The sequence below is a fragment of the Kineococcus sp. NPDC059986 genome (genome assembly GCF_040702905.1).
GTDB lineage: Bacteria > Actinomycetota > Actinomycetes > Actinomycetales > Kineococcaceae > Kineococcus.
In genome coordinates this window covers 115344-230686 of record NZ_JBFBND010000001.1, presented here as the reverse complement: position 1 = coordinate 230686, position 115343 = coordinate 115344, and the positions used below count along the sequence as shown (strand labels likewise).

The 115343-nt window shown below is 73.7% G+C and carries 101 protein-coding genes, 2 tRNA genes and 1 riboswitch (2 of these 104 cut by a window edge); of the genes, 69 read left to right on the top strand and 34 right to left on the bottom strand.

Going from position 1 to position 115343, the window contains the following annotated elements:
- Window positions 1–882 carry the 5' portion of a nitrate/nitrite transporter gene (locus AB0637_RS01035; RefSeq protein ID WP_366169272.1) on the bottom strand. Its footprint begins 492 nt before the window's first position, so the window shows 882 of its 1374 coding nt (coding positions 1–882); it begins with the start codon at window positions 880–882; the stop codon falls past the left edge of the window.
- Window positions 883–1042: 160 nt separating this feature from the next.
- Here AB0637_RS01035 and AB0637_RS01030 point away from each other — a divergent pair, with 160 nt between their 5' ends.
- Both AB0637_RS01030 and AB0637_RS01025 read left to right on the top strand, forming a co-directional pair.
- Window positions 1043–4735, top strand: a complete 3693-nt coding sequence (locus tag AB0637_RS01030; protein ID WP_366169271.1) for a bifunctional nitrate reductase/sulfite reductase flavoprotein subunit alpha — start codon at window positions 1043–1045, stop codon at window positions 4733–4735.
- A gap of 21 nt (window positions 4736–4756) precedes the next feature.
- Window positions 4757–7969, top strand: a complete 3213-nt coding sequence (locus tag AB0637_RS01025) for a BTAD domain-containing putative transcriptional regulator (RefSeq protein WP_366169270.1) — start codon at window positions 4757–4759, stop codon at window positions 7967–7969.
- Here the strand turns inward: AB0637_RS01025 and AB0637_RS01020 are convergent.
- Together AB0637_RS01020 and AB0637_RS01015 are read right to left on the bottom strand one after the other, a co-directional pair.
- Window positions 7951–8772 (bottom strand): ABC transporter permease, encoded by an 822-nt coding sequence (locus tag AB0637_RS01020; protein ID WP_366169269.1) that lies wholly within the window; start codon window positions 8770–8772, stop codon window positions 7951–7953. The genes AB0637_RS01025 and AB0637_RS01020 overlap by 19 nt on opposite strands.
- Window positions 8769–9737: an ATP-binding cassette domain-containing protein gene (locus AB0637_RS01015; protein WP_366169268.1), complete on the bottom strand. Its 969-nt coding sequence runs from the start codon at window positions 9735–9737 to the stop codon at window positions 8769–8771. Before AB0637_RS01015 ends, AB0637_RS01020 begins: the two co-directional genes overlap by 4 nt.
- Window positions 9738–9872: 135 nt before the next feature.
- Here AB0637_RS01015 and AB0637_RS01010 point away from each other — a divergent pair, with 135 nt between their 5' ends.
- Window positions 9873–10058: a hypothetical protein gene (locus tag AB0637_RS01010; RefSeq protein WP_366169267.1), complete on the top strand. Its 186-nt coding sequence runs from the start codon at window positions 9873–9875 to the stop codon at window positions 10056–10058.
- 18 nt (window positions 10059–10076) lie between these two features.
- Here the strand turns inward: AB0637_RS01010 and AB0637_RS01005 are convergent, their stop codons facing one another.
- Window positions 10077–11033 carry a LacI family DNA-binding transcriptional regulator gene (locus AB0637_RS01005; protein ID WP_366169266.1) on the bottom strand — a complete coding sequence of 319 codons (957 nt, stop codon included), beginning with the start codon at window positions 11031–11033 and terminating at the stop codon, window positions 10077–10079.
- Window positions 11030–13012: an aldo/keto reductase gene (locus tag AB0637_RS01000; RefSeq protein WP_366169265.1), complete on the bottom strand. Its 1983-nt coding sequence runs from the start codon at window positions 13010–13012 to the stop codon at window positions 11030–11032. The genes AB0637_RS01005 and AB0637_RS01000 overlap by 4 nt, the downstream gene beginning before the upstream one ends.
- Window positions 13013–13129: 117 nt before the next feature.
- On the opposite strand from AB0637_RS01000, the gene ilvD reads away from it, so the two are divergent.
- The 4 genes from ilvD (at window position 13130) to ilvC (ending at window position 18534) form a co-directional block, all read left to right on the top strand.
- On the top strand, window positions 13130–14833 hold the full coding sequence (ilvD, locus tag AB0637_RS00995) for a dihydroxy-acid dehydratase (RefSeq protein ID WP_366169264.1): 1704 nt from the start codon (window positions 13130–13132) through the stop codon (window positions 14831–14833).
- A 282-nt stretch (window positions 14834–15115) separates the two neighbouring features.
- Window positions 15116–16951, top strand: a complete 1836-nt coding sequence (locus tag AB0637_RS00990) for an acetolactate synthase large subunit (RefSeq protein ID WP_366169263.1) — start codon at window positions 15116–15118, stop codon at window positions 16949–16951.
- The gene (ilvN, locus tag AB0637_RS00985; RefSeq protein ID WP_106214130.1) at window positions 16951–17463 is read left to right on the top strand and encodes an acetolactate synthase small subunit; all 513 of its coding nucleotides are present in this window, start codon (window positions 16951–16953) and stop codon (window positions 17461–17463) included. The genes AB0637_RS00990 and ilvN overlap by 1 nt, the downstream gene beginning before the upstream one ends.
- 42 nt (window positions 17464–17505) lie before the next feature.
- Window positions 17506–18534: a ketol-acid reductoisomerase gene (gene ilvC / locus AB0637_RS00980; protein WP_366169262.1), complete on the top strand. Its 1029-nt coding sequence runs from the start codon at window positions 17506–17508 to the stop codon at window positions 18532–18534.
- A 229-nt stretch (window positions 18535–18763) separates the two neighbouring features.
- Here the strand turns inward: ilvC and AB0637_RS00975 are convergent, their stop codons facing one another.
- The 3 genes from AB0637_RS00975 to AB0637_RS00965 all read right to left on the bottom strand — a co-directional run bounded on the left by AB0637_RS00975 (window position 18764) and on the right by AB0637_RS00965 (window position 22338).
- Complete coding sequence (locus tag AB0637_RS00975; RefSeq protein ID WP_366169261.1) at window positions 18764–20209, bottom strand: HNH endonuclease; 1446 nt, start codon at window positions 20207–20209, stop codon at window positions 18764–18766.
- 416 nt (window positions 20210–20625) lie between these two features.
- Window positions 20626–21588, bottom strand: coding sequence for an SGNH/GDSL hydrolase family protein (locus AB0637_RS00970; RefSeq protein WP_366169260.1), 963 nt, complete (start codon window positions 21586–21588; stop codon window positions 20626–20628).
- A gap of 144 nt (window positions 21589–21732) precedes the next feature.
- Window positions 21733–22338, bottom strand: a complete 606-nt coding sequence (locus AB0637_RS00965; protein WP_366169259.1) for an NAD(P)H-dependent oxidoreductase — start codon at window positions 22336–22338, stop codon at window positions 21733–21735.
- Window positions 22339–22450: 112 nt separating this feature from the next.
- Here AB0637_RS00965 and AB0637_RS00960 point away from each other — a divergent pair, with 112 nt between their 5' ends.
- Genes AB0637_RS00960 through AB0637_RS00940 form a run of 5 tightly spaced genes read left to right on the top strand, consistent with a single transcriptional unit; the run spans window position 22451 to window position 26790 of the window.
- Window positions 22451–23326 (top strand): sugar ABC transporter permease, encoded by an 876-nt coding sequence (locus AB0637_RS00960; RefSeq protein WP_366169258.1) that lies wholly within the window; start codon window positions 22451–22453, stop codon window positions 23324–23326.
- Window positions 23323–24150, top strand: coding sequence for a carbohydrate ABC transporter permease (locus AB0637_RS00955; RefSeq protein WP_366169257.1), 828 nt, complete (start codon window positions 23323–23325; stop codon window positions 24148–24150). Before AB0637_RS00960 ends, AB0637_RS00955 begins: the two co-directional genes overlap by 4 nt.
- 18 nt (window positions 24151–24168) lie before the next feature.
- A complete protein-coding gene (locus AB0637_RS00950; protein ID WP_366169256.1) occupies window positions 24169–25479 on the top strand; it encodes a sugar ABC transporter substrate-binding protein in 1311 nt (436 codons plus the stop codon).
- Window positions 25476–25871, top strand: a complete 396-nt coding sequence (locus AB0637_RS00945) for a DUF2256 and DUF3253 domain-containing protein (protein WP_366169255.1) — start codon at window positions 25476–25478, stop codon at window positions 25869–25871. Before AB0637_RS00950 ends, AB0637_RS00945 begins: the two co-directional genes overlap by 4 nt.
- Before the next feature lie 52 nt (window positions 25872–25923).
- The gene (locus AB0637_RS00940; RefSeq protein ID WP_366169254.1) at window positions 25924–26790 is read left to right on the top strand and encodes an LLM class F420-dependent oxidoreductase; all 867 of its coding nucleotides are present in this window, start codon (window positions 25924–25926) and stop codon (window positions 26788–26790) included.
- 1 nt (window position 26791) lies between these two features.
- On the opposite strand, the gene AB0637_RS00935 is transcribed toward AB0637_RS00940, so the two are convergent.
- A complete protein-coding gene (locus tag AB0637_RS00935; RefSeq protein WP_366169253.1) occupies window positions 26792–28099 on the bottom strand; it encodes an NtaA/DmoA family FMN-dependent monooxygenase in 1308 nt (435 codons plus the stop codon).
- Window positions 28100–28166: 67 nt separating this feature from the next.
- A riboswitch (SAM riboswitch) is annotated at window positions 28167–28273 on the top strand.
- Window positions 28274–28384: 111 nt separating this feature from the next.
- Between AB0637_RS00935 and AB0637_RS00930 the strand changes: the two genes are divergently transcribed.
- The gene (locus AB0637_RS00930) at window positions 28385–29707 is read left to right on the top strand and encodes a PLP-dependent transferase (protein WP_366169252.1); all 1323 of its coding nucleotides are present in this window, start codon (window positions 28385–28387) and stop codon (window positions 29705–29707) included.
- Window positions 29707–31017 (top strand): LLM class flavin-dependent oxidoreductase, encoded by a 1311-nt coding sequence (locus AB0637_RS00925; RefSeq protein WP_366169251.1) that lies wholly within the window; start codon window positions 29707–29709, stop codon window positions 31015–31017. Before AB0637_RS00930 ends, AB0637_RS00925 begins: the two co-directional genes overlap by 1 nt.
- Window positions 31018–31021: 4 nt before the next feature.
- Here the strand turns inward: AB0637_RS00925 and AB0637_RS00920 are convergent, their stop codons facing one another.
- From AB0637_RS00920 to AB0637_RS00890, 7 genes are all read right to left on the bottom strand, one after another.
- Entirely contained in the window at window positions 31022–31564 is a 543-nt protein-coding gene (locus AB0637_RS00920; RefSeq protein WP_366169250.1) for an alpha/beta hydrolase, read from the bottom strand.
- Window positions 31565–31574: 10 nt separating this feature from the next.
- On the bottom strand, window positions 31575–31880 hold the full coding sequence (locus tag AB0637_RS00915; RefSeq protein WP_366169248.1) for an antibiotic biosynthesis monooxygenase: 306 nt from the start codon (window positions 31878–31880) through the stop codon (window positions 31575–31577).
- A gap of 18 nt (window positions 31881–31898) precedes the next feature.
- Window positions 31899–34490 carry an FtsX-like permease family protein gene (locus AB0637_RS00910; protein WP_366169247.1) on the bottom strand — a complete coding sequence of 864 codons (2592 nt, stop codon included), beginning with the start codon at window positions 34488–34490 and terminating at the stop codon, window positions 31899–31901.
- A gap of 12 nt (window positions 34491–34502) precedes the next feature.
- Complete coding sequence (locus tag AB0637_RS00905; RefSeq protein WP_366169246.1) at window positions 34503–35276, bottom strand: ABC transporter ATP-binding protein; 774 nt, start codon at window positions 35274–35276, stop codon at window positions 34503–34505.
- A 233-nt stretch (window positions 35277–35509) separates the two neighbouring features.
- Window positions 35510–36181: a hypothetical protein gene (locus AB0637_RS00900; protein ID WP_366169245.1), complete on the bottom strand. Its 672-nt coding sequence runs from the start codon at window positions 36179–36181 to the stop codon at window positions 35510–35512.
- A 90-nt stretch (window positions 36182–36271) separates the two neighbouring features.
- Window positions 36272–36985: a response regulator transcription factor gene (locus AB0637_RS00895; RefSeq protein WP_366169244.1), complete on the bottom strand. Its 714-nt coding sequence runs from the start codon at window positions 36983–36985 to the stop codon at window positions 36272–36274.
- A 1-nt stretch (window position 36986) separates the two neighbouring features.
- Window positions 36987–38165: a sensor histidine kinase gene (locus tag AB0637_RS00890; protein ID WP_366169243.1), complete on the bottom strand. Its 1179-nt coding sequence runs from the start codon at window positions 38163–38165 to the stop codon at window positions 36987–36989.
- Window positions 38166–38312: 147 nt separating this feature from the next.
- Between AB0637_RS00890 and AB0637_RS00885 the strand changes: the two genes are divergently transcribed.
- On the top strand, window positions 38313–39362 hold the full coding sequence (locus AB0637_RS00885) for a 3-isopropylmalate dehydrogenase (protein WP_366169242.1): 1050 nt from the start codon (window positions 38313–38315) through the stop codon (window positions 39360–39362).
- A 66-nt stretch (window positions 39363–39428) separates the two neighbouring features.
- Window positions 39429–40544, top strand: coding sequence for a branched-chain amino acid aminotransferase (locus AB0637_RS00880; protein ID WP_366169241.1), 1116 nt, complete (start codon window positions 39429–39431; stop codon window positions 40542–40544).
- 139 nt (window positions 40545–40683) lie between these two features.
- On the opposite strand, the gene AB0637_RS00875 is transcribed toward AB0637_RS00880, so the two are convergent.
- Window positions 40684–41562 (bottom strand): hypothetical protein, encoded by an 879-nt coding sequence (locus AB0637_RS00875; protein ID WP_366169240.1) that lies wholly within the window; start codon window positions 41560–41562, stop codon window positions 40684–40686.
- A gap of 526 nt (window positions 41563–42088) precedes the next feature.
- Between AB0637_RS00875 and AB0637_RS00870 the strand changes: the two genes are divergently transcribed.
- On the top strand, window positions 42089–42886 hold the full coding sequence (locus AB0637_RS00870; RefSeq protein WP_366169239.1) for a fumarylacetoacetate hydrolase family protein: 798 nt from the start codon (window positions 42089–42091) through the stop codon (window positions 42884–42886).
- 24 nt (window positions 42887–42910) lie between these two features.
- Here the strand turns inward: AB0637_RS00870 and AB0637_RS00865 are convergent, their stop codons facing one another.
- Entirely contained in the window at window positions 42911–43567 is a 657-nt protein-coding gene (locus tag AB0637_RS00865) for a hypothetical protein (RefSeq protein ID WP_366169238.1), read from the bottom strand.
- A 243-nt stretch (window positions 43568–43810) separates the two neighbouring features.
- Here AB0637_RS00865 and gltX point away from each other — a divergent pair, with 243 nt between their 5' ends.
- The 3 genes from gltX to AB0637_RS00850 all read left to right on the top strand — a co-directional run bounded on the left by gltX (window position 43811) and on the right by AB0637_RS00850 (window position 45600).
- Window positions 43811–45325 carry a glutamate--tRNA ligase gene (gene gltX / locus AB0637_RS00860; protein ID WP_366169237.1) on the top strand — a complete coding sequence of 505 codons (1515 nt, stop codon included), beginning with the start codon at window positions 43811–43813 and terminating at the stop codon, window positions 45323–45325.
- 111 nt (window positions 45326–45436) lie between these two features.
- Window positions 45437–45508 (top strand) — tRNA-Gln (locus tag AB0637_RS00855).
- Window positions 45509–45527: 19 nt separating this feature from the next.
- Window positions 45528–45600: transfer RNA gene (locus AB0637_RS00850), tRNA-Glu, on the top strand.
- A 56-nt stretch (window positions 45601–45656) separates the two neighbouring features.
- On the opposite strand, the gene AB0637_RS00845 is transcribed toward AB0637_RS00850, so the two are convergent.
- Complete coding sequence (locus AB0637_RS00845; protein ID WP_366169236.1) at window positions 45657–46373, bottom strand: IclR family transcriptional regulator; 717 nt, start codon at window positions 46371–46373, stop codon at window positions 45657–45659.
- A gap of 49 nt (window positions 46374–46422) precedes the next feature.
- On the opposite strand from AB0637_RS00845, the gene leuC reads away from it, so the two are divergent.
- From leuC to AB0637_RS00830, 3 genes are all read left to right on the top strand, one after another.
- Window positions 46423–47868 (top strand): 3-isopropylmalate dehydratase large subunit, encoded by a 1446-nt coding sequence (gene leuC, locus AB0637_RS00840; RefSeq protein WP_366169235.1) that lies wholly within the window; start codon window positions 46423–46425, stop codon window positions 47866–47868.
- An 11-nt stretch (window positions 47869–47879) separates the two neighbouring features.
- Complete coding sequence (leuD, locus tag AB0637_RS00835) at window positions 47880–48485, top strand: 3-isopropylmalate dehydratase small subunit (protein WP_366169234.1); 606 nt, start codon at window positions 47880–47882, stop codon at window positions 48483–48485.
- Between the two features lie 323 nt (window positions 48486–48808).
- Complete coding sequence (locus AB0637_RS00830; RefSeq protein WP_366169233.1) at window positions 48809–49339, top strand: HU family DNA-binding protein; 531 nt, start codon at window positions 48809–48811, stop codon at window positions 49337–49339.
- Between the two features lie 83 nt (window positions 49340–49422).
- Here AB0637_RS00830 and AB0637_RS00825 read toward each other — a convergent pair whose 3' ends face one another.
- Both AB0637_RS00825 and AB0637_RS00820 read right to left on the bottom strand, forming a co-directional pair.
- Complete coding sequence (locus AB0637_RS00825; protein ID WP_366169232.1) at window positions 49423–50973, bottom strand: UDP-N-acetylglucosamine 1-carboxyvinyltransferase; 1551 nt, start codon at window positions 50971–50973, stop codon at window positions 49423–49425.
- A 99-nt stretch (window positions 50974–51072) separates the two neighbouring features.
- Window positions 51073–52266, bottom strand: coding sequence for a PLP-dependent transferase (locus tag AB0637_RS00820; RefSeq protein ID WP_366169231.1), 1194 nt, complete (start codon window positions 52264–52266; stop codon window positions 51073–51075).
- Window positions 52267–52304: 38 nt separating this feature from the next.
- Here AB0637_RS00820 and AB0637_RS00815 point away from each other — a divergent pair, with 38 nt between their 5' ends.
- Window positions 52305–53441 carry a D-alanine--D-alanine ligase family protein gene (locus AB0637_RS00815; RefSeq protein WP_366169230.1) on the top strand — a complete coding sequence of 379 codons (1137 nt, stop codon included), beginning with the start codon at window positions 52305–52307 and terminating at the stop codon, window positions 53439–53441.
- Window positions 53442–53445: 4 nt separating this feature from the next.
- On the opposite strand, the gene AB0637_RS00810 is transcribed toward AB0637_RS00815, so the two are convergent.
- Window positions 53446–53976, bottom strand: a complete 531-nt coding sequence (locus tag AB0637_RS00810; protein WP_366169229.1) for a DUF3515 family protein — start codon at window positions 53974–53976, stop codon at window positions 53446–53448.
- 21 nt (window positions 53977–53997) lie between these two features.
- Here AB0637_RS00810 and AB0637_RS00805 point away from each other — a divergent pair, with 21 nt between their 5' ends.
- Entirely contained in the window at window positions 53998–54936 is a 939-nt protein-coding gene (locus AB0637_RS00805; protein ID WP_366169228.1) for a thiamine-phosphate kinase, read from the top strand.
- 75 nt (window positions 54937–55011) lie between these two features.
- Here the strand turns inward: AB0637_RS00805 and rpmB are convergent, their stop codons facing one another.
- Window positions 55012–55197 carry a 50S ribosomal protein L28 gene (gene rpmB, locus AB0637_RS00800; RefSeq protein WP_106208090.1) on the bottom strand — a complete coding sequence of 62 codons (186 nt, stop codon included), beginning with the start codon at window positions 55195–55197 and terminating at the stop codon, window positions 55012–55014.
- A 160-nt stretch (window positions 55198–55357) separates the two neighbouring features.
- Between rpmB and AB0637_RS00795 the strand changes: the two genes are divergently transcribed.
- From AB0637_RS00795 to mutM, 11 genes are all read left to right on the top strand, one after another.
- Window positions 55358–56449: a GGDEF domain-containing protein gene (locus AB0637_RS00795; RefSeq protein ID WP_366169227.1), complete on the top strand. Its 1092-nt coding sequence runs from the start codon at window positions 55358–55360 to the stop codon at window positions 56447–56449.
- Window positions 56450–56518: 69 nt separating this feature from the next.
- Entirely contained in the window at window positions 56519–58795 is a 2277-nt protein-coding gene (locus AB0637_RS00790; RefSeq protein WP_366169226.1) for an ATP-dependent DNA helicase RecG, read from the top strand.
- A 10-nt stretch (window positions 58796–58805) separates the two neighbouring features.
- Window positions 58806–59543 (top strand): ABC transporter ATP-binding protein, encoded by a 738-nt coding sequence (locus AB0637_RS00785; protein ID WP_366169225.1) that lies wholly within the window; start codon window positions 58806–58808, stop codon window positions 59541–59543.
- A complete protein-coding gene (locus AB0637_RS00780) occupies window positions 59540–61213 on the top strand; it encodes a DUF6297 family protein (RefSeq protein WP_366169224.1) in 1674 nt (557 codons plus the stop codon). Before AB0637_RS00785 ends, AB0637_RS00780 begins: the two co-directional genes overlap by 4 nt.
- Window positions 61210–61773 (top strand): 16S rRNA (guanine(966)-N(2))-methyltransferase RsmD, encoded by a 564-nt coding sequence (gene rsmD, locus AB0637_RS00775; protein ID WP_366169223.1) that lies wholly within the window; start codon window positions 61210–61212, stop codon window positions 61771–61773. Before AB0637_RS00780 ends, rsmD begins: the two co-directional genes overlap by 4 nt.
- Window positions 61770–62294: a pantetheine-phosphate adenylyltransferase gene (gene coaD, locus AB0637_RS00770; protein ID WP_366169222.1), complete on the top strand. Its 525-nt coding sequence runs from the start codon at window positions 61770–61772 to the stop codon at window positions 62292–62294. Before rsmD ends, coaD begins: the two co-directional genes overlap by 4 nt.
- Before the next feature lie 32 nt (window positions 62295–62326).
- Window positions 62327–62827: a hypothetical protein gene (locus AB0637_RS00765; protein ID WP_366169220.1), complete on the top strand. Its 501-nt coding sequence runs from the start codon at window positions 62327–62329 to the stop codon at window positions 62825–62827.
- A gap of 136 nt (window positions 62828–62963) precedes the next feature.
- Window positions 62964–63557 carry a DUF177 domain-containing protein gene (locus tag AB0637_RS00760; protein ID WP_366169219.1) on the top strand — a complete coding sequence of 198 codons (594 nt, stop codon included), beginning with the start codon at window positions 62964–62966 and terminating at the stop codon, window positions 63555–63557.
- A 2-nt stretch (window positions 63558–63559) separates the two neighbouring features.
- Window positions 63560–63763 (top strand): 50S ribosomal protein L32, encoded by a 204-nt coding sequence (gene rpmF, locus AB0637_RS00755; RefSeq protein ID WP_366169218.1) that lies wholly within the window; start codon window positions 63560–63562, stop codon window positions 63761–63763.
- Between the two features lie 28 nt (window positions 63764–63791).
- Complete coding sequence (rnc, locus tag AB0637_RS00750) at window positions 63792–64514, top strand: ribonuclease III (protein WP_366169217.1); 723 nt, start codon at window positions 63792–63794, stop codon at window positions 64512–64514.
- A 15-nt stretch (window positions 64515–64529) separates the two neighbouring features.
- Window positions 64530–65456 carry a bifunctional DNA-formamidopyrimidine glycosylase/DNA-(apurinic or apyrimidinic site) lyase gene (gene mutM, locus AB0637_RS00745; protein WP_366169216.1) on the top strand — a complete coding sequence of 309 codons (927 nt, stop codon included), beginning with the start codon at window positions 64530–64532 and terminating at the stop codon, window positions 65454–65456.
- 3 nt (window positions 65457–65459) lie between these two features.
- On the opposite strand, the gene AB0637_RS00740 is transcribed toward mutM, so the two are convergent.
- The 5 genes from AB0637_RS00740 to AB0637_RS00720 are packed head-to-tail and all read right to left on the bottom strand — an operon-like array spanning window position 65460 to window position 70044.
- Window positions 65460–66359, bottom strand: a complete 900-nt coding sequence (locus AB0637_RS00740) for a histidinol-phosphatase HisJ family protein (RefSeq protein WP_366169215.1) — start codon at window positions 66357–66359, stop codon at window positions 65460–65462.
- On the bottom strand, window positions 66317–66799 hold the full coding sequence (locus tag AB0637_RS00735; protein WP_366169214.1) for a hypothetical protein: 483 nt from the start codon (window positions 66797–66799) through the stop codon (window positions 66317–66319). The genes AB0637_RS00740 and AB0637_RS00735 overlap by 43 nt, the downstream gene beginning before the upstream one ends.
- Window positions 66800–66838: 39 nt before the next feature.
- Window positions 66839–67735, bottom strand: coding sequence for a carbohydrate ABC transporter permease (locus tag AB0637_RS00730; protein ID WP_366169213.1), 897 nt, complete (start codon window positions 67733–67735; stop codon window positions 66839–66841).
- 7 nt (window positions 67736–67742) lie between these two features.
- Window positions 67743–68627 carry a sugar ABC transporter permease gene (locus AB0637_RS00725; protein WP_366169477.1) on the bottom strand — a complete coding sequence of 295 codons (885 nt, stop codon included), beginning with the start codon at window positions 68625–68627 and terminating at the stop codon, window positions 67743–67745.
- A 55-nt stretch (window positions 68628–68682) separates the two neighbouring features.
- Window positions 68683–70044, bottom strand: a complete 1362-nt coding sequence (locus AB0637_RS00720; RefSeq protein WP_366169212.1) for an extracellular solute-binding protein — start codon at window positions 70042–70044, stop codon at window positions 68683–68685.
- A gap of 166 nt (window positions 70045–70210) precedes the next feature.
- Between AB0637_RS00720 and AB0637_RS00715 the strand changes: the two genes are divergently transcribed.
- Together AB0637_RS00715 and AB0637_RS00710 are read left to right on the top strand one after the other, a co-directional pair.
- A complete protein-coding gene (locus AB0637_RS00715; RefSeq protein WP_366169211.1) occupies window positions 70211–71512 on the top strand; it encodes an ROK family transcriptional regulator in 1302 nt (433 codons plus the stop codon).
- A 151-nt stretch (window positions 71513–71663) separates the two neighbouring features.
- Window positions 71664–73130 carry an NCS2 family permease gene (locus AB0637_RS00710; RefSeq protein ID WP_366169210.1) on the top strand — a complete coding sequence of 489 codons (1467 nt, stop codon included), beginning with the start codon at window positions 71664–71666 and terminating at the stop codon, window positions 73128–73130.
- 31 nt (window positions 73131–73161) lie between these two features.
- On the opposite strand, the gene AB0637_RS00705 is transcribed toward AB0637_RS00710, so the two are convergent.
- Genes AB0637_RS00705 through rhaI form a run of 4 tightly spaced genes read right to left on the bottom strand, consistent with a single transcriptional unit; the run spans window position 73162 to window position 79206 of the window.
- Window positions 73162–74400: an alpha-hydroxy acid oxidase gene (locus AB0637_RS00705; protein WP_366169209.1), complete on the bottom strand. Its 1239-nt coding sequence runs from the start codon at window positions 74398–74400 to the stop codon at window positions 73162–73164.
- Window positions 74397–75854, bottom strand: coding sequence for a rhamnulokinase family protein (locus AB0637_RS00700; RefSeq protein ID WP_366169208.1), 1458 nt, complete (start codon window positions 75852–75854; stop codon window positions 74397–74399). The genes AB0637_RS00705 and AB0637_RS00700 overlap by 4 nt, the downstream gene beginning before the upstream one ends.
- Window positions 75855–75865: 11 nt before the next feature.
- Entirely contained in the window at window positions 75866–77974 is a 2109-nt protein-coding gene (locus tag AB0637_RS00695; protein ID WP_366169206.1) for a bifunctional aldolase/short-chain dehydrogenase, read from the bottom strand.
- A complete protein-coding gene (rhaI, locus tag AB0637_RS00690; protein ID WP_366169205.1) occupies window positions 77962–79206 on the bottom strand; it encodes an L-rhamnose isomerase in 1245 nt (414 codons plus the stop codon). The genes AB0637_RS00695 and rhaI overlap by 13 nt, the downstream gene beginning before the upstream one ends.
- 383 nt (window positions 79207–79589) lie before the next feature.
- Between rhaI and AB0637_RS00685 the strand changes: the two genes are divergently transcribed.
- The 7 genes from AB0637_RS00685 (at window position 79590) to AB0637_RS00655 (ending at window position 87492) form a co-directional block, all read left to right on the top strand.
- Window positions 79590–80927, top strand: coding sequence for an extracellular solute-binding protein (locus AB0637_RS00685; RefSeq protein ID WP_366169204.1), 1338 nt, complete (start codon window positions 79590–79592; stop codon window positions 80925–80927).
- A gap of 5 nt (window positions 80928–80932) precedes the next feature.
- Entirely contained in the window at window positions 80933–81862 is a 930-nt protein-coding gene (locus AB0637_RS00680; protein ID WP_366169203.1) for a sugar ABC transporter permease, read from the top strand.
- Window positions 81863–81942: 80 nt separating this feature from the next.
- Window positions 81943–82761, top strand: a complete 819-nt coding sequence (locus tag AB0637_RS00675) for a carbohydrate ABC transporter permease (RefSeq protein WP_366169476.1) — start codon at window positions 81943–81945, stop codon at window positions 82759–82761.
- Between the two features lie 38 nt (window positions 82762–82799).
- Window positions 82800–85058, top strand: coding sequence for a family 78 glycoside hydrolase catalytic domain (locus tag AB0637_RS00670; RefSeq protein WP_366169202.1), 2259 nt, complete (start codon window positions 82800–82802; stop codon window positions 85056–85058).
- A 158-nt stretch (window positions 85059–85216) separates the two neighbouring features.
- Entirely contained in the window at window positions 85217–86056 is an 840-nt protein-coding gene (locus tag AB0637_RS00665; RefSeq protein WP_366169201.1) for a M15 family metallopeptidase, read from the top strand.
- A gap of 94 nt (window positions 86057–86150) precedes the next feature.
- On the top strand, window positions 86151–87101 hold the full coding sequence (locus AB0637_RS00660; protein WP_366169200.1) for a GNAT family N-acetyltransferase: 951 nt from the start codon (window positions 86151–86153) through the stop codon (window positions 87099–87101).
- A gap of 112 nt (window positions 87102–87213) precedes the next feature.
- Window positions 87214–87492: an acylphosphatase gene (locus tag AB0637_RS00655; protein ID WP_366169199.1), complete on the top strand. Its 279-nt coding sequence runs from the start codon at window positions 87214–87216 to the stop codon at window positions 87490–87492.
- 3 nt (window positions 87493–87495) lie between these two features.
- On the opposite strand, the gene AB0637_RS00650 is transcribed toward AB0637_RS00655, so the two are convergent.
- Entirely contained in the window at window positions 87496–88836 is a 1341-nt protein-coding gene (locus AB0637_RS00650) for a multidrug effflux MFS transporter (RefSeq protein WP_366169198.1), read from the bottom strand.
- A 208-nt stretch (window positions 88837–89044) separates the two neighbouring features.
- Between AB0637_RS00650 and smc the strand changes: the two genes are divergently transcribed.
- The 23 genes from smc (at window position 89045) to AB0637_RS00535 (ending at window position 114467) form a co-directional block, all read left to right on the top strand.
- On the top strand, window positions 89045–92719 hold the full coding sequence (smc, locus tag AB0637_RS00645) for a chromosome segregation protein SMC (protein WP_366169196.1): 3675 nt from the start codon (window positions 89045–89047) through the stop codon (window positions 92717–92719).
- Between the two features lie 184 nt (window positions 92720–92903).
- Window positions 92904–93173, top strand: coding sequence for a hypothetical protein (locus AB0637_RS00640; protein ID WP_366169195.1), 270 nt, complete (start codon window positions 92904–92906; stop codon window positions 93171–93173).
- Between the two features lie 51 nt (window positions 93174–93224).
- Window positions 93225–94412, top strand: a complete 1188-nt coding sequence (gene ftsY / locus AB0637_RS00635) for a signal recognition particle-docking protein FtsY (RefSeq protein WP_366169194.1) — start codon at window positions 93225–93227, stop codon at window positions 94410–94412.
- Window positions 94413–94574: 162 nt separating this feature from the next.
- Window positions 94575–95945 (top strand): ammonium transporter, encoded by a 1371-nt coding sequence (locus AB0637_RS00630; protein WP_366169193.1) that lies wholly within the window; start codon window positions 94575–94577, stop codon window positions 95943–95945.
- Window positions 95942–96280 (top strand): P-II family nitrogen regulator, encoded by a 339-nt coding sequence (locus AB0637_RS00625; RefSeq protein WP_366169192.1) that lies wholly within the window; start codon window positions 95942–95944, stop codon window positions 96278–96280. Before AB0637_RS00630 ends, AB0637_RS00625 begins: the two co-directional genes overlap by 4 nt.
- 19 nt (window positions 96281–96299) lie before the next feature.
- Window positions 96300–98717 carry a [protein-PII] uridylyltransferase gene (locus tag AB0637_RS00620; RefSeq protein WP_366169475.1) on the top strand — a complete coding sequence of 806 codons (2418 nt, stop codon included), beginning with the start codon at window positions 96300–96302 and terminating at the stop codon, window positions 98715–98717.
- Window positions 98718–98775: 58 nt separating this feature from the next.
- Entirely contained in the window at window positions 98776–100224 is a 1449-nt protein-coding gene (locus AB0637_RS00615) for an amino acid permease (RefSeq protein ID WP_366169191.1), read from the top strand.
- Window positions 100221–101621: an NtaA/DmoA family FMN-dependent monooxygenase gene (locus AB0637_RS00610; RefSeq protein ID WP_366169190.1), complete on the top strand. Its 1401-nt coding sequence runs from the start codon at window positions 100221–100223 to the stop codon at window positions 101619–101621. The genes AB0637_RS00615 and AB0637_RS00610 overlap by 4 nt, the downstream gene beginning before the upstream one ends.
- A gap of 52 nt (window positions 101622–101673) precedes the next feature.
- The gene (gene ffh, locus AB0637_RS00605; RefSeq protein ID WP_366169189.1) at window positions 101674–103239 is read left to right on the top strand and encodes a signal recognition particle protein; all 1566 of its coding nucleotides are present in this window, start codon (window positions 101674–101676) and stop codon (window positions 103237–103239) included.
- A 7-nt stretch (window positions 103240–103246) separates the two neighbouring features.
- The gene (locus tag AB0637_RS00600; RefSeq protein WP_366169188.1) at window positions 103247–104344 is read left to right on the top strand and encodes an amidohydrolase family protein; all 1098 of its coding nucleotides are present in this window, start codon (window positions 103247–103249) and stop codon (window positions 104342–104344) included.
- 127 nt (window positions 104345–104471) lie between these two features.
- A complete protein-coding gene (gene rpsP, locus AB0637_RS00595; RefSeq protein WP_366169187.1) occupies window positions 104472–104864 on the top strand; it encodes a 30S ribosomal protein S16 in 393 nt (130 codons plus the stop codon).
- A 4-nt stretch (window positions 104865–104868) separates the two neighbouring features.
- Entirely contained in the window at window positions 104869–105108 is a 240-nt protein-coding gene (locus tag AB0637_RS00590) for an RNA-binding protein (protein ID WP_366169186.1), read from the top strand.
- A 111-nt stretch (window positions 105109–105219) separates the two neighbouring features.
- Complete coding sequence (gene rimM / locus AB0637_RS00585; RefSeq protein ID WP_366169185.1) at window positions 105220–105741, top strand: ribosome maturation factor RimM; 522 nt, start codon at window positions 105220–105222, stop codon at window positions 105739–105741.
- Window positions 105741–106559, top strand: coding sequence for a tRNA (guanosine(37)-N1)-methyltransferase TrmD (trmD, locus tag AB0637_RS00580; RefSeq protein WP_366169184.1), 819 nt, complete (start codon window positions 105741–105743; stop codon window positions 106557–106559). Before rimM ends, trmD begins: the two co-directional genes overlap by 1 nt.
- Window positions 106560–106716: 157 nt before the next feature.
- Complete coding sequence (rplS, locus tag AB0637_RS00575) at window positions 106717–107076, top strand: 50S ribosomal protein L19 (protein WP_366169183.1); 360 nt, start codon at window positions 106717–106719, stop codon at window positions 107074–107076.
- A 135-nt stretch (window positions 107077–107211) separates the two neighbouring features.
- Window positions 107212–107901: a signal peptidase I gene (gene lepB, locus AB0637_RS00570; RefSeq protein ID WP_366169182.1), complete on the top strand. Its 690-nt coding sequence runs from the start codon at window positions 107212–107214 to the stop codon at window positions 107899–107901.
- Window positions 107898–108644 (top strand): signal peptidase I, encoded by a 747-nt coding sequence (gene lepB, locus AB0637_RS00565; protein ID WP_366169181.1) that lies wholly within the window; start codon window positions 107898–107900, stop codon window positions 108642–108644. Before lepB (AB0637_RS00570) ends, lepB (AB0637_RS00565) begins: the two co-directional genes overlap by 4 nt.
- On the top strand, window positions 108641–109513 hold the full coding sequence (locus AB0637_RS00560; RefSeq protein ID WP_366169180.1) for a ribonuclease HII: 873 nt from the start codon (window positions 108641–108643) through the stop codon (window positions 109511–109513). The genes lepB (AB0637_RS00565) and AB0637_RS00560 overlap by 4 nt, the downstream gene beginning before the upstream one ends.
- A 7-nt stretch (window positions 109514–109520) precedes the next feature.
- Entirely contained in the window at window positions 109521–109847 is a 327-nt protein-coding gene (locus AB0637_RS00555) for a DUF2469 domain-containing protein (RefSeq protein ID WP_366169179.1), read from the top strand.
- 270 nt (window positions 109848–110117) lie between these two features.
- Entirely contained in the window at window positions 110118–110477 is a 360-nt protein-coding gene (locus AB0637_RS00550; protein ID WP_366169178.1) for a YraN family protein, read from the top strand.
- A complete protein-coding gene (locus tag AB0637_RS00545; RefSeq protein ID WP_366169177.1) occupies window positions 110477–112030 on the top strand; it encodes a YifB family Mg chelatase-like AAA ATPase in 1554 nt (517 codons plus the stop codon). The genes AB0637_RS00550 and AB0637_RS00545 overlap by 1 nt, the downstream gene beginning before the upstream one ends.
- Entirely contained in the window at window positions 112027–113175 is a 1149-nt protein-coding gene (gene dprA, locus AB0637_RS00540; RefSeq protein WP_366169176.1) for a DNA-processing protein DprA, read from the top strand. Before AB0637_RS00545 ends, dprA begins: the two co-directional genes overlap by 4 nt.
- A 122-nt stretch (window positions 113176–113297) precedes the next feature.
- The gene (locus AB0637_RS00535) at window positions 113298–114467 is read left to right on the top strand and encodes an RtcB family protein (protein WP_366169175.1); all 1170 of its coding nucleotides are present in this window, start codon (window positions 113298–113300) and stop codon (window positions 114465–114467) included.
- Window positions 114468–114540: 73 nt separating this feature from the next.
- Here the strand turns inward: AB0637_RS00535 and AB0637_RS00530 are convergent, their stop codons facing one another.
- Window positions 114541–114879, bottom strand: a complete 339-nt coding sequence (locus AB0637_RS00530; protein WP_366169174.1) for an Lsr2 family protein — start codon at window positions 114877–114879, stop codon at window positions 114541–114543.
- A 91-nt stretch (window positions 114880–114970) separates the two neighbouring features.
- On the opposite strand from AB0637_RS00530, the gene AB0637_RS00525 reads away from it, so the two are divergent.
- Window positions 114971–115343, top strand: partial view of a tyrosine recombinase XerC gene (locus tag AB0637_RS00525; protein WP_366169173.1) — the start only. Its footprint extends 593 nt past the window's final position; only the first 373 of its 966 coding nucleotides appear in the window; it begins with the start codon at window positions 114971–114973; its stop codon lies beyond the right edge, outside the window.

Sequence of the window (115343 nt, the reverse complement as noted above, 5' to 3'; positions counted from 1 at the left end):
GAGGAACGCCAGGGTCAGCGGGACCTGCGGGAGCCCGACGAAGCCCCAGGTGGCCTTGACCTCGGGGAACTGCTGCGTGATGAGCAGCGGGAAGACCCCGGCGTACCCGATGAACGACCCGAAGGTGCCGATGTAGAGGAAGGAGATGATCCACGTGTGCTTGTTGCGGATCGCCGCCGCGTAGCCGGCGAAGTCCGCCTTCGCCGTCGTCAGGTTGTCCATGTACCGCCACGCCAGCACGGCGGCCACGACCACGAGGGGGACGACGACGAGCCCGGCCCGGTCGAGCGCCAGCCCGCCGCCGACCACCACGACGATGGGGATGACGAGCTGGACGACGGCGACGCCGAGGTTGCCGCCCGCCGCGTTGAGGCCGAGGGCGGCGCCCTTCTCGCGCTCGGGGTAGAAGAAGGAGATGTTCGCCATGCTGCTGGCGAAGTTGCCACCGCCGACCCCGGCCGTGGCGGCCACCAGGACCATGAGCCAGAACGGCGTCTGCGGGTTCTGCACCACGATCGCCAGCCCGACGCACGGGACGAGGAGCAGCAGGGCCGACACGATCGTCCAGTTGCGCCCGCCGAAGCGCGGCACCGCGAAGGTGTAGGGGAAGCGGAGCGTCGCGCCGACGAGGTTGGGCACGGCGATGAGCCAGAACATCTGGTCGGCCGTCAGCGCGAACCCGGCCTTGTTGAGCGAGGGGGTGACGATCGTCCAGAGCTGCCACACGGAGAAGCCGAGGAACTCGGCGAAGATCGACAGGCCGAGGTTGCGCTGCGCCCGGCTGCGGCCGGTCGACTCCCACTGCGCGACGTCCTCGGGGTCGTGGTCGGCGACCCAGCGGCCGGACGAGGGCGCCGGGGTGGTGCGGGTGTCCAGGGTCATGGGGGAGAACGTAGGGACGCCGTGTTGCAGGCGGTCGCTCGTGCCGTTGCGCGTGCGTCACGTTGTCCTCACCGCCGCGCCGACGGGCTGTGAGGACAGCGCACCACGGTCGCAACACACGGGAAACGGGGAGGCAACCGCGTCCCGCTGTACTGCTCCCGTGACACCCGACGCCCCTGCCCCGACCCGCGTCCGCAGCGCCTGCTCCTACTGCGGGGTGGGCTGCGGGATCGTGCTGGACGTCGTGACCGACCCCGTCACGGGGCGGCGGACCCTCGCGGGGGTCTCGGGGGACCGCGAGCACCCCGTCAACCGGGGCCGGCTGTGCACCAAGGGCGCCACCAGCGCGGGCTTCATGACCCCGGACGGGCGCCTGCAGACCGCCCTGGTCCGGGACGAGCGCGGCGGGCCCACCCGGCCGGTGGCCCTCGACGACGCACTGGACGAGGTCGCCCGGCGCTTCGCCGCGACCCTGGCCGAGCACGGGCCGGACTCCGTGGCGCTCTACGTCTCGGGGCAGATGTCGATCGAGGCGCAGTACCTGGCCAACAAGCTGGCCAAGGGCTTCCTGCGCACGAGCGCGATCGAGTCCAACTCCCGGCTCTGCATGGCCAGCGCCGGTACGGGGTACAAGCAGTCCCTGGGGGCGGACGGCCCGCCCGGGTCCTACGACGACTTCGACCACGCCGACGTCTTCCTCGTCGTCGGGTCCAACATGGCCGACTGCCACCCCATCCTCTTCCTGCGCATGATGGACCGGGTCCGCGCGGGCGCGAAGCTCGTCGTCGTCGACCCCCGCCGCACCGCGACCGCGGAGGCCGCCGACGTCCACCTCCTGGTGCGACCGGGGACGGACCTGGCCCTGCTCAACGGACTCCTGCACCTGCTCGAGGCCGCGGGGGCGGTCGACGAGGAGTTCGTCGCCGCCGCCACGACCGGCTGGGAGGCGATGGCCGAGGTCGTCGCCGACCACCCGCCGGCGCGGGTGGCGGAGCTGACGGGGGTGCCCGAGGCGGACCTGCGCCGGGCCGCCGACCTGCTCGCCGGCACCCGGAACTGGATGAGCTGCTGGACGATGGGGCTCAACCAGAGCGTCCACGGCACCTGGAACACCAACGCCCTCGTCAACCTGCACCTGGCCACGGGCGCCATCGGGCACCGGGGCAGCGGCCCGTTCTCCCTCACCGGCCAGCCGAACGCCATGGGCGGGCGCGAGATGGGCTACATGGGGCCGGGGCTGCCCGGTCAGCGCTCGGCCCTCGTCGCCGAGGACCGGGCGTTCACCGAGGAGGTCTGGGGCCTGGCGCCGGGGACGGTGCGGGCCGAGGCCGGCACGGGCACCGTCGACCTGTTCCGGCGGATGGCCGACGGGCACGTCAAGGCCTGCTGGATCGTCTGCACGAACCCCGTCGCGTCGGTGGCGAACCGGTCGGTGGTGACCGAGGCTTTGCGGCGCTGCGACGTCGTCGTCGTCCAGGACGCCTACGAGCAGACCGAGACGACGCCCTACGCCGACGTCCTGCTGCCTGCGACGTTGTGGGCGGAGTCCAGCCAGGTCGCGGTGAACTCCGAACGCACCATGACCCTGCTGCCGCAGGCCGTCGACCCCGTCGGTGACGCCCGGCCCGACTGGGCCCTCATCGCCGGGGTCGCCCAGCGGATGGGCTGGACCGAGCAGTTCGCCTTCACCAGCGCCGCGGAGGTCTTCGAGGAGATCCGCCGCTTCTCCAACCCCCGGACCGGGTACGACCTGCGCGGTGTGGACCACGAGCGGCTCGCCGCCGGACCCGTGCAGTGGCCGGCCGCCCCGGGCGGCCCGGACCGCAACCCGTTGCGGTACCTCGACTCCGGCGGGCTGCGGTTCCCGACGCCCGACGGGCGGGCGGTGTTCTGGCCCCGGCCCTTCGTCCCGGCCGCCGAACTCCCCGACGAGGAGCACCCCTTCGTCCTCAACACCGGTCGCACGCAGCACCAGTGGCACACCCGCACCAAGACCGGCCGGGTGGCCAAGCTCGAGCGGCTGGACCCCGGACCGTTCCTCGAGGTGAACCCGCAGGACGCGGCGGAGCTCGGGATCGGCGAGGGCGACGCGGTGGAGGTGCGCTCGCGCCGCGGCCGCGCCGTGCTGCCGGCCGTCGTCACCGACCGCGTGCTGCCCGGCTGCTGCTTCGCACCGTTCCACTGGAACGACTCCTACGGCGAGGACGTCGCGGTCAACGCCGTCACGTCCGACGCCGTCGACCCCGACAGCCTGCAACCCGAGTTCAAGGTGGCCGCGGTCGCGCTCCGTCGGGTCGCCGCCGCCGTGCGACCGACGGGTCCGGACACCGCCGGGGACGCGGACCTCGACGCCGAGCTCGACGTGCTGGTCCTCTTCGCCTCCCAGACCGGCGGCGCGGAGGAGCAGGCCCGGTCCGCGGCGTCGGCGCTCGTGGGTTCCGGTGTCCGGGCCGGGGTCGTCGGCATGGACCGGGCCGACCCTTCGCGGCTGGCGCCGACGACGCTGCTCGTGGCGAGCACGTTCGGGGACGGCGGCCCGCCGGACAACGGGAGCGCGTTCTGGGAACGTCTGCGCGCCCCCGACGCGCCACGGCTGGACGGCTACCGGTTCGCGGTGCTCGCCTTCGGCGACTCGTCCTACGCGCAGTTCTGCGGGCACGGCCGGCGTCTCGACGAGCGGTTCGCCGCGCTCGGGGCCGACCGGTTGCTGGACCGCGTCGACTGCGAACCGGGGGAGGAGGACCGCGCCGACGACTGGACGACGCGCGTGCTGCACCTGCTCGCGGACCGCCCGGTCCTGCCCGCGCCGCGCCGCGCACCGACCCGCCCCACCCGGCGCGACCCCTACCGCACCCGGCTCGTGCGCAACGTCCGGCTCAACCGTCCGGGATCGTCGAAGGAGGTGCGGCAGTTCGGGATCGCGCGCGACGAGGGTCTGGAGTACCGGGCCGGTGACGCCCTCGGGGTGTGGCCCGTCAACGACCCGCGCGTGGTCGAGGAGGTCGCCCGCCTGACGGGGAACGCGCCGGAGGACCTCGCCGACCTCGACGTCACCCGGCCGTCACCGGAACTGCTGAGCTTCGTCGGCCGGCACTCGCGCGAACCCGGTCTGAGCGCGCAGTGGTGCTGGGGTCGGCAGACCGCCGACGTCCTGCGGGCGTTCCCCGTGAAGGCCGAACCCGTGGAGTGGCGAAACCTGCTCAAACCCCTGCAACCGCGGCAGTACTCGATCTCCTCGGCCCCCGAGGCCCACCCCGACGAGGTGCAGCTCACGGTGTCCGTCGTGCGCTTCGGCGACCCCGTCCGGCACGGGGTCTGCTCCACGTTCCTCGCCGACCGCGCTGACGGGCAGGGGCTGCGGGTGTTCGTGCAGCCGTCGCCGGCCTTCCGCCCGCCCGCGGACCCGACGGTGCCGGTGGTCATGGTGGGCCCCGGCACGGGCGTCGCCCCGTTCCGCGGGTTCCTCCAGCAGCGCCGGGCCCACGGCGGCGGGGGACGGAACTGGCTGTTCTTCGGGGAACGCAGTTCGGCCACCGACTGGTACTACAAGGACGAGTTCGAGGCCTGGCGCGAGGACGGGTCCCTCACCCGGCTCAGCCTGGCCTTCTCCCGCGACCAGCCGGAGAAGGTCTACGTCCAGGACCGCATGCGCCGTCAGGGCAAGGACCTGTGGCGCTGGATCGACGAGGGCGCCCACTTCTACGTCTGCGGCGACGCGTCCCGGATGGCGAAGGACGTGGACACCGCCCTGCGCGACGTCGTCGCCGAGCACGGCGGCATGAGCGCGGACGACGCGGCCGCGCACGTCGCGGCGATGGCGGCCGACAAGCGGTACGTGCGGGACGTCTACTGACCGGGGTGGCAGGCTGTCCCCGTGTCGGAGTCCGTGGTCGAGCCCCTGCGGATCGAGCTCCTGGGTCCCCTGCGGGTCGAGGCCGCCGACGGCACGGAGGTCACGGTCCCCGGCGCGCGCCTGCGCCTGCTGCTGGCCGAACTCGCCCTGCGTGCGGGCCGGCCGGTCCCGACGGGCGTCCTGGAGGACCTTCTCTGGCCCGGTGACGGACCCGGGGGCCCGGGGGCGTTGCAGTCCCTCGTCTCGCGGTTGCGGCGCACCTTGGGGACCAGGGCGAGCATCGAGGCGGGTCCGGCCGGGTACGTCCTGCGCGGGGTGCTGGTCGACGTCCCGGAGGTGGAGGCCGCGTTCGCGCAGGGCCACGCGGAACTGCGGGCCGGACGCCCGGACCGCGCCGAGGCCGTGCTCGACGAGGCCCTGGGCCGGTGGCGCGGACCGCTGGTGGAGATCGCCGGTGCCCCCGACGCCGGGCGCCTGGAGGAGTCCCGGCTGGAGGCGCTCGCCGACCGGGCTGCGGCGCGGGTCGCCCTGGGGCGCACCGACGGCCTCGCCGCGGAGTTGGAGGAACTCCTGCGCACGCACCCGCTGCGCGAACGCCTCGCCGAACTGCGCGTGCGCGTCCTGACGGCCGAGGGGCGCGCGGCCGAGGCCCTCGCGGCGTACGAGGAGACGCGGCGCGTCCTGGCCGAGGAGTTCGGCAGCGACCCCTCCGCGGGGTTGCGGGAGGCGCACCGGGCCGCGCTGGCTGCCGGGGACGGCGCACCGGCAGTTCCCCGCCCGGCGTCGCTGCGCTCCCTGACGTCCTTCGTCGGGCGTGAGGACGACGTCGCGCGCGTGGACGCGCTGCTGCGGACCGCGCGGTGCGTCACCGTCGTCGGCCCCGGCGGGGCGGGCAAGACACGGTTGTCCAGCGAGGTCGGGGCCGCGCTCGTCGCGACCGGGACCTCCGTGCCGGTGGTGCCGCTCGCCCCGGTCGCCGAGGGGCCCGACGTGCTCGGGGCGGTCGCAGCCGTCCTCGGGGCGCGCGACACCGGGCGCGACCGCCGGCCCGTCGCCGTCGCGACGGTGGACGCCGACCAGCGCTCCCGGGTCGTCGCGGCACTGGGCGGGGGCCGGACCGTGCTCGTGCTCGACAACTGCGAGCACGTCCTGGACGACGTCGCGCACCTCGTGGAGGACCTCCTGCGCGCCTGCCCGGCGCTCGTCGTCCTCACCACCTCCCGCGAAGCCCTCGGGGTGGAGGGCGAGGTCCTGCACCCGCTCGGCCCGTTGGCGGGACCGGCTGCGCTGCAGCTGTTCACCGAGCGGGCCGCCGCGGTGTCGCCCGGGTTCTCGCTCACGGAACCGGGGGAGCGCGCCGTCGTGGAGGAGGTCGTCGAACGTCTCGACGGGTTGCCCCTGGCGCTGGAACTGGCCGCCGCCCGGCTGCGGACGATGACCCCGACCGACCTGCGTGACCGGTTGTCCGACCGGTTCCGGCTGCTCACGGGCGGCCGGCGCACGGCGGTGGCCCGGCACCGCACGCTGCGCGCCGTCGTCGACTGGAGCTGGGACCTGCTCGACCCCGACGAGAAGGTGCTCCTGCAGCGCCTGTCGGTCTTCCACGCCCCCGTGTCGGTGGAGGCCGCGGCGGCCGTGGCCACCGACCTCGGCGACGAGGTGACGGTGGCCGACCTGCTGGGGTCGCTCGTGGAGAAGTCGCTGCTGCAGCTGCGGTCCGGCCCCCTCGCCCGGTACGCGCTGCTGGAGACCATCCGGGAGTACGGCGCCGACCGGCTGGCCGCGACGGGGGAGGTCGAGAAGGTCCTGCAGGCCCGCACGGGGTGGGCGGAGGGGGTGGCGGCCGGTGCGGCGACGGGGTTGCGCGGCGCCGATCAGCTCGCCTGGTCCCGGCGGCTCGACGCCGAGGCGGACGACCTGCTGGCCGCCCTGCGGCACCTCGCCGCGACCGGCTCGGCCGACCGCGCGCTGCGGCTCACGGTGCCCGTCGCGTTGTGGTGGTCGGCGCTGGGTCGGCACGCCGCCGTGCGGGAGTGGACGACCGTCGCGCGGTCCGCGGGCCCGTCGGGCACACCGCTCGACCTCGTCGGCGAGAGCCTCGACGTCGTCAACGGCCTCATGGAGGGGCTGGGGGAGTGGGAGGCCGGACGAGCCCGGATGCAGGCCCTGCACCGAGCGCTGGGCGACCCGGCCGTCGGCGGCGGGGACCCGCTCTCGGTGTTGCTCGCAGTGTTCCTCGACCGCTTCAGCACGGAGGCGGAAGGCGTCTGGTTCGACGTGGCGCGGGACCCGCGGGTCCAGCCCTTCCTCGCCGAACCCCCGGCGGACCCGTGGCTCACCGCGCTGGTCCACCTCATGTGCGGGGCGGGGGCCGAGAACGACGGGGACATCGACGCGATGGCCCGGCACGCACGGCGGGCCGCGGCGGGTTTCGCGTCGGTCGGGGAGAGCTGGGGGCGGGCCGGGGCGCTGCGACTGCTGGCCCAGCGGTCCGTCGTCACCGGGGACCTGGACGCCGCGGAGCGGCTCTACCGCGAGGCCGGCGACCTCATCGCCCCGTTCGGCAACGCCGACGACGAGGTCCAGTTGCGGATGCGGCTCGTCGACGTCCTGCAACGGCGAGGGCGCACGGAGGAGGCGGCGCGGGAACTGGTGCGCCTGGAGCCCGCGGCGGGGCCGGCGTCCGCCACGACGCGGACCTGGCTTGTCCTGTCCCAGCTCGCCGGGCTCCGGGCGCAGGGGCACCTCGACGTGGCCCGCGACCTCGTCGAGCGGCAGTTGGCCGACCTCGCCGACCGGGCCGGTTCGGGGGTCTGGGGGCACGAACGCGCGGGTCTCCTGGCGGCCGCGGCGCACGTCCTGGTGGAGACGGGTTCAGCGCAGGCGCGCGAGCGGCTGCCCGGCCTGCTGGTCGAGGCCGTCGACCTCGCGGCCGCGACCCACGACATGCCGGTCGTCGCGATGGTGGCCGTCGCCGTCGCGCGCTGGCTGCTGCTCGAGGGCGACCCCGAGCAGGCGGCGCGGGTCCTCGGCACCGCGGCGACCCTGCGCGGCGCCGAGGACCCGACCGAACCCGAGGTCGTCCGCGTCCGGGAGGGGTTGCCGACCACACCGCCCGCGCTCGCCGCCGCCTGCTCCCGCGCCTACGGCGAAGGCCGGGACCAGGAGCGGGACGCGGCGCTCGCCGGGTTGCGGGCGGTGGTCCGGTCCGGGGTTCACGCGCGGCGGTTGTAGGCGCGCAGCGCCAGCGGGACGAACACCGCGAGGAACACGGCGATCCAGCCGCCGGTCCACGCGAGGTCGCTCGCCACGGGGCCACCGAGCATCAACCCGCGCACCACACCGACGAGGTGCGTGATCGGGTTGACCTGCACGAAGTGCTGCAACCACCCCGGCATGCTCGCGGTGTTCACGAAGACGTTGCTGCCGAAGCTCAACGGCATCACGAGGAGGAACATCAGACCCTGCACCGCGCCAGGGGTGCGGACGATGAGACCCACGAACACCGAGATCCAGCAGAACGAGAGCGCGAACGCCATCGAGACGCCCAGCGCGGCGAGCGTGGGCACGAACCCCGTCTGCACCCGGAAACCCATGACGGTCGCGGCCGTCATGATGACCGCGAACAGGATGAGGTAGCGCACGACGTCGGCCAGCACCGCCCCCACGAGCGGGGCGGACCGGGCGATGGGCAGCGACCGGAACCGGTCGAAGACGCCCTTCTGGATGTCGCTGTTGAGGTTCTGCCCCAACGAGACTCCGGCCAGCGAGATCGACTGGGCGAGGATCCCGGGCAGCAGGTACTGCAGGTAGGACGAGCGGTCACCACCGCCGAGGGCGCCTCCGAAGATGTACGTGAACAGCAGGAGGAAGATGATGGGCTGGATCGTGACGTCGATGAGCGCTTCAGGCGTCCGGACGGTCTTGACGAGGTTCCGGACGGCGAGGGCGCCGGCGTGCCGGAGGCCGCGGAACGGCCGGCCGGGCGGGGTGGTCGTCGTCCCCGTGGGGACGGTGCGGTCGAGGACGGTGCTCATGCTGCGAACTCCTTCGAGGTGGTGGGTGAGCTGGTGGGGGTTTGAGTCAGGGTGGCGAACACCTCGTCGAGGGTCGGCAGGTGCAGCGAGAGTTCGCTCACCGCGATCCCGCGGTCGGCGAGGGCCGCCACGGTCGTGGCCAGGGCGCGCTCGTCGGCGACGGGCACCGAGGACCCGCCGTCGGGCAGTTCCTGGGGTTCGTCCCCGGAGACCGCCGCCAGGAGGGACTGCACGACGGGGGCGTCGGCGGCGTCGACGGGGACGACGGTGAGGGTGCGGTTGCCCGCCTGCCGCTTGAGCCCGCCGGGGGTGTCGTGCGCGATGACGCGGCCGTGGTCGATGACGGTGATCTCGTCGGCGAGCTGGTCGGCCTCCTCGAGGTACTGGGTCGTCAGCAGCACCGTCGACCCCTCACCGACGAGGGTCCGCACGACGTCCCACATGGCGTCGCGCTTGGCGGGGTCGAGCCCCGTCGTCGGTTCGTCGAGGAACACCACCGCGGGCCGGCCGACGAGGGAGGCCGCGAGGTCGAGGCGGCGGCGCATCCCGCCGGAGTAGGTGCCTGCGGGCCGCGAGGCGGCGTCGGCGAGGTCGAACCACTCGAGCAGTTCGCCGGCCCGCCGCCGGGCGTCGCGGCGTGAGAGGTCCAGCAGGGTGCCGATGAGGAGCAGGTTCTGCATCCCCGTGAGGTCCTCGTCGACGGAGGCGTACTGACCGGTGAGGCCGATCGTGCGGCGCACGCGGGCCGCGTCGCGCACGACGTCGAGGCCCCCGATGCGCGCGCTGCCCTCGTCGGGGCGCAGCAGGGTGGCGAGGATGCGGACGGCGGTGGTCTTCCCGGCGCCGTTGGGGCCCAGGACGCCGAGCACCCGCCCGGCCGGGACCTGGAACGAGACGCCGTCGAGCGCCTGGGTGGTGCCGAAGCGCTTGCGGAGGCCCTCGGCCTCGATCGCGTAGGAGGTCATGGCAGGACCCTCGCCGTCGGCGCTGGCCCGGCGCTGGCGTGCGGCCCGGTCCGCTGGCGTCCCGCTGGCACGCCGGCGAGCGGCTACCCTGGGGACGTTTGCCTCCCCACCTCCCTCCGAGAACGGACCCCCCCTGTGGACGCCCCGCTCGACAAGCTCACCCTGCTCCAGGTCAGCCACCGCTACGACGTCGACGTCGCGACCCTGCACGCGCTCGTGGGCCGCGGCGCCCTGCCGGCGCCGACGTGGTCGCAGGGGCGGCTGGGGTGGCACGAGGACGAGGTCCGCACGCGGCTGCGGGCGCTGGCCCACCGCGCCTGAGGTCGACGCGCCCTCGGCTCAGGTCGACTCGCGCGCGAGGAACCGGTGCGGGACGACCCGCACGAGCTCGCTCGCCCCGTCCCGACCCGGTCCCTCGGACAGGGCGAGGACGAGGTCGAGGGCCGCACGGGCGACCTCGGCCAGGTCGATGGCCAGCGTCGACAGGCGCGGGGTGACGAACTCCCCGACGGCCAGCCCGTCGACGCCGACGACGCGGACCTGCCCCGGGACGGCGACGCCGTGGGCCTCGAGCTCACGCAGCAGCCGGAACCCGCCGAGGTCGTTGAACGCGACGAGCGCGTCGGGCCGCAGCGGGGCCAGGTCCGCCCACGGGGTGTCGCGGTCGACGACCACCGCTTCGAGCCCCGCCTCGCCGAAGGCCTCGACGAACGTCCGCCCGCGCGAGGAGCGCGACGGCATGTCGAGCACGACCGGTCGCCGCGTGCCCCGTTCCAGCAGGTGCCGGACGGCGTCACGCGTGGCGGTCCACCGCTCGAACTCGATCCGGCCGTGGCCGGGGTGCGCGCGGGGAGGGTCGATCTCGACGACGGGCAGGTTCGGGGCACCGGCCCCGGGGGGTTCCAGCGCCAGCCCGGTGAACCCCACGACCGCGTCCACGCCACCGACGAGGTCGGTCACCGACCCCGGTTCGGCCATGACGACGGTCCACCCGCGGGCCGCGGCCAGCCGCAGGACGGTGGCGGCGAGGTCGGCGTAGTAGGGGTTCGTCAGGTCGCCCAGGACGAGGCCGAGGGTGCGGGCGGAGGGTTTGACCAGACCCCGCCCGAACCGGGACGGGTGGTAGTTCAGCTCCCGGACGGCGGCCAGGACCCGGTCGCGCGTCGCGGGGTTGATGCCGGGCATGTCGTTGACCGCCCGGGTGACGGTCTGCCGGGAGACCCCGGCGGCGCGGGCGACGTCGACGATCGTCGCCCGCGCCGGGCCGGGGCGTTTCCCGGCCGGGGTGCTGTTCACCCCTCGCGGAGGTCCAGCCAGGCCACCTGCTGCTCGTCGAGCTCGACGCCCAGACCGGTCATGGACGAGCGCGCCTCGGCGATCGTGCGGGGGCCGAACAGCGCGAACACCTGGAACGGCTGCGCCAGCACGAAGGCCAGCGCGATGGCCGTGGCCGGCACGCCGAGCTCCCGGCCGAGCTTCTCGGCGCGGGCCTTGCGCTCGAAGTTCGCGTCCGAGTAGTAGCAGCGCACGAGTTCGGCGTCGCTGCGGTCGTCGGGGTTGGCGCGGGCGAAGAACCCGCGCGCCTGCGAACTCCACGGCAGCAGGGCGATGTCGCGTTCGGTCAGCCACTGCTTCGAGGCCGGGTCGGTGACGTGGCGGCACCCGGCCCACGGCACGTCGTACGCCTCGGCGAGGCCGAAGTGGTTGGACAACACCGAGAACGGCCGCTTGCCGTTCTTGCGGGCGTACTCGTTCGCCTCGTCCACCCGCGCCGTCGACCAGTTCGACCCGCCGTAGACCGTGATGCGGCCCGCGGAGGCGTGCTCGTCGAGGACGTCGACGAACTCGCCGACGGGGATGTCCTCGTTGTCGCGGTGCATCATGTAGATGTCCGCGTGCTCGTGGCCCTGCCGCTCGAAGGACTCGAAGAGCTGGCGGGTCAGGGACTCCGGGTCGCAGTGCGGCGTGTGGCAGCCCTTGACGATGACGTTGAGGTCGGCGCGGTTGCCGCGGTTGGCCATCCAGCGGCCGAGCAGCTTCTCGTACTTGCCCGAGCCGTAGAGCCACGCGGTGTCGAACGTGTTCCCGCCGGCCTCGACGAACGCGTCCCAGATGGCGGAGGCGTGCGCGAGGTCGGGCTGGTTGTCGCAGCCCATGACCAGGCGCGACACCTCGCGGTCCAGACCGGGGATGCGGCCGTACTTCATGGCCGTGGGCTCGGTCCGGCGCAGCGGCAGACCCGAGACGGTGGGGATGTCCGCCGTGTCGGTCTCGAACGGGTAGCGCAGCCCGATCTCGGCACGCCAGCGGTCGAGCAGGCCGTTCACGGCGAGGGTGTCGTCGAGGGTGAACGCGGGGGTCCCGTCACCGACGAGCGCCTTGGCCTCGAGGGCGTACGCCTTGTTCTCGGGCAGGTCGGGGTCGAACGCGAACGTCTCGGGTTCCGCGCCGGGCCGCGTCAGGACGACGCGGGTGTCCCCGAGGATCGTCCACGGGTCGGGCAGGTGGATCCGGCCGGCGGACCCGTAGACCGTGACCGTCTGCGGGTCGGCCAGGGCGACGCCCGTGCGGACGGCGGCGGTGACGCCGCCGGCGAACGTCAGGGACGCCGTCGCCCACTCGTCGACGCCGGTCCCGCCGACGGTGCCCTGGGCGGAGAACGCCTGCACCGCGGCGGGGCGGCCGAGGGCCGCGCTCGCGACGAGGTACGCCGCGGAGACGGGGTAGCCGCCGACGTCGAGGATGCCGCCGCCGGCGAGGTCGGCGTCGTACAGGCGCCCCTGCTGGGCGCCCGTGGCGAAGGCGAAGCTCGCGTCGACGTGCTGCACGGTGCCGACGGCGCCCTCGCGGACGAGTTCGAGCACCTTCTGCAGCTGGGGGTGGTGGGCGTACATGTACGCCTCGAGGACGTGCACGTCCGAGGCGCGGGCGGCGTCGACGACGGCCATGACGCTGCCGTGGTTGGGGGCGAAGGGCTTCTCGCACAGCACGTGCTTGCCGGCGCGGATCGCGGCCAGGGTCAGCCGGGCGTGCGTGACGTGGACGGTGCTGACGTAGACGGCGTCGACGTCGTCGCGGGCCAGCACGGCGTCGTAGTCGCCCACGAAGGCGTCCGGCGAGAACTCGGCGGCGAAGGCGCGCGCCCGCTCCTGGCCACCGGCCGTGGGGGAACCGCCGACGGCGACGAGCTGCGCGTCGGCGAAGGGCAGCTGCGAGGCGAACCGGTGGGCGATGCCACCGGGACCGAGCACGGCCCAGCGGGTGGGGGTCGACATCTGGCGCTCCTTCGAGCCGGAGAGGGACGTCGTGAACGTTCACGACGTGGTCGACGCTATCCCCGGCCGCGTGGTCCGGTCAACGCCCCCCACCCCCGCCCTGCCTAGACTCCACCCGTGAGCCCAGCCGATGAGATCGACGTCAAACCGCGCAGCCGGCAGGTCACCGACGGGCTGGAGGCGACCGCCTCGCGCGGCATGCTCCGCGCCGTCGGCATGGGGGACGACGACTGGGAGAAGCCCCAGATCGGCGTCGCCTCGAGCTGGAACGAGATCACCCCCTGCAACCTGTCCCTGGACCGCCTCGCCAAGGCCGTGAAGGACGGTGTGCACGCCGCCCAGGGGTACCCGCTGGAGTTCGGCACGATCTCCGTCTCGGACGGGATCTCCATGGGGCACCAGGGGATGCACTTCTCCCTCGTGTCCCGCGAGGTCATCGCCGACTCGGTCGAGACCGTCATGAGCGCCGAGCGCCTCGACGGGTCGGTCCTGCTCGCCGGCTGCGACAAGTCGCTGCCAGGCATGCTCATGGCCGCCGCCCGTCTCGACCTGGCGAGCGTCTTCCTCTACGCCGGGACGATCCTGCCCGGGCGGGCCAAGCTGTCCGACGGCAGCGAGCACGAGGTGACGCTCATCGACGCCTTCGAGGCCGTCGGGGCGTGCGCCCGCGGGCTCATGTCGCGCGAGGACGTCGGCGTCATCGAGCGCGCGATCTGCCCGGGCGAGGGCGCCTGCGGCGGGATGTACACCGCCAACACGATGGCCGCCGCGGCCGAGGCGCTCGGCATGTCGCTGCCCGGCAGCGCCGCGCCGCCGGCGACCGACCGCCGCCGCGACGGGTTCGCCCGCCGCTCCGGCGAGGCGGTCGTGGGCCTGCTGCGCCACGGCATCACGGCCCGGCAGATCCTCACCAAGGAGGCGTTCGAGAACGCCATCGCCGTCGTCATGGCGCTGGGCGGTTCCACCAACGCCGTGCTGCACCTGCTGGCCATCGCCTACGAGGCCGAGGTCGACCTCACGCTGGCGGACTTCGACCGCGTCGCGGGCAAGGTGCCGCACCTCGGTGACCTCAAGCCGTTCGGCAAGCACGTCATGGTCGACGTCGACCGCATCGGCGGGATCCCCGTCGTCATGCGCGCGCTGCTGGACGCCGGCCTGCTGCACGGGGACACCCTCACGGTCACCGGCAAGACGATGGCGGAGAACCTCGCCGACATCGCCCCGCCGGACGTCGACGGCGTCGTGCTGCGCGCGCTGGACAACCCGATCCACAAGACCGGCGGCATCACGATCCTCACGGGCAACCTCGCGCCCGGAGGGGCCGTCGTGAAGAGCGCGGGCTTCGACTCCGACGTCTTCGAGGGCACGGCCCGCGTCTTCGAGCGCGAGCGCGCGGCCCTCGACGCGCTGGAGGACGGCACGATCTCGGCCGGGGACGTCGTGGTCATCCGCTACGAGGGCCCCAAGGGCGGCCCGGGGATGCGCGAGATGCTCGCGATCACCGGGGCGATCAAGGGCGCCGGGCTGGGCAAGGACGTCCTGCTCCTGACCGACGGCCGCTTCTCGGGCGGGACGACGGGCCTGTGCGTGGGTCACATCGCCCCCGAGGCCGTCGACGGCGGCCCGATCGCCTTCGTCCGCGACGGCGACCGGATCCGGCTCGACGTGGCCGGCAAGACGCTCGAGGTGCTCGTCGACGACTCCGAGCTGGCCGCGCGCCGCGAGGGCTGGGCGCCGCTGCCCCCGGTCTTCACGCGCGGGGTGCTCGCCAAGTACGCCAAGCAGGTCCAGTCCGCCTCGGTCGGGGCCGTCTGCAGCTGACGCGCCCCTGCGTCGACGGTCCCTCGTTCTGAGACGGGTGTCCACGATGTGAGACGCGGCGCGCTGTCGGCTGACAGCGCGCCGCGGGACGGCTACCTTCTGAGCCATGCGGTTCCTCGTAGCCATCGGACAGCGCGCCGGCTGAGTCAGTTCGGCCGAGCGCGCGACCCCTCACACGCCATCCCTGGCTGAGGGGTCTTTTTGCGTCCGGCGGACCGAACACGCCGGGCGTCCGGGAAGCACGACCACCGTGAACGGCACCGCCCGAGGAGGACACCCGAGATGCCAGAGCAACTGCCCCTGGACCCCAAGCTCCCCGTCGCCCGGCTCACCGGCGCGCAGAGCCTCGTCCGTTCGCTCGAGGCGGTAGGGGTCGAGATCGTCTTCGGGTACCCCGGCGGCACGATCCTCCCGAGCTACGACCCGCTCATGGACTCGCCGTACGTCAAGCACATCCTCGTCCGCCACGAGCAGGGCGCCGGCCACGCGGCCGAGGGCTACGCGCAGGCGACCGGCAAGGTCGGCGTCTGCATGGCCACGTCCGGCCCAGGCGCGACGAACCTCGTGACGCCCATCGCCGACGCCTACATGGACTCCGTCCCGCTCGTCGCGATCACGGGCCAGGTGGGCACGAAGGCCATCGGCACGGACGCCTTCCAGGAGGCGGACATCACGGGGATCACCATCCCGATCACCAAGCACAACTACCTGGTGACCGACCCGGCCGAGATCCCGCGCACGATCGCCGAGGCCTTCCACCTCGCCTCGACCGGGCGTCCCGGCCCGGTCCTCGTCGACATCCCCAAGTCGGTGCAGACGGCGCTGACGTCGTACACGTGGCCCGAGACGGTGGACCTGCCCGGCTACCGGCCCGTCACGCGTCCGCACAGCAAGCAGATCCGCGAGGCGGCGCGCCTCATCGCCGCCTCCGAGCGGCCCGTGCTCTACGTCGGTGGCGGCGTCATCAAGGCCGACGCGTCGGCCGAGCTGCGCGCCCTGGCCGACCTCACGGGAATCCCGGCCGTGACGACCCTCATGGCGCGCGGCGCCCTGCCCGACTCGCACCCGAACCACCTGGGCATGCCCGGCATGCACGGGACGGTCGCGGCCGTCACGGCGCTGCAGAAGTCCGACCTGCTCATCACGCTCGGCGCGCGGTTCGACGACCGCGTGACGGGGGAGCTGTCGAGCTTCGCGCCCGAGGCCAAGGTCATCCACGCCGACATCGACCCGGCCGAGATCGGCAAGAACCGCACGGTCGACGTCCCCATCGTGGGTGACGCCAAGCTCGTCATCGCCGAACTGACGACCGCCGTGGCCGCCGAGTTCGAGAAGGGCCGCGCCGACCTGTCGGCGTGGCACGAGCTGACGCAGTCCTGGAAGGCGACGTACCCCCTCGGGTACGCCGAGTCCGAGGACGGCACCCTCGCCCCGCAGTACGTCATCGAGCGCATCGGCGCCATCGCCGGTCCCGACGCGGTCTACGTCGCGGGGGTCGGGCAGCACCAGATGTGGTCCGCCCAGTTCGTCCGCTACGAGAACCCGCGCACCTGGATCAACTCCGGGGGCCTGGGAACCATGGGGTTCTCCGTCCCGGCGGCCATGGGCGCCAAGGTGGGTCTGCCGGACACCGTCGTGTGGGCCATCGACGGCGACGGCTGCTTCCAGATGACGAACCAGGAACTGGCGACGTGCACCCTCAACGGCATCCCGGTGAAGGTCGCGATCATCAACAACTCCTCGCTCGGCATGGTGCGGCAGTGGCAGACGCTCTTCTACTCCGAGCGCTACTCCAACACCGACCTGCACTCCGGTGACCACCACGGCACGCACGCCGCCCCGGTGCCGGACTTCGTCAAGCTCGCCGACGCCTACGGCTGCGTCGGTCTGCGTTGCGACAAGCCCGAGGACGTCGACGCGACGATCGAGAAGGCCATGGCCATCAACGACGTCCCCGTCGTCATCGACTTCCGCGTCCACCGCGACGCCATGGTCTGGCCGATGGTCGAGGCCGGCGTGAGCAACGACGCCATCCAGTACGCCCGCGGGGTCTCGCCCCAGTGGGACCGCGAGGAGTCCGGTGACACCGTCTCCGGTGAGGAGAAGGTGATCTCCTGATGTCCCAGCACACCCTGTCCGTCCTGGTCGAGAACCGACCCGGTGTCCTGATGCGCGTGACGTCGCTGTTCGCGCGCAGGAACTTCAACATCCACTCCCTCACGGTCGGACCGACCGAGCGCGCCGAGATCTCCCGCATGACCATCGTCGTGGACGTGGAGCGGCAGCCGTTGGAGCAGGTGACGAAGCAGCTCAACAAGCTCATCAACGTCCTGAAGATCGTCGAGCTCGAGGACGACGCCTCGGTCCAGCGCGAGCTCCTGCTCGTCAAGGTCCGGGCCGACGCCTCGGCGCGCGGGGAGGTGCTCGACACCGTGCAGCTGTTCCGCGCGCACGTCGTCGACGTCGCCCCCGACGCGGTGACGGTGGAGGCGACCGGGAGCCCCGACAAGCTGGCCGCGCTGCTGCGCGTCCTGGAACCGTTCGGCATCCGGGAACTGGTGCAGTCCGGTTCGGTGGCGCTCGCCCGTGGCGGGCGTGCGATCTCCGACCGCGCGCTCCGCTCCGCCTGACCCTTTCGCAACCGCACGAAGAAACCGAGGAGAGAACCCCACGTGGCCGAGATGTTCTACGACGACGACGCCGACCTGTCCAAGATCACCGGCAAGAAGGTGGCCGTCATCGGCTTCGGCAGCCAGGGCCACGCCCACGCGCTGTCGCTGCGCGACTCCGGCGTCGACGTGGTCGTCGGCCTGAAGGAGGGCTCGAAGAGCCGCGACAAGGCGCAGGAGCAGGGTCTCGCCGTCGCCACCCCGTTCGAGGCCGCCAAGGCCGCCGACGTCATCATGGTCCTGGTGCCGGACCACCTGCAGCGCGGTCTGTACGCCGAGGCGATCGAGCCGAACCTCACCGCCGGCAAGGCGCTGTTCTTCAGCCACGGCTTCAACATCCGCTTCGGCTACATCAAGCCCCCGGCCGACGTCGACGTCGTCATGGTCGCCCCCAAGGGCCCGGGCCACCTCGTGCGCCGCGAGTACGTCGACGGTCGCGGTGTCCCCGTGATCGTCGCCGTCGAGCAGGACGCCACGGGCGGCGCCTGGGGCCTGGCCCTGGCCTACGCCAAGGCGATCGGCGGCCTGCGCGCCGGCGGCATCAAGACCACCTTCACCGAGGAGACCGAGACCGACCTGTTCGGTGAGCAGGCCGTCCTGTGCGGTGGCGCGTCCGCGCTCGTGCAGACCGGTTTCGAGGTCCTCACCGAGGCCGGCTACCAGCCCGAGGTGGCGTACTTCGAGTGCCTGCACGAGCTCAAGCTCATCGTCGACCTCATGTACGAGGGCGGGATCGCCAAGCAGCGCTGGTCGGTCTCCGACACCGCCGAGTGGGGCGACTACATCTCCGGCCCGCGCGTCATCGACGCGTCGGTCAAGGAGCGCATGAAGGACGTCCTCAAGGACATCCAGGACGGCACCTTCGCCCGGAACTTCATCGAGGACCAGGACGCCGGCGCCCCGAAGTTCAAGGAGCTGCGCGCCCAGGGCGAGCAGCACCCGATCGAGGCCACTGGCCGTGAGCTGCGCAAGCTCATGGCGTGGGTGAAGTCCGACGACAGCGACTACGTCGAGGGTTCCGCCGCGCGCTGACCCTGACCGTCCGAAACCCCCGTACCGTCCGCCGGTACGGGGGTTTCGTGCGTTCCCGGGGGACCCGTGCAGACGCACCGGCACCCGCCCCGGGCGGATGCGGCGTGGTGGGCGGTGGAGCCCGCGAGCACCACCGCCCGCGGCCAGGACACAGGTGGGCAGGACGACCAGGTCGAGGTCGCCGCGGATCGGATCGTCGACCTCCACCACCAGCGCAGGGCGGAACGCCTCAGGCGGCCCGATCATCTCGTTCGAGGGCGCGGCTGAGTTCCTCCACCTGCTGCCGCAGGGCGGGGTGGTCGTTCCGCGTCCAGGGTCCGGGGGTCATCAGCTTCCCGAGGTCCCGTTGCATCCTGCGGGCTTCGGGTAACCCGTCGTCGCCGAACCTGGCTTCGAGGCGTCCGGCGTGGAGGGCTCGGTGGTCGCGGCCGCAGAGCAGGACGAGGTTGTCGACGCTGGTGGGGCCGCCGTCTGCCCAGTGGACGACGTGGTGGAGGTGGCAGGCCCAGGCCGGGGCTCCGCAGCCGGGGGCGATGCACCCGCGGTCGCGTTCGGCGACGATGAGGCGTTGGTTGTCGGTGGCGTGCCGGTCCAGGGTGTGCAGCGAGCGGGGCCGGCTGAGGCGGTCCATGACGGCGACGGTGACGTCGGCGTCGCAGGAGGCGGCGCGCAGGGTGGCGTCGGTGACGGGGCCGTGGGTGTCGGCGGTGGCGGTGCCGGACTCGACGGAGCCGTCGGCGTTGAGGGTGGCGCGTAGGACGACGGTGGCCTTGTGGGCGACGACGGGGTCGACGTCGCTGGCGGGGTGATGCGCACCCGTCGTCACCAGTGCGACGAGTCCGTCGTGGCGGCGCTGTCCGACCGAGCGGGTGTCGTCGCCTACCGCGGTGGGCTGAGGTTTGGCGGCGGCTTCGACGGCGGAGCGGACGACGACGGCGGCGGCTTCGTCGAGGTCGACGGTCATGCGCAGCATGCCGTGGCGGCGGGTGAAGGTGAGGGTGCGGCGGCTGGCGGGGTCCGGTTCGAGGTCGCGGACGTGCCGGTCGCCGCGTTCGGGGTCGAAGACGGTGAGGATGTCCTCGACGAGGGCGGCGGCGGTGCCCAGGGGCTGGGGAGCGATGGAGGTCGTGAAGAACCCGTCGAGCACCTCACCGCGGTGCTGGGTGGTCCACACCTCCTCACCTGATTCGCGGCGCACCTTGACCGCGATGGTGCCGCGGCGCAGTGGGGTGGGGATGGACTGCAACGCGGTGACGGCGCCGTGGACGTGGTTCAGGGTGGTGTTCCCGGCCGCGAGTTCCCCACCCATCAGAGCGAGGGATCCGCGGTCGCCGTCGAGGCCGCCGATGCGTCCGTCCCAGTGGACGTGGGGGTCGGTGTGGCGGGCGGCGGTGACGTCCTTGCGGGCCAGGGTGCGGGACAGGTTCACCGGTGAGGTGGCGAGCAGGTCGACGACGGAACTCTCGGGGGCGTGCTCCAGAGTCCGGCGCAGGAGGTGCAGTTTGGTGGCGTCGAGGCGGTTGCCGAGGGCGTAGAGCGAGCGGGTGAGGTGTTCGACGTCGTCGCGGTCGAGGGTTCCGGTGGGCAGGGTGAGGAGGTCGTCCAGGTCGGCCGCGAGACGCGTGAGGGCGTCGGCGGCCCTGTCGCGTGGGGTGTCCTGGACGGTGGGGGTCATGTGTTCAAGTTTAGTCGAACAATGCCTGTGTCGGAAGGCTGGGCGGCTCGTAACTTTGTGCGGCAGAACGGTTTACGGACCGTCGTCTGTGGATGAGAGTGTGAACTTCGGCGACGTCCCACGGCCGTGACCCGGACCGTCGAGGACGAGACCGTCGAGGAGTCCCGGCCCAGGTCGCGAGTTCGCGGAACTCCGAGTTCTCCGTCGTGACGGCCGAGCATCTGGGTGCCCCCGTCGTCGTGTGGCTGGAGTTCACCAGCCGGCAGGACCCTGGACTGGGTCCCGCCGGCCGGCCCGAGGAGACCTGCGCCAAACTGGTCCCTCAATGACACCGTCGTGCACGACGCGGGCGTTCATCGCGGCCGACCGCCCAGCGAGGGCGGGGTCCGCGAGGCGAATCGCGGACCCCGCAACCCTCAGTGCCGGGGCCGCAGCGAGCAGCGGACGGCCTCCAGGCTCGCCGTGATCGCGCGCTGCCCGACCGCGTTCGGGTGGAAGCTGAGGACCGGGTCCTGCGGGACGATGCTGTTGATCCACGAGGCGCCGGGGTCGGCCTCGCAGGAGGAGTGCCCCGTGAACGGGCGCACGAGGTCGACGTACGTCGCCCCGACGGCCGCGGCGGTCGACGCGGCGGCCGCGTTGAGCTGCAGGGTCGCCTGGTTGACGAGCGTCCGGGCCTGGGGCGCGATGACGTCGCAGCGCGCCGAGGCGGTCCCGGTGGGGAAGAGCAGTGGGTAGCCGGTCACGACGAGCCGGGCGTGCGGCGCCCGTGCCTGCACGGTGCGGTAGAGCTGCTCCAGCGGGGAGACGCCGCCGGCGGGTGCGCTCGTGAGGGCGCGCAGGGCGGCTGCCGAACCGGCCAGCGCGTTCTCGCAGGACGGGGCGCCCGGGACGGGTTGGACGGTGTTGCACGCGGTGGCGACGGTGCTGAACCCCGCGTCGTTCCCGCCGATGCTGAGGGTCACGGTGCGCGTGCGGGGTCCGAGGGCGTCGAGCTGGGACCGTTCGCCCTTCGACCCGCTGACGAGGGTCGCCGTCGTCGCCCCGCTGCACGCGGCGTTGACGTAGCCCCGGCCGCGGTGGCCCGCCAAGGACTCGCCGAACACCGCGTGGCCGCCCAGGGCGGAGCGGTGGCAGCCGTCGGATCCGCTGTCGCCGAACACGTTCGTCGTCCACGGCTGTGCGCCGGGGGCCGGGGCGCCCTCGCCCGAGGCGTAGGAGTCGCCCAGAGTGGCGACGGCGGAACCGCCCGGCGGAAGACCCGGGGGTCGGCCCCCGTGGGCCGAGGCGCCGCCGGCGCCGACGAGGACGAGCGCGGAGCTCGTCACCGCCGTCACGAGCGCCGTGGTGCACCTGCGGGAGACCCTGGACCTGGACACGTGCGCCTCCGGTGGCTCGTCCTCGAGTGGGTGGGGCGGGACGAGTGTGGCACCGGCGGTCTCCGCTGCCCAGGGGTGCTTCCGGGGGCGCGGAGGACCCGTGGGTGGCCCGTCGAGCGACGGACCACCCAGGGGTCCGGGAGGTCAGCCCTTGAGCTTGCGGGCCGTGCCCACGACCCGGTTCACGAGGTGGTCCAGGGCGGTGAACTCGGTGTCCCCGAGCGGGATGTCGTTGCCCCCGCCGGTCACGTGGCTGACACCGTAGGGGTTGCCGTCGACGAACTTGGAACCGTCGGTGTAGCCGGGCGGGACGATGATCCCGCCGAAGTGGTAGATCGTGTTGTAGAGCGCGAGCAGCGTCGTCTCCTGGCCGCCGTGCAGGGTCTGGGAGGAGGTGAACCCCGCGTAGACCTTGTCCGCGAGCAGGCCCTGGCCCCACTGGGCGCCGAGGGAGTCGATGAACAGCTTGAGCTGGCCGGCGATGTTGCCGTAGCGGGTGGGGGAGCCGAACAGGACCGCGTCGGCCCAGACGATGTCGTCCGCCGTCACGGCCTCGGTGCCCTGCCCGGCCTCGGCCTCGACCTGCTGGGCGTCGGTGGCGGCCTTCTCGCCGCCGGAGGTCTGGCGTTCGACCTGGCGCAGGCGGACTTCGGCCCCCGCCTGCGCACCGGTGGCGGCCAGGCGCTCGGCCATCGAGCGCACCGTCCCGGTCGCGGAGTAGTAGACGATGGCGAGCTTCACGTCGCTCACTGGGTCCTCCAGTTTCGTTGAACGTGCAAGGGCATCGCCAACCTAGCCCTCTCCCGTCGCGAGCGCACTGCGGGCGTGGCATGTTGACCACCGGACGAGCGGGAGGTGACGTGTGCGCACACGCCGGACGAAGGAAGCGCTGACGGGGTGGGCCCTGCTCGCGCCGAGCCTGCTGGGAACCGTCGTCTTCCTGCTGGTGCCCGTCGCGGTCGCGCTGTGGCTCAGCCTGCAGCGCTGGGACCTCGTGTCCCCAGCGCGGTGGGCCGGGCTCGACAACTACGCGACCGTCCTGTCCGACGCGGGCATCCGGCACTCCTTCGCCGTGACGATCCTGTTCACCCTCCTCGTCATCCCCGTCCAGACCGCCCTGGGGTTGTTCGTCGCCGTGCTCCTCTCGCGGCGGTTGCCGGGCTCGTCGTTCTTCCGCGTCCTCTACGTCGTGCCGTGGATCTGCGCCCCCCTCGTCGTGGGTCTGGTCTGGCGGTGGATGTTCGACCCCTCCACCGGCGCCCTCAACGCCCTCCTCGGCACGCGCGTGGAGTGGCTCACGAGCCACAGCCTCGCGTTGCCCGCCGTCGCGTTCGTGACGGTCTGGACGCAGGTCGGCTACGTCGCCCTGTTCTTCCTCGCGGGGCTGGCGGGGATCCCGGCCCAGCTCGCGGACGCCGCACGCGTCGACGGGGCCGGGCCCTGGCGGATCTTCTGGAGCATCACGCTGCCGCTGCTGCGGCCGACGACGTCCTTCGTCCTCATCACCGGGATCATCTCCAGCTTCCAGGTCTTCGACACCGTCTACGCCATGACGGGGGGCGGACCCGGCGGGGCGACGTCGCTGCTCGCCTACGAGATCTACTCCGAGGCGTTCACGGCGCTGCGGATGGGGCGCGCGGCCGCGATCGCCGTCGTGCTGACCGTCGTGCTGGTGGTCCTCACGCTCGCGCAACGCCTGTGGTTCGCGCGCCGCACCACGTACGAGGTGGCCACGTGACGCGCCGGAGCGCGGGGATCGTCGGCACCTACCTCGTCCTGCTCGCCGGGGCCGTGCTCGCGCTCGGTCCGTACGTCCTGAGCCTGCTGACCTCGCTCAAGGAACCCTCGCAGCTGGCGCGCCGGGCGACGCTGACGTGGCCCGCACCGTGGACGGGGCAGAACTACGCCGACGTCCTCGGGGGTCAGTACACGCTGGTGCCCGCGCTCGTCGTGACGGTCCAGGTGGTCCTCGTCCTGCTCGTGGGGCAGCTCGTCTGCTCGGTCCTCGCCGCCTACGCGTTCGCGCGGTTGCAGTTCCCGGGCCGGCGCGTGCTGTTCGGGGGGTACCTCGCGACCATGATGGTGCCGCAGGTGGTGACCATCGTCCCGCTCTACGTCATGTTCGCGCAGGCGGGCCTGCGGAACACGTTCTGGGGGATCGTGCTGCCGACCCTGTTCGGCTCCCCGTTCGCGGTGTACCTGCTGCGCGAGCACTTCCGGGCCGTCCCGCAGGACCTCGAGGACGCCGCCAGGCTCGACGGCTGCGGGACGCTGCGCATCCTGCGGCACGTCGTCGTCCCGCTGTCCCGGCCGGTGCTCGCGACGCTCGCCGTCATCACCGTCGTCAGCCAGTGGAACAACTTCCTCTGGCCGCTCATCATCACGACCGGCCCGACGTGGCAGACGCTCACGGTCGCCACCGCCAACCTGCAGAGCCAGTACAACGGCAACTGGACGCTCGTCACCGCCGCGACGACGCTCGCCATGGCGCCGCTCGTGGTCCTGTTCCTGCTCGTCAACAAGCACGTCACGGAGTCGATCTCGCTCACCGGATTCCGCTGAGCCACGGGAGAAAGCGACATGAGCACTGTCACGAGGCGGAACCTGCTGCGGGGCGGACTGGCGGCGGGCCTCGGCACCGCGGCGCTGAGCGGCTGCTCGATCGCCGACGACGGCACGTCCAGCGGCGGCTCCTCCGGCGGCGGCACGACCGTGACCGTCCGGCTGTGGGACGACACCGTCCAGCCGGCCTACGAGAAGAGCTTCGAGGCCTTCCGCGCCAAGAACCCCGGGATCACGCCGAAGATCGAGATGGTCCCGTGGGCCAGCTACTGGGACAAGCTGCCCGCCGACGTCGCCGGCGGCACCCTGCCGGACGTCCTGTGGGTCAACAGCTCCAACTTCGGCGTCTACGTCGACTCCGGGACGTTCCTCAACATCAGCGAGGCGCTGCCCGACGCGGTGGGTGGCTGGCAGAAGACCGTGGTCGACCAGTACACGCGCAAGGGCGCCCTGTGGGGCGTCCCGCAACTGTCCGACGCCATCGGGTTGTTCTACAACCGCGAGCTCGTCCAGGCTGCGGGGGTCGACCCGTCCAACCTCACGTGGAACCCCACCGGGACCGGTGACACGTTCCTGCCCGCGGCGAAGGCGCTGACGCGCGCCGAGGGCGCGAGGACGCAGTACGGCTTCAACGCGGCCTACGACCTGCAGGCGATCTTCTACGACTTCGTCGGGTCCAACGGCGGGCGGTGGCAGGCCGACGACGACACCTACGTCTTCGGCGACGACCCGAAGTCGGTCGAGGCCGTGCAGTACGTCGTCGACCTGATCAACCGCGACAAGGTGTCCCCGTCGGCCGCCGACACCAACGACAACGGCGACTTCTCCCGCGACCAGTTCACCCAGGGGACCATGGCCCTGTTCCAGTCGGGGACGTACAACCTCAAGAACGTCGCCGACGGCGCCCAGTTCGACTGGGGCATCGCCCCCGGCCTCACCGGACCCGCGGGCCGCGTCCTCGTCACGAACGGCATCGTCGCCGTCGGAAACGCCAAGTCCAAGGACAAGGAGGCCACCCTCAAGGTCCTGCAGTGGCTCGGCAGCGAGGAGGGCGCCGCACCCGTCGGGGCGCAGGGGGTGGCGTTCCCCGCCGTCACCGCGGCCCAGCAGAGCTACCTCGACTTCTGGAAGGGCAAGGGCGTCGACGTCCAGCCGTTCCTCGACGCCGCCGCGGCGACCGACGTCATGCCCGCCCCGCACGGACCCCGCGCGCAGACCGGGCAGTCCGCGGCCGACGAGGTCCTCAAGGAGGTCTTCCTCGGACGCATCCCCGTCGCCCAGGGGATGAAGCAGGCCCAGGACGCCGCCAACGCCGCGATCCGCGGATGAGCCACCGTTCGAAACCGACGACGACGCTGCCCACGAAGGACTGCGCCGTGTGCGGGCGCACCATCACGTGGCGCAAGAAGTGGGAACGCGACTGGGACGGGGTGAAGTACTGCTCCGACGCCTGCCGCCGCCGGGCCAGGTCCGCCGGCGGCGTCGACGCCGACCTCGAGACGACGCTGCGGCGGTTGCTCGACGAACGCGGCCGTTCGAAGACGGTGTGCCCCAGCGAGGTGGCCCGCGCCGTGGGCGGCGAGGACTGGCGGGACCTCATGGAACCGGCGCGGTCCGCTGCACGGCGGCTCGTGGCCGCGGGGGAGGCCGAGATCACCCAGGGCGGTCACGTCGTAGACCCCTCGACCGCGAAGGGTCCCATCCGCGTGCGCCTGCGCTGAGGGCCGGGCGTAGCGTCCGGAGGACCTGCCCACCGCGCGCGAGGAGCCCGGAATGCACATCGGTCTGCACGTCTCCGACTTCACCAACCCCGGCGGCCCGGCCACCCTGCGCGAGGACCTCGTCCGCGTCGTCACCGAGGCCGAGGAGTCCGGGTTCCGCTCCGTCAGCGTCATGGACCACCTGTGGCAGATCCCGCCGATCGGCGACGCCGAACGCGCCATGCTCGAGGCGTACACGACGCTGGGGTTCATCGCGGCCCGCACCGAGCGCGTCGAACTGCTCGCCTGGGTCACCGCGGTCACCTACCGGGAACCGGGGGTGCTCGCCAAGCTCGTCACGACCCTCGACGTCCTGTCCGGCGGTCGCGCCTGGCTCGGCATCGGCGCGGCGTGGTTCGAGCAGGAGGCCACGGGGCTCGGGCTGCCGTTCCCCTCGACCGCCGAACGCTTCGAGCGGCTGGAGGAGACGTTGCGGATCTGCCGTCAGATGTGGTCGGACTCCGAGGAACCCTTCGAGGGCACGCACTACACGCTGGGCCGCACGCTCAACAGCCCGCAGCCCCTGCGCCGGCCGCACCCGCCGATCCTCATCGGCGGCGGGGGCGAGCGCAAGACGCTGCGCCTCGTCGCCCAGTACGGCGACGCGTGCAACCTCTTCGGGCACGACGACATCGCGCACAAGCTCGACGTCCTCAAGCGGCACTGCGACGACCTCGGCCGCGACTACGACGAGATCGAGAAGACCGTCATGACGGTCGCCGACCCGGCCGACCTCGACGGGTTCGTCGAGCAGTGCCGCGGTTTCGCGGCCCTCGGGGTCACCCACGTCCACGGCGGGTTCCGTGGATACTTCGAGCCCGGCAGCGTCCGGCGCTTCGGCGAGGCGGTCGTCCCACGGCTGGCCGAGCTCGGGGCCTGACTCAGGCCCAGCGGCTGCGGGGGACCGGCAGACCCAGGTTCCCCCGCAGCGTCGCGGCCCGCAGTTCCGGGGCGAGCACACCGCGGCGCACCAGCAGCGGGACGACCTCGTCGGCGAACTCCTCCAGCCCCCGCGGGACGGAGGAGAACGCGAGGGTGAACCCGTCGGCCGCACCGGAGGTGAACCGCTCGGTCATCCAGTCCGCGACCTCCTCGGGGGTCCCGGGCAGGAACCGTCGGCGCAGCATGGCGCGGTACAGCTCGCGCAGCGTGAACCGGTCGCGGTCCACGAGCTTGCGGATGCCCTCGTAGACGGTCTGCACCTGGTTCGAGCCGCCCGCGAAGTCGAAGCGGAACTCCTCGTCGAGGGGCCGGTCGGACAGGTCGACCCCGAGGTGGTGGGACAACCAGTCCAGGCTCAGCCGGTCCGGGGTGAGGGCCTCGATCTCGTCCACCCGTTCCCGGGCCTGTGCGCTGGTGGCGCCGAGGACGGGGGACAGCGCCGGCAGGACCAGCAGGTCCGACCGCGCGCGACCGGCGGCGACGGCCCGCCCCTTGTAGTCCTCGTACAGCCGTTGCGCTCCGGGCAACGGCGCCGAGCCCGGGACGAAGACCGCCTCGGCGTGCCGTCCCGCCAGCCGGCGGCCGTCCTCGGACGACCCCGCCTGGAACAGGACCGGCCGGCCCTGCGGCGGCCGGGGCAGGTTCAGGGGACCGCGCACGCGGAAGAACTCGCCCTCGTGGTCCAGGACGTGCATCCCGGCCGGGTCGGCGTACCGGCCGCTCGCCGCGTCCGGGGCGACGGCGCCGTCGTCCCAGCTGTCCCACAACCCGTGGACCACCTCGACGAACTCCGCGCCGCGCCGGTACCGCGCCGCGTGGTCGAGGTTGCGCTCCAGGCCGAAGTTGCGCGCCTCCTCGTCGCTCGCGGACGTCACGAGGTTCCAGCCCGCGCGGCCGGAGCTGAGGAAGTCCAGGGAACCCACCTGCCGGGCGGTGTGGAACGGTTCGTTGTACGTCGTGGACACCGTCGCCACCAGACCGATGCGCTCCGTGCACCGCGTCAGCGCCCCGAGCAGCCCGAACGGTTCGGGTCGCAGGTTCGCCACGTGCTCGACACCGGAGGGGAACCGGTCCCACACGTAGAGCTCGTCGGCGTAGAAGACCGCGGCGAAGCCGGCCCGTTCCGCCGTGCGCGCGAAGTCCTCGTAGTAGCCGACCGAGAGGTAGTCGGCGGGCCGGCCGCCGGGCAGTCGCCAGCTCGTGAGGTGCTCGCCGCCGGGGTAGAAGAGCATCGCCGTGAGGATCACGCCGCCGCACGCTACCCCGGCCGTGTGGAGCGCTTGACAGCCCGGGCCCCCGTGCCCTCCACTGGATGTGCCATCCAGAGCGGCCGAGAGACCTGGCTCGTCGACGCCGCAGCAACCGCCCCGCCGGGGTCGGTGCTCCCGCCAGGACCGATGGGAGAGGACCACCGATGGAGCACGCACCGCTGACGCGACGTCTCGTGATCGACCTGCTGCGCAGTGCCGGGATGACCTGTCGGGCCTGACCGCCCCGACGTCTCCCCACGCCAGCCCCCGGAAGGTCCCTCGATGCCGCACGTCCCGAACACCTCCCTGTCCTTCGCCACCCAGCAGGTCCACGCCGGCGCCGAACCCGACCCGGTCACCGGCGCGCGGGTCACCCCCGTCCACCTGACCGCGGGATTCGTCTTCGACGACTTCGAGCAGGCCCGGGCCCGGTTCGCCGGCGAGGACGACGGGTACGTCTACACCCGCATGGGGAACCCGACGACGGCCGCGGTCGAACGCCGCCTCGCCGTCCTCGAGGGCGGCACCGACGCGATCCTGCTCGGCACGGGTCAGGCGGCCCTGACGGTGGCCCTGCTCGGGATCCTCGGGGCGGGTGACCACCTGGTGGCCGCCGCCGACCTCTACGAGGGGTCCCGGGGGTTGTTCCTGGAGAACTTCGCCCGGCTCGGGATCACCGTCGACTTCGCCGCGGGACCGCAGGACTGGGAACGCCTCGTGCGCCCCACGACCCGGGCGTTCTTCGCCGAGTCGGTCGCCAACCCCAAGAACACCGTCCTCGACCTGCCCGCGGTGGCGGCCGTCGCCCACCGCCACGGCGTCCCCGTCGTCGTCGACAACACCTTCGCCACGCCCTACCTGCTGCGGCCGCTGGAGCACGGTGCGGACGTCGTCGTGCACTCCGCGAGCAAGTTCCTCGCCGGTCACGGTGCCGCGCTCGGGGGTGCCGTCGTCACCGGTGCGGGGTTCGACTGGAGCGGTTCCGCGCACCTCACGTCACCGGCCGCGGTGCTGGGCGGCGTCAGCTGGGTCGACCGGTACGGTCCGCAGCGCGCCTACGTCGAGCACACGCGCGGTGTCGTGGCCTCCCGGATGGGACCGGCGATCTCCCCGTTCAACGCGTTCCTCGTCCAGCAGGGGCTGGAGACGCTGTCCCTGCGGGTCGCCCGTCAGAGCGCCACGGCGGAGCAGCTCGCGCGGTGGTTGCGGCAGCGTCCGGAGGTGGTCTCCGTCGACCACGCGGCCCTGCCCGACCACCCCTCGCACGACGTGGCCCGGACCCTGCTGCCGCGGGGGTGCGGCGCGGTGTTCTCGGTGACGCTCGCCGGGGGTCGGCCTGCGGCTCGACGGTTCGTGGACGCCGTGCAGCTGTTCACGCGCATGACCCACGTGGGGGACGTGCGCTCGCTCGTCATCCACCCGGCCAGCACGACGCACGCCCACCGCACCGAGGCCGAACGCCTGCAGACGGGGATCTGGCCCGGGCTGCTGCGGTTGTCGATCGGGCTGGAGGAACCCACCGACCTCGTCGCCGACCTCGAACGGGCGCTCGCCGCGACACGCGGAACCGCGCGCGCCGAGGAGCTGGCGGAGGTGGGCGCCTGATGGGCCGGCCGCAGCACTTCGGGTACTTCTTCTCCCGGGGTTTCGGCCCGCAGGGTTGGGGCCGGGACTACCAGGCGTGGAACGACGACTGGACGCGTCCGGACCTCTACGCCCACGCGGTCCGCGACCTCGAACGGGCCGGGTTCGACCTCGTCGTCGTCGAGGACGCGGTGTCGCTGGGGAACCCGGCGACGTTGGACCTGCGGGTGCGGGCGGCCTACGGGGGACCCAAGCACGACCCCCTGCTGCTCGCGCCCTACCTGTTCGCGGCGACGACCCACCTCGGGATCGTCCCCACCGTGAACGCCGGGATCACCCCGCCCTACCTCGCCGCGCGGCAGGCCGCGACCCTGCAGCACCTGTCGGGGGACCGGTTCGGGCTCAACCTCGTCACGGACGTGGGCAGCGCCCGGCACGTCGGTCGCGAACCCGTCGCGCACGACGTCGCCTACGACCGGGCGGAGGAGTGGATCGACGTCGTCCGCCGGTTGTGGCACAGCTGGGACGAGAGTGCGCTCGTCACCGACCCCGTCACGGGCCGGTTCGCCGACGGGTCGCGGATCGACGCCTTCCAGCACCGCGGTGAGCACTTCGCGCTCGACGGTCCGCTCAACGCGCTGCCCTTCGCCGGCGGCGAACCCCTGCTGGTCTCCCCCGGGGGATCGCCGCGGGGGCTCGCGTTCGCGGGGTCCCGCTCGGACGTGCAGCTCGCCCTGGCCCCCCTCGACGTCGCGCAGGTCCGCGCCTACCGGGCGCGGGTCCTCGAGGCCGCCGCGGCGTCCGGGCGCAAGGCCGACGACCTGCGGGTGCTGTTCGTCGTCAAACCCGAGCTCGTGAGCAGCCGGGAGGAGGCGGACCGGATCGTGGCGGCCTCGCGGACCCCGTCCGACGACGTGCTGCGCGAGGTCGCGCTGCACTGGTCCAGCGACCTCGAGACCGACCTCACGGTGCTGCCGCTGGGCCGGCCGCTGGACCCCACCGTGTTCGGTGACCACGTCTCGCGCGGGACGATCGCGGCGCTGCGGGGCGGGACGCCGGACGCGCCGTTGCGGGAACTGCTGGCGCGCAAGGCCCGCAAGGGGCGGCTGGCCGACCGCACCGGCCTCGTCGGGACGGCCGAGGAGTTCGCCGACCTCGTCGAGGAGTTCGGCGAGGACGCCGGCAACGACGGGTTCCTGCTGTCCGGGGACCTGCACCCCGTGACGTTGCACCGGTTCCTCGACGACCTCGTCCCGGTGCTGCGCCGGCGGGGGCTCCTGCGCAGCGGGTACGGCGGGGGAGGGCTGCGCGGCAACCTGTTCGAGTTCTGAGGGGTCAGTCGGCGAGGAACTCCCGGACCCGCACCCGCAGCCGCCCGAGGGCGTCCGCCGTCCGCGCCGGGTCCCCGGGGTGCTCGAGGGAGTGGTCGGCGCCCTCGAACTCCAGCACCTCCCGGTCGCTCTCGTGCGCGAGGGTGCGGTTCCAGTACGGGTCGGCCGTTCCGCCCACGAGCAGCGTCCGCGGGTGGGAACGGGCCGCGGCCAGTCCCACGTCGGGACGGTCCAGCAACGGCGTGAGCCAGATCCCGCTCAGCCCGCGGTCGGCCGCCACCGGCAGTGCGAGCGTCGTGAGCGACTTCGCCACGACGAGGCACGGGCGCAGGTCGTCGAGCAGGAACCGGACGAGGGCCGGGACGTCCTCGGGGCGGGGCGGGACCTCCGTCCACGACAGCGACAGCACCCGGCGGCCGGTGGCGAGGAGTTCGTCCCGGACGCCGCGCAGCACGGGTTGGTCCACGTCGTAGCCGCGCCCCGGCAGCACCAGCGCGGGTGCTCCCGGGGCGACGCCGCCCGGCGGGCCCTCCTCGACGATGCGCACGGTCCGGTCCTCAGCTCGGGTCGGCGCCCAGCACGACCTCGAACTCCAGGAGCGAGGCACCCGTGGCCACGGGCCGCTGCCGCTCGCCCGCGTGCGCCTCCCGGGCCCCGCCCCCGGCCCAGGCCTGGTAGGCCTCCTCGGTCTCCCACTTCGTGTAGACGAAGTACCGGGTCTCCCCGGCCACGGGGCGCAGGAGCTCGAACCCGAGGAACCCTGCGGTGCCCTCGACGGCCCCCATCCGGTGGGCGAACCGGCGTTCCAGTTCCGCCCCCGACCCCTCGGGCACCTCGATCGCGTTGATCTTCACGACAGCCATGGAGGCAGGATCCCAGGGTCAGTCGGCGATCGCGGCCACCGGGGGTGTCCGCGCCGCGCGCCGGGCCGGCAGCACGGAGGCGAGGACCCCCGCGGCCGCCGCGACGACGACGATGCCGGCGACCTGCAGCCACGGCACCGTGAGGTGCACCGGCGTCTGGCGGACCAGGACCGAGGCGGTCCCGGCCAGTCCGTACCCCGTGCCGAGGACGACGCCGAGGACGGCGGCGACCCCCGCGACGAGGAGCGCCTCCCAGGCCAGCAGGGCCCGCAGCTGACCCCGCGTCAGCCCCAGTGCGCGCAGCAACCCCGACTCCTGCCGGCGTTCCACGACGGACAGCGCGAGCGTGTTGCCCACGCCGATGAGGGCGATGACGACCGCGATCGCGAGGAGCCCGGTCACCACGAGCAGCATCGTCGTGAGCACCTGGTCCAGGGAGTTGCGCAGCGAGGCGATGCCGGAGACGTCGCTGGCGGGCAGGACCCGGGCCAGGGCCTGCGACACGTCGTCGGTGGCGGCGGACTGGGCCTCGTCGTCCCCGTCGACGAGACGGATCCAGGCCCCGGTCGTCGTGAGCCCGGGATCGAGGCGCCGTGCGTCGGCCGTGGTGACGGTGGGACCGGTCTCGGACCGGGGCGCCACCTGGACCCGCAGGGCCACCTCCGGTCCGGTGCCCGCGCCCGTGGCGGGGTCCAGCGCCCGCAGCGCGAGGGTGCTGCCGTCGGGCGTGCCCGTCTCGTCGGCCCAGCGCTGCGGGACGACGACCGTCCCCTCGCGCGGGAGCGGTGTCCGTCCCTGCGAACGCACCACGCCGGCGGCCTGGGCCGGGTCCACCGCGGTCAGCGTCATCCCCTGCGCCCCGTCGGCGGTCGTGACGTCGAGGCTCCCGGTCAGCGTCATCGCCGCCACCTGCCCCGTGCCCCGGACAGCGGCCACGGCCGCCTCGCCGAGGGGTTCGGGGGAGGTGACGACGACGTCGGTCGGGTAGCTGGCGTCGATCCCGGCGGCGGCCGACGACCGCGTCGAGGCGGCTCCCACGACCATGGCCGTCGTGAGCGTCACCCCGATGACGAGGGCCGTCGCCGTGGCCGCCGTGCGGCCCGGGTTGCGGACGGCGTTCCCCGCCGCCAGCCGGGCCGGGACCCCGCCGAGGCGGCGGAAGGGTCGGCCGGCCAGTGCGACGGCCGCGGGCACCAGACGCTGGGCCAGCAGCAGGACGCCGAGGAAGCTGACGGCCCCCGCGACGACGGCGGGGAGCAGGTCACCCCGGCCCGCCAGGACCACGAGGGCCCCGGTGGCGGGGACCGTGAGCAGCAGACCGAGGACCAGTCGCAGCAGCCCGGCCCGCGACCCGACCGGCGCGGCCTGGACGGGACGCAGCGCCGCGAGCGGCGCGACCCGGGTGGCCGCACGCGCCGGCGCCGCGGCGGCCACGACCGTGACGACCGTGCCGAGGACGAGCCCGGCCGCGACCGCCGTCGTCGGCACCACGACGTCCCCCAGCGGGAGCGGGGAGTCCAGGCGCCCGGCGACGGCTGCGACGGCGGACGCCAGTCCCCAGCCCGCCAGGACCCCCGCGGCCGAGGCGAGGAACCCGACGGCGGCGGCCTCGCCGAGCACGCTGCGACCCACCTGTCCGCGGTCGGCGCCGACGCAGCGCAGCAGCGCCAGTTCGCGCGTCCGCTGCGCCATCAGCACCGCGAACGTGTTCGCGATGACCAGGCCGGCGACGAGCACGGCGACCGCGCCGAAGACGAGCAGGACGGACGTGAGCGAGGCCGCCTCACCCGTGAAGGTGTCCGCGACCTCCTGCGCCGCAGCGGTTCCCGTGAGGACCCGGACGGGAAGGCCGGACGCGGCGGACGTCACGGCGGCGAGGACGTCCGCGCCGGGCCGGGCCGCCACCCGCAGGCGGTCGACGGTCGTGCCGCCCCAGGCCGTGACGGCGTCGTCGGTGGCGAACAGCCGCGGCGTCAGCCCCGACCGCGGGTCGCCCGCGAGGTCGACCGTGCCGACCACGGTGACGTCCTGGGTCACGGGGGCGGGGGCCGCCCCGCCGGTGGTGGACGGCGGGTAGGTCAGGACGGCCAGGGTCGTGCCCACGGGGACGTCGAGGCGGTCCGAGACCGCCACCTCGCCGGCGCCCGTGGGCAGCCGGCCGGCCGCCACGCGCTGCCAGCGCAGGGCTCCGGCCGGGCCGACGGACGTGACCTGCGCGGTCGTCGCACCCGTCCGGCCGGGCAGCCGGACGGCGGCGTAGGTGGAGCGGTCGGCGGCGACGGCTTCGACGCTGGACAGAGCGGCGAGGCGGTCGCGCAGGGCGGGCAGGGGATCGGTCTGCTCCGTCCCCGTCGCATCCCCCGTCGCATCCCCCGTCGCATCCCCCGTCGCATCCCCCGTCGCATCCCCCGTCGCGCTCCCGGTGGCGTCGGGGGCCGGTTCCACGACGACGTCGCTGTACGTGAACTGCGCTCCGACGGACTGCAGCACACCGTTCTTCGCGGTCGCGTTGAGGGACAGCGTGGCCACGACGAACCCCACGGCGATGACGATGGCGAGGCAGGAGGCGGCGACGCGCGCGCCGTGGGCGCGCAGCTGGGCCAGGGTCACGCGGAGCACGGTTCAGGCCCCCAGGTCGCGCAGCGCGTCGAGGACGTCGTCGGGCGTGGGGTTCGCCAGTCCGCCGGCGATGCGGCCGTCGGCGAGCAGGACCACGCGGTCCGCGTAGCTGGCCGCGACGGGGTCGTGGGTCACCATGACGACGGTCTGCCCGACCTCGCGCACGCTGCCCCGCAGCAGGCTCAGGACCTCGGCCCCCGACCGGGAGTCCAGGTTCCCCGTGGGCTCGTCGGCGAACACGACGTCGGGGCGCGGCAGCAGCGCCCGCGCGACGGCGACGCGCTGCTGCTGACCGCCGGAGAGTTCGTGGGGGCGGTGGTGCAGCCGCTCGGTGAGCCCGAGCCGGCGCACGACGTCGTCGAACCACACCGGGTCCGGCGAACGGCCCGCGAGCCGCAGGGGCAGCAGGACGTTCTCCGTCGCGTCCAGGACGGGCAGCAGGTTGAAGCTCTGGAACACGAAACCCACGCGTTCGCGGCGCAGCCGCGTCAGGTCGGCGTCGCGCAGCGCCGTGAGTTCCGTGTCCCCGAGGAACACCCGGCCCGCGCTCGCGGAGTCCAGGCCGGCGAGGCAGTGCATGAGCGTCGACTTGCCCGACCCCGAGGGACCCATGATGGCCGTGAACTCGCCGCGGGCGAACTCCACGTCGACCCCGGCGAGCGCGTGCACGACGGCGTCCCCCCGGCCGTACGTCTTGCGCAACCCCTCGGCCCGCACGGCAGGCCGGGCGGCCTGCAGCACCGTCGGGGCGTTCGCCCGCTGGCTGGATCCGGACACGTCGATCTCCCTGTCTCGCAGTCGCTCGCAGCACCTGCGAACTCTTCGAGGCTAGGGAGGTCGACCGGTCCGGTCGTCAGGTCCAGAGGTGATCCCGCGGTGTCCACTCGTCATCCCCCGGGTGGACACCGCTGCGGTCGCAGTCGTACGCGGAGCGTCGGTCAGAGGCGTACGCGGAGCGTCGGTCAGAGGCGTACGCGGAGCGTCGGTCAGAGGCGTACGCGGAGCGTCGGTCAGAGGCGTACGCGGTGCGTTCCCGGCAGCCGGTACGTGCCCGCCGGGACGGACGTCCCCTCGGCGCCCGCCCAGCCCACGGTGACGTTCCGGACCGAGGCCGACAGCAGGGTCGTCGCGCGGTTCCCGCAGACGCCGATCTCGGCGGGTGTCGGCAGGGTGAAGGCGACGTCCACGCGGGCGCTGTCGGCGTCGAGCCGGGTGAAGGCCGAGACGTCGGCCGGGCCCACGAGGTGCGACGGCGCGGTGACGACGGGCACGGTCGCGATGCGCGGCAACACCTTCCCGGCGCACTTGACCACGACGTCGACCTTCGTGCCGCCCGTCTCGACGAGGGAGGCGACGGGTTCCTCGCAGGTGTCGGTGTAGTCCGCGTCGGCGGGGTCGCACGAGGGCACGCCCCCGAACGCCGAGAACCCCGTGAGCGTGACGCTCACCGTGCCGGTGCCGCACAGCGCGGAACTCCACCCGCGGTAGCAGTCGTCGGTGAGCGGCCGCGTCTGCGCGGGCGCCTGCAGGTCCAGCGTCACGGCGCGGGCCGTGAGGTGCGGCGTGGCCCGGGTGCCCGTGGCGGCGGAGGCCGGACCGGCGGTCGCCAGGGCGGCGGTGGTGAGCGCCAGCAGGGCCGGCGCGGCGATCAGGGCGCGCGTCAGCGCACGGCGGTGGAACATCTGAGACCCCCCTCAGTGGTCGCGGCCATCGCGACCGTCACACATGGTGCCGTACGTGTGACGCAGAGGTCATGCCTTTGCCCCAAGTGGTCACCGTGCGTCGCGGAGGACCTCACCCGGTTGGACCAGTCCGGCCGCGTAGGCGAGGACGACGGCCTGCACCCGGTCCCGGGAGTGCGTCTTGGCCAGCACCCGGCCCACGTGCGTCTTGACGGTCGCCTCCGAGACGACGAACCGCGCCGCGATCTCGGAGTTCGTCAGCCCGTGGGCCATGCACTCCAGGACCTCGAGCTCGCGCGGGGTCAGGTCGGTCGGCAACCCCGGCGGAGTGCTGGACGGGGTGGCGGCACCGGCCCGCAGCAGCGGGCCCACGTGCTGCAGCAACCGGCGCGTGGAACTCGCCGCGATGACCGCGTCGCCGGAGTGGACGGTGCGCACGGCGTCGAGCAGTTCCTCCGGCGGGGCGTCCTTGAGCAGGAACCCGCTGGCCCCCGCGCCGATGGCCGAGACGACGTACTCGTCGAGGTCGAACGTCGTGAGCACCACCACCTTCGGGCCGTCCTCGCCGAGGCGGCCGGTGATCTGCCGGGTCGCCTCGATGCCGTCCAGACCGGGCATGCGGACGTCCATGAGGACGACGTCGGCCGGGGTGGACGTCACGACCCGGACCGCGTCCGCGCCGTCGGAGGCCTCCGCCACGACCTGCAGGTCCGGCTGGGAGTCGATGACCATGCGGAAACCCGCCCGCACGAGGCGCTGGTCGTCGACGAGGACGACCCGGACGGGGTTCTCTGGAGCAGTCACCTCAGGAACTGTAGGGAAGCGTCGCCCGGACGGAGAAACCCCCTCCGGGTCGCGGGCCGCTGACGACCGTCCCGCCGTGCAACCGGGCCCGTTCGGCCATGCCGACGAGCCCCTGCCCGCCGGGGCTCGGCTGGACCATGGACGCCGCGCCGCGTCCGTCGTCCTCCACGCTCATCCGCAGCGCGTCCGGTTCCCACCGCACCTCCACCCGGGTGCGGGCGCGCGGGCCCGCGTGCTTGAGGACGTTCGTGAGCGACTCCTGCACGATCCGGTAGGCCGCCAGACCCATCGCCGGTGGCAGGTCGCGGACCGGGCCGACCACCTCGGCCGTGACGTCAAGACCGCTGCCGCGGACCTGCTCCACGAGGTCACCGATCATCGTCGCGTCCGGTTGCGGTGCACGGTCCTCGCCCGGCCCGGTCCGCAGGACGCCCAGCAGGTTCCGCATGTCCGTCAGCGCCTGCCGGCCCGTGCCCGAGATCGTCTCCAGCACCTGCGCCGCCAGCGCCGGGTCGGCCCGCGCCGCGTACCGGCCGCCGTCGGCCTGGGCGATGATCACCGACAGCGAGTGGGCCACGACGTCGTGCATCTCGCGGGCGATGCGCTGGCGTTCGGCGGTCGCCGCCAGCCGTGACTCGTTCTCCCGTTCGTTCTCCAGCAGCCGTGCCCGTTCGACGAGGGCCAGCTCGTTCTGCCGCTGCGCGCGGCGCAGGCTGCCCAGCGACCAGCTCGCGACGACGGAGAACGCGATGAGCGCGGCGAGGATGACGACCCCGCCCAGCCCGGTGCTGGAGAAGAACCGCGCCGCGCACAGCACCGACCCGGCCAGCCCCAGCAGCAACCCCCCGCTGGAGGCCCAGCGCCGGCCGTAACCGGCGAGCGCGTACACGGCCATGAGGACCCCGACGTTGCCGAAGGAGGCCGTCGGCAGCGCCAGCTGCACCAGCCCGAAGAGCGCGACGAGTCCGCCGGAGACCTCCGGGTACCGCCGGCGCACCGCCAGCGGAACGGTCATCCCGGCGGCCACGACGACTCCCAGCGGGGACAGCTGCGTGACGGTCGCGAGGACGCTCACCCCGGCCAGGGCGAGCGCGAGCAGGGCGTCGATGAGGATGGAGTTCGCCCGCGTCCAGGCGACCACCGCGTCGAAGACGGTGCGCCGGGTGTTCTCGTCCTGCACCGCCTCAGGGTAGGAGGGGTGGGCCGACCGGTCGTCGTGCCCGGGGACGAGGTCGGTGTCCGACCACGGGGGGACGGTCCGGACGCGTGGACGAAGCGCGTGGACGAGGCGCGTGGTCGGGACGGGCGCTCCGATAGCCTCCGGCGCATGGCGGACACCGTGCGACTCGCAGTCATCCCCGGCGACGGCATCGGCCAGGAGGTGACGGTCGAGGCGCTCAAGGTCCTGTCCGCCGTGCTCGAGGGGTCCGGCACGGGCATCGCGACGACCGAGTACGACCTCGGGGCGCGCCTGTACCACCGCACGGGCGAGACGCTGCCCGACAGCGTCCTGGAGGAGGTCCGCGGTCACGACGCGATCCTGCTCGGCGCCGTGGGCGACCCGAGCGTGCCGAGCGGCGTCCTCGAGCGGGGGTTGCTGCTCAAGCTGCGCTTCGCCCTCGACCACTACGTGAACCTGCGGCCCTCCAAGCTGTTCCCCGGGGTGGCGACCCCCCTCGCGAACCCCGGTGAGATCGACTTCGTCGTCGTGCGCGAGGGGACCGAGGGTCCCTACGTCGGCAACGGCGGTGCCCTGCGCGTCGGCACCCCGCACGAGATCGCGACCGAGGTCAGCGTCAACACGGCGTTCGGCGTCGAGCGCGTCGTCCGCGACGCCTTCGCCCGGGCCACCGTGCGGCCCCGCAAGAAGCTGACGCTCGTGCACAAGCACAACGTCCTCGTGCACGCCGGGCACCTGTGGCGGCGCACCGTCGAAGCCGTCGGCGCGGAGTTCCCCGACGTCGCGGTCGACTACCTGCACGTCGACGCGGCCACGATCTTCCTCGTGACCGACCCCGCGCGGTTCGACGTCATCGTCACCGACAACCTCTTCGGCGACATCCTCACCGACCTCGCCGCCGCCGTGACCGGCGGCATCGGGCTGGCGGCGTCCGGGAACGTCAACCCGGACCGGAACGCCCCGAGCATGTTCGAACCCGTCCACGGCTCGGCCCCCGACATCGCCGGGAAGCAGCTCGCCGACCCCACCGCCGCCGTGCTGTCCGTCGCGTTGCTGCTCGAGCACCTCGGGCACACCGACGCCGCCGCCCGCGTCGACGCGGCCGTGACCGCCGACCTCGCCCTCCGGGCCGCCGGGGAGGTCGGCAAGCGCCCGACCGCCGCGGTCGGCGACGCCCTGGCCGCCGCCGTCTCCTGACGCCGGGCCCCGCCCCGCGGCGGGGTACCGTCGAAGCACCCGCCACGCACTCCCGAGGAGCTCGCCATGACCGCCACCCCGACGACCGGGTCGACCACCGGGTTGACGTTCCCCGTGACGCCGTCGGCCGTGCCGGTCTCCGAGCAGCGCCGCGCCGAGATCCTCGCCGACCCCGGGTTCGGCAAGTACTTCACCGACCACATGGCGGTGGCGACGTGGAACCGCGACTCCGGGTGGCACGACGCGGCCGTGCTCCCGTACGGGCCGTTGCAGCTGGACCCGGCGGCCGCCGTCCTGCACTACGCGCAGGAGGTCTTCGAGGGGCTCAAGGCCTACCGGCACGCCGACGGCAGCGTCTGGACGTTCCGTCCCGAGGCGAACGCCGCCCGCATGGCCCGGTCGGCGCGTCGCCTCGCGCTGCCCGAGGTCGGCGAGGCGACGTTCCTCGAGGCGATCACCCAGTTGGTGCGCGCCGACGAGGCGTGGGTCCCGACGGGTGGTGAGTCCTCGCTGTACCTGCGGCCGTTCATGGTCGCGACCGAGGCGTTCCTCGGGGTCCGCGCGGCGCACGAGGTGAAGTTCCTCGTCATCGCCTCCCCGGCCGGTGCGTACTTCCCCGGGGGCGTGAAACCCGTCTCGATCTGGCTGTCGCAGAACTACACGCGCGCCGCCCTCGGCGGGACGGGGTCGGCCAAGTGCGGCGGGAACTACGCCGCCAGCCTCGCCGCCCAGGACGAGGCCACGGCCAACGGCTGCCAGCAGGTCTGCTTCCTCGACGCGACCGAGCACAAGTACGTCGAGGAACTCGGCGGGATGAACCTGTACTTCGTCCACGACGACGGCTCGATCGTCACCCCCGAACTCACCGGGACCATCCTCGAGGGCATCACCCGCGACTCGATCATCGACCTGGCCAAGGACCTCGGCCACGAGGTGACCGAGCGCCGCGTGAGCATCGACGAGTGGCGCGAGGGTGTCGCGTCGGGCCGGATCACCGAGGTGTTCGCCTGCGGCACCGCCGCCGCCGTGACCCCCGTCGGCCGGCTCGTCTCGCCCGACGGCGAGCTCTCGCACGGGACCGGCACCGCCGGCGAGGTGACGATGACGATCCGCAACACGCTGCTGGACATCCAGTACGGCCGCGTCGAGGACACGCACGGCTGGCTCCGCCGCCTCGTCTGACGCCGCCTCGCCCTTCGGGGTGGTTGGGGGTCGTTGACGCGGGGCGCTCCCGCTGGGGGTGGGATCGTTGACGCATCCGGCTCATTGGTTGAGCCCGCAGCGTCAACGACCTCACCGTCGTGGCCAGATCGCGGGAGTCTCAGCTGATCCGGCGTGACGCAGCGACGGCGAGAGCTGCACGGAGGGTTTCGAGGAACCCGCGGGGGTCGGCGAGGAGATCCGCGGGTGCGATGGTGATGAGGGTCAGTCCCGCCGCCGCGTAGCGTCGCGCCTTGGCCTGCGTGCGGCGCAGGGCCCGGGGACCCAGGTGCCACAGCATCGAGTCGATCTCGAGCACGACCCCGAGCTCGCGCCAGTACGCATCGGCTTCCCCGAGCAGGACGCCGTTGACGACCACGGGTTGGTTCCACTCGGGCTGGGGCAGGTCGGACGCCCCGACGATCTGGAGAGCCTTCGCCTCCGCCGAGCTGCGGACTCCCGCCCCGAGTTCGCCGAGCGCCACCCGCGCCGGGCCACTGCGTTGCGTCGGACCGCTGAGGACCTCCCGTTGCAACTGGCGCAGCGTGCACCGGTCGTTGCGCAGGACCGAGCTCATGAGCTCGCGGACGTCGTCCGCGCTGAGGTCGTGACCGCGGACGGCGTCGGCACAGGCCCGCGCCGGGGAGGTCACGGGCAATCCGCGGCGCACCAGGTGACCGGGGTCGCGCTCGGAACGCTCCACGATGCAGAAGTCCGCCGAGGTGCGGTGCCGGGCCTGCGGCACGACGACGAGCACGGGGGCGTCCGGGGGCAGCGGTGCCGTGAGCGCCCCGTGCAGCGCGAGGGCGTGCTGGCCGCTGATGCGCGCTGCGGGTCCGGCGTAGACGAGGGCCGCGCGTCGGCGCTCCTCCGTCGTCGGAGTTCCTCGATGGCCCAGGACCACGCCGGGCAGGATCCGTTGCCACCGCCCGCGGACACCGCACCACCGCGTGACGGTGGGGTTCGGCATCCCCGCCACCAGGAGGTCGGAGCGTTTCACCACCCCTCGGCCGGCACGGAACAGGTCGTCGATGGATGCGCTGTCGCACGGTCGTCGTCGGGGCATGCTCGGGAGCGTCGCGGTTCTGCGAGGTCGCGGTGTCGTCGTCGCCGGAGACCTGTGGACAAGTGGCCTCGTCCCCGACCTGTGGACACCGGTTCGCCACGCCCGCCGGCGGGCTCGTTGACGCCGCGGGCTCGTAGGTCGAGCCGGATGCGTCGACGAATCCGACCCCCGGCCCTCTCGATGGCCGAGCCCGTCGCGCTCGTTGGCGCGGGGGGCTCATAGGTCGAGCTGCATGCGTCAACGACCCTGTACCCCGGCGGCGTCGACGGCCAAGCCCGTCGCGCTCGTTGGCGCCGAGGGCTCGTAGGACGAGCCGGATGCGTCAACGACCTCACACCCCGGCGGCGTCGGGGGCTTCGGCGCGGCGCACTCGTTGACGCCGTGGGCTCCTAGGTTGAGCCGGATGCGTCAACGATCCCCACCCCGGGGGCGCGCGCGGCGGGCTCACTAGGGTGAGGGGATGCGCATCGCCAGGTTCTCCTCCAGTGGTTCGGACCCGCGGTACGGCGTCGTCGAGGGCGCGCCGGGGGAGGAGGAGATCCTCGTCGTCACCGGGGACCCGCTGTTCAGCCCGCTGAACCCGACGGGGGAGCGGGTTCCGCTGGTGGACGCGCGGTTGCTGGCGCCCGTCATCCCGCGTTCGAAGGTCCTGGGGATCGGGCGGAACTACGTCGCGCACGCCGAGGAACTCGGCAACGAGGTGCCCACCGAACCGCTGGTGTTCACGGTGCCGAACACGTCTGTCGCCGGTCCCGGGGACCCGCTGGTCATCCCTGCGTGGGCGGGGGAGGAACTGCACTACGAGGGCGAACTCGCCGTCGTCATCCGGCGGCTGTGCAAGGACGTCCCCAAGGAGCGCGTCGCCGAGGTCGTCTACGGGTACACCGTCGCGAACGACATCACGGCGCGGTCCCTGCAGGGGCCGGACAAGCAGTGGTGGCGGGCCAAGGGCGCGGACGGGTTCACGCCGCTCGGGCCGTGGATCGAGACCGAGCTCGACCCCTCGGACCTGCGCATCGAGACGCGGGTCGGGACGGGGGTGGACCTCGAGGTCGTCCAGGACGGCCGGACGTCGCTCATGGTGCACGACATCCCCTCGATCATCGCGCACGTCTCCGCGGCCATGACGCTGCTGCCCGGCGACGTCATCCTGACCGGCACCCCCGCGGGGGTCGGTCCGGTGCGGGCCGGGCAGCGCGTCGAGGTGGAGGTCGAGGGGATCGGCGTCCTCTCGACGACGTTCACCGCCCCTGAGTGAGACCTGGGGTGAGACCCCGAGGGGTCACTTCGCCTCGGGCTGCGCGATCGCGACGGTGATCGTGTCGGTCGCGGTCTGCTTGGAGTAGTCGGCCGCGCCCGGCGCGCTCTGCTCGAGCACGTCGTAGCTGATGAGCATCTCGACGCTGCGCGTACCGGCCGGGACGGCGGGCACGACGAAGGACGTCGAGTAGGCGTACGGGGCCATCGCGAGGTAGCCCGGGGTCTGCCGGGAGGTGTCCTGGACGGTGGGGCCGGTCGTCGTGGTGCCGTCGGCGGCGACGAGCGAGCTCGTCACGGTGAAGTTGCTGACGTAGGCCTTCTGCTGCTTCTTGGCCGTCCCGAGGTTGGGGCCGGTGATGGTCGCGGCGAGCTGGATCGGCTTGGCGGCCTCGGCCGTCCACTTCCCCATGTCCAGGGTCGACCAGTAGTTCACGGCCAGCGTCATGCCGCCGGCCTGGAGCTCGTGGTGGGCCGACCCGAGGGCGAGGTCGTTCTGCACGGGCGTCACGGCGACGGGCGTCGGGGTGGCCGTCGCGGTGGCGGTGGGGCTCGTCGTCGCGGCGGGCAGGCCGGCGACGGCCGACACGGAACCGCAGGCGGTCAGCGCGGTCAGCGGGAGGAGCAGGCCGGCGGCGGCGACGAAGGGCTTGAGCGAGGGCTTGAGCGAGCGGCGGTTCACGGAGGTCTCCTGGGGGCGGCGGGAGCGGGTTCGTCCTGATGACGCTGACACGCGTGACGCTGCGTGAGCGGGCCCGCCACCCGGACGGAGCACCCGTGACGGACAGCAACCACCCTGGTGGCCGCAACCGCCACCACCGGGCTCACCCGATCGGGCCCGCCAGCCCGTCCGCAGCCCGTCCGCAGCCCGTCCGCGGGCGCTCCAGGGCGGCCGCACCGACGGGCGCAATAGGCTGCACCCGCCATGACTGACACCGCGCTCCAGCCCGCCGCCGACGCCGCCCCCGCCTCGGGTGTGCGCGTCCGCTTCTGCCCCTCGCCGACCGGGACCCCGCACGTCGGGCTCATCCGGACCGCCCTGTTCAACTGGGCCTACGCCCGGCACACGGGCGGCAAGCTCGTGTTCCGCATCGAGGACACCGACGCCGCCCGCGACTCCGAGGAGAGCTACGCGCAGATCCTCGAGGCGCTGGCCTGGCTCGGCCTGGACTGGGACGAGGGCATCGACGTCGGGGGCCCGCACGGCCCGTACCGGCAGTCGCAGCGCCGCGCCGTCTACGACGACGTCGTGCAGCGGCTCAAGGACGCCGGCCACCTCTACGAGTCCTTCTCCACGGCCGAGGAGATCGAGGCGCGGCACGAGGCCGCGGGCCGGCCGAAGGTGCTGGGGTACGACGGGTTCGACCGCGACCTGACCCCCGAGCAGGTGGCCGCGTTCCGCGCGGAGGGCCGCGAGCCCACGTTGCGGCTGCGGCTGCCCGAGGGCCGGGACTGGTCCTTCGACGACCTCGTCCGCGGGCCCATCGAGTTCAAGGCGGGGTCCTTCCCCGACCCGGTCCTCGTGCGCGCCAACGGCGATCCGCTCTACACGCTCGTCAACCCCGTCGACGACGCGCTCATGGAGATCACCCACGTCCTGCGCGGGGAGGACCTCTTGTCCTCCACGCCGCGGCAGATCGCGCTCTACGAGGCGCTCGTCGACATCGGGGTGGCCCGGGCCGTCCCGCGCTTCGGGCACCTGCCGTACGTCATGGGGGAGGGCAACAAGAAGCTCTCCAAGCGCGACCCCGAGTCCAACCTGTTCCACCACCGCGACCGCGGGTTCGTGCGCGAGGGGCTCCTGAACTACCTGGCCCTCCTCGGCTGGGGCATCGCCGAGGACCGCGACCTGTTCACCGTCGAGGAGATGGTGGCGGCGTTCGACGTCGCGGACGTCAACGCCTCGCCCGCGCGGTTCGACGTCACCAAGGCCGAGGCGATCAACGCCGCGCACCTGCGGATGCTGGCGGCCGACGACTTCCGCGACCGCCTCGTCCCGTACCTGCAGACCGGCGGTGTCCTGCCCGAGCACCCCACCGCTGACCAGCTCGCGCGCCTGGCCCAGGCCGCGCCGCTCGTGCAGGAGCGCATGACGCTGCTCGGGCAGGCGCCGGGGATGCTCGGCTTCCTCTTCGCCGCCGACGAGGCGGTCGTCCTGGAGGAGGACGCGACGAAGGCGCTGCGCCCCGAGGCCGCGGACGTCCTCGACGCCTCCCTGACGGCCCTGGAGGGGCTGCCGGAGTGGACGACGCCGGCCCTGGAGGCGGCCCTGCGGGCGGCCGTGGTCGACGGTCTGGGGGTCAAGCCCAAGTTCGCCTTCGCGCCGCTGCGGACGGCCGTGACGGGCCGCCGGGTGTCGCCGCCGCTGTTCGAGTCGATGGAGATCCTCGGCCGCGAGTCGTCGCTGGCCCGGCTCCGGCGGTTGCGCGCCACGCTCTGAGGAGGGGTACCCGGCGGCTCGGACGAGGCGCCGGGGAGCCGATTTGGGAAGCGGGCGGACCGCCCGCTACAGTGGTGTCATCCGGTCGGGTTCCGCCCGGATGCAACACCATGGGGTATGGTGTAATTGGCAGCACGACTGGTTCTGGTCCAGTTAGTCTAGGTTCGAGTCCTGGTACCCCAGCGCTTGTACTGCAAGCTAGGGCCCCGTTGTGTAGCGGCCTAGCACGCCGCCCTCTCACGGCGGTAGCGCGGGTTCGAATCCCGTCGGGGCTACAGATGAGGCCTCCGGTCACCGACCGGGGGCCTCTTCCCTTGTCCGGCAGTGCTTCTCACGACGCCGGCGTGAGCGCGGTCGTGAACGCGGCGGCCGTGGCCAGCACGGCGTCGGCGTGCCGGCGGCCGGGGTGCCGGCCGAAGCGCTCGGCCGGGCCCGACACCGACACCGCCGCGAGCACCCGTCCCGACGGTCCGCGCACGGGGGCGCTGACCGACGCCACCCCCGACTCGCGCTCGCCGCTGGAGTGGGCCCACCCGCGGCGGCGGACCCCCGACAGCGTCGCGGCGTCGAAGCGCGAGCCGAGCAGCTCCACCGAGAGGCGCTCGGGGTCGTCCCACGCCACGAGCACCTGCGCCGCCGAGCCCGCGTGCATGGTCATCGACGAGCCCACCGGCACGGTGTCGCGCAGACCGTGCAGCCGCTCGGCCGCGGCGATGCAGATGCGGTGCTCGCCGTGGCGCCGGTACAGCTGCGCGCTCTCGCCCGTGGCGTCCCGCAGGGCCGTCAGCAGGGGACCCGCGACCGCGACGAGGCGGTCCTCGCCCGCGGCGGCCGCCAGCTCGGCGTGCCGGGCGCCCAGGACGAAGCGGCCCTGCAGGTCGCGGCTGACGAGCCGGTGGTGCTCGAGGGCGACCGCGAGACGGTGCGCGGTGGGCCGGGCCAGTCCCGTCGTCGTCACGAGCTGGGCCAGGCTCGCGGGCCCCGCCTCGAGGGCGTCCAGCACCAGCACGGCCTTGTCGAGGACGCCGACTCCGCTACTCTTGTCCACGAAGCGATACTGGCGTCTCAAAGAGTGAGACGCAAGAGGGGAGCCGGTCATGGGACGCACGCTGGCGGAGAAGGTCTGGGACGACCACGTCGTCCGCAAGGGCGAGGCCGGGGAACCGGACCTGCTCTTCATCGACCTCCACCTCGTCCACGAGGTGACGAGCCCGCAGGCGTTCGACGGGCTCCGGCTGGCCGGGCGCCCCGTGCGCCGGCTGGACCTCACGATCGCCACGGAGGACCACAACACGCCGACGGCCGACATCCAGCGGCCGCTGTCGATGCTGGAGGACAAGACCTCCGCCAAGCAGTTGCAGACGCTGCGCGAGAACTGCGCCGAGTTCGGCGTCCGGCTGCACCCGCTCGGCGACGCCGAGCAGGGCATCGTGCACGTCGTCGGCCCGCAGCTGGGGCTGACCCAGCCCGGCATGACCGTCGTCTGCGGCGACTCGCACACCTCCACGCACGGCGCCTTCGGTTCCCTCGGCATGGGGATCGGGACGTCGGAGGTCGAGCACGTGCTCGCGACGCAGACGCTGCCGCTCAAACCCTTCAAGACGATGGCCATCACGGTCGACGGGCAGCTCAAGCCCGGGACGACGGCCAAGGACATCATCCTCGCGGTCATCGCCGAGATCGGCACCGGCGGCGGTCAGGGCTACGTCCTGGAGTACCGCGGGGAGGCGATCCGGTCCCTGTCGATGGAGGGCCGGATGACGATCTGCAACATGTCGATCGAGGCGGGCGCCCGCGCCGGGATGGTCGCCCCCGACGACACGACCTTCGAGTACCTCCAGGGCCGTCCGCACGCCCCGCAGGGGGCCGACTGGGACGCCGCGGTCGAGTACTGGCGCACGCTGCGCACCGACGACGACGCCGAGTTCGACGCCGAGGTCGTGCTCGACGGCGCCACGCTCGAACCCTTCGTCACGTGGGGCACCAACCCCGGTCAGGGTGTGCCGCTGTCCGGCTCGGTGCCGGTGCCGGACCGGATCGGCGACGACGGGGTGCGGCAGGGCGTCGAGCGGGCCCTGCAGTACATGGGCCTCGAGGGCGGCGAGCGCATGCGCGACATCGCCGTCGACACGGTCTTCCTGGGCTCGTGCACCAACAGCCGCATCGAGGACCTGCGCGCGGCCGCGGACGTCCTGCGCGGGCGCACGAAGGCCGAGAACGTCCGCATGATGGTCGTCCCCGGATCCGCCCGGGTGCGGTTGCAGGCCGAGGCCGAGGGGCTGGACACGGTGTTCAAGGAGTTCGGGGCCGACTGGCGCTTCGCCGGCTGCTCCATGTGCCTGGGCATGAACCCCGACCAGCTCGCCCCGGGGGAGCGCTGCGCCTCCACCTCCAACCGCAACTTCGAGGGCCGCCAGGGCAAGGGCGGTCGCACGCACCTGGTCTCGCCGCTCGTCGCGGCCGCCACGGCCGTGCGCGGGACGCTCAGCTCGCCCGCCGACCTCGAACCCGCGCGCGAGACCGCGCCCGAACCCGTCGCCTGAGAGGGGCCGTCATGGAGAAGTTCACCGTCCACACCGGGGTCGGCGTCCCGCTGCGGCGCACGGACGTCGACACCGACCAGATCATCCCCGCCGTCTACCTCAAGCGCGTCACGAAGACGGGCTTCGAGGACGCGTTGTTCGCGGGCTGGCGCTCCGACCCCCACTTCGTGCTCAACCAGGAGCCGTACCGGCCCGGTTCGGTCCTCGTGGCCGGACAGGACTTCGGGACGGGGTCGAGCCGTGAGCACGCCGTCTGGGCGCTGCGGGACTACGGGTTCAAGGCCGTTCTCGCGCCCCGGTTCGGGGACATCTTCCGCGGCAACTCCGGCAAGCAGGGGCTGCTGGCGGCCGTCGTGTCCCAGAGCGACATCGACCTCATCTGGAAGGCCCTGGAGGCGCACCCGGGCACCGAGGTGACCGTCGACCTCGTCGAGCGCGTCGTGCGCGTCGACGACTTCACGGCGCCCTTCGAGGTCGACGAGTACGTGCGCTGGCGGCTCATGGAGGGGCTGGACGACATCAGCCTGACCCTGCGCCACGCCGACGCCATCACCGACTTCGAGACGCGCCGGCCGTCGTTCAAGCCCACGACGACGCCGCTGGCGCCCACCGCCTGAGGCGTTCCGACCGGCCCCGGACCCCGCTGCGGCGCAGCGGGACCGGGGCCGTTCTGCGTCCTGGTGCGTTGTGCCGCAACGGATCCGGCGCACACCCCCGGGTGCGGTCGGGCTCGGTCGGGAAGCCCCTGCGGCGCAGGGCGAGGACGTCGGGGGGTCGCGAGGAGTGCTGCGGCGCAACGACTCGCCGCCGACCCGGTGGTGGACTCCGGTGATCCGCGGTCGTACCGTTTGCCCCGTCGGGCTCCTGCTCGGCCCTGCGCGATCCGTTGCGCGAGGAGATGATCGGTTCGGAAGCGCCCGGTACCCCCAGGAGGAGCCCCGTGAACAAGGCAGAGATGGTCGACGCCCTCGAGGGCAAGCTCGGCGGCCGCAAGCAGGCCGTGACCGCCGTCGAGGCGATCGTCGAGCTCATCACGCTCACCGTCGCCAAGGGTGACAAGGTCGCCATCAGCGGCTTCGGCACCTTCGAGAAGCAGGCCCGCAACGCCCGCACGGGCCGCAACCCGCGCACCGGCGAGGCCGTGAAGATCAAGAAGACGTCGGTCCCGCGGTTCCGGCCCGGCACCGCGTTCAAGGAGGTCGTCTCCGACACCAAGGCGCTGCGGGCGTTCCAGGCCGCCGCCAAGGAGCGGACCACCTCCACCGGGTCGGCCCCCGCGGCCCCCACCACGACCACGGCCAAGAAGACGGCCGCCTCGACGACGACGAAGAAGGCGGCGCCCGCCACCCGCACCGCGGCCCCGACCGCCCGCAAGACGGCGCCGGCGGCCCGCACGACGACGGCGGCGGCGAAGAAGACCGCCCCGGCCAAGACCGCGACGACGGCCCGGCGCACGGCCAAGAAGGCCTGAACCCCCGTCCGACCACCCCGGCCCCACGCGAAGGCCCCCGCACTCGGTGAGTGCGGGGGCCTTGGTGCGTCGGGGCGGGACCGTCAGTCGCGGAACGTCTCGATCTGCGCGCCCAGCGGGGTCAGGCGCTCGGCGAGCTGCTCGTAACCACGGGCGATGATGTCGACGTTGCGCAGCACCGAGGTGCCCTTGGCCGCCAGCATCGCCAGGAGCACGACGACGGCGGGACGCAGCGCCGGCGGGCACAGCACCTCGGCGCCCGACCAGCGGGTGGGGCCCTCGACGAGCACGCGGTGCGGGTCGAGCAGTTTCACGCGCGCACCGAGGCGGTTCAGCTCGGTGAGGTAGATCGCGCGGTTGTCGTAGACCCAGTCGTGCACGGTCGTCGACCCCTCCGCGCTCGCCGCGATGACCGCGAAGAACGGCAGGTTGTCGATGTTCAGCCCCGGGAACGGCATCGGGTGGATCTTGTCGATCGGCGCCTTGAGCTCGGAGGGGTGCACGGTGATGTCCACCAGGCGCGTGCGGCCGTTGGCCGCCGTGTACTCCGGCGACAGGTCGTAGCGCAGCCCCATCTCCTCGAGGATGGCCAGCTCGATCTCGAGGAACTCGATCGGCGCGCGCGTCACGGTGAGCTCGGAGTGCGTGATGATCGCCGCGGTGAGCAGGCTCATGGCCTCCACCGGGTCCTCCGAGGGCGCGTACTCGACGTCGACGGAGATGTCGGGCACGCCGTGCACGACGAGGGTCGTCGTGCCGATGCCCTCGATGCGGACGCCGAGCAGTTCCAGGAAGAAGCACAGGTCCTGGACCATGTAGTTCGGGCTGGCGTTGCGGATGGTCGTGACGCCGTCCATGCGCGCCGCCGCCATGAGGGCGTTCTCGGTGACGGTGTCGCCGCGTTCGGTCAGGACGATCGGGCGCTGCGGGGTGACGGACTTGTCGACGACCGCGTGGTAGTTGCCGGTGGTCGCGGTGACCTGCAGGCCGAAGGGGCGCAGGGCGACCATGTGCGGTTCGACGGTGCGGGTGCCGAGGTCGCAACCGCCGGCGTAGGGGAGGGCGAACTCGTCGAACCGGTGCAGCAGCGGGCCCAGCATCATGATGATGCTGCGGGTGCGGCGCGCGGTCTCGCCGTCCATGGCCTCGAGGTCGAGGTCGTTCGGCACGTCGAGGACGAGGTCGGCCTCGTTGACCCACTCGTACTTGACGCCGATGCTGCCGAGGACGTCGAGGATGCGGTGGATCTCGAGGATCCGGGCGACCCCGCGCAGCGTCGTGCGCCCCTTGTTGAGGAGCGCGGCGCACAGCAGGGCGACCCCGGCGTTCTTGCTGGACTTCACGGCGATGCTGCCGGAGAGCTTGACGCCGCCGTGGACGCGCAGGTGCGTCGGACCGGGGCGGCCGATCGAGACGATGTCGTCCTGCAGGGCGTGCCCGACGCGCTGGAGCATGTCGATGGAGACGTTCTGCTGGCCCTGCTCCATGCGGTGCACGGCGCTCTGGGAGGTGCCCAGGCGCTCGGCGAGTTGGACCTGGGTCAGGCCTCGGTGCTTGCGTGCGTCGCGGATGAGGGCGCCGATCTGCGACAGGTGGTCGCTGGTCGGCGTGAGCTGCTCGGTGGAGACTGCCATGCGGCCACGGTATCTCATGGATGAGATAGAGCCTGTCAAGGACGTTCGCCGGGCGTGTCCCGTGTGGTCCAGCGTGTCACACGCCCGGCCTGTTCCCGCTCAGGCGCTCGCGTGCGCCAGCGCGGCGTCCAGAGCGCGGGACAGGTCCCGCCACAGGTCCTCGACGTCCTCGACGCCGACCGACAGGCGCAGCAGGTCCTGCGGGACCACGGCGGGTTCGGAGGCGTGCCGGCGGCGCCGCTCGACGAGCGACTCCACCCCGCCCAGGCTCGTCGCCGGGACCCACAGCCGGACCGCGTCGACGACGGCGTCCGCCCCCGGCGCGCCGCCGACGACCTCGATCGACACCAGCGCACCGAACCCGGCCATCTGCGTGGCGGCCAGCGCGTGCCCGGGGTCTTCGGGCAGGGACGGGTGACGGACGCGCGTCACGGCCGGGTGCGCCTGCAGGCGCCGGGCGAGCTCGGCGGCACTGGCCTGCGAGCGCTCCAGGCGCAGCGGCAGCGTCCGCAGCCCGCGCAGGGCCAGGAACGTCTCCAGCGGGCCCGGGATCGCCCCGTGCAGGGTCCGGTGCGCCTGCAGGGCCGCCAGCAGCGTCTCGTCGCGCGCGACGACGGCGCCCAGGACGACGTCGGAGTGGCCCGAGAGGAACTTCGTCACCGAGTGCACGACGACGTCGGCACCGAGCTCCAGGGGACGCTGCAGCAGCGGTGTGGCGAACGTGTTGTCCACCACCACGACCGCGTCGCGCTCGTGGCCGGCCGCGGCCAGCGCGGCCAGGTCGGCGACCTCCAGCAGCGGGTTGGTCGGCGACTCCAGCCACAGCACGACCGGGCCCTCGACCCCCGCCAGCGCCGTCCGGACCGCGTCGACGTCGGTGATGTCGGTGGGCAGCACCCGCAGGCGGCCCTGCGCGGCCAGGAGCGCCGTCAGGGAGTGGGTGCCGTTGTAGGCGCCGTGCGGGACGAGGACGGTGCCGTCGGCCGGGACGAGGTGCAGCGCGGCCGCCACGGCCGCCATCCCCGAGGCGAACGCGAGCGCGCGGCCGCCCTCCAGCCGGCCGACGGCGCTCTCGAGCGCCTCCCACGTCGGGTTGGCGAAGCGGCCGTAACCGAGGGCCGCGGGGCCCAGCGACCCACCGCCCACGAACGTCGCGGACAGGGACACCGGGGTGTTCAGCTCGCTGTCGAGGGCACGGCCCGGGCGGCCCGCCACGACGGCCACGGTGGCGGGCGCGAGCGGGGGGTCCTGCCGGGGAGCGCGGGACACGGAGGGGGCGTCGTTCTGCGGCACGGGGGAACCCAACCACACCGCCGGTAGGGTCGGCGCCGATGAGCAGCCAGCCCACGCCCCGCCCGCGCGTCGCCGTCGTCTTCGGTGGCCGTTCCTCCGAGCACGCCATCAGCTGCGTGACCGCCGCGGGGGTCCTGGCCGCCCTCGACCGGTCGGCGTGGGACGTCGTCCCCATCGGCATCACGACGAGCGGCCGCTGGGTGCTCGTCGACGACGACCCCGCCCGGTTCGCCCTGACCGACGGCAAGCTGCCCGAGGTGCCCGCCGCCGGACCGTCCGTCGCGTTGTCGCAGGACGTGGACTCCCGTGCGCTGCAGACGTTCTCCGGTGAGGACCTCGGAGCGCCCGTGGACGTCGTCCTGCCGCTGCTGCACGGTCCCTTCGGGGAGGACGGCACGTTGCAGGGCCTGTTCGAGCTGTCCGACACGCGGTACGTGGGGTCCGGTGTCCTGGCCTCGGCGGCCGGGATGGACAAGCAGGTGATGAAGCTGCTCCTCGGCGGGCAGGGGCTGCCGGTGGGTCCGTGGACGTCCTTCCGCGCCAAGCGGTGGGAGGCCGAGCGCGAGGCCGTCGTCGCCGAGGTCGAGGCGCTCGGGTACCCCGTCTTCGTCAAACCCGCGCGGGCCGGTTCCAGCATCGGCATCACCCGCGTCACCGACCGCTCCGGGCTCGAGGCCGCCGTGGCCGAGGCCGTCGCGCACGACCCCAAGGTCGTCGTCGAGGCGGCCCTGCGCGGTCGCGAGGTCGAGTGCGGGGTCCTGGAGGACCTCGCCGGCGGTGCCCCCCTCACCAGCCTGCCCGGGGAGGTCGAGGTCGTCGGCGGCCACGACTTCTACGACTTCGAGGCCAAGTACCTCGACGCGGACAGCGTGCGGCTGTCGTGCCCCGCCGACCTGCCCGAGGACGTCACCGCGGCCGTGCGCCGCACGGCCGTGCGGGTCTTCGAGGCGATGGAGGCCGAGGGGCTGGCCCGCGTCGACCTCTTCGTCGACGTCGAGCGCTTCCGCGAGACCGACGGCGCGGGGGGGATCGTCGTCAACGAGATCAACACGATGCCCGGTTTCACCCCGTTCTCGATGTACCCGCGGATGTGGGCCGCGACGGGTGTGGAGTACCCCCAGCTCGTCGACCACCTCCTGAAGCTGGCGCTGCAGCGGCCCACCGGGCTGCGCTGAGCGCTCAGAGGCAGGTCCGCGTCTGCTCGACGGCCGAGACCGGACCGGCGAGGTCGATGAGCTGCGACGTCGCCTGGTCGCGCGTCAGGCCCGGGCCGAAGCGGACGGTCACCTCGACCGCCGGGGTCCGGCCGTAGGTCAGGAAGCGGACGGCGCGGTCGTTGCTCGCGTCCTGCACCCAGTCCACGGACGGTCCGCCGTCCGGCCCGACGGGGATGCAGGCCTTCGTCGTCGGCCCGAGCACGAGGGCGCCGCAGCGCAGCACGACCTGGTCGTCCCCCCACACCGCGACCCCCGTCGCCCCCTGCGGGGTGCGCCCGAGGCCGTCCAGGGTCTGCGGCAGCGCGCGCAGCAGCGGCGCGCACGCGGGGTCGCCGGCGTCCGGCGCGGCCTCGACCCCGCGCGAGCCCGTGACGTAGACCCAGACGGCGACGGCCGCCAGGACGACCACGACGAGCCCGACGACGAGCCGCCCCGGGCGGGCAGGGGTGCTGGGCGGGGTGCTCGGTGGGGTGCTCGGTGGGGTGCTGGACATCGCCCCGTAGTGTGCCCGCCCGTGGGAGCGGACGTGCGGGTCGGGGACCTCGACGAGGAGGCGCTGCTCGCCCGGGTCGTCCCGCTCATGCCCACGCAGGCCCTGCTCGGACCCGGCGACGACGCCGCCCTCGTGGCTGCCCCGGACGGACGCGTCGTGGCCACCACCGACGTCCTCGTCGAGTTCCGCGACTTCCGCCGCGACTGGTCCACCGGCGCCGACGTCGGCTGGAAGGCCGTCGCGCAGAACGTCGCCGACGTCGCCGCCATGGGTGGCCGGTGCACCGGTCTGCTCATCGGTCTCGCGGTCCCGACCGACCTCCCCGTGGCCTGGGCCGAGGACTTCGCCCGCGGGGTCGCGGCGGCCTGCGAACGCTTCGACGCCGTCGTCGTCGGCGGTGACCTGTCCGCCGCGAGCGAGGTCGTCGTCTCCGTCACGGCCCTCGGGGACCTCGCCGGCCGCCCGCCCGTCCTGCGCTCCGGCGCACGCGCGGGCGACGTCGTCGCCGTCGCCGGGGTGCTGGGCCGGTCGGCGGCGGGCCTGGACCTGTTGCTGCGCAACGCCCCCCGCGGACCCGTCGAGGACGACCTCGTGGCGGCGCACCGCCGGCCCGACCCTCCCGTGCAGGCGGGCCCGGTGGCGGCGCTCGCCGGCGCCAGCGCCCTCATGGACGTCAGCGACGGGTTGCTGCGCGACGCCGGCCGGATCGCCGCGGCCAGCGGGGTCACCGTGGAGCTCACGACGGACGGCGCGCTGGGGGAGTGGGCCCGCGACCTCGGGATCGGGCACGTCCTCACGGGCGGGGAGGACCACGCCCTCCTGGGGTGCTTCCCGCCGCAGGTGCCGCTCCCGGTGCCGTTCCGGGCCGTCGGGCGCGTGGTCCCGGCGGGTGCGGACCGCGTCCTCGTCGACGGCCGGCCGTGGGTCGGGGCGACGGGGTGGGACCACTTCAGCCGGTGAGCCCGGGGCCACGACCCCGGATGCGACGAAGGGCCGGATCCCGCAGGATCCGGCCCTTCGTCGTGGGGAAGGTGGTCAGCGCGTGACCTTGCCCGCCTTCAGGCAGGAGGTGCACACGTTGAGGCGCTTCGGGGAACCGTTCACGGTGGCCTTGACCCGCTGGATGTTCGGGAGCCACATGCGGTTGGTCCGCCGGTGCGAGTGCGAGACGCTCTTGCCGAAGCCAGGGCCCTTGGCGCAGACGTCGCAGGTGGCAGCCACGGGGAACTCCTGAAGTCGAACGATGAGTGCGCCCTCCAGGACGGGAGGCGCAGGCGTCCGGCCGTCCGGACGCCGTCGAACACCATAGCCGAGGAGGGCCGCCCGGGTGAAACCGGCGCCCGCGCTCCAGCCGCGAGCCCCGCGCTCCGATGGTCCGAGGGTGCCGAGACCCCCGCAGCCGCCGGCCGCGGGTCACCCGTCCCGGCCCCCGTCACCGGGCCGACGGTGGTGGGCGGCGCGCGACCACGTCGCCGCCGCGCGGGCCGTGGGGGCCATGACGGCGATCGGCTGCCTGTACGCCCTCGGCAACGGCATCGTCTCGCCCGAGACGATGGGCACCCGAGCCGGGGGCTGGCTCGTCACGGGGGGCAGCGCCGCCCTCGTCGGCCTGCTCGCGCTCGCCATGGTCCTGTGGCCCCGGCGGGCTCCTTCCGGGGGGCCGGCCGGGCTCGCCGCCCTCGCCGGTGGGGTCGTCCTGCTGCTGTGCCTGTGGACCGACGACGCCTCGTTCGGCGCGCAGATCTACCTCGGCTGGCCGGCGCTGTTCGCCGCCTTCCACCTGCGCCCACCGGCCGCGTGGCTGCTCACCGCGCAGGCCGTCGTCGCCGACGCGGTGCTCCTGGGCCTGGAGGAGGGGACCGTCGGGGTCCTGCGCGACACTCCCGCCCACCTGGCCACGTTCGGGCTCGTGACGTTCCTGCTCACCCGCGCCGGGGAGCGGCAGGAGCGGTTGCTCGCGCGGTTGCGCACCGAGGCGGCCGAGGACGGCCTCACCGGACTGCTGACCCGTCGGGCCTTCGACGCGGCCCTCGCCGCGCGCGTGGCCGACGGCACCGCGCAGGGTCTGCTGCTCGTGGACCTCGACCGGTTCAAGGCCGTCAACGACTCCTACGGCCACCCCGTCGGGGACGCCGTGCTCCGCGCGGTCGCGGTCGAGCTGCGGGCGGCCTGCCGGGCCGGGGACGTCGTGGGGCGCCTGGGCGGGGACGAGTTCGCCGTCGTGCTCGTGGACCAGGACGACGGGCCGGCCGGCGCGGGGGACGCCGAGCTCACCCGGATCGCCCACCGCATCCGCGACGCCGTCGCCGCCTGCACCGTGCCCGGTCACGGTGAGCACGGCCTGTCCGTCAGCGTGGGCACCGCCCGCGCCGCGGTGGGGGAGCCCGTCGCGGCGCTCGTCCGCCGTGCCGACGCGGCCCTCTACGACGCCAAGCGCGCCGGGCGTGACCGGGTCGTCGAAGCCCGGCGGTAGCTGCAGGTCCCGCGGTGGGTCGGGGTGGCGCGACCCGAGCTCGGGGGTCGCAGCGGGTAGCCTGCCCGCGTGCTCGACCTGGACGCCCCGCTGTCCAGCCTGGTGCCCCGGGCCGGGGACGGGACCAGCAAGAACGCCAACCCGTCGAAGTGGCTGAGCGACCTCGGGCTGGAGACGGGCCGGGAGCTGCTGTGGCACCTGCCGCGCAAGTACCAGGACCGCGGTGAGCTCACCCCGATCCGCGAGCTGGTCGTCGGCGACGACGTGTCGATCGTCGCGCAGGTGCAGGACATCGGGAAACCGCAGGCCCTGCAGCGCAAGACGGGCTGGCGGACGGTCGTGACGCTCTCGGACGGCCGGGACCGCATCACGGCGACGTTCTTCATGGCCAACCCGCACCAGTTCGGCCCCCTCCTGAACAAGCACCCGGTGGGCTCGCTCGTCCTGGCCACGGGACGCGCCGGGCGGTTCCGCGAGACCTGGCAGCTGGACAAACCGGTCTTCGAACCCCTCGAGGAGGGCGACGACGCCGGGGCCCGCGCCGAGGCGCCCGTCCCGCTGTACCCGGCCACCCGGACCTGCCCGAACTACGTCGTCCGCGCCAGCGTCGCCTCGCTGCTGGACGCGCTCGCGGCCGCCGGGCCGGACGCCGGGGTCGAGGAGTTCCTGCCGGAGGACGTGGCCGCGGCCGAGGGGTTGCTGCCGCCGCTGGCCGCGCTGGAGGCCGTGCACCGCCCCCGCGACCGGGCCCACCTCGCGCAGGGGCAGGACCGGTTGCGGTTCGAGGAGGCGTTCGTCCTGCAGACGGCGCTGGCCCTGCGCCGCGCCTCGACGGCCGTCCAGACCGCCGTGCCGCGCACACCGTCGCCCGACGGCATCGCAGCGGCCTTCGACGAGCGGCTGCCCTTCCCGCTGACCGGCGCCCAGCGGCGGGTCGGCGAGGAGATCGCCGCCGAACTGGCCCGGCCGCACCCCATGCAGCGGCTGCTGCAGGGTGACGTCGGGTCGGGCAAGACGCTCGTCGCGCTGCGGGCCATGCTCACCGTCGTCGACGGCGGGGGGCAGGCCGCGCTGCTGGCCCCCACCGAGGTCCTCGCCGCCCAGCACCTGCGGTCCATCACCGGCGCCCTCGGCGACCTCGCCGCGGGCGGGTTCCTCGGCGGGGACCCGCGCGGCACCCGCGTCGTGCTGCTGACGGGGTCCATGGGGGCCGCGGCCCGTCGCGAGTCCCTGCTGGCGGCCGCGAGCGGGGAGGCCGGGATCGTCGTCGGCACCCACGCCCTGCTGCAGGAGGGCGTGCAGTTCGCCGACCTCGGCCTCGTCGTCGTCGACGAGCAGCACCGCTTCGGGGTCGAACAGCGGGACGTGCTGCGGCGCAAGGCGGTGGAGACCGGACGCGGGGTCCCGCACCTGCTCGCCATGACGGCGACGCCGATCCCGCGCACGGTGGCGATGACCCTGTTCGGGGACCTGGAGACGTCCGTCCTCGACGAGCTGCCGCCCGGTCGTGCCGACGTGCAGACGGTCGTCGTCCCGCAGGACCGGCCCGCCTGGGTCGACCGGACCTGGCAGCGGATCGCGGAGGAGGCCGCGCTCGGGCGCCAGGCCTTCGTCGTGTGCGCCCGCATCGACGCCGACGACGACGACCTCGCCGACGGGGCCGAGGACGCGCAGGACGAGGAGGAACCCCCGCCCCCCGCGCGGGGTGCCGGCGGCCGGCCGAAACCCCGCCCGCCCGCCGCCGTGTCCCAGGTCGTCGAGGTCGTGCGCGCCCACCCCGCGACCGCGGACCTGCGCACCGAGGTGCTCCACGGGCGGCTCCTGCCGGCCGAGAAGGAGGACGTCATGGGGCGCTTCGCCGCCGGTGAGCTCGACGTCGTCGTCGCCACGACCGTCGTCGAGGTCGGGGTCGACGTCCCCAACGCGAGCGTCATGGTCGTCGTCGACGCCGACCGCTTCGGCATCTCCCAGCTGCACCAGCTGCGGGGCCGCATCGGCCGCGGCGGGCTGCCCGGGACCTGCCTCCTGCTGTCCGGCACGAGCCCGGACTCGCGGGCGGGACGTCGGTTGCAGGCCCTGGCCCGCACGCGCGACGGGTTCGAGCTCGCCCGCCTCGACCTCGCCGAACGGCGCGAGGGCGACGTCCTCGGCGCCGCGCAGTCGGGGGAGCGATCCTCGCTGCAGCTGCTCGGCGTCCTGCAGCACGCCGACGTCATCGAACGCGCCCGCACCCGCGCCCGCACCCTCGTCGAGGTCGATCCCGACCTCGCCCGGCACCCGGGGCTGGCGGCCGCCGTCTCCTCCCGCGTCACCGGCGACACCGCAGCCTTCCTGGGCCGGACATGAGAAGGCGGACATGAGCAAGAGCAAGCGCACCGGGGGCCGCGGCCCCGCCCGGGACGTCGTCCTGGGGATGGAACGACTCCTCGTCGGCTACGGCGAACCCGTCTGCGCCCCCGTGACGGTCGACGTCGCGCGGGGTGAGGCGCTGTGCCTCGTCGGGGCCAACGGCGCCGGCAAGTCGACGGTCCTGCGGGCCGTCGCGGGTCTGCTGGAACCGCTCGACGGGACCGTGCGCCTGCACGGCGAACCCGTCGACGAGCGGTCGGTCCGCTTCCGCCGCGAGGTCGCCTGCGTCTTCGACGAGGACGCCTGGTTCGCCGAGCTCTCCGTCGCCGAGCACCTCGAACTCGTCGCCCGCGGGCACGGCGTGCGCGACGTCGTGGCCGTCGTCGACGCCGAGCTGGAGGCCCAGCGGCTCACCGACGCCGCCGACCAGCTGCCGACCTCCCTGTCCAGCGGGCAGAAGCGCCGGCTGCTGCTCGCCGCCGCGCTCGTGCGGCCGCGTTCGGTCCTGCTCCTGGACGAACCCGAGCAGCGCCTCGACCCGACGGGCCGGGAGGCGCTCGCCGACCGGCTGCTGGCCGAACGCGACGCGGGCACGGCCCTCGTCCTGGCCACCCACGACGTCGTGCTGCTGCGCCGGCTCGCCACGCGCGCGGTCGTCGTCGACGACACCGGTGGGGACGGCGGCACCTGCCGCGTCGTCGACGCCGACGAGGCCGCCCGCATCGTCAGCGACCCCGTCCGGTGAGCGTGCCGGACCTCCACGACGGTCGGGAGGACGGGCGGGGTCCCGGGGCGGACCTCGTCGGGCCGCTCGCCGACCAGCCGTACCCCACCCGCCGCGAACTCGTCGACGAGGCGGCGCCCTCGCGCGCCGCCCGCGGTCTGCGGGCCACCGTCGTCGACACGTACACGACGCTGCTGCAGGTCGGCATCGCCTTCCTGCTCCTGCTGGGCGGCAGCGGGTCCCTGCGCAACGCGTTGCGGGCCGGGCTGTCCGCCAGCGGCGGGGGACCGGGCTGGACCGCGCAGACCTCCGCCGTCCTGACGGCCGTCGGCCTGTCCGTCAGCTTCGTCGCCTTCGGCCTCGCCGTCTGGTGCCGGCTCGGTCCGGTCTCGCTCGGCACCGCCCCCACGACGTGGTGGACCCCGCTGCCCGTCGACCGCGCGGCACTGCTGCGCCCCGTGGTCCGGAACCGGGCCCTCGGCTCGGCGCTCGCGGGCGGACTCTTCACGGCCTGGGCGACGTCCGTGGCCTTCGGGGTCGCGGGGCAGCTGTCGGGCTCCCTGGCGGCCGCCGGGCTCGGGGGCGGGTTCGCCGTCGGCGCCGGGTTGGCCGGAGCGGGGTACCTGCTCGTGGTCCGGCCGGCGATCCGCTCGGGGGTGCCCGCGCTGCTGCGCGCCGGACGTGTCCTGGACGCCGTCGGGGTGGCCGTCGTCGTCCTGCTCGCGGTGAGCGCCGCGGTGGGGATGGCCGTCGACGCCGTCCAGCCGGGGGCCGTGCTCGTCCCGGCCGCGGTGGTCGCGGCCGGTGCGCTCGTCGTCGTCGTGCTGGCGGGCCGCTCCGCGCTGGCGCAGGCGGGCGACATCCCGTCCCCGTCCCTGCGCCGCGGGGCGTCCCGCCTCGAGCGCCTGACGTCCTCGGTCCTGCAGTTCGACGTCCGCGAGATGGGCCGGGCCATCGCGGCGGACTCCCGTGGCCGCGTCCGGCGGCGTCGGCGGTTCCCCCGCGTCACGGGTCCGGTGTCGGCGGTCGTCGCGGCCGACGTGCTGCTGCTGCGCCGTCAGCCCCGCCGCCTCGTGACGGCCGGGGTGCTCGTCCTGGTGCCGTTCGTGCTGGCCGCGGGCACGTCGGCCCACCGCGCCGTCGCCGCCCTGCTGCTGTGGCTGGCCGGGTACGCCGCGGCCACCACGCTGTCCGAGCCCGCCCGCAGCCTGGCCCTCGTCCCGGCCGCCGCCCGCACGCTGCCGATCGCGGCCTCGACGGTCGTGGCCGTCCGCTGGATCCCGGTCGCCGTCCTGTCCACGCTCTGGGGGGCGCTGGCCTACCCGCTGGCCGTCACGGCCTCCGGTCTGCTGCACGGGGAGTCGCTCGGCGCGGCCTGGTGGTCGTGGTCGCTGCTGGGTGCGCTGGCGGGCCCGGGGTTCGCCGCCGCCGCCCTGCGCGGGGCCGTCCGCCCCGACCCCGACCTGTCCCGTCCCGTCATCTCCACGGCGATGGGCGCCGTCCCGCCCGGGGCCGCGGCGGCCGTCACGACCGGGCCCGACCTCGCCGTCCTCGTGAGCGTCCCCGTGCTGCTCGCGACCCTGGCCCGGGGGGCCTTCGACTGGCTGCTGCTGGGGCAGCTGCTGGCCTCGGCGGCCGCCGTCGGCATCGGCTGGGCCTACGCGGCGCACCGGGCGAGGAAGGTCTCGTGACGCGCATCGTCGCCGGCGCGGCGGGCGGGCGGCGGCTGAAGGTGCCGCCGGGGGAGACGACCCGACCCACGAGCGACCGCGTGCGCGAGGCCCTGTTCTCCGCCCTCGACGCGGCCGGTGCGGTCGAGGGCGCGCGGGTGCTCGACCTGTTCGCCGGCTCCGGCGCCCTGGGCCTGGAGGCGGCCAGTCGCGGTGCGGCGCAGGTCGTCCTCGTCGAGGCGGCCCGGCCGGCGGCCGCGACGGCCCAGGCCAACGTCGCCGCGCTCGGGCTGCCGGGGGTGCGCGTCGTGACCGAGCGGGCCGAGCGGTTCGCCGCCTCGCCGGCCGCCGTCGTCGACGGCGGCTGGGACCTCGTGCTGCTCGACCCGCCCTACGCCCTGGCCACCGAGGACGTCACGGCGCTGCTGGCCGTGCTGGTCCCGCTGCTGGCCCCCGCCGCCACCGTCGTCGTGGAGCGGTCCTCCCGGACCCCCGAGCCCGCCTGGCCCGACGTCGTGGACGACGTCCGGCGGCGGCGCTACGGGGAGACGACGGTCTGGGTCGCTACGGTGCGCTCGTGACTCCAGCGGTGCGGGCGTGCGTGTGCCCCGGCAGCTTCGACCCCCTGACGCTCGGGCACCTCGACGTCCTGCTGCGGGCGGCGGGCCTGTTCGACGTCGTGCACGCCGGGGTCGCGGTGAACCCGAGCAAGCGCGGCACGTTCACCGGACCCGAACGGGCCGACCTCGTCCGCCGGGCGCTGGCCGAGTCGGGGGACCCGCGGGCCGAGCGCGTCGTCGTCACCGAGTTCCCCGACGGTCTGCTCGTCGACCACTGCCGCCGGCTCGGCGCCCCCGTCGTCGTCAAGGGCCTGCGCAGCGGGACGGACTACGCCTACGAGCTGCCGATGGCGCTCATGAACCGCCACCTCGCCGACGTCGAGACGGTCTTCCTCGTGGGTGACCCGGCCTTCGGCCACGTCTCGTCCTCGCTCGTCAAGGAGGTCGCCCGGTACGGCGGTGACGTCTCCGGTCTCGTGCCCCCGGCGGTGCGTGCGGCTCTGGCCACCCGGATGGGGGAGGATGCGTCCGACCCGGCCTGACCGCCGGGCGGTGATCCTGGGAGGCAGTTGCTGTGGAGGTCCACGAGAAGCTCGGCGAGCTCGCCGCGCTCGTGTCGGGGGCGCGGGGCGTCCCCCTGTCGTCGTCCGTCATGGTCGACCGCGAGCAGCTGCTCGCTCTCGTCGCGGACGTCCGGCGGCTGCTGCCGGCCGAGGTGCAGCAGGCCGGTGACGTGCTCGCGCAGCGCGACGAGGTCCTCGAGGCGGCCCGCCTCGAGGCCGACAAGCAGCTCGCCGAAGCGCGGGAGCGGGCCGAGGAGCTCGTCGACGCCCAGGCCGTGACGAAGGCCTCCCGCGAACGCGCCGACCACATCGTGCAGACGGCCCGGGACGAGGCCAAGCGCCTGCGCGTGGACGCCGACGCCTGGGTCGACCGCAAGCTCGCCGACTTCGAGGACGAGCTGGACCGCCTCAAGCAGCAGGCGGCGCGGGGCCGGGACCGCCTCAAGGTGCGCGACACCGACGACGGCGAGGGTCCCGACGCCACGACCGCCGCGGCCGAGGACGGGTCCTGACGCGCGGACCCGTCGCACGATTGGGTCGTGGCCGCGCGCTCGGTTACCCTTGGGGACGGCCTCGGCGCGTGTGGTGCTCCCACCCAGCGACGGGGCCGTGTGGTGTGTCGGAACCGTCGAGCGACGAGGTGTGGACGTGAGCAAGAGGCAGTTGCCGGAGGGTCACCTGGACCCGAACGCGCCCCTCGTGCTGTCCACGCACGAGCTCGGGCGCCGACCCGGGTCGATGCGCACCCTGCAGCGCACCGTGCCCGCCCCCGCCGACCTCGGCATCGCCGTCATCGGCGTGCCCGAGGGCAGCGACCTCGAGCTCGACCTGCGGATGGAGTCCGTCATGGAGGGTGTGCTCGTCTCGGGCACCGTCCGTGGCACCGCCGTCGGCGAGTGCGTCCGGTGCCTCACCGAGGTGACCCAGGACGTCGAGGTCACGGTGCAGGAGCTGTTCGCCTACCCCGGCAAGACGCCGGTCGAGGTGGCCGACGACGAGGACGAGATCCGTGAGGTCGCCCCCGGCGAGCTCGTCGACCTCGAACCCGCCGTGCGCGACGCGGTCGTGCTGGACCTGCCGTTCCAGCCCGAGTGCGACGGACCCTGCCAGCAGGACTACGAGATCGGGGTGTCCGAACCGGCCCCCGTCTCCGAAGAACCGGCGGACCCCCGGTGGTCCGCCTTGCAGTCCCTGCTCACCAGCAGTGACGACTCCCCGTCCGGAACCAGAGAGAAGAGCTGATCGTGGCCGTCCCGAAGCGGAAGATGTCCCGCAGCAACACCCGCGCCCGCCGTTCGCAGTGGAAGGCGCAGGAGGAGACGCTGGTGCGCAGCACCGTCCGCGGCCAGGTCGCGTACTCGCGCCCCCACACCGCCCGCGTCGTCACCGACTCCGCCGGCACCCCGCTGTACCTCGAGTACAAGGGCCGCAAGGTCAAGGACCTCTGAGCTGACCGCTCAGCAGGCCCCCGCCGTCATGCCGGGCGACGTCCGCGACGTCGCCCGGCTGACTGCTGCCCTGGGCGTGGAGGTGGACCGCGAGCTGCTGCTGCTCGCCCTCACCCACCGTTCCTACGCCTACGAGCACGGCGGGCTGCCGACGAACGAACGCCTCGAGTTCCTCGGGGACGCCGTCCTCGGCCTCGTCGTCACCCACGAGCTGTACGCGCGGTTCGCGGACGTTTCCGAGGGCCGGCTCGCCAAGCTGCGGGCCGCTGTCGTGAACTCCCGCGCCCTGGCGGACATCGCCCGGGGTCTGGACCTCGGGGCCCACGTGCTGCTCGGCAAGGGCGAGCTCGGCACCGGCGGCCGGGACAAGAACTCGATCCTGGCCGACACCATGGAGGCCGTCATCGGCGCCGCCTACCTGTCGCTGGGCATGGAGACCGCCCGCGAGTTCGTGCTGCGCCTCACCTCCCCGCTCATGGAGTCCTCCGAGCGGCTCGGTGCGGGCACCGACTGGAAGACGGCGTTGCAGGAGCTGACGGCCGCGGAGAACCTCGGCGTCCCCTCGTACGCCATCTCCGAGTCCGGACCCGACCACGCCAAGAACTTCACGGCCGACGCCGTCGTGGGCGGCACCGCCCTCGGGCACGGCGAGGGGCGCAGCAAGAAGGAGGCCGAGCAGAAGGCCGCCAGCGCCGCCGTCGAGGCCCTGCGCGCGGCCACCGCGGCCGCCGCCGTGCGCGCCTCCTCCTGAGCGCCGGGACCTGACGTGCCGGAACTGCCCGAGGTCGAGGTCGTCCGTCGGGGGGTGGCTCGCTGGGTCGTCGGCCGGACGGTGCGTTCGGCGCGCTTCCTGCACCCCCGGGTGACCCGACGGCACGTGGCCGGGCCGGAGGACGCCGTCGCGCGCACCGAGGGGCTCGTCGTCGCGGACGCCGTGCGCCGCGGGAAGTACCTCTGGATGCCGTTGGCCACCCCGGCCGGTGACGCGGTCGACGCCATGGTCGTCCACCTCGGGATGAGCGGTCAGCTGCTCGTCGAGGCGGCCGACGCCCCGGCGGAGAAGCACCTGCGGGCCGTGTGGGAGTTCGACGACGACCGCGAGGACCTGCGCTTCGTCGACCAGCGGACGTTCGGCGGCATCGCCGTCGTCCCGCTCGTCGGGGTGGCCGACGGCGGGCTGGGTGGTCGGGGGGAGAGCGTCGACGCCCCGTGGTCGCGGTTCGTTCCGGCCCCCGTCGCGCACATCGCCCGCGACCCCCTCGACCACGCCTTCGACGACGCGCAGTTCGCGAAGCGCCTGCGGGAGAAGACGACCGGGGTCAAGCGTGCCCTGCTCGACCAGACCCTCGTGTCCGGGGTGGGGAACATCTACGCCGACGAGGCGCTGTGGCGCGCGAAGCTGCACTACGCCCGTCCGACCCGGTCCACGACGAAGGCGCAGGCCGCGGCGCTGCTGGCCGGGCTGCGTGAGGTGATGACGGCCGCGCTCGCCGCGGGCGGGACGAGCTTCGACTCGCTCTACGTCAACGTCAACGGGGCGTCGGGGTACTTCGACCGGTCCCTCGCCGTCTACGGCCAGGAGGGGCGGCCGTGCCCACGGTGCGGATCGCTCGTGCGCCGCGACGCCTTCATGAACCGGTCGTCGTTCTCCTGCCCCGGCTGCCAGCCGGTCCCGCGCACCGCGCACTGGTAGCCCTCACGTGCGGCGCCACAGCTGGGTGGGGTCCGCCGCGGGGGCGAAGCCCAGCGCCTCGACGGCCGGGGCCACCTCCCGGAAGCTTCGCGCGAGTTCCGCGGGGCTGTGGGCGTCGGACCCGAACGAGACGGTCCGGCCGCCCTCCTCGCGCCACCACCGCACCACCCGCAGGTCCAGGGGCAGGGACGTGTTCACCTCCAGGGCCCGTCCGCTCCCGGCCAACCGGGACAGCGTGTCCCGCACCGGCTCCTCGAGCTCGGCCCACGGGACGGGACGGTCGACGGGCCAGTGGCGCAGGGGGTAGTCGAGGTGACCGAGGACGTCGAAGGGGACGTCGGAGGCGATCATGTCCCGCGCCTCGGCGAGGTAGGTGAGGACGACGTCGACGGCCTCGCGCTGGTGGTACGCCGGGTCGACCTCGAGGAACTCCCCGGACGCCGTCAGGTCGGGCAGGGCGTGGATCGATCCCACGATCCGGTCGAACCCCTGGCGGCGCAGCAGGTCCGCGACCTCGTCCCGGTGGCGGTGCCCCGCGTCCAGTTCGATGCCGAGGCGGATCGTGAGGTCCGCGAACAGGTGCCGGCAGCGCTCGACCTCGGCGACGTACGCCTGCACCTCCAACGGGGCGGCGAGGAACCGGCCGTGGCCGTCGACGCTGCCCCGGACGCCTTCGGGCCAGTCCCAGCCGCCCGGCGGCGCGGACCAGGGTTCGAGGTCGACGTGCTCGGTGAAGGAGACGGCGGGCAGGCCGAGCTCCACCGCGCGGCGACAGGTCCCCTCCAGGTCCCCGTCGAAGGCGTCGAAGGAGAACCGGCTGTGGACGTGGTCGTCGGAGGGCAGCCGCCCCGTGCCGCCCGTCACGAGGGGTTCGGGGCGGTCGTGGGGGCCAGGGGCTGCCACCCGGTCGTGCCGGGCAGGTTCCGCACCTCGACCCCGGTCAGCCGCGCCAGCACCCGGAACGTCCACTCCTCGGGGTCGTGGGCCTCGACGGGCTCGGCGTCCTCCTCGGGCAGCGCGGGTCCCTCGTCCACGACCACCTCACCCTGGCTGCGCACGACCCGGCGGACCAGGGTGCCACCGTCGGCCACCTCCAGCGTGTGGACGTCGGCGACGCCGGAGTACCGGACGAGCACCACGCGACCGTCTGCGCGGACGGTGGCGGGGGAGTGGGGTGCCAGGCCCAGACCGCGGCTCTCGCAGTGGACGTGCAACCAGCCGCCGTCGGTGCGGGCGGCGGCGTCGCTCTCACCGAAGCCGCCGGACGGCCCCGCCGGGGTCAGTCCCGGGACGTCCTCCAGGCGACCTCCCGCGACGAACAGGTCGGCACCGTTCCAGCTCACCGTCGTCCCTCCCGTCCGTCCCCGTTCCAGCTCGGCGCGTCACCCCTTCAGCGCGCCGCCGAAGTTGAAGGCCCCGCCGAGGCGGCGGGACAGCACGACGTACAGGACGACGACCGGCAGCGTGTAGAGCACCGAGTACGCCGCGAGCTGACCCCACTGCACCGATCCGTACTGCCCGAAGAAGGTGAAGATGCTCACCGACGCCGGCAGGCGGTCGGGGGACAGCAGCAGGACGAAGGGGACGAAGAAGTTCCCCCACATCCCGATGAAGGTGAAGATCAGCACGACGGACAGACCCGGCCACATGAGCGGCAGGACGATGTGGCGCAGCGTCTGCATCGAGTTCGCACCGTCGGTCCAGGCGGCTTCCTCCAGCGTGATCGGCACGCCGTCCATGAAGTTCTTCGTCAGGAAGATCGAGAACGGCAGGGCCGTCGTCGCCATGAAGGCGATCGTGCCCCCGAGGGTGTCGATGAGGTTGAGCTGCACGAACAGCCCGTACACCGGGACCATGATCGCCGTGATGGGCAGACCCGTGGAGAAGAGGATCGTCAGCAGGAACGGCCGCTTGTACCGCGTCTCGAAGCGGGACAGCGGGTAGGCCGCGAGCGTCGCCACGACGATCGCGATGGCCGCGGACCCGACGCACAGGACGAGCCCGTTCCACATGGGCCGGTACGTCGTCTCCGGTGTCATGACGGCCCGGAAGTTGTCCAGGCCGAACGAGGACCCGCTGGGCAGTTCGAGCTTCAGACCGGCCTGGGAGTTGAAGGCGGCGAACACGACCCACAGCAGCGGGACGAGGAACATCAGCCCGATGACGGACGTGACGACGTTGGCCAGCACGGTGGCGACCCAGCTGCGCGGGCCGCGGCCGTGGTGGGACGTGGCCGTCGGCACGGTCGCGACGACGGCGGCGGGGGTTTGCGTGGTCATGAGGGCCTCAGTCCTCGCGCAGCAGGCGCATGTAGAGGATGGAGAACACGGCGCCGACGGCGAGCAGGACGAGCGCGATGGCCGTCCCGTACCCGATCTGGCTGAACGAGAACGCCTGTTCGTACATGTACAGCGGCAGGGTCTGGCTCTTCGTCCCCGGACCACCCTTGGTCATGGTGTAGATGAGGCCGAAGACGGACAGCGTCTGCAGCGTGATGAGCATGAGGTTCGTCGTGACGGTCCGCTTGATCATCGGCACGGTCACGTACCGCAGCCGGCGCCAGCCCGTGGCCCCGTCCATCTCGGCGGCCTCCTCGATCTCCGCGGGGATCTCCGAGAGCGCCGCGTTGTAGACAAGCATCGAGAACGCCGTCCCGCGCCAGACGTTGGCCAGGGAGACCGCGATGATGGGCAGCGTGTAGAGCCAGTTCTGCCCGAGCCCGAACCGCGCGAGGATCTCGTTGAACGTCCCGTCCTTGGCGAGGAAGGCGTACCAGACGTAACCGGCGACGACCTCGGGGATGACCCAGGCGCCGATCACGGTGATGCCCACCAGCGTCCGGACGACCTTCGCCGACCGCTTCTGCAGCAGCGCCAGGGCCAGCCCGAGGAGGTTCTGCCCGACGACCGCGGACAGGAACGTGAAGACGAGGGTCAGGACGACCGAGTTGGCGAACGCGTCGCTGCTGAACGCGGCCCGGAAGTTGTCCAGCCCGACGAACTTGGTCTCGCCCGATCCCGCACCCGTCAGCGCGATGTTCGTGAACGCCGCGTAGACGCACCACAGGATCGGTCCCGCCAGGAACACCAGCAGCAGGACGATCGCCGGGGTCAGGGGGAGCGCCCGGGCGATGTCGACCTTGACCGGGTGCGTCCGGCGCCGGAGGTCGATCCCCTCCGGCGCCCCGGGTCGCGTCACCGTGGCCACGGGTCCTCCTTCCTGCGACTCACAGCGTCGCGGTCTTGTCCTCGCCGACGATGCCCTTGACGGCCTCGTCGTACGCCTTGGCGGCGTCGGCGGGGCTGGCCTGGCCGGTGACGACGGCCTCCATCGCGACCTGGATCTCGTTGGAGACGCGCGGGTAGTCGGTGTTCTGCGGGCGGTACTGGGTCACCGGGACGAGGCTGGAGAAGAACTCCAGCGTCGGGTTGGACCCCGTGTAGCTCGCGTCGGCGGCGACGTCCTTGCGGACGGCCACCGCGGCCGAGTTGATGTTGTAGCGGAGGTTGTTGTCGAACGAGGTGAGCGTCGAGATGACGTTCCAGGCGTTGTCCGCGTTCGAGGCGTTCTTCGTCATGGCCCACGTCCAGCCGCCGGACATGGAGATCTTCCCGTCGCCCGAGCCGTCCTTGGTCGGCATGGGCGCCTGGGCCATGACGTCCTCCCACTGCTCCCACGGCGAACCGCCGGTCTTGAGCCAGTTGCTCGACTGCCACGAGCCGTCGAGGGCGATCGCCATCTGCCCCTTGGGGAGGAACTCCTCCGAGACGCGGTTGCCGATCTGGGCGTCGAGGGCCACCGAGGGGTCCGGGGCGAGCTTCTCGTCGAAGAGGGTCTTGATGAACTGCAGCGAGTCGACGAACTCGGGGCTGCCGACGTTCCACTTGTCCTTGGTGGGGTCGTACAACGTCGAACCGGTGCCGTAGAACAGCATCTCGAAGCCCTGCATCGAGGCGGCCTCGCCGGCGGCCTTGCCCGCGTACACGTTGATGGGCGTGACGTCCGGCAGCTTGCCCTTGATCTCGCGGCAGGCCGCGAGGATGTCGTCCCAGCTCTTCGGGGCCCACGCCTCCGGCAGGCCGGCCTTGCTCAGCAGGTCCTTGTTGAACCACAGCGCGCGGGTGTCGGTGCCGTCGGGGATGCCGTACGTCTTGCCGTCCTGCGCCTTGGCCGCGCCCTTGGCGACGTCCTGGAACTGGTTCCACTGGTCCCACTTGCCCAGCCACGTGTCGAGCGGCTGGAGGTACCCGGCGGTGATGTCCGAGTTGATGAGGAAGGTGTCCTCGTACACGACGTCCGGCGAGGTGCGCGGGGAGCGCATCATCAGCTGGAGCTTGGTGTAGTAGTCGTTCTCGGAGGCGACGATCGGCACGAGCTCCATGGTCTTGCCGGAGTTCGCCTTCTCGTAGGCGGTCTTCACCGTCCCGAGGTAGTCCTTCATCACGGTCCCGGAGCCCCACTGCTGGTAGGCGACCTTCGTCGTCCCACCGGCGGAGCCCCCGCCGCTGTCCGAACCACCGCAGGCGGCGGTGGCGAGCGCTGTGCCGGCGCCCAGGCCGGCGATCGACAGGAAGCTGCGACGACGCACAACCCACTCCCTCGTGGTGGTGTCCCTCGACCGGTGTCCCGCTACCGGTGCGGCCTCCGTGAGGCCGTACCGAGGAAAGTAAATCCACTGGATTGACCATGTCAACGCATTCGGCGCATCATTCTGAGAACGATCCCAACGGGATGGCCGAACGCGAGGAGGCGCCGTGCGACGAGGCACGAACCTGCCGTGGGTGGGGGACTACAACCAGGCCGTCGTGCTGGACGGCGTCCGGCGTCACCCCGGGACGTCCCGGACGGAGCTCGCGACCGCGACGGGGCTCACGCTGCAGACGGTGTCCAACATCGTGCGCCGACTGCTCGACCGCGGGCTCGTGCAGGAGGGGGTTCCCGAGGGCGTCGCGTGTGGCGGGCCCGCGCGTGTGCGCAGCGGGGGCAAACCGCGCACGGCGCTGTCCGTCCGCCCCGGACGCGCCCTGGCCGTCGGGGTCCAGTTCGAGCGCGAGCACGTCGACGCCGTCCTGCTGGACCTGTCCGGGCAGGTCCTGGGCACCGTCCGCGAGCACCTGCCCGACGAGACCGGGCCCGCCACGTCGGTGCGCCCCGCCGTCGGGCACGCCACCGACGCCGTCGCCCGCCTCGTCGGGGCGAGCGGGTGCGCCGACGCCGTCCTGGGCGTCGGCGTCGCCGCGCCCGGGCCGCTGGACTTCTCCGGCCCCGTCCTCAGCTCGGCGATCAACCTGCCCGGCTGGCGGGGCGTGCCCATCGCTGACCTGCTCGCGGACGCCACGGGGCTGCCGGTGCTGGTGGAGAACGACGCGACGGCCGCGGCGGTGGGGGACCTCTGGTCTTCCCCGCGCGTGGGCCGCAGCTTCCTCTACCTGCACGTCGGGGCCGGGATCGGCGGCGGTGTCGTCGTCCGCGACGAGGTGCTGCGGGGGGTGTCGGGCAACGCCGGCGAGGTCGGGCACGTCGTCGTCGACCCGCACGGACCGCCGTGCCCGTGCGGTGCGACGGGGTGCCTGGAGGCCGTGGCCGCCCCGGTCGCCGTCGTGCGCCGGTACGCCGAACGGGTCGGGACGCCGGCCGCCCGGGCCGCGGGCCTGCGCCTGACCGAGCACACGGTGCTGGACGACCACGACCGGCTGGAGCTGCTGGCCCGCGGCGGGGACGCGGTCGCCGACGCCGAGCTCGCCCGGGCCGCCGCCGCGATCGCCCGCGCCGTCCTCGGGGTCGTCAACGTCGTCGACGTCAGCGAGGTCGTGCTCGGCGGCGGCGGGCTGCGGCGCACCGGGGAGCGGGTCCGCGAGGCCGTCCGCCGCGGGCTGGGGGTGGCGATGACGCGCGAGCTGCACCCCGTCCAGGTGCGGTTCGGGGAGGCCGGTGAGCTGGCGGGTGCGCTGGGCGCGGCGAGCGCCGTGCTCCACGAGGCGCTGTCCTCCACGTGGGTCGGGGTCCATGCGCCCGCCCGCGAGATCGTCATCTCTCCGGTGGCGCCCGTGCACTGAGGCGCCGGCACGGGGTGGGGCGTCGCTCGACGGCGCGGGGACCGGTCCCGGATCTGGCAGGATGCGCCACGGCTCCGAGGGCGTGGCCCGTCCACCCGGGCACACCGCCCAGCCCAGACCGCCCAGCACAGTTCCTACCCCGAAGGTTCCGATGGCCGTCACCGCCGCCCCGTCCGCTCTCGACCGCTGGTTCGAGATCAGTGCCCGTGGCTCCACGGTGGGCCGCGAGGTCCGCGGGGGGCTCGCGACCTTCTTCACGATGGCGTACATCGTCGTGCTGAACCCGCTCATCATCGGCACCCAGCCCGACAGCACGGGCCACTACCTCGGGGGCGGCACGTCGCCGAACCTCGCGGCCGTCGCCGCCGGCACGGCGCTCGTCGCGGGGGTGGTCACCCTGCTCATGGGCGCCGTCGCGAACTACCCCCTCGCCCTGGCGACGGGGCTGGGGCTCAACGCCTTCCTGGCGTTCGGCGTGGCCTCGCTGCCGGGCATGACGTGGCCGGACGCGATGGGGCTCGTCGTCATCGAGGGTCTCCTCATCCTCGTGCTCGTGCTCACGGGGTTGCGCCAGGCCGTGTTCCGCGCGGTGCCGGCCCCGTTGAAGACGGCGATCAGCGTCGGGATCGGCCTCTTCATCACCATCGTCGGCCTCGTCGACGCGGGTTTCGTCCGCCCGGGCAGCGGGACGCCCCTCGAGCTCGGCATCGGAGGGTTCCTGGCGGGCTGGCCCACGCTCGTGTTCGTCGTCGGCCTCGTGCTGACCCTCGTCCTCATGGCGCGCGGCGTCCGGGGGGCGATCCTCGGCGGGATCGTCGTGGCGACCGCCCTGGCCCTCGTCGTCGAGGCCGTCGCGCACCTGGGGCCGCGCACCGCGGCCGACGGTTCCGTGGCCAACCCGCGGGCCTGGGGGCTGAACGTCCCGGCGCTGCCGGACTCGCTCGTCGACACCCCGGACTTCGCGACCCTGGGGCACTTCTCGCTGCTGGGTTCCTTCGAGCGCATCGGCTGGGTCACGGTCGTCCTGCTCGTCTTCACGCTCATGCTGGCCGACTTCTTCGACACCATGGGCACCGTCGTGGCGATCGGCGCCGAGGGCGACCTGCTCGACGCGGAGGGGAACCCGCCGCGGATGCGCCGCATCCTCGTGGTGGACTCCCTGGCCGCGGCCGCCGGTGGCGCGGGCGGGGTCTCCAGCAACACGAGCTTCATCGAGTCGGCGACGGGAGTGGGCGAGGGCGCGCGCACGGGCCTGGCGAGCGTCGTCACCGGGATCGCGTTCCTGCTGACGACGTTCCTCGCGCCCGTCGTCTCGATCGTCCCGTACGAGGCCGCGACCCCCGCGCTCGTCGTCGTCGGGTTCCTCATGATGACCCAGGTCAAGGGCATCGACTGGGCCGACTTCGAGATCGCGGTCCCGGCGTTCCTGACGATCGTGCTCATGCCGTTCACGTACTCGATCAGCGCCGGGATCGGCGCCGGGTTCGTGGCGTTCGTCCTGCTCAAGGTGGCGCGCGGGCGGGCCCGCGCGGTGCACCCCGTGATGTGGGTCGTCGCGGGCCTGTTCGTCGTGTACTTCGCGATCGACCCGATCAAGCAGCTGCTCGGCGTCGCCTGAGCCCGCGAGGACGCAGGCGGACGCCGGGCGGTCAGCTCTCGAGCGGGCGGGGCGCCAGCCGCTGCAGCTGCGTGACGTGCGCGGGGGTCAGCTCCTCCACGCTCGTCACCTGCAGCAGCTTCATCGTGCGCACGACCTGGTCGGCGAGGATCGCGATGGCCCGGTCGACGCCGGCGCGCCCGCCGGCCATGAGGCCGTAGAGGTAGGCGCGCCCGACGAGCGTGAAGCGCGCGCCCATCGCGATGGCGGCCACGACGTCGGCCCCGTTCATGATCCCGGTGTCGACGGCGACCTCGGTGTCGCGCCCGACCTCCTTGACCACCTGCGGCAGCAGGTGGAACGGGATCGGCGCGCGGTCCAGCTGCCGGCCGCCGTGGTTGGAGAGCACGATCCCGTCGACGCCGAGGTCGGCCAGCCGTCGGGAGTCCTCGACGTTCTGCACGCCCTTGACGACGAGCTTGCCCGGCCACATCGCGCGGATCTCGGCGAGGTCGTCGTAGTCGATGGAGGGGTCCATCGCGTAGTCGAGCAGCTCCCCGACCGTGCCGCCGGTCTCGGTGAGGGAGGCGAACTCCAGCTTGCGGGTGGTGAGGAAGTCGAACCACCAGCCCGGGCGGGTGGCCGTGTCCAGGACGGTGCCGACGGTGAGCTGCGGCGGGATGGAGAACCCGTTGCGCTTGTCGCGCAGCCTGGCCCCGGCGATGGGGGTGTCGACGGTGAACATGAGGGTGTCGAACCCGGCGGCCGCGGCGCGCTCGACGAGGCCGTAGGAGATCTCCCGCTTGCGCATGACGTACAGCTGGAACCAGTTGCGGCCGGTCGGGTTGGCGGCCTTGACGCCCTCGATGGTCGTCGTGCCCAGCGTGGAGAGGGTGAAGGGGATGCCGGCGGCTCCGGCGGCCCCGGCGCCGGCCTCCTCGCCCTCGGTCTGCATGAGGCGCGTGAACCCGGTCGGGGCGATGCCGAACGGCAGCGCCGAGGGGCCGCCCCAGATCGTCGTGGACGTGTCGACCTTCGAGACGTCGCGCAGGATCGAGGGGTGGAACTCGACGTCGCTGAAGGCCTGCCGGGCGCGGGCCAGGGAGATCTCGCCCTCGGCCGAACCGTCGGTGTAGTCGAAGGCGGCCCGCGGGGTGCGGCGCTTGGCGATCAGCCGCAGGTCCTCGATGGTGAGGGCGGCCTCGAGGCGCCGCTTGCGACCGTCGAGCTGGGGCTTCTTGAAGCTGACGAGCTCCAGGACCTCACGCGGGTTGGGGGTCTGACGCTTCACGACGCTCCTCCGCTGGTGCGTTGCCGTTCAGGGCTGGTGCGCGGTTCCACCGTGACCAGGTCGGCAGTCTGCCGCACGAGGGCGCGCAGGGTCTCCAGCGACCCCGCCAGGTCGCCCGCCGCCCGCGCCTGGACGAGGACGTTGCCGAGCGCGGTGGCCTCGACCGGGCCGGCCACGACGGGCAGGCCGCAGGCGTCGGCCGTGAGCCGGCACAGCAGCCCGTTGCGGGCCCCGCCGCCGACGAGGTGCACGACCCGGACGTCGCGACCGGAGAGCCGGGCGGCGTCCGCGACGGAGCGGGCGAAGGCCGCGGCCAGGCTCTCCAGCACGCAGCGCACGACCTCCGGGCGGCCGACGGGCGGCCGGCGGCCGGACTCCTCGACCAGGGTGCGCACGCGGCCGACCATGGGGCCCGGCGCCAGCAGCCGCGGGTCGTCGACGTCGACGAGAGGGCCGCCCGGGGGCACCTCACCCGCGGCCGCGAGCAGCGCCCCGAGGTCGAGGGGACCCCGTTCTCCGGGTTCGGCCTCCCACTCGGCGAGGCACTGCTGCAGGACCCACAGGCCCATGACGTTGCGCAGGTAGCGGATGCGGTCGTCGACACCGCGCTCGTTGGTGAAGTTCGCGGCGGCGGAGTCCGCGGACAGGACCGGTTCCTCCAGCTCCACCCCCACCAGACCCCAGGTGCCGCAGGCGATGTAGGCGAAGGCCTCGTCGCGGGCCGGGACGGCGACGACGGCCGAGGCGGTGTCGTGCGATCCGACGGCGACCAGCTGGGTGCCGGACCCCAGCCCGGAGTCGGTCAGGACGTCCGGACGGAGTCCCCCCAGCACCGTGCCGGGGTCGTGCACGGGCGGCAGGAGCCCGGGGCGGATCCCGGCGAGGGCGACGAGGTCGTCGGCCCAGCGTCCCGTGCGCACGTCGGCCAGCCCGGTCGTCGAGGCGTTCGTCGCCTCGGCGACCTGGACGTCGGCGAGCCAGTGCCCGAACAGGTCGGGCAGCAGCAGCAACCGGTCGGCCAGTTCCAGCAACCGGCCCTCGGCCACGAGCTGGTACAGCGTCGTGAAGGGCAGGTGCTGCAACCCGTTGCGCCGGTAGAGGTCCAGGGCGGGGACGCGGGCGTGCACCTTCTCGGCGACGCCGTCGGTCCGGCCGTCGCGGTAGTGCCGGGGGGTGCCCAGCAGGGTGCCGTCCGCCGCGAGCAGCCCGTAGTCGACGGCCCAGGTGTCGACCGCCACCGAGGACGCCTCGGCGGTGTGCCGGGCGGCGGCCCGCAACCCCGTGCGGACCTGCTGCCACAGGCCGACGGCGTCGGTGAACCAGGACCCGGCCACGGGCACGGGGCCGTTGCCGAACCGGTGGACCTCCTCCAGTGCGAGGACCCCCGCACCGGCGGTGCCGACCATGACCCGACCGCTGGAGGCCCCGAGGTCGACGGCGACGTGCACGGACATCCGGCCTCCTCCTAGCGCAGGAACGCGGCGGCGACGCCGGCGTCGACGGGGACGTGGAGGCCGGTGGTGTGGGACAGTTCGCCGGCGGTGAGCACGAAGACGGCGTTCGCGACGTGCTCGGGCAGGACCTCCCGCTTCAGCAGGGTGCGCTGGGCGTAGAACTGCCCGAGGTCCTGCTCGGCGATGCCGTAGGTCGCGGCGCGCTGCGCGCCCCACCCGCCGGCGAAGATCCCCGACCCGCGCACGACCCCGTCGGGGTTGACGCCGTTGACCTTGATGCCGTGCTCACCGAGTTCGGCCGCCAGCAGCCGGACCTGGTGGGCCTGGTCGGCCTTCACCGCGGAGTAGGCGATGTTGTTCGGGCCGGCGAACACGGAGTTCTTGGAGGCGATGTAGACGATGTCCCCGCCCAGGCCCTGGGCGATGAGGACGCGGGCGGCGGCCTGGGAGACGAGGAAGGACCCCTTGGCCATGACGTCGTGCTGCAGGTCCCAGTCGCGTTCGGTGGTCTCCAGCAGCGGTTTGGAGATCGACAGGCCGGCGTTGTTGACGACGAGGTCCAGCCCCCCGAAGGCCAGGACGGCCTCGTCGACGGCGGCCTTCACCGCGCCGGGGTCCGAGACGTCGGCCGCCACCCCGACGGCCACGTCGCTCGACCCCAGTTCCGCGGCGGCCGCCCGGGCCTTGTCCAGGTCCAGGTCGGCGACGACGACGCAGGCGCCCTCGGCGGCCAGCCGGGTGGCGATCGCCTTGCCGATGCCGGAGGCCGCGCCGGTGACGAGGGCGATGCGGGTGGCCAGCGGGCGGGGCTTCGGCATCCGGGCGAGCTTGGCCTCCTCCAGCGCCCAGTACTCGATGCGGAACTTCTCGGACTCCTCGATGGGGGCGTAAGTCGAGACGCCTTCGGCCCCGCGCATGACGTTGACCGCGTTGAGGTAGAACTCCCCGGCGACGCGGGCGGTCTGGGCGTTGCGGCCGTAGGAGAACATCCCGACACCGGGGACCAGGACGATCGCGGGGTCGGCCCCGCGCATCGCGGGGGAGTCCGGGGAGGCGTGGCGTTCGTAGTAGGCCCGGTACTCGGCGCGGTAGGCCTCGTGCAGTTCCGCCAGTCGCGTCCGCACGTCCTCCAGGGGTGCGGTCGGCGGCAGGTCCAGCACGAGGGGGGTGACCTTGGTGCGCAGGAAGTGGTCGGGGCAGGACGTCCCGAGGGCCGCGAGCCGGGGGTGCTCGGCGCGGGCCAGGAAGTCCAGGACGGCGGGGTCGTCGCTGTAGTGCCCGACCTGCGGGGCGTCGTGCGAGGCGATGCCGCGGAGCACGGGGGCCAGCGCCGCGGCGCGGGCGCGTCGTTCGGCCTCGGGCAGCGGCCGGTGGTCGTCCAGGACGGGGCCGAACGGTTCGGGGCGGGAGTTCTCGCGCAGGAACGTCTCGGCGGTCTCGACGATCCAGCGGGAGTTGGCCTCGGCCTGCGCGGAGGTGTCCCCCCACGCGGTGATGCCGTGCCCGCCCAGGACGGTCCCGACGGCCTCGGGGTGGGCCGCCTTGACGGCGGCGATGTCGAGGCCGAGCTGGAAACCGGGCCGGCGCCAGGGCACCCAGACGACCTTGTCCCCGAAGGCCTGCTCGGTGAGCTTCTCGCCGTCGGCGGCGCAGGCGATCGCGATGCCGGCGTCGGGGTGCAGGTGGTCGACGTGGGCGGCGTCGACGAGGGCGTGCATCGCGGTGTCGATGGAGGGTGCCGCGCCACCCTTGCCGTGCAGGCAGAAGTCGAACGCGTTGACCATCTCGTCCTCGCGGTCCAGACCGGGGTACGTGTCCTTCAACGCCCGCACGCGGTCGAGGCGCAGGACGGCCAGGCCGTCCTGCGTGAGGGTGCCGAGGTCCCCACCGGACCCCTTGACCCACAACAGGTCGACGTCGGTCCCCGTCACGGGGTCGGTGCCCGTCCCCTTGGCCGAGGTGTTGCCGCCGGCGTAGTTGGTGAACCGCGGGTCGGCCCCCAGGGCGTGGGACCGCTCGAGCAGGTCGCGGACAGGGGCCTCGGGGGACCCGGGGGCCTCGTGGGCCTCGTGGGCCTCGTGGGGCGGGGTGGGGGACGGTGCGGGGTTCACGCGCCCCACCCGGCCTGCGTGCCGCCGATGCGTTCGTCGGCGGTGCGCTGCAGGTACCCCGAGGCCTTGAACGCGGCCATCGGGTCGGCGTCCAGACCCTGGCGCTGCCGCAGTTCGACCAGGAGCGGCCGGACGTCGGTGTGGTAGGCGTCCATGAGGACGTCGTGGGCGCCGAGGACGTCGCCGGCCTGCTGCGCGGCGTGCAGGGCCCCGCGGTCGACGAGCAGGGCCTTGGCCGTGGCCTGCTGGACGTTGGTGACCGACCGGATCTGGCCGGGGATCTTGTCCTCGACGTTGTGGCACTGGTCGAGCATGAAGTTCACCCCCGGTCCGGCGGGGTCCCAGCCGGGGTCGGACGGCGTGCCCGGTTCGAGGGCACCAGCCCCGACGATCTCGTGCATGATCCGGAACAGCTGGAACGGATCGGCGGCGCCCGCCATGAGGTCGTCGTCGGCGTAGAACCGTGAGTTGAAGTCGAAGGCGCCGAGGCGGCCGGCGCGCAGCAGCTGCACGACGATGAACTCGATGTTCGTCCCCGGGGCGTGGTGACCGGTGTCGAGGACGACCTTGGCCCGATCACCGAGGGCGAGGCAGTGCAGCAGCGAGGTGCCCCAGTCCGGGACGTCGGTGGAGTAGAACGCCGGTTCGAAGAACTTGTACTCCAGCACCAGGCGCATGTCGTCGTCGAGCAGGGCGTAGACCTGCTGCAGGGACTCGGCGAGGCGGTCCTGGCGGGCGCGCAGGTCGTCCTGGCCGGGGTAGTTGGTGCCGTCGGGCAGCCAGAGCTTCAGCTCCTTGGAACCGGTGGCGCGCATGACGTCGACGCACTCGGCGTGGTGGGCCACCGCCTTGGCCCGCACGCGCGGGTCCGCGTGGGTCAGGGAGCCCAGCTTGTAGTCGTCGTCCTGGAAGAGGTTGGCGTTGACCATGCCGATGCTCACGCCGAGGTCGGCCGCGTGGGCGGCCAGCTTGCCGTAGTCCTCGACCAGGTCCCACGGGATGTGCAGCGACACCCGCGGGGCGGCACCGGTGTACTGGTGCACCTGCGCGGCGTCGCTGAGCTTCTCGAACGGGTCCCGCGGGGTGCCGGGGGTCCCGAAGACCTTGAACCGCGTGCCGGAGTTGCCGAACGCCCACGAGGGCAGCTCGATCGCCTGGCGCGCCAGCACGGCCAGCGCGCGCTCGCGGGGCCTTTCGGTGGTGGCTGGGCCGGGGGACGGGGTCGTCTCGGCGTTCGTCATGACTGTTCCGCTCCTGCTCACTGGGACCTCGCTCGCAGCCAGGGTCCACTCCGTCGGGGACACCGCCACGCTAGACCGGTATTGACACGTTTCACAAGAGCTTCCACCGGGTGGGCTGCGTCGACCGTGCGGTGGGGGCCGACGGGGAGGGTGGCGGTGCGCCTGTCGGACGGTCACGGCGACCCGTTCTGCCGCAGCCTGTGTGACGGGAGCCGCGCAGGCGGCGCGGCCCGCCGGGTGACAACGGTTCAGCGAAGTTCCCGCCGAACGCTTGACTCCGCCGCCTCGTCTCCGCACACTCGGGGCTGCCGCTTTGAATCGTGTCAGGCGGAGCAAGAGCCGGCACAGCCGCCGGTCCGTGGTCTCGAAGAGGAGACGAACTCGTGACACGCAACTCGACCACCCGCCGCCCTGCGCGCCGCGCCCTCACCCTCGCGATCGCGCTGACGCTCCTGCCGCTGACGGCGTGCAGCGCCGGGAGCCTCGGCTCGTCCTCCGACGCCTCGGGCGGCGGGACGACGATCACCTGGCTCACCGGGGCCGACGAGACGGCCCAGGCGACGGCCAAGACGATCGTCACGGCCTTCGAGAAGGCCAACCCGGACGTCACCGTCAAGCTCGACGGCCGCCCCGCCGGCGGGGACGGGGACAACCTCGTCAAGACCCGCCTGCAGACCGGCAGCATGGCCGACGTCTTCGACTACAACTCAGGGTCGCTCTTCCAGCAGATCGCCCCGGAGAAGAACCTCACCAAGCTCACCGGTGACGACGCCGTGGCCAAGGTCGACAAGTCCTTCGACCCCCAGGTGTCGGTCGGGCAGGACCTGTACGGGGTGCCCTACGGCACCGCCTTCGGCGGCGGCGTCATGTACAACAAGAAGGTCTTCGAGCAGCTCGGGATCCAGGTCCCGCAGACGTGGGCCGACTTCACCGCCGCTGCGGACAAGATCAAGGCCGCCGGGATCGCCCCCGTCATCCAGACCTACGGCGAGACGTGGACCGCCCAGCTGCCCATCCTGGGGGACTTCCACAACATCGCCGCGGCCGAGCCGAACTGGGCGGAGGACTACACGGCCAACAAGGCCAAGTACGCCACCGACCCCGTCGCCCTCGCCGGGTTCCAGCACCTGCAGGAGATCCACGACAAGGGCTGGGAGAACGCCGACTTCGCCTCGGCCAAGGTCCCGGACGGGATGCGGTTGCTCGCCGACGGCAAGGGGGCCATGTACCCCATCCTGTCCAGCAACATCACGAACCTGGCCCAGGCCGCCCCCGACAAGGTGAACGACGTCGGGTTCTTCGCCCTGCCGGGCACCGACGCGTCCAGCAACGGGCTGACGGCGTGGTTCCCCAACGGCGTCTACATCCCGAACACCACGAAGGACGCCAAGCTCACCGCGGCCAAGAAGCTGCTGGCCTTCATCGCCAGCCCGGCCGGCTGCGACGCCCAGAGCCAGGCCAGTCCGCCCACCGGTCCCTACCTCGTCGAGGGCTGCACCCTGCCCGCGGACGTGCCGCAGGTGACCAAGGACGTGCAGGCCTACTTCGACGCCGACAAGCAGTCCCCGGCGCTGGAGTTCCTCTCGCCGGTCAAGGGCCCCAACCTCGAGCAGATCTGCGTCGAGGTCGGCTCGGGCATCACCTCGGCCGCGGACGGCGCCAAGCTCTACGACCAGGACGTGCAGAAGCAGGCCCAGCAGCTCGGCCTCGAGGGTTGGTGACGGACGTGTCGGCGACGACCAGCTCCCCGCCGGGAACCACGCGCGCGGGCGCCGGGGGACCGGGCCGGCGCGACCGTCGCCGGCGCAGTCCGTACCCCCACTGGTTCCTGCTGCCCGCCGCGGTCGTCTACGGGGTGATCTTCCTCGTCCCCACGCTGCTGTCCTTCTACTTCAGCCTGACGCGGTGGACGATCTTCTCCAGCGAGTTCATCGGGCTCGACAACTTCGCGCAGTTCTTCTCCGAACCCGCCCTGACGAAGGGGTTCGTCAACACCTTCGTCTACGCCGTCGTGACGTCCGGCGCCAAGGTGGTCCTGGGCATGGCGCTCGGTCTGCTGCTCACGTCGCAGATCGTCGGGCGGGGGTACCTGCGCTCGGTCGTGTTCTTCCCGGTGCTCGTCTCCACGGTCGGTGTCGGCATCACGTTCCAGGTGCTGATGAACCCCGAGCGCGGGGTCATCAACCAGGCGCTGGCCCTCTTCGGGATCGGTCAGGTCGGCTGGCTCACCAACCCCTCGCTCGCCCTCTTCTCGGTCGCGCTCGTCGACATCTGGAAGGGTGTGGGGTTGGCCACCGTCATCTACATGGCGGGCATCGTGTCGATCCCCAACGAGTACCGGGAGGCCGCGAAGGTGGACGGGGCCGGCTCCTGGACGACGTTCCGCAACATCATCCTGCCCCTGTCGTGGCCGGCCACGTCGACCGTCGTGACGCTCTCCCTCATCGGCGGGCTGCGGTCGTTCGACCTCATCTGGGCCATGACGAAGGGCGGTCCGGGGTTCACGTCCGACGTCATCGCCTCGGTCATCTACAAGCAGTACCAGGCCGGGTTCTACGGCCTGTCGACGGCGGGCAACGTCATCCTCTTCGTCGCCGTCACCGCGATCGTCGTCCCGTTGACCCGGTTCCTGTCGAAGAAGGAGGTGGAGATGTGAGCACCCTCACCGACCCCGCCACGGCCAAGGCCCTCAAGGCGCCGAAGGGACCGCAGGACACCGTCCGCACCGCGTCGGCGCTGTACCGCTGGGGCGTGGGCGGTCTGGCCATCGTGGCCAGCGTCGTCGTCTTCCTCGTGCCGTTCGCCTTCATCGTCACCACGGCGCTCATGGACTCGCAGCAGGCGGGGGAGTTCGCCCTCGCCTGGCCGCGGAACCTGCAGTTCGTCCAGAACTTCGTCACCGTCCTGCAGACCCGTGACTACCTGCTCGTCATCGCCTTCATCAACTCGACGGTCCTCACGGTGGTCTCCGTCACCGCCCTCGTCGTGCTGGGCGCGATGGTGGCGTTCGTCCTGCAGCGCCGGCGCAGCCGCATCACGCCGCTGGCCAACTTCCTCGTCCTCGCCGGGCTCATCATGCCCCCGGCCGTCGTCCCGACGATCTGGGTGCTGCAGAAGCTGGGGCTGTTCGGCGGGATGCCGGGGCTCATCCTCGTGGAGATCGCCTACGGCCTGTCCTTCACGGTCCTGCTGTTCCGGGCCTTCCTCGGGACCGTCCCGCGCGAGCTCGACGAGGCGGCGATCATCGACGGCGCCGGTCCGTTCCGGTTGTTCTTCCAGGTCGTGCTGCCGCTGCTGCGGCCGGTGACCGTGACGATCATCGTCGTGCAGTCGGTCAACATCTTCAACGACTTCACCAACCCGCTCTACTTCGCGCCCGGCGACGACAACGCGACGGTGCAGCTGACGCTGTTCAACTTCCAGAGCCAGAACCTCACGTCCTACAACCTGCTGTTCATGGACATCCTGCTCATCACGATCCCGCCGCTGGTCATGTACCTGTTCTTCAACCGCCAGATCGTCGCCGGCATGACGTCCGGCGCCGTCAAGGGCTGAAGCCCCCGTCCGACCGATCCCCCCGGAGGAACCCCCGCATGTCCCCACGCTGGCACGCAGCGATGATCGCGGCCGACGAGGTGCCGCAGGCGCCGCTGCTGCGCACCCGGTTCACCCTCGACGACGGCCACGGCGAGGTGACGTCGGCCGTCCTGCACGTCACGGCGCTCGGGGTGGTCGAACCCCACCTCGACGGCGAACCGGTCTCCGAGGACGTCCTGACCCCCGGCTGGAGCAGCTACGAGTGGCGGCTGCGGTACGCCACCCACGACCTCACCGGACGTCTGTCGTCGGGTTCCGGTGAGCACGTCCTCGGGTTGGCGCTCGGCAACGGCTGGGCCGTCGGCCGGCTCGCCTGGAGCGGCCACAGCGGCCTGTACTCCGACCGCATCGGCGCGTTCGCCCAGCTCGAGGTCACGTTCGCGGACGGACACGAACAGGTCGTGGCCACCGGTCCGGACTGGCAGGCCCGTCCCTCGGCCGTCACGGCCGACGAGATCTACGACGGCCAGGACGTCGACTTCCGCCACCTCGAACCGCGGTGGGCGGCCCTCGACGGTCCCGCCGACGGGTGGAGCGGCGTCAGCGTCCTGGAGTTCGACACCGCCCGGCTCACCGAGCACGTCGGTCCGGCGGTCCGCCGGCAGGAGGTGGTCAGGCCGGTCGCCGTCACGACCTCCCCGAGCGGGAGGACGCTCGTCGACTTCGGGCAGAACCTCGTGGGCTGGCTGCGCTTCACCGTCACCGGACCCGAGGGCTCGACGATCACCCTGCGGCACGCCGAGGTCCTCGAGCACGGCGAGCTCGGGGTGCGGCCGCTGCGCACCGCCAAGGCCACCGACCACCTGACGCTGTCGGGCGGGGCGGACACGTTCGAGCCGACGTTCACCTTCCACGGGTTCCGCTACGCCGAGGTGGAGGGCTGGCCGGGCGAGCTCACGGTCGACGACCTCGAGGCCGTCGTCGTGCACTCCGAACTCCGGCGGACCGGGGAGTTCGAGTGCTCGCACGAGCTCGTCAACCAGCTGCACCGCAACGTCGTCTGGGGGCAGAAGGGCAACTTCCTCGACGTGCCCACCGACTGCCCGCAGCGCGACGAGCGTCTCGGCTGGACCGGTGACCTCGCCGTGTTCGGCCCCAGCGCCGCGTACCTCTTCGACGTCTCGACGTTCCTGCGCGACTGGCTGCGCGACCTCGACGCCGAGCAGGCCGACAACGACGGCGTCACCCCGTTCGTCGTGCCCGACGTCCTGAAGTACTCCCCGCCCAAGGAGCTGGGCGGGTCGAAACCCGACTCGACGTGCTTCTGGTCCGACGTCGCCGTCTGGCTGCCGTGGACGTTGTGGCGGGCCTACGGCGACCGGGAGGCCCTGGCCGAGGCGTACCCCGCCGCGGTCGCCCACGTCCGGCACGTCGAAGGGCTGCTGTCCCCGACCGACCTGTGGGACCAGGGTTTCCAGTTCGCCGACTGGCTGGACCCGGACGCCCCGCCGGACGACCCGGCCGCCGCGAAGGCCGACAAGGGGGTCGTCGCGACCGCGGCCATCCACCGGTCGGCCCGCACCGCGGCCGACATGGCCCGCGTGCTGGGGCACGCCGAGGACGCGGTCGCGTTCGACGCGCTCGCGGTGCGGCTGCGGACGGCGTTCCTGCAGCACTACGTCTCCGCCGACGGCACGGTCCTGTCCGACTGCGCCACGGTGTACGCGCTGGCCATCGAGTTCGGCCTCCTGGACGGGGAGCTGATGGCCAAGGCGGGCGACCGCCTCGCCGAGGTCGTCGCCAAGGCCGGGTACCGGGTGTCGACGGGTTTCGCCGGGACGCCCTACGTCACCGACGCCCTCACCTCGACGGGGCACCTGGAGGAGGCGTACCGGCTGCTGCTGGAGGAGGGCTGCCCGTCGTGGCTGTACCCCGTGACGATGGGGGCGACCACGATCTGGGAGCGGTGGGACTCGATGCTGCCCGACGGGACCATCAACCCCGGGCAGATGACGAGCTTCAACCACTACGCCCTCGGGGCCGTCGCGGACTGGATGCACCGCGTCGTCGCGGGTCTGGCCCCGCTGGAACCCGGGTACGCGCGCTCGCTCGTCGCCCCGCGGCCCGGTGGCGGCATCACGTGGGCCAAGGGTGCGCTCCAGACGCCGCACGGGCGGCTCGCCGTGAGCTGGCGGCAGGACGGTGACGCCCTCAGCGTCGACGTCACCGTGCCCGAGGGCACGTCCGCAGTGCTGCGGCTGCCGGACGGCAGCGAGCGGGAACTGACCGCGGGGGAGCACAGCGTCACGGCCTGACCGGCGGTGTCGGGTGTCCCGTCCGCGTCGTCCCGACGACGCCGACGGGGCACCCACGGGTGCACCCACGCCCGGTCCCTTGCGGACCCCTCGAGATCCCGCGGAACGTCCCGGCGCGGCGCGCGACGTCGCGGCGCCCCGCTGGGAAGATCCTGCGCATGTCCCCGCTGGGTACCCGGCCGCGACGGTCGCCCTTCGCGCCGGAGGTGCTGCCGGACGGGCGCCGGCGCTTCAGCCACGAGGCCGTCGTCGCGCGTCGCGTCCTGCTGGCGGGAGTCCTGGCCGCGGGGGTGGGGGGCGGCGTCGTCCTCTCGCGCCTGAGCGGCGACGACACCGGCGCGGTCACCACGACGGACGGGTCCGCACCCGCGGGTGCGGTCGCCGCGGCGCCGGCCGTGGGGGCCCCGGCCGCCGAGCAGGGCCCTTCGCGGACGGCCGCCGACAGCCCGTGGGTCGTCGTCAACAAGCAGCACCCCCTGGACCCCGTCGACTACGCGCCGACGCTGGCCGTGGTCGACGGCAAGGAGGTCGCCGCCGTCATCGCCCCCGACCTGCGGGCACTCCTGCAGGACGCGGGCCGCGACGGGGTCAGCCTGAGCGTCACGAGCGGCTACCGCTCCTACCAGCGGCAGACGTCGGTGCACGACAACGCCGTCGCCAGGGACGGCCTGGAGTCCGCGGAGAGCGTGTCCGCCCGCCCGGGCTACAGCGAGCACCAGACGGGGCTGGCGGTGGACTTCGGCGGCCGCACCCAGCCCGGGTGCCTGTTGAAGAACTGCTTCGGCCAGACCCCGGAGTCCGAGTGGTTGCGCGCCCACGCCGGCCGCTACGGGTTCCTCCTGCGCTACCCCGAGGGGAAGACCGACGTCACCGGCTACGACCCCGAACCCTGGCACTGGCGCTGGGTCGGCGAGGACCTCGTGCGGCAGGTGACCGGGAGCGGGGTCGCCACGCTCGAGGAGTTCTTCGGCATCAGCGGCGGTCCTGAGTACGCCTGAGGGTCGTGCCCGGGCGGTCGACGCGGGCGCGCCGACCGCTGCGAGGCCGGCAATCCCCTTGCTCCACCACCACGACGCCCGCTAGGCACGGCCCGTGCACCTGCGCCCCGCGACCACCGACGACCTCGGTGCGCTCCTCGCCTTCCCCCTCGACCCCCACCTCGCCGGCGTCGAGCCGGACCGTCTGCAGGAGGAGGTGCAGGCGGGTCGGATGCGCTGGTCCTGGACCTGGCTGGCCGAGGAGGAGGACGGCACCGTGGTCGGCCGTGCCCTGTGGTGGGGACGACCCGACGGCACGACCCCGCTGACGTTGGACTGCCTGCACGTGCTCGACCGCGTCGAGGACCGTCCGGCCCTGGCGGCCGGCCTGCTGCGGGCCGCCCACAGCGCCTTCGCCACCGCCGACGCCACGCGGCCACCCGAGTACCAGCTCACCCTCCCCCCGCACTGGCGCGCCTCACCGGCCACCGTCGAGGCGGTGTCCTGGCGGGTGCGGGCCGCCGCCGTCGTCGGCCTGAGCGAGCAGCTGGAGCGGCTGCGCTTCGAGTGGACCCCGGAGTCCCCGGCGCCGGGGCCCTCGAGGCGGCTGCACTTCCGCGCCGGGGACGAGCAGGAGTTCCTCGACCTCTTCCAGCGGTGCGCGGTCGACACCCTGGACGTGACGACCCGCCGATCCCTCGCCGTCGTGGACCCCGCCGCGCAAGCCCGTGACGACTACGCGTTCTACCTGTCCTGCCCCGGGGACCGGGACTGGTGGCGCGTCGCGACGACCCCCGCCGGGGAACCCGTCGGGTTCGTCGTCCCGTCCGCCACCCCCTACTCCCGCAACGTCGGCTACCTGGGGGTCCTGCCCGCCCACCGGGGCCTCGGACTGGTCGACGACCTGCTGGGCGAGGTCACGCGCTTCCACGCCGCGGCCGGGGCGCAGCGGACCACGGCCACCACGGACGTCACCAACACCCCGATGGCGGCGGCCTTCGAGCGGGCCGGGTACCGGGTGACCGAGACGCGCCTGGTGCTCGAAGCGTCGGGAGCCGCGACCTGAGCGAAGGCTCCCCGTCGAGCCGACGACCGTGCTGCGGCCCGTCCTGGGCGACCAGCCCGCTCGTGCGCCGCCGTCCGGGCAGCGCTCCACCGCCACCCCTAGGGTTCTTCCCGTGGAACGCCTCACCGCCCTCGTCACCGGCCGCGTCCAGGGAGTCGGGTTCCGTTGGTGGACCCAGCGGCAGGCCGAGGGGCTCGGTCTCGTCGGCAGCGCCACCAACACCTCCGACGGCCACGTCGAGGTGGTCGCGGAGGGGGAGCGGGACGCGTTGCGGCAGTTGCTCTCCCGCCTGCGCGCCGACCCCTCCCAGCACGAACGCCCCGGGCGGGTCACCCGGGTCACCGACCACTGGGGACCCGCCGAGGGCGTCGAGGGCTTCGAGACGCGCTGAGCGTCAGACCTGGGCCTGCGCACGCCGCGCGGGGCGGGCCACGAGGAACAGCAGCGCCGTCGCCAGGCCGGTGCACGTCAGCATCGTCGTCACCATCGGCACCGCCGAGTGCTCCCCGGCCAGTCCGACGAGCGGGGAGACGAGGGCGCCGACCGTGAACTGCAGCGCCCCCTGCAGCGCCGAGCCCGTGCCCGCGGCGAACCGCACCTGGTCGATCGCGAGCGCTGTCGCGTTGCCGAAGACGAGGCCGACGCTGAAGACGGTGAACCACAGCAGGACGAGCACGGCGGGGGTCCAGGCGTCGAAGGCGAGGACGGTCGTGAACAGACCGGCGGCGCACCCGAGCTGCAGCAGCACCCCGGTGGTCAGGACCTGGGAGGGGTCGAACCGGCGCAGGGCCCGCGTGGAGACGGCGCCACCCGCGGCGATCCCCAGGGCGTTGCAGGCGAAGACGAGGGAGAACGTCCCGGTCGAGAGGCCCACGACGTTCTGCAGCACGAAGGGCGAGGCCGAGACGTACGAGAAGACGGTCCCGAACACCAGGACGAGGGTGCCGGCGTAGCCGACGTAGCCGCGGCGGGACAGGACGGCCCGCGCGGTGCGGGCCACCTCGCGCGCCCCGCCGGTGTGACGGCGTTCGGCGGGCAGCGTCTCGGGGACCACGAACCAGGCCGCGACGGCCATGGCGAGCGCTGCGACCGCGGTGACGGCGAAGATCCCGCGCCAGCCGCCGTGCCCGGCGATGAGGCCGCCGAGCAGCGGGGCCACGACGGGGGCGACCCCGCCGATGACGCCGAGGGTGGAGAAGGCCCGCGCCGCGGCCCGGCCGGTGGCGAGGTCGGCGACGACGGCGCGGCCGATGACCATCCCGGCCGCCCCGGCGACGCCCTGGACGAGGCGGGCCACGACCAGGACGCCGATGGAGGGCGTGAGGGTGCAGACCACGCCGGCCAGGAACGTCACGAGCGTGCCCGCCAGCAGCAGGCGCCGACGGCCCAGGCGGTCGGAGAGGGGGCCGAGCACGAGCTGCCCGGCGGCCATCCCGAGCATGAACGTCGTCAGCGTCAGCTGGACGCGGGCCGCGCTGGTCGACAGGTCCGCGGCGAGGTCCGGGAACGTCGGCAGGTAGGCGTCGATGGCCAGGGGGCCGATCGAGCTGAGGAGGGCGAGCGTCACCAGCAGGCGCAGGGACACCCCGTCGACGGGGGTCGGGGGGACGACGCCGACGGCGGGGGCGCCCGGGGCGGTGCGGGGCCGGGGCAGGACCCGGAAGGGGGAGCGGCGCGCTCGCGCCGGGCGTTCGGCGCGGGTGGGGCGGGGACGACCGGCGGGGCGGGTCGGCACAGGGGTCCTTCCGGAAGGTCGTCAGGGGGTCTTCCACCGTTGTACAACCTCGGAGGGTCACCCATCGAGCGCATCGCGTGTCGCCGCAACGGTCATTCCAGACCGTGATGACCACGGGAGCGGGGCCCCGCCCCACGAGGCCTCGCCCGCGGCCCGACGCGGCTCGCCTCAGCCGATCACGGCCTCCGCGTCGTTAGGCTCTCGCCCCGTGCACCTGAAGACCCTCACCCTCAAGGGGTTCAAGTCGTTCGCCTCCGCGACGACGCTGCGGCTGCAGCCGGGGATCACGTGCGTGGTCGGTCCCAACGGTTCGGGCAAGTCCAACGTCCTCGACGCCCTGACCTGGGTCATGGGTGAGAGCAGCGCCAAGAGCCTGCGCGGCGGGAAGATGGAGGACGTCATCTTCGCCGGCACCACCGGGCCGGAGGGACGCTCCGCGCTCGGCCGTGCCGAGGTGAGCCTGACGATCGACAACACCGACGGTGCGCTGCCCATCGAGTTCGCCGAGGTGACGATCACCCGGACGATGTTCCGCACGGGCGGTTCGGAGTACGCGATCAACGGCCAGACGTGCCGGCTGCTCGACGTGCAGGAACTGCTGTCCGACTCCGGCATCGGCCGGGAGATGCACGTCATCGTCGGTCAGGGCCAGATCGACGCCGTCCTGCACGCCTCGCCCGAGGAGCGCCGCGCGTTCATCGAGGAGGCCGCGGGCGTCCTGAAGCACCGGCGCCGCAAGGAGAAGGCGCTGCGCAAGCTCGACGCGATGGAGGCCAACCTCACGCGCGTGGCCGACCTCGTCACCGAGATCCGGCGCCAGCTCAAACCCCTGGGCCGCCAGGCCGAGGCCGCCCGCCGCGCGCAGGTCGTGCAGGCCGACCTGCGGGACTCCCGGCTGCGGCTGCTCGCCGACGACCTCGTCCAGGCCAGCAGTTCGCTGCAGCGCGACGAGGCGGACGAAGCTGCCCTCAAGACGCGGCAGGCGCAGGTCGAGGCCGACCTCGCCGAGGCGTCCGCCCGGTTGCAGGCCGCCGAGCAGGCCGCGGCCGCCGCGGCGCCCGACCTCGCCCGCGCCGTCGAGACCCACCACCGCCTCGACGCCCTCGCCGAGCGGTTGCGCGGTGTCCAGGCCCTGGCGGCCGAACGCTCGCGGCTGCTCGCGAGCGAACCGGAGGAGCAGACGGGCCGTCGAGACCCCGAGGAGCTGCAGGCGCACGCCGACCGCGTCCGCGCCGAGGAGGCCGAGCTCGCCGAGCAGGTCACCGAGCGCCGGGCGGCCCTCGACGAGGTGCTCGCCGCCCGCGCCGAGGCCGACCGGGCCGCCCGCGCCGAGGACCAGCGCGTCGCCGCGGCCCTGCGCGCCGCCGCCGACCGCCGCGAAGGCCTGGCCCGCCTCGGCGGCCAGGTCGCCGCCCGCACCAGCCGCGTCGAGGCGGCCGAGGCCGAACGCGAGCGCCTGTCCACCTCCCTGGCCGACGCCGAGCGGCGCCGGGAGGAGGCGCAGGCCGCCTTCACGACGCTGGAGACCCAGGTCGCGGGCGTCGAGGAGGGCGAGGAGGGCCTCGACGCCGAGCACGAGGCCGCCGAGGACGCCCTGCACGCCGCGGAGGCCGCCCACGAGCAGGCGCGCACCGAGCTGCAGGCCGCCGAACGCGAACGCGCGACGTGGGCTGCCCGCAAGGAGGCCCTCGAGATCGGCCTGGCCCGCAAGGACGGCACCGGCGCCCTGCTCGCCGCCGGCCCGGCGCTGTCGGGCGTGCTGGGGTCGGTCGCGGCGCTGCTGAGCGTCGAGTCCGGCTACGAGCAGGCCGTCGCCGCCGCGCTCGGGTCCACCGCGGACGCCGTGGCGGTCGCGACCCCCGCCGACGCCGTCGCGGCCATCGAGCACCTCAAGGGCGACGACGCCGGCCGCGCCGGGATGCTCGTCGCCTCGCCGGGAGCGACGGACCGTCCCGACGCGCGCCCCGGCACCCGCGCCGCGCTGGACCTCGTCCGTGCGCCCGCGGACCTGCTGCCCGCCCTCACGGGGCTGCTCGGCCACGTCGTCGTCGTCGACGACCTCACCGCCGCACGCGACGTCGCGCAGGCCCGGCCCGACCTGCTCGCCGTCACCCGCGACGGCGACGTCGTCGGCGCCCACGTCGCGGCCGGCGGTTCCTCGTCCGCGCCGAGCCTGCTGCAGGTGCAGGCCGCCGTCGACGAGGCCACCGACGCCCTGTCCGCCGCCGAGCACCGGGCCCAGCGCGCGCAGTTCGCGCTGGGGCAGGCCCAGACCGCGCGCGCCGCGGCGACCGAGCGCGTCGAGGCGGCCCTGGACCGGCTGCACGACTCCGACGCCCGGATGAACGCCGTGGCCGAGCAGCTGGGGCAGCTGGGGTCGGCCGTGCGCGCCGCCGCGGCCGAGGCGGACCGGTTGCGCGCCACCCGGGAGCAGGTCGGTGCCCGGCTGGAGACCGACCGCGCCGAGCTCGTCGAGCTCACCGAACGCTTCGAGGCCGCCAGCCGGCTCGACGGCGACGGGGACGGCGACGGGGACGTCTCGACCGACGAGCGGGACCGCCTCGCCGAGGTCGCCCGAGGGTTCGGCGGCGCCGAGACCGAGGCTCGCCTGGCCCTGCGCACCGTCGAGGAGCGAGCCCGCGCGCTCGCGGGCCGGGCCGACGCCCTGGAGCGGCAGGCCACCGAGGAGCTCGCCGCCCGCGAACGCGCCGCCGCGCGCCGGGCCCGCCGCGCCGAGCAGTCGCGCGTCGCCGCCACCGTGCGGGAGGGGGCCGAGAAGGCGCTCGCGGTGTGGGAGTCCTCCCACGCCCAGGCCGCCCGGCTGCGGGAGGCGGCCGAGGCCGCCCGCGCGAGCTTCGACGAGCAGGTGGGCGCCGCGCGCCGCGCCGTGGAGTCCCTCAAGACCGAGCAGCAGCGCCTCGGCGACACCCGGCACGCCGACGAGGTCGCCCGCGCCCAGCAGCGGTGGAAGATCGACCAGCTGCGCCAGCGGGCCCTGGAGGAGCTCGGCACCGACCCCGACGTCCTCGTCGAGGAGTTCGGGCCGCACCAGCTCGTCCCGCCGTCGCCGCCCGCGCCGGGGGACCCGGAGCCGGAGACCCCGCCGGAGCCGCGGCCCTACGTCCGCACCGAGCAGGACAAGCGCCGCCGGTCGGCCGAACGCGCCCTCGCCCAGCTGGGCCAGGTCAACCCGCTGGCGCTGGAGGAGTACGCGGCGATGGAGGAGCGGCACCAGTTCCTCGTCACCCAGTCCGACGACCTCAAGAACTCCCGCAAGGACCTGCTCGACATCGTCAAGGAGGTCGACGAACGCGTCGAGCGCGTGTTCTCCGAGGCCTTCGCCGAGGTCGCGCAGCAGTACGAGGAGGTCTTCCCGCGCCTGTTCCCCGGCGGGGAGGGGCGCCTCGTCCTGACGAACCCCTCCGACATGCTCACCACGGGCATCGAGGTCGAGGCGCGGCCCGCGGGCAAGAAGGTGAAGCGGCTCTCGCTGCTGTCCGGCGGGGAGCGCTCGCTCGCCGCGGTGGCGATGCTCGTGGCGATCTTCCGCGCCCGCCCCAGCCCCTTCTACGTCATGGACGAGGTGGAGGCCGCGCTCGACGACTCGAACCTGTCGCGGCTCATCACCCTGTTCGAGGAGCTGCGCGCGACGAGCCAGCTCATCATCATCACCCACCAGAAGCGCACGATGCAGATCGCCGACGCCCTCTACGGCGTGACGATGCGCGGCGACGGGATCAGCACCGTCGTCAGCCAGCGGCTGCGCGAGGGCGAGCGCGCCGTGGCACCGCGCGAGCCCGCGCCGGAACCGGCTGCGGAACCGGCTGCGGAACCGGCTGCGGAACCGGCTGCGGGACCCGTGGAGGAGCCGGCCGGGGTGTGACGCGCGTCGCCTCGGTGACGTAGCGGTGAGCATCCGGTCACGTAGTGATGACGACGCCGCGTGCCGGGTGGTGCCTGCGTGACCGCCGGGGCAGGGTGGCTGACGTGACGAGCGTCCACCGGGTCCCGGTCCCGGTGACGGTTCGAGGTCTTCCGGGTCTGACTTCTTGGGTGGTGGTGCGGTGATGGTGACGACTCTGCTGGTGACGTTCGCGGTGACGGTGGGGCTGGCCGTCGTCGTCCTGCTGACGGTGGCGGCGCCGAGCCTGCGCCGCCGTGGCAGCCGGACGATGGCGCGCCTGGACGCCTGGGCCGAACGGCTCCTGCCGGTCCTGCGCCACCACCGCGCCCGGCTCGCCGTCGAGGCCGGTCAGGCCCGGACCCGTGTCGCCGACCGCCTCGAGGCCCAGCGTCGCGGCGCCCGCGACGAGCACCGGGCGGCCCGCGCCCGCTGAGGCGGCCCGGCGGTCGGGCGGTCTGCGCCCGGTCTGGGAAGATCGGGGCTCGTGGAGACAGTCGAGATCGTCATCGGCCTCATCGCCGTCATCGCCCTCGCGGGGGTCGGTGCGGTGGTCGGCCTCGTCCGGCCGCGCCGCCGCCGTCGTTCCCTCCCGCCCCGCCCGGGGCAGCAGGCGGGGTTGAAGGGGGACTGGCGCGACGGCGAGGAACCCCTCCCGGGCGTCGGTGACGACGCCGAGGTCCCGCGCGACAGCGCCACGCGCACCGTCGAGGACGTCGGCCTGCCCGACGGACCCGTCGTCGAGCGCCCCGCCCCCGTCCTGGGCCGGCTGGTCCGGCTGCGCGAACGCCTCGCCCGGTCCAACTCCGCCCTCGGCCAGGGGCTGCTGGCCCTGCTGTCCCGCGACACCCTCGACGAGGCGACGTGGGAGGAGGTCGAGGACACCCTCCTGCTCGCCGACCTCGGGGTCGAGCCGACGACGCGCATCGTCGACGCGCTGCGCGAGCGCGTGAAGGTCCTCGGCACCCGCGACCCCGCGCACCTGCGCGAGCTGCTGCGCGAGGAGCTCCTCACGGCCATCGGGCCGGACATGGACCGCACCCTGGCCACCGAGCGGCAGGGCAGCCGTCCCGCGGTCGTCATGGTCGTCGGCGTCAACGGCACCGGGAAGACGACGACGGTCGGCAAGCTGGCGCGCCTGCTCGTCGCCCAGGACAAGGACGTCGTCCTCGGCGCGGCCGACACCTTCCGCGCCGCGGCCGCCGAGCAGCTCGCCACCTGGGGGGACCGGGTCGGGGTGCCGACGGTCCGCAGCGACCGCGACGGCGCCGACCCCGCGGCCGTCGCCTTCGACGCCGTCAAGCAGGGCACCGAGGCCGAGGTGGACGTCGTCATCATCGACACCGCGGGCCGCCTGCAGAACAAGGTCGGGTTGATGGACGAGCTCGGCAAGGTCAAGCGCGTCGTCGAACGGCACGGACCCGTCGACGAGGTCCTGCTCGTCCTGGACGCGACCACCGGCCAGAACGGCCTGCGCCAGGCCGCCGTCTTCTCCGAGGTCGTCGACGTCACCGGCATCGTGCTCACCAAGCTCGACGGCACGGCCAAGGGCGGCATCGTCGTCGCCGTCCAGCAGTCCCTCGGCGTGCCGGTCAAGCTCGTCGGCCTCGGTGAGGGGGCCGACGACCTCGCGCCCTTCGAGCCCGAGGCCTTCGTCGACGCGCTCCTCAGCTGAGCGCCGGGTCGAACGGGCGGGCGCGTTACCTGAAGTTCACACGGGCGGGCGCCCCGTCACACGGGTGAAACACGTCGCGCGAAGGGATGTAACGAGAGCAGGCCACGGTGGTCCCGTTCTCGACCCCCTCTCTCGCCGGCCCCGCCGGCCTCGCGGAAGGCCATGTTGCCCATGGACTCGGCCCTGAACTCAGGTGACACCGCCTGGATCCTGACCAGCTCGGCGCTCGTGCTGCTCATGACCCCCGGCCTCGCGCTCTTCTACGGCGGCATGGTCCGCGCCAAGAGCGTGCTCAACATGATGATGATGAGCTTCGGCGCCCTCGGCCTCATCGGGGTGCTGTGGGTCCTGTGGGGCTACTCGATGTCCTTCGGGAACGACGTCGGCCTCGGCCTGCTCGGCAACCCGCTGGAGTACTTCGGCCTCACCGGCCTCATGGGTGAGGACTCCGCGGCCACCTACCCGGCCATGGCGTTCGTCGCCTTCCAGGCCGTCTTCGCCATCATCACGGTCGCCCTCATCTCCGGCGCCATCGCCGACCGCGCCCGCTTCGGCGCGTGGATGGTCTTCGCGGCCGTCTGGTCGACCGTCGTCTACTTCCCGGTCGCCCACTGGGTGTTCGCCTTCACCTCCTCCGACGGCTCCGTCGTCGGCGGCTGGATCGCCAACACCCTCAAGGCCGTCGACTTCGCCGGCGGGACCGCGGTCCACATCAACGCCGGTGCGGCCGGTCTGGCCCTGGCCATCGTCCTCGGCAAGCGCCGCGGGTTCGGCCGCGACCCGATGCGCCCGCACAACCTGCCGCTGGTCATGCTCGGCGCGGGTCTGCTGTGGTTCGGCTGGTTCGGCTTCAACGCCGGGTCGGCGCTGGCCGCCGGCAACACCGCCTCGGTCGTGTTCGTCAACACGCTCGTCGCCACCTCGGCCGCGATGCTCGGCTGGCTGCTCACCGAGCGGATCCGCGACGGCCACGCCACCTCCCTCGGTGGTGCCTCCGGTGCGGTCGCGGGCCTCGTCGCCATCACGCCCGCCTGCTCGGCCGTCAACCCGGTCATGGCCATCGTCCTCGGCGCCCTCGCCGGTGTCTTCTGCGCCCTGGCCGTCGGCCTGAAGTACAAGCTCGGCTACGACGACTCCCTCGACGTCGTCGGCGTCCACCTCGTCGGCGGCGTGTGGGGCACCATCGCCATCGGCTTCTTCGCCACCCCGTCCTCGCCGGCCGTCAAGGGCGGCTACGGCGCGGGCCTGTTCTTCGGCGGCGGTGTCGACCAGCTCTGGCGCCAGGTCGTCGGGGCGCTCGCGGTCCTGGCGTTCTCCTTCGTCGCCACCTGGATCATCGGCACGATCATCCAGAAGACGATGGGCTTCCGGCTCGACGAGGAGGACGAGGTGGCCGGCATCGACCAGGCCGAGCACGCCGAGTCCGGCTACGACTGGGGCACGCTGACCGCCGGTGGAGGCCGGGTGGCCGGTTCCCCGGCCCGCCCGACCGACGCCCGTCACTCGTCCGGAAGTTCGGAGGTCTCCGCATGAAGCTGCTCACCGCCATCATCAAGCCGCACAAGCTCGACGACGTGAAGTCGGCCCTCGAGGCGTACGGCATCCAGGGTCTGACCATCTCCGAGGCCTCCGGCTACGGCCGGCAGCGCGGGCACACCGAGGTCTACCGGGGCGCCGAGTACACCGTCGACCTCGTGCCGAAGGTCCGCGTGGAGGTCCTCGTCGACGACGTGGACGCCCACGACGTCGTCGAGGTCGTCGTCAAGAGCGCCCAGACCGGGCGGATCGGTGACGGCAAGGTCTGGACGCAGCCGGTCGACGACGTCGTCCGGGTCCGGACCGGCGAGCACGGTCCCGACGCGCTCTGACCCACCCGCACCAACCCTCCTGGAGGTCACCCCCCATGGACGCTCCCGTGGCAGGTCCGCGCTGAGCGCGGACCTGCGCACCGAGCGACTCGCGCTCGCGGTGCGGGCCGGTAGACCCGGCCCGCACCGCCGCGCCGAGCTGGTCCAGCTCGTGGAGTCCCGGTTGCGCGACGTGTGGGACCAGGCCGTCGAACCCCTCGACGGCACGGTCGGCCCGCTGGGGGAGGGATCCGGCGTCGCGCTCGCGTGCGTCGGGTCCCTGGCCCGCCGCGACGCCGGCCCCGCCAGCGACGTGGACCTCGTCCTGCTGCACGACGGCCGGGCCCTGAGCCGCGACGACATCGCCGCTCTCGCCGACCGCATCTGGTACCCGTTGTGGGACAACGGCTTGCGTCTGGACCACTCGGTCCGCACCGCCAAGGAGTGCCGCGAGGTCGCCGCCGCCGACCTCGCCGCCGCGACCGGCCTGCTCGACCTGCGGGTCGTCGCCGGCGACGGCGGGCTCGTCGCCCGCACCCGCGGCCACCTGCTCGACGACTGGCGCGGCGGGGCCCGCCGCCGGTTGCCGCAGGTCCTCGACTCCCTCGCCGAACGCGCCACGCGCTTCGGGGAGGTCGCCTACCTGCTCGAACCGGACCTCAAGGAGGCCCGGGGCGGCCTGCGCGACGCCATCACCCTGCGCGCGCTCGCGGCCAGCTGGCTCACCGACCGTCCCCACGGCGCCGTCGACGAGGCCCACACCCTCCTGCTCGACGTCCGCGACGGCCTGCAGGCCTCCTCCGGCCGCCCCGGGGACCGGCTCCTGCTCGCCGAGCAGGACGCCACCGCCGTCGTCTGCGGGTTCGCCGACGCCGACCTGCTGCTCGCCGCCGTCGCCCAGGCCGCCCGCACCATCTCCGCGGCCGTCGACCTCACGACCCGGCGGGCCCGGCAGTCCGTGCCGACCCGCCGCTTCCGCGCCCAGGGCAAGCGCCCCCGGCTGCGCTCGCTGGGCCACGGGCTCGTCGAGCACGACGGCGAGGTCGTCCTGGGGGCCGGGGTCACCCCCGCCGACGACCCCGTCCTGCCGTTGCGCGCCGCCGCGACCGCCGTGCGCTCGGGGCTGCCCCTGTCGCCGGTGACGCTGGAGCACCTCGTCACCACGTGCCCGCCGCTGCCGGACCCGTGGCCCCCGACGGCCCGCGAGGCCCTGCTGGAACTGCTCGCCGCGGGACCGGCGCAGGTGCCCGTCTGGGAGTCCCTCGACATGGTGGGCCTGGTGGAGCGCTGGATCCCGGAGTGGACCGGCATCCGCAACCGCCCGCAGCGCAACGCCGTGCACCGCTGGACCGTCGACCGGCACCTCGTCGAGACGGCCGTGGCCGCCGGCCCCTTCCTGCGCGAGGTCGAACGCCCGGACCTGCTGCTGCTCGCCGCCCTGACGCACGACCTCGGCAAGCTGCCCGGCGCCCAGGACCACTCCCGCACGGGGGCGCCGCTGGCGCGCGCCGTCGCCACCCGCGCCGGGTTCAGCCCCGCCGACGTGGAGGTGGTCGGCCGGCTCGTCGCCGAGCACCTGACCCTCGTCGACCTCGCCACCCGCCGCGACCCCGACGACCCGCAGACCGTGGCGGCGCTCGTCGAGGCCGTCGACGGCCGGCTCGAGACGCTGCACCTGCTGCGCTCGCTCACCGAGGCCGACGCCCGGGCCGCCGGCCCGGCCGCCTGGTCCCCGTGGCGCGCACGGCTCGTCGACGGCCTCGTCGCCCGGGCCACGAAGTCGCTGGCGGGGGAGGCCGCCCCCGGGCCGGCCCCCTTCGACGCCGACGAGCAGGCGCTCGCCGCCGCCACGGCCGCCGACGGGCGGACCCGCGTCGACGTCCGGGAGGTCGACGGGTTCTACGTCGTCACCGTCGTCGCCCCCGACCGCACGGGCGTGTTCGCCGACCTGGCCGGGTTGCTGGCCGGGCACCGGTTCCTCGTCCGCTCCGCCCTCGTCCGCACGCTCGAGGGCGTGGCTGTGGACTCGTGGTGGGTGGAGTCGCCCACGGGCGAACCGCCGTCTCCGGAACTGCTGCGGCAGAGCCTGGACCGCATCGTCAGCGGGGACGTCACCCTGCTCGAGCGGCTCGCCGCCCGCGACGCCCAGACCCGCCGACCCGTCGGCGGGCCGCGGTCCCTCGTGGCGCACCCCCGCGTCGTCATCCTGCCCGGGGCCAGCGACCGCGCGACGGTCCTGGAGGTGCGCTGCGCCGACCGGCCCGGGCTCCTGCACGCCCTCGGCCGCGCCCTGGCCACCGAGCGCATCGACATCCGCTCCGCGCACGTCGCCACGTACGCGGCGCAGGCCGTCGACGTCCTCTACCTCGCGGAGCCGACGGGGGAACGGCTCTCGCCGCCGCGCGTGGCGATGGCCATCCAGGCGCTGTCGGACGCGGCGGAGGTCCCCGGCCCCTGAACCGCGCGGGTGGGGGCGACGGGTGGGGGCACCCCCGCCCGGCTGGGAGGATCCTCCGGTGACCGCACCCCCCACCGACCCCCTGGCCGGCCAGGACGTGCCGCCGCTGCGCCGCGACCTGCGCACCCGGCACCTGGTGATGATCTCCCTCGGCGGCGTCATCGGGTCCGGCCTGTTCATCTCCTCCGGCTACACGATCTACCAGGCCGGCCCGCTCGGGGCGGTCCTCGCCTACGGCGTCGGGGCCGTCGTGGCCTGGCTGCTCATGACGTGCCTGGGGGAGCTGGCCGTCCAGATGCCGGAGTCCGGCGGCTTCCACGTCTACGCCCACCGGACCCTCGGGCCCGCCACCGGGTTCACCACCGCCTGGCTGTACTGGCTCTGCTGGGTCGCGGCCATCGGGTCGGAGCTGACGGCCTCGGGGCTGCTCATGCAGCGGTGGTTCCCCGGCGTCCCCGTCTGGGTGTGGTGCGCGGTGTTCGCCGCCGTCCTGCTCGCCGTGAACCTCTCGCCCGTGCGCGTCTACGGCGACGCCGAGAGCCTCCTGGCGGGTGTCAAGGTCACCGCCGTCGTCGTCTTCATCGTCGTGGGGGCGCTCGCGATCGTGGGCGTGCGCGCCGACGGGCGACCGGCACCGCTGCTGAGCGGCTTCCACACCGCGGACGGCTACTTCCCGGCCGGGCTGGGCGGCGTCCTCGTCGCCACCCTGGCCGTCTTCTACGCCTTCTCCGGCACCGAGCTCATCGCCATCGCCGCCGGCGAGACCGACGACCCCGCCCCGGTCGTGCCGAAGGCCGTGCGGACGACGATGGTCCGCCTCGTCGTCTTCTTCGTCGGCGCCATCGTCGTCATGGCCGCGCTCGTGCCCTACGACCGGCTGGGCAGCGCGGACGAGTCGGTGGAGACGAGCCCGTTCGTCACCGTCTTCACGGCGTCCGGCATCCCGCACGCCGACGACGTCATCGCCGTCGTCATCATCACCGCGCTCCTGTCGGCCGGGTCCTCCGGGCTCTACGCGTGCTCGCGGCTGCTGCGGTCCCTGGCCCTGACGGGGGACCTGCCGGTGGCCTTCGCGCGCACCGGCCGCTCCCGCGTCCCGCTGCTGGCGGTCGTCGTGAGCCTGGGGGCCGGGCTCGTCTCGCTCGTCAGCTCCGTCGTGGCCCCCGGCACGGTGTACGTCGTGCTCGTCTCGGTGGCGGGGTTCGCCGTCGTCGCCGTCTGGGCCGTCATCGCCCTGGCCCAGGTGGCGCAGCGGCGCCGGCTCGTGGCCCTCGGCACCGACGTGCGCGACCTGCCCTACCGCGTCCGCTGGTACCCGGCGGCCCCCGTGCTCGTCGTCCTCGCCTGCGCCGTGGCCGTCGTCGCCTCGCTGGCCGACTCCGGTCAGCGGCTGGCGACCGTCATCGGCGTCGTCTTCACCGCCCTGTGCTACCTCGCCCACGCGCTGCTGTCGCGGCGCCGCCGGGCAGGAGCGAGTCCCGCACCCCGAACGGAGGTCAGCCGGTGAACGCCGAGCCGACGGAACCCACCCAGCTCGTCGTCGGGCTCTACGAACAGGCCAGCGTCGGCTGCGGGGGCGCCCCCGGGCTGTGGACGCACCCGGCCGACGACCGCGTCATGGTCAACTCCCTCGACCGCTGGCGGAACGTGGCCACCACCGCGGAGGAGGCCGGGCTGCACGCGCTCTTCCTCGCCGACGTGCTCGGTCTCTACGACGTCTACGAGGGGTCCCTCGACGCGGCCGTCGGCGAGGCCGTCGAGGCCCCGGCCAACGACCCGTTCGCCTACGTGCCGGCCCTGGCCGAGGTCGCGCGCCGGCTGGCCTTCGTCGTCACCGCCTCCACGACGTACGAGCACCCGTTCTCCCTGGCCCGCCGCTTCGCCACGCTGGACCACCTCACGGACGGCCGGATCGGCTGGAACGTCGTGACGAGCTACCTCGAGAGCGCGGCCCGCAACTTCGGCCTCGACGGGCAGCTGGCCCACGGCGACCGCTACGCGCGCGCCGACGAGTTCCTCGAGGTCGTCTACCGCCTGCTGGAGGGCAGCTGGGCCGACGACGCCGTCGTGGCGGACAAGTCCGTGCCCGTCTGGGCCCGTCCGGGGTCCGTCCGTCCCGTCCACTTCGAGGGCGAGCACTTCCGCGTCCACGGGCCGGCGCTGACCTCACCCTCCCCGCAACGGACCCCCGTCCTGTTCCAGGCTGGCTGGTCCCCGCGCGGGCGGGAGTTCGGAGCCCGGCACGGCGAGGTGCTGCTGCTGCCGAAGTCCGACCCCGCCGAGATCCGCGCCGGGCTCGACGACACCCGCGCCCGGGCGGCCGCCCTCGGACGCGTCCCCGGCGACGTCCGCGCGCTGGCCCTGGCGCGCGTCGTGGTGGGCCGCACGGCCGCGGAGGCGCAGGCCAAGCTCGAGGACCTGCAGAGCACGTACCGCCTGCGCGCGCAGCTGGTCTCGTACTCGGGGGACACGGGCATCGACATCGCCCGCTACGCCGACGACGAACCCCTCACCACCACGACGAACGGGCTGACGAGCTACGTCGTGCGCGGCGACGGGGACCGCCCGCTGACGGCGGGCGACGTCAAGCGCCGGTTCGCCTCCGTCGCCCGCGGCGGGGACCTCTTCTTCGTCGGCACCCCCGACGAGGTCGCCGAGGCGATGAGCCGGCACGCCGGCGCCGCCGGTCTGGACGGGTACCTGCTCAACCCGCTGCTCAGCCCCGGCACCCTGGACGACTTCGCCGAGCTGGTCGTGCCGGCCCTGGCCGCGCGCGGGGCCTTCGACCCGACCCCCAAGGAGGGCACGTTGCGGGCCCGGTTGCGCGCCGACGGCCGGGACCGCCTGCCGGCGGACTTCCCCGGGGCCCGGCACCGCTTCGGCCTCGAGGCTTCCGCCGGCTGAGCGTCGGCGCCGGGTCCCGCGGGGCCCGGCGCCGGTCGCTTAGGCTGTGGCCGTGTTCGCCACGCTCTCCGACCGTCTCACCGCCACGTTCAAGTCGCTGCGCGGCAAGGGGCGGCTGACCGAAGCCGACGTCGACGCGACCGTGCGGGAGATCCGCCGTGCGCTCCTCGACGCCGACGTCGCCCTGCCCGTCGTGCGGGACTTCACCACGCGCATCCGCGAGCGGGCGACCGGGGCGGAGGTCGTGGGGCACCTCAACCCGGCCCAGCAGGTCGTCAAGATCGTCAACGAGGAGCTCGTCGGCATCCTCGGCGGCGAGACGCGCCGCCTGCGCTTCGCCAAGAACCCGCCCACCGTCATCATGCTCGCGGGGCTGCAGGGTGCGGGGAAGACGACGCTGGCCGGCAAGCTCGGCCGCTGGCTCAAGGGCAACGGCAACCGCCCGCTGCTCGTGGCCTGCGACCTGCAGCGCCCCAACGCCGTCAACCAGCTGCAGATCACCGGTGAGCGCGCCGGGGTCGACGTGTTCGCCCCCGAACCCGGCAACGGTGTCGGGGACCCGGTCTCGGTCGCCCAGCGCGGCATCGAGCACGCCAAGCGGCACCACTACGACGTCGTCGTCGTCGACACCGCGGGCCGCACGGGTGTGGACGCCGAGATGATGCAGCAGGCGATCGACATCCGCACCGCCGTGCAGCCCGACGAGGTCCTCTTCGTCCTCGACGCCATGATCGGCCAGGACGCCGTCGCCACGGCCGAGGCGTTCCGCGACGGCGTCGGCTTCGACGGTGTCGTCCTCACCAAGCTCGACGGCGACGCCCGCGGTGGGGCGGCGCTGTCCGTGCGCCACGTCACCGGCCAGCCCGTCATGTTCGCCTCCACGGGCGAGAAGCTCGACGACTTCGAGCCGTTCCACCCCGACCGGATGGCCTCCCGCATCCTCGACATGGGCGACGTCATGTCGCTCATCGAGCAGGCCGAGAAGGCGTTCGACGCCGACCAGGCCCAGGCCATGGCGGCCAAGTTCGCGGCCGACGAGGACTTCACGCTCGACGACTTCCTCCAGCAGCTGCAGGCCGTCCGGAACATGGGCTCGCTGAAGAAGATGCTCGGGATGCTGCCGGGCATGGCCCAGATGCGCCAGCAGCTCGACGCCTTCGACGAGCGCGAGTTCGACCGCATCGAGGCGATGGTCCGCTCCATGACCCCGCTGGAGCGCCGCCAGCCGCGCATCATGAACGGGTCGCGTCGTGCCCGGGTGGCCGCCGGTTGCGGTCAGAGCGTCTCGGCCGTCAACGACATGCTCGAGCGGTTCGGGCAGGCGCAGAAGATGATGCGCTCGCTGAAGAACGGCCTCGGCGGCGGCGGGCTGCCCGGGATCCCGGGGATGCCCGGCGGCGGTGGCGCGTCCAAGAAGCAGAAGGCGCGGGTGGCGGCGTCCAAGGGCAAGAAGGGCAAGAGCGGCAACCCCGCCAAGCGCGCCGCGGAGGAGAAGGCGGCCGCCGAACGCGCTGCGGCGCAGCCCGGTTCGGCCTTCGGGCTGCCCGACCCCTCCCAGGGGTTCGACCCGGCCGACCTGAACCTGCCGAAGGGGTTCGACAAGTACCTCGGGCAGTGACGCCGCGGTGAGCGAGGCGCTGCACCTCAGCGGCCCGGTCCTCGTCGGTCTCGACGAGGTCGTCGAGCAGGCGTGGGTCGTCGGTGGCCGGGTGACGTTCTCCCGGCCCGCGGCGGCGTCGACGACGCGCCTGGACGGCTGGGTGCTGCCCGGACTCGTGGACGCGCACTGCCACGTCGGCATCGGCCCCCAGGGGTGGGTCGAGGACGACGTCGCCCGCGCCCAGGCCGTCGCCGACCGGGACGCGGGCGCGCTGCTGCTGCGCGACGCCGGGTCGGCGTCGCAGACGCGGTGGATGGACGACGTGGAGGACCTGCCGCGCATCGTCCGCGCCGGCCGGCACCTGGCCCGCACGCGGCGGTACCTGCGGGGCCTGGCGCACGAGATCGAACCCGAGGACCTCGTCGAGCACGTGCGCGTCGAGGCCCGCCGCGGTGACGGTTGGGTCAAGCTCGTCGGCGACTGGATCGACCGGGGGACCGGTGACCTCGCGCCGTGCTGGCCGGCCGACGTCCTGGCGGCCGGGGTCGCCGCCGCACACGAGCTCGGTGCCCGCGTCACCGTCCACCAGTTCGGCGGGGACGGTGTCGAGGACCTGCTCGCCGCCGGGGTCGACGGCATCGAGCACGGCACCGGGCTGCGGCCCGACCTGCTCCCGAGGCTCGCGGCCGCCGGCGTCGCCGTCGTGCCGACGCTCGTCAACATCGCGACGTTCCCCGGCATCGCCGACCGCGGGGAGCTCAAGTTCCCCGCCTACGCGGCGCACATGCGGGCGCTGCACGCGCGCCGGTACGAGAACGTCGCCGCGCTCCACGACGCCGGGGTGCCCGTCTTCGCCGGCACGGACGCCGGCAGCGTGCTGCCGCACGGCCTCGTCGTCGACGAGCTGCACGAGCTCGTGGCCGCCGGGCTGTCCCGGACGGCGGCCCTGGACGCCGCGACGTGGGCGGCCCGCCGCTGGCTCGGCCACCCCGCCCTGGAGGAGGGGGCCAGCGCCGACCTGCTCGTCGTCGGCGGCGACCCCCGCGCCGACCTCGGCGTGCTCCGGGACCCCGTCGTCGTGCTGCGCGGCCGTGTCGTGGGCGGTGCGCGACCTCTGGCATGATGGTCGGGCACTCGTTCGCCCAGGGACCCTCTCACCCGGGGCAGACGCGTCCCTGAACTGCCCGTGCCGGCGTCCCCACACCGGAGCGGTCCGTTCGACACTCCAGAACCGGGAGACACCCCACACCGTGGCTGTCAAGATTCGCCTCAAGCGCATGGGCCAGATCCGTGCGCCGTTCTACCGCATCGTCATCGCCGACTCGCGCAGCAAGCGCGACGGTCGCGCGATCGAAGAGGTCGGCCTGTACAACCCGATGACGGACCCCTCGACCATCGAGGTCAAGTCCGAGCGCGTGCAGTACTGGCTCGGCGTCGGCGCGCAGCCGACCGAGCAGGTCGCTGCGCTGCTCAAGGTCACGGGTGACTGGCAGAAGTTCAAGGGCCTGCCGGGCGCCGAGGGCACCTACCGCACCCCGAGCACCAACACCAAGCCCCCGCGGATCCCCGCCGGTGGTGCCGCCAAGGCCGCGTCCGCGCCGGCCGAGGCGCCCGCCGCCGACGCCCCGGCCGAAGAGTCCTGACGCGGTGCTCGCGGACGCACTCGAGCACCTGGTGCGCGGCATCGTCGGTCACCCCGACGACGTGCAGGTGACGTCGAAGACGTTGCGGCGCGGTGCCTTGCTCGAAGTTCGCGTGCACCCGGACGACCTGGGCCGGGTCATCGGCCGTGCCGGCCGCACGGCCAAGGCGCTGCGCACAGTCATCGGTGCGCTCGCCGGCGGCAAGGCGGTGCGCGTCGACCTCGTCGACGTGGACCGTCGCTGACGCTGCGACACCAGCTCGAGCACGGACACCAGCACCACCTCCGGACGCCGGGGTCGCGCACGCGGCCCCGGCGTCCTGCCGTTCCGCCCCAGCCATCCCGGAGGACTTGTCGTGGAGTACGTCGTCGCCCGCATCGGGCGCCCGCACGGGGTGCGCGGTGAGGTCACCGTCGAGGTCCGCACCGACGACCCCGACGAACGCTTCGTGCCGGGTGTGGTCCTGCGCACCGAACCGGCCCGTGGGCCGCTCACCGTCAGCGGCAAGCGCTGGCACAACGGCACCCTGCTCCTCACCTTCGAGGAGGTCGCCGACCGCTCCGCCGTCGAGGCGCTGCGCGACACCCTCCTGCTCGTCGACATCGACGACGAGGCCGAGGAGACCGACGACGCCTGGTACCCGCACCAGCTGCGCGGGATGGCCGCCGTGACGCTCACCGGGACGCCCCTGGGCACCGTGGCCGACCTGCTCACCGGGTCCGCGCAGGACGTCCTCGTCGTCACGGGCACCGACGGCCGCGAGGTGCTCGTGCCCTTCGTGCGCGCCATCGTCCCGACCGTCGACGTGCGCCGCCGCAAGGTCGTCCTGGCCCCGCCCGGCGGGCTCTTCGTCGAACTGCCGGGGGACGAGGGCTAGTGCGCCTCGACGTCGTCACGATCTTCGCCGACTACCTCGCGCCGCTGCAGCTGTCCCTCATCCGCAAGGCGCAGACCCAGGGCCTGCTCGACGTCCGGGTCCACGACCTGCGCGAGCACACCCACGACCGGCACCGCACGGTCGACGACACCCCGTACGGCGGGGGTGCCGGCCTGCTGATGAAGCCCGAACCGTGGGGCGAGGCGCTCGACGCGGTCCTGGCCGACCCGCCGGCCGGGGTTCGCGAGGAGGGACCCGTCCTCGTCGTCCCCTCGCCCGTGGGGGAGGTCTTCAGCCAGCGGGCGGCCGTCGAGCTCGCCGCCGAACCGTGGCTCGTCTTCGCCTGCGGCCGCTACGAGGGCATCGACGCCCGCGTCGTCGAGCACTACCGGACCCGGATCCGCGTCCGCGAGGTCTCCCTCGGCGACTACGTCCTCAACGGCGGCGAGGTCGCCGTCCTCGCGATCACCGAGGCCGTCGTCCGCCTCGTGCCGGGCGTCGTCGGCAACGCGGCCTCCCTGACGGAGGAGAGCCACGCGCCCGAGCACGACGGCCTGCTCGAGCACCCCGCGTACACCAAGCCCGCCTCGTGGCGCGGGCTGGACGTGCCGGCCGTCCTGGCCGGCGGCAACCACGGCGCCGTCGAGCGCTGGCGGCGCGACGAGGCGTTGCGGCGCACGGCGTCCCGGCGCCCCGACGTGGTGGAGCGGCTCGACCCGGAACGGTGCGACACGCGCGACCTCGCCGTCCTCGCCGAGCTGGGCTGGACCCCCGGTGATCACGGATTCCGTCCGAGGACCACCGCTGTGGCAGACTGATCAGCTGACACCAACGAGCCGCGACGGCCGGTGACCGCTGCCCCCGGGTGGCGGAGGGTGCGCCTGCCACAGGGGGCCAGCCCCACCGGACGCCCGTCGCGGGACCAACGCCTGTGCCGATGACCTGTGGCAACGACAGGGGAAGTGAGCCACCACCATGAACGTGCTCGACAGCATCGACGCAGCCCAGCTGCGCAGCGACATCCCGGAGTTCCGGGCCGGCGACACCCTCAAGGTGCACGTCAAGGTCATCGAGGGCACCCGCTCTCGTGTCCAGGTCTTCCAGGGCGTCGTCATCCGCCGCACCGGCGGCGGCATCCGCGAGGCCTTCACCGTCCGCAAGGTCTCCTTCGGCGTCGGCGTGGAGCGCACCTTCCCGCTGCACACCCCGGTCATCGAGAAGATCGAGGTCGTGACCCGCGGTGACGTGAAGCGCGCCAAGCTGTACTACCTGCGCGACCTGCGCGGCAAGGCCGCCAAGATCAAGGAGCGTCGCGACTCGACCAGCCGCGGCTGAGTCCAGTCAGCTCCACCACGAGCCGGGTCCCGTCGGGGCCCGGCTCGTGTCGTTCCGGACGGGTTCCCAGGGGGCCCGTCTAGACTCGCCCAGCCGCCCGACCGCGGCACGCAGTCCCCGTGAGGCAGGAGTTCCGTGACGACCACCCAGCCGCGGCCGTCGGTCCCTCCCGGTGGGTCCTCCGGTGACGCCGCCGGACGCCGCTCCTCCCGCGGAGGACGGGCCGTCCTCGTGCTGGCCATCGCCCTCCTGCTCGTCCTGCTGGTGCGGACCTTCGTCGTGCAGACCTTCTCGATCCCCTCGGACTCCATGACGCCGACGTTGCGGCCGGGGGAGCGCGTCCTGGTCTGGCGCGTCGGGGCCGGCGACGTGCAGCGCGGCGACGTCATCGTCTTCGACGGCACCGGCACCTTCACCGACGCGCCGCCGGCCCCGCAGGGCCTGGCGAAGGTCGGTGCGGGTGTGGCGGGCCTCCTGGGCTTCCGGCCCGGGGAGTCCGACTTCGTCAAGCGGGTCGTCGGCCTGCCGGGGGACCGCATCACGTGCTGCGACGCCCAGGGTCGCCTCCTCGTCGACGGCAAGCCCCTGGAGGAGCCCTACGTGCAGCCCGGGGACGCCGCGAGCGACGTCGCGTTCGACATCGAGGTGCCGCAGGGCCGACTGTGGGTGATGGGCGACCACCGCAGCGACTCGGTCGACTCACGCTCCCACCTCGGGTCACCGGGCGGGGGCACCATCGCCGTGGACGACGTCATCGGTCGCGTCGTCGCCATCACCTGGCCGCTCGACGCGGTCGGCACCGTCGGACGGGGGAGCGCTTCGTGAGCGCCGAGGACACCGAGCAGGACGCACCAGCCCCCGGACCCGCCCCACGGCGGCGCACCTCCGGCGGGATCGTGGGTGCCGTCCGCGAGACGGTCCTCGTCGTCGCCGTGGCGCTCGTCGTGTCGCTGGTCGTCAAGACCTTCCTGCTGCAGGCGTTCTTCATCCCCTCGCAGTCGATGGAGCAGACGCTCGACATCGGCGACCGCGTCGTCGTCAGCAAGCTCTCCCCGGGGCCGTTCGACCTGCACCGCGGGGACGTCGTCGTCTTCTCCGACCCCGGCGGCTGGTTGGGGCAGACGGCCCCGCCCCAGCGCGGTCCCGTGGGCAGCGTCGTCGCCGACGCCCTGACGTTCGTGGGGCTCCTGCCGGAGGACTCCGACGACCACCTCATCAAGCGCGTCATCGGCCTGCCCGGGGACCACGTCGTGTGCTGCGACGCCTCAGGGCGCCTGACGGTCAACGACACCCCCGTGGACGAGTCCGACTACCTCGCCAAGGGCGTCGCACCGAGCGAGACCGCCTTCGACGTCACCGTCCCCGCGGGGGAGTTGTGGGTGATGGGCGACAACCGCGCCGAGTCGGCGGACTCCCGCTACAACCGCGACAAGCCGCACGGCGGGTTCGTCCCGATCGACCTCGTCGTCGGGCGCGCCTACGCGGTCGTGTGGCCGCTCCCGCACTGGTCCTGGCTCGGGACCCCCGACGACTTCGACTCCGTCCCCGGCCGCACGGGGGCGAAGTGAGTCCCACCGCGCGCGTGCCGGTCCGCCGGCGGCCGGCGCCCTCGCCGGCCACCCCGCCCTCGCTGCGCCTGGAGCGGCAGTTCCTGCGCTCCGGGCACACCCTCGTCGCCGGGATGGACGAGGTCGGCCGGGGCGCGCTGGCCGGCCCCGTGAGCGTCGGCGTCCTCGTCGTGGACGCCGACACCCGCACCGCCCCGACGGGCCTGCGCGACTCCAAGCTGCTCACCCCGGCGGCCCGGGACGCCCTGGCGCCCAAGGTCCGCCGCTGGGCCGTGGCGTGGGCCGTGGGGCACACCGAACCGGACGAGATCGACGCCGTCGGGATCATCGCGGCCCTGAGGCTGGCCGGGCGGCGCGCCCTGGCCCAGCTGCCGGTCCGGCCCGACCTCGTCATCCTCGACGGCAACCACGACTACCTCAGCGATCCGCGCGAGCCGTCCCTGCTCGACGAGCTCGACGGCCCCGACGGGGGCGGCGCGCCGGTCCCGCCGTGGGACGCACCGGCCGTGACCACCCGGATCAAGGCGGACATGTCGTGCGCGGCCGTCGCCGGGGCGAGCGTCCTGGCCAAGACGACGCGGGACGCGGTGATGGGGCAGCGGCACGCGCTGTTCCCGCAGTACGGGTGGGCCGGCAACAAGGGGTACAGCGCCCCCGACCACCTGCAGGCCCTCGCCGAGCACGGCAGCTGCGAGCAGCACCGGCGCAGCTGGCGGCTGCCCGGTCTGGCGGTGCCCGCACCGCGGGTCGACCCCCGTCCCGGCCCCCGTCCCGAAGGGGCGTCCCCGGAGGCGTTGGACCTCGGACTGCTGCAGGACGAGGCGTTCGCCGACCTCACCTCCCACACCTCGGGTGCCCGCCAGGCATGATGGTCTCGTGAGCGCCGAGGACCTGGAGAACTACGAGACCGAGATGGAGCTGCAGCTCTACCGCGAGTACCGGGACGTCGTCTCGCTGTTCTCGTACGTGGTGGAGACCGAGCGCCGCTTCTACCTCGCCAACTCGGTGGACCTGCAGGTGCGGACGGCCGACGGCGAGACGTACTTCGAGGTCACGCTGCACGACGCCTGGGTGTGGGACGTCTACCGCCCGGCCCGCTTCGTGCGCGACGTGCGCGTGGTGACGTTCAAGGACGTCAACGTCGAGGAGCTGCAGAAGCGCGACATCGAGGTCCCCGACGGGCCGGACCTGCGCGAGCGCTGACGGCGGCGTTGCGCCATCCAGGTGATGGATGGCGTGATCGGTAACGCTTGTGCACGCTCCGTCGATGTACCCGTGGGACGCGCCCCACTGCCGGGGGGTCGCTGGGGCGCGTTCCCTCTTCGTCCACCGCTCCCCGCGGTGCAGAGCACCTGTGGACGATGACGTCCGGTGCCGGACCGGTCTCCACAGGGTCGCCCCGTCCACACCCGGACGTCGTCCGCACCGCGGGCCCCGCCCACCGCCCCAGGCTGTCCGGCGGAGGTGGTGCACGTGAGCGCCAAGGACGCCGTGGGGCGGTACGGGGAACGGGTCGCGGCCCGGTGGCTGGCCGAGGCCGGCATGACGGTGCTGGAGCGGAACTGGCGGTGCCGGCACGGGGAGATCGACGTCCTGGCCCGCGACGGTGACGACCTCGTGGTCTGCGAGGTGAAGACCCGGCGCAGCACGAGCGCGGGCACGGCCGCCGAGGCCGTGACCCCCGACAAGCTGACCCGGTTGCAGGAGCTGGCCCAGGAGTGGCTCAAGGCCCACCCGGGGACCACCCCGGGCGGCGTCCGCTTCGACGTCCTGGCCGTCACCCCCGCCGAGCGGGGACCGGCCCGGGTCGAGCACCTGCGGGGGGTCTGCTGATGGCGCTCGCCCGCTCGCTCGCCGTCGGGCTGGTCGGTCTGGACGGGCACCTCGTCGAGGTCGAGGCCGACATCTCGCCCGGCATCCCCGCCTTCGTGCTCGTCGGACTGCCCGACGCGTCGCTGCACGAGGCCAAGGACCGTGTCCGCGCGGCCACGGCCAACTCGGGGTTCCCCCTTCCCCTGCAGCGCATCACGGTGAACCTGTCGCCCGCGACGCTGCCGAAGACGGGGTCCGCGTTCGACCTCGCCGTGGCGGTCGCGACGCTCACCGCCGCCGGTGTGCTGCCCCCCGAGGCGTCCGCCGAGACGGTGCACCTGGGGGAGCTGGGCCTGGACGGCAGCGTGCGGTCCGTCGACGGAGTCCTGCCCGCCGTGCTGGCGGCGGCCCGCGCCGGCGTGCGCCGCGTCGTCGTCCCGGAGGCGACGGCCGAGGAGGCCGCGCTCGTGCCGGGGGTGGCGGTGCGCGGGGTCCGCTGGCTGGCCGAGCTCGTCGCGGACTACCGCGGTGACCCGGCGCTGGACCTGCCCGACCCGCCCCGCGCCTTCGTCCCGCCCGAGCGGCCCCTCACGGGACGTCCGCTCGACCTCGCCGACGTCGTGGGGCAGAGCGAGGCGCGCTTCGCCCTCGAGGTGGCGGCCGCCGGCGGGCACCACCTGCTGATGAACGGGCCGCCGGGGGCCGGCAAGACGATGCTCGCGGCGCGCCTGCCCGGACTGCTGCCCGACCTGGAGGAGGAGGCCGCCCTGGAGGTGACCGCCGTGCACTCCGTCGCGGGGACGTTGCGCGGCCGTCCCGGTACGGCCCTCATCACGCGACCGCCCTACGAGGACCCCCACCACACGGCGTCGGTCGCCTCCGTGGTCGGCGGCGGCAGCGGTGTGCCGCGCCCCGGGGCGGTCTCCCGCGCCCACCGCGGGGTGCTCTTCCTCGACGAGGCACCCGAGTTCGAGGCGCGGGTGCTCGACGCGCTGCGCCAGCCGCTCGAGCAGGGTGAGCTCGTGCTGCACCGGGCGCGGGGCACGGCGCGCTACCCCGCCCGCTTCCAGCTGGTGCTGGCCGCCAACCCGTGTCCGTGCGGACGGGCGGTCGGCAAGGGGCTGGACTGCTCGTGCTCGCCCCAGGCGCGCCGCCGGTACGCGGCCAAGCTGTCCGGACCGCTGCTGGACCGGGTCGACGTCCAGCTGCAGGTCCAGGCCGTCACCCGGGCGGAGGTCGCCGAGGCCGTCGCCGGTGAGAGCACCGCGCTCGTCGCCGCGCGCGTCGCGGCGGCGCGGGCGGTCCAGGGCGAACGCCTGCGCCGCCACGGCGTCCGGACGAACGGCGAGCTCAAAGGCCCGCTCCTGCGCGGTCCCCTGCGCCTGCCCGCCGAGGTCACGCGCGACCTCGACCGCGCCCTGGACCGCGGGGTCCTCACGCTGCGGGGGGTCGACCGGGTCCTGCGGCTGGCCTGGACGGTCGCGGACCTGCGCGGTGGCGGTGCGCCCGGGCGTGACGACGTCGGCCGGGCCCTGGCCCTGCGCGGGGCGCTCAGCGCGGCGGTGGCCGCGTGAGCCGTGCCACCCCCTCCGCCCTGCGGGAAGCCCTGGAGGACGACCGGCTCGCGCGGGCTGCGTGGAGCCGGTTGGCCGAACCGGGGGACGTCGTGGCCGCCCGGCTCGTCGCCGAGGTGGGGGCCCCGCTGGCGCTGGAGGCCGTCGTCACCGGCCGCGGTCCGGACCGGTGGCGGACCCGGCTCGCCGACGTCGACCCGGCCGGTGACGTCGCGGCCGTGCGCGCCGCCGGGGGACGTGTCGTGGTCCCCGGGGACGCGGAGTGGCCGGCCGGGCTGGCCGACCTCGACCTCGACGCCACGGGGGAGCGGCCCCTGGGGGCCCCGTTCTGCCTGTGGGTGCGCGGCCCCGCACACCTGGCCGAGGTCAGCGCCCGCAGCGCCGCGCTCGTCGGCTCCCGCGCCGCGACGGCGTACGGGCAGCACGTGGCCGCCGACCTCGCCGTGGGGCTGGCCGACCGCGGGTTCGCCGTCGTCAGCGGGGGCGCCTTCGGCATCGACGCGGCCGCGCACCGCGCGGCCGTCGCCGTCGAGGGGACGAGCGTGGCGGTCCTGGCCTGCGGCGTGGACCGCAGCTACCCGCCCGGGAACACGGCCCTGCTGGCCCGGCTGGCCCAGACGGGGGCGCTCGTCTCGGAGGTCCCGCCGGGCAGCACGCCGACGCGCTGGCGCTTCCTGGAGCGCAACCGCCTGATCGCCGCGCTCACCCGCGGCACAGTCGTCGTCGAGGCGGCGTGGCGGTCGGGGGCCCTGTCGACCGCAGACCGCGCCGACCGCCTGCACCGCCCCGTGGGCGCCGTGCCCGGCCCCGTGACCTCCCCGGCCTCGGCCGGGTGCCACCGGCTGCTGCGCGACCGGGGCGCGGTCTGCGTCACGAGCGCCGAGGAGGTCGCCGAACTCCTCGGCGACCTCGGGGCCGAGGCGGTCACGGCGCCCACGGTCGCCCGGCGCCCCTTCGACGGGCTGGACCGCGAGGAGCTGCGGGTGGCCGAGTGCCTGCCGCGCCGCACCGGCGCCGGGCTCGACGCCGTGGCCCGGGACGCGGGTCTGGACGCGGCGGCCGTGCAGGCGCTGCTGGGTCGGCTGGAGCTGTCCGGCCACGCCGAGCGCACGGCCGACGGCTGGCGCCGGGCCGCCGGAGTCTGACCCCGCGCCGGTGACCGGACGGGAAAACCAGTGGGGGTGCGGGCGGCGGCTGCGTATCGTCGCTCTCCGTGCCTGACGCGGAAACCGTTGCCGTGCAGGCCCTGAGCAGAGAGGAACAGACTGTGGAACGGCTGGGGAAGAAGCTGGTGAACTGGGCGTCCGTGCTGGAGGAGGGGACCCGCCGGCAGGCCCAGGTCGCCGCCACCATGCCCTTCATCCACCCGCACATCGCGCTGATGCCCGACGCCCACCTCGGCAAGGGGGCGACCGTCGGGTCGGTCATCCCCACCGACGGCGCGATCATCCCGGCGGCCGTCGGGGTGGACATCGGCTGCGGCATGATCGCCGTCCGCACGCAGTTCTCGGCCGCCGACCTCGCCGGCCGGGACCTGTCGGTCCTGCGCACCTCGATCGAGGCCGCCGTGCCGCTGTCGGCGGGGGCGGCCAACCGCGAGGTGTCGGCCACGGCGGCGCCGCGCGTCGCCGAGCTCGAGGCGCTCGCGCCGGACCGCGCGGCGTTCCGCGAGCAGCTCGTGTCCCGCTGGCGGCTGGCGCTGGGGACGCTCGGGTCCGGCAACCACTTCATCGAGGTCTCCCTCGACGAGCAGGACCGGGTCTGGCTCTTCCTGCACTCGGGCTCGCGCGGGCCGGGCAACAAGCTGGCCACCCACCACATCGCGGTGGCCCAGCGCCTGTGCGCGCAGTGGTTCGTGCCGCTGCCCGACCGCGACCTCGCCTACCTCGTCGAGGGCACGACCGAGTTCGACGAGTACCTGGCGGACCTGCAGTGGGCGCAGCACTTCGCGCTCCTGAACCGCGAGGAGATGATGGACCGGGTCGCGGCCCGGCTCGCCGACTTCCTCGGGACGGGTGTGCAGGAGGCGGAGCGGATCAACTGCCACCACAACTACACGACGCGCGAGCGGCACTTCGGGCGCGAGGTCTGGCTGTCCCGCAAGGGCGCCATCGCGGCCGACGCCGGGCGCCCCGGGCTCGTCCCGGGGTCGATGGGCACGGCGAGCTACGTCGTCGTCGGGAAGGGCGACACGATGTCGCTGCACTCCTCCCCGCACGGTGCGGGACGCGAGTACAGCCGGTCGGCGGCCCGCCGGACCTTCACGCACGAGCAGCTGCGGGAGGCCATGAAGGGCATCGAGTACCGCGACACCGACGCGTTCCTCGACGAGATCCCGGCCGCCTACAAGGACATCGACCGGGTCATGGCCGACGCGGCCGACCTGGTCGAGGTCCGGCACACCCTGCGCCAGGTGGTGAACGTCAAGGGCGACTGACGGGGGTGACCGACGGGGGTACGGACGGGCCGGTGCCGGGGCACGGCTCCGGGACCACGCCGTCGACCGGTCCTCAGTGGCCGGCGGCGGCGTACTGCTCGACGACTTCGGCGGGCACCCGCCCGCGGGAGTTCACGGGGATGCCCTGCTCGCGGGCCCACGCGCGCACGGCACCGCTGTCGAGTCCCGGGCCGGTGCCCGTCCCGCCCGTCGCGTGCGCCGTGGCCGTGCGCCGCGACGTCACGGCCCGGCCGTGCTCGACGTACAGGGCGACGGCCCGGCGCAGGGCCGCGGCGTTGTCGGCCGACAGGTCGATCTCGTACGAGACGCCGTCGAGGCCGAAGCTGACGGTCTCCTCGGCCTCCGTGCCGTCCACGTCGTCGGAGAGCACCGTGTGCGTGCGCTGAACCACGGCGAGATCTTCGCACGGCCCGGTACCGAGGTCCGGAACGGGCGCCGCGTGGCGGCTTGCGTGGGCGCCGCGCACGCGTGACGGTGCTGCGGTGGGAGCAGACGTGGAGCGCGGCCAGGGCGCCACCGGGGGTCGGGGTGAGGACCTCGAGCAGCTGCTGACGGCCTTCGCCACGCACCTGCGGGCCGAGCGCAACCGGTCCGAGCACACCGTCCGGGCCTACTGCTCCGACGTGCGCGACCTGCTCACCACGGTGCTGCCCGCGGCCGACGACGGCGGGCTCGACCTCGCGCTGCTCGGGCTGGCCGACCTGCGGGCCTGGCAGTCCGCCGCCGCCGCCGACCACCGGCGGTCGACGCTGGCCCGCCGCGCGGCCGCGGTGCGCACGTTCACGGCCTGGGCGCACCGCACGGGCAGGGCGGCCGAGGACCCCGGTCTGCGCCTGCGGGCGCCCAAGCGCTCCC

What these genes read in the sequence shown, in the direction of transcription:
- AB0637_RS00925 (WP_366169251.1), top strand. Translation starts at nt 29,707, where the DNA reads ATGGGCCGGCCGCAGCACTTCGGGTACTTCTTCTCCCGGGGTTTCGGC.
- AB0637_RS00810 (WP_366169229.1), bottom strand. Translation starts at nt 53,976, where the DNA reads ATGTCCAGCACCCCACCGAGCACCCCACCGAGCACCCCGCCCAGCACC.
- AB0637_RS00950 (WP_366169256.1), top strand. Translation starts at nt 24,169, where the DNA reads ATGAGCACTGTCACGAGGCGGAACCTGCTGCGGGGCGGACTGGCGGCG.
- rhaI (WP_366169205.1), bottom strand. Translation starts at nt 79,206, where the DNA reads ATGACGAACGCCGAGACGACCCCGTCCCCCGGCCCAGCCACCACCGAA.
- rnc (WP_366169217.1), top strand. Translation starts at nt 63,792, where the DNA reads ATGCCGGGCGACGTCCGCGACGTCGCCCGGCTGACTGCTGCCCTGGGC.
- rplS (WP_366169183.1), top strand. Translation starts at nt 106,717, where the DNA reads ATGAACGTGCTCGACAGCATCGACGCAGCCCAGCTGCGCAGCGACATC.
- AB0637_RS01020 (WP_366169269.1), bottom strand. Translation starts at nt 8,772, where the DNA reads ATGAGCACCGTCCTCGACCGCACCGTCCCCACGGGGACGACGACCACC.
- AB0637_RS00990 (WP_366169263.1), top strand. Translation starts at nt 15,116, where the DNA reads ATGCCAGAGCAACTGCCCCTGGACCCCAAGCTCCCCGTCGCCCGGCTC.
- ilvN (WP_106214130.1), top strand. Translation starts at nt 16,951, where the DNA reads ATGTCCCAGCACACCCTGTCCGTCCTGGTCGAGAACCGACCCGGTGTC.
- AB0637_RS00900 (WP_366169245.1), bottom strand. Translation starts at nt 36,181, where the DNA reads ATGTTCCACCGCCGTGCGCTGACGCGCGCCCTGATCGCCGCGCCGGCC.
- AB0637_RS00825 (WP_366169232.1), bottom strand. Translation starts at nt 50,973, where the DNA reads ATGGCAGTCTCCACCGAGCAGCTCACGCCGACCAGCGACCACCTGTCG.
- AB0637_RS00885 (WP_366169242.1), top strand. Translation starts at nt 38,313, where the DNA reads ATGGCGGACACCGTGCGACTCGCAGTCATCCCCGGCGACGGCATCGGC.
- gltX (WP_366169237.1), top strand. Translation starts at nt 43,811, where the DNA reads ATGACTGACACCGCGCTCCAGCCCGCCGCCGACGCCGCCCCCGCCTCG.
- AB0637_RS00710 (WP_366169210.1), top strand. Translation starts at nt 71,664, where the DNA reads ATGGCCGTCACCGCCGCCCCGTCCGCTCTCGACCGCTGGTTCGAGATC.
- AB0637_RS00930 (WP_366169252.1), top strand. Translation starts at nt 28,385, where the DNA reads ATGCCGCACGTCCCGAACACCTCCCTGTCCTTCGCCACCCAGCAGGTC.
- AB0637_RS00870 (WP_366169239.1), top strand. Translation starts at nt 42,089, where the DNA reads ATGCGCATCGCCAGGTTCTCCTCCAGTGGTTCGGACCCGCGGTACGGC.
- AB0637_RS00640 (WP_366169195.1), top strand. Translation starts at nt 92,904, where the DNA reads ATGGTGACGACTCTGCTGGTGACGTTCGCGGTGACGGTGGGGCTGGCC.
- AB0637_RS00880 (WP_366169241.1), top strand. Translation starts at nt 39,429, where the DNA reads ATGACCGCCACCCCGACGACCGGGTCGACCACCGGGTTGACGTTCCCC.
- AB0637_RS00630 (WP_366169193.1), top strand. Translation starts at nt 94,575, where the DNA reads ATGTTGCCCATGGACTCGGCCCTGAACTCAGGTGACACCGCCTGGATC.
- AB0637_RS00975 (WP_366169261.1), bottom strand. Translation starts at nt 20,209, where the DNA reads ATGACCCCCACCGTCCAGGACACCCCACGCGACAGGGCCGCCGACGCC.
- AB0637_RS00730 (WP_366169213.1), bottom strand. Translation starts at nt 67,735, where the DNA reads ATGACCACGCAAACCCCCGCCGCCGTCGTCGCGACCGTGCCGACGGCC.
- AB0637_RS00915 (WP_366169248.1), bottom strand. Translation starts at nt 31,880, where the DNA reads ATGGCTGTCGTGAAGATCAACGCGATCGAGGTGCCCGAGGGGTCGGGG.
- AB0637_RS00625 (WP_366169192.1), top strand. Translation starts at nt 95,942, where the DNA reads ATGAAGCTGCTCACCGCCATCATCAAGCCGCACAAGCTCGACGACGTG.
- AB0637_RS00665 (WP_366169201.1), top strand. Translation starts at nt 85,217, where the DNA reads ATGTCCCCGCTGGGTACCCGGCCGCGACGGTCGCCCTTCGCGCCGGAG.
- leuD (WP_366169234.1), top strand. Translation starts at nt 47,880, where the DNA reads ATGGAGAAGTTCACCGTCCACACCGGGGTCGGCGTCCCGCTGCGGCGC.
- AB0637_RS01000 (WP_366169265.1), bottom strand. Translation starts at nt 13,012, where the DNA reads ATGTCGACCCCCACCCGCTGGGCCGTGCTCGGTCCCGGTGGCATCGCC.
- AB0637_RS00545 (WP_366169177.1), top strand. Translation starts at nt 110,477, where the DNA reads ATGGCGCTCGCCCGCTCGCTCGCCGTCGGGCTGGTCGGTCTGGACGGG.
- AB0637_RS00670 (WP_366169202.1), top strand. Translation starts at nt 82,800, where the DNA reads ATGTCCCCACGCTGGCACGCAGCGATGATCGCGGCCGACGAGGTGCCG.
- AB0637_RS00940 (WP_366169254.1), top strand. Translation starts at nt 25,924, where the DNA reads ATGCACATCGGTCTGCACGTCTCCGACTTCACCAACCCCGGCGGCCCG.
- leuC (WP_366169235.1), top strand. Translation starts at nt 46,423, where the DNA reads ATGGGACGCACGCTGGCGGAGAAGGTCTGGGACGACCACGTCGTCCGC.
- AB0637_RS00700 (WP_366169208.1), bottom strand. Translation starts at nt 75,854, where the DNA reads ATGTCCGTGCACGTCGCCGTCGACCTCGGGGCCTCCAGCGGTCGGGTC.
- AB0637_RS00815 (WP_366169230.1), top strand. Translation starts at nt 52,305, where the DNA reads ATGAGCAGCCAGCCCACGCCCCGCCCGCGCGTCGCCGTCGTCTTCGGT.
- AB0637_RS01015 (WP_366169268.1), bottom strand. Translation starts at nt 9,737, where the DNA reads ATGACCTCCTACGCGATCGAGGCCGAGGGCCTCCGCAAGCGCTTCGGC.
- AB0637_RS00785 (WP_366169225.1), top strand. Translation starts at nt 58,806, where the DNA reads ATGAGCAAGAGCAAGCGCACCGGGGGCCGCGGCCCCGCCCGGGACGTC.
- AB0637_RS00945 (WP_366169255.1), top strand. Translation starts at nt 25,476, where the DNA reads ATGAGCCACCGTTCGAAACCGACGACGACGCTGCCCACGAAGGACTGC.